106 protein-coding genes (1 of these 106 running past the window's edge) are annotated in these 115,343 nt (G+C 39.8%); 65 read left to right on the forward strand and 41 right to left on the reverse strand.

Going from position 1 to position 115,343, the window contains the following annotated elements; genetic code table 11:
* Positions 1-219 precede the first annotated feature (219 nt).
* Positions 220-1,164: a dihydrodipicolinate synthase family protein gene (locus RFX69_RS01765; RefSeq protein WP_004794076.1), complete on the reverse strand. Its 945-nt coding sequence runs from the start codon at positions 1,162-1,164 to the stop codon at positions 220-222.
* 185 nt (positions 1,165-1,349) lie between these two features.
* On the opposite strand from RFX69_RS01765, the gene RFX69_RS01770 reads away from it, so the two are divergent.
* A complete protein-coding gene (locus RFX69_RS01770) occupies positions 1,350-2,240 on the forward strand; it encodes a LysR family transcriptional regulator (protein WP_272396226.1) in 891 nt (296 codons plus the stop codon).
* Positions 2,241-2,253: 13 nt separating this feature from the next.
* On the opposite strand, the gene RFX69_RS01775 is transcribed toward RFX69_RS01770, so the two are convergent.
* Complete coding sequence (locus RFX69_RS01775; protein ID WP_000061136.1) at positions 2,254-2,529, reverse strand: hypothetical protein; 276 nt, start codon at positions 2,527-2,529, stop codon at positions 2,254-2,256.
* Positions 2,530-2,849: 320 nt separating this feature from the next.
* Here RFX69_RS01775 and RFX69_RS01780 point away from each other — a divergent pair, with 320 nt between their 5' ends.
* Together RFX69_RS01780 and RFX69_RS01785 are read left to right on the forward strand one after the other, a co-directional pair.
* The gene (locus tag RFX69_RS01780; RefSeq protein WP_272330331.1) at positions 2,850-3,557 is read left to right on the forward strand and encodes a YoaK family protein; all 708 of its coding nucleotides are present in this window, start codon (positions 2,850-2,852) and stop codon (positions 3,555-3,557) included.
* Between the two features lie 123 nt (positions 3,558-3,680).
* Entirely contained in the window at positions 3,681-5,594 is a 1,914-nt protein-coding gene (locus RFX69_RS01785; RefSeq protein ID WP_289333061.1) for an alpha/beta fold hydrolase, read from the forward strand.
* A gap of 54 nt (positions 5,595-5,648) precedes the next feature.
* Here the strand turns inward: RFX69_RS01785 and RFX69_RS01790 are convergent, their stop codons facing one another.
* From RFX69_RS01790 to betI, 7 genes are all read right to left on the reverse strand, one after another.
* Complete coding sequence (locus tag RFX69_RS01790; RefSeq protein ID WP_289333062.1) at positions 5,649-6,983, reverse strand: basic amino acid/polyamine antiporter; 1,335 nt, start codon at positions 6,981-6,983, stop codon at positions 5,649-5,651.
* A 5-nt stretch (positions 6,984-6,988) separates the two neighbouring features.
* Positions 6,989-7,867, reverse strand: coding sequence for a homocysteine S-methyltransferase family protein (locus tag RFX69_RS01795; protein ID WP_000696107.1), 879 nt, complete (start codon positions 7,865-7,867; stop codon positions 6,989-6,991).
* A gap of 216 nt (positions 7,868-8,083) precedes the next feature.
* Entirely contained in the window at positions 8,084-8,554 is a 471-nt protein-coding gene (locus RFX69_RS01800; RefSeq protein ID WP_079267338.1) for a hypothetical protein, read from the reverse strand.
* Between the two features lie 91 nt (positions 8,555-8,645).
* Positions 8,646-10,286, reverse strand: a complete 1,641-nt coding sequence (gene mqo / locus RFX69_RS01805; protein WP_000714073.1) for a malate dehydrogenase (quinone) — start codon at positions 10,284-10,286, stop codon at positions 8,646-8,648.
* Between the two features lie 511 nt (positions 10,287-10,797).
* Complete coding sequence (betA, locus tag RFX69_RS01810; RefSeq protein ID WP_001021934.1) at positions 10,798-12,456, reverse strand: choline dehydrogenase; 1,659 nt, start codon at positions 12,454-12,456, stop codon at positions 10,798-10,800.
* Positions 12,457-12,551: 95 nt separating this feature from the next.
* Positions 12,552-14,024: a betaine-aldehyde dehydrogenase gene (gene betB, locus RFX69_RS01815; RefSeq protein ID WP_114183655.1), complete on the reverse strand. Its 1,473-nt coding sequence runs from the start codon at positions 14,022-14,024 to the stop codon at positions 12,552-12,554.
* Positions 14,017-14,640, reverse strand: a complete 624-nt coding sequence (betI, locus tag RFX69_RS01820; RefSeq protein ID WP_000166965.1) for a transcriptional regulator BetI — start codon at positions 14,638-14,640, stop codon at positions 14,017-14,019. Before betI ends, betB begins: the two co-directional genes overlap by 8 nt.
* Before the next feature lie 265 nt (positions 14,641-14,905).
* Between betI and RFX69_RS01825 the strand changes: the two genes are divergently transcribed.
* The 4 genes from RFX69_RS01825 to RFX69_RS01840 all read left to right on the forward strand — a co-directional run bounded on the left by RFX69_RS01825 (position 14,906) and on the right by RFX69_RS01840 (position 20,115).
* Positions 14,906-16,528 carry a BCCT family transporter gene (locus RFX69_RS01825; protein ID WP_309168563.1) on the forward strand — a complete coding sequence of 541 codons (1,623 nt, stop codon included), beginning with the start codon at positions 14,906-14,908 and terminating at the stop codon, positions 16,526-16,528.
* A 117-nt stretch (positions 16,529-16,645) separates the two neighbouring features.
* Complete coding sequence (locus RFX69_RS01830) at positions 16,646-18,712, forward strand: choline transporter (RefSeq protein WP_289333063.1); 2,067 nt, start codon at positions 16,646-16,648, stop codon at positions 18,710-18,712.
* Positions 18,713-18,723: 11 nt separating this feature from the next.
* Positions 18,724-19,338, forward strand: coding sequence for a MarC family protein (locus tag RFX69_RS01835; RefSeq protein WP_000254582.1), 615 nt, complete (start codon positions 18,724-18,726; stop codon positions 19,336-19,338).
* 261 nt (positions 19,339-19,599) lie between these two features.
* Positions 19,600-20,115 (forward strand): acyl-CoA thioesterase, encoded by a 516-nt coding sequence (locus RFX69_RS01840; protein WP_001142469.1) that lies wholly within the window; start codon positions 19,600-19,602, stop codon positions 20,113-20,115.
* A gap of 110 nt (positions 20,116-20,225) precedes the next feature.
* On the opposite strand, the gene RFX69_RS01845 is transcribed toward RFX69_RS01840, so the two are convergent.
* Entirely contained in the window at positions 20,226-20,426 is a 201-nt protein-coding gene (locus tag RFX69_RS01845; RefSeq protein WP_000761577.1) for a hypothetical protein, read from the reverse strand.
* A gap of 497 nt (positions 20,427-20,923) precedes the next feature.
* Here RFX69_RS01845 and RFX69_RS01850 point away from each other — a divergent pair, with 497 nt between their 5' ends.
* Entirely contained in the window at positions 20,924-21,922 is a 999-nt protein-coding gene (locus RFX69_RS01850; protein WP_057065811.1) for a GTP-binding protein, read from the forward strand.
* A gap of 37 nt (positions 21,923-21,959) precedes the next feature.
* On the opposite strand, the gene dctA is transcribed toward RFX69_RS01850, so the two are convergent.
* Positions 21,960-23,222, reverse strand: coding sequence for a C4-dicarboxylate transporter DctA (gene dctA / locus RFX69_RS01855; protein ID WP_000267735.1), 1,263 nt, complete (start codon positions 23,220-23,222; stop codon positions 21,960-21,962).
* Positions 23,223-23,410: 188 nt separating this feature from the next.
* Between dctA and RFX69_RS01860 the strand changes: the two genes are divergently transcribed.
* From RFX69_RS01860 to pgaD, 5 genes are all read left to right on the forward strand, one after another.
* The gene (locus RFX69_RS01860; protein WP_001185269.1) at positions 23,411-23,941 is read left to right on the forward strand and encodes a YaeQ family protein; all 531 of its coding nucleotides are present in this window, start codon (positions 23,411-23,413) and stop codon (positions 23,939-23,941) included.
* 86 nt (positions 23,942-24,027) lie between these two features.
* On the forward strand, positions 24,028-24,369 hold the full coding sequence (locus tag RFX69_RS01865) for an FKBP-type peptidyl-prolyl cis-trans isomerase (protein ID WP_000627259.1): 342 nt from the start codon (positions 24,028-24,030) through the stop codon (positions 24,367-24,369).
* 236 nt (positions 24,370-24,605) lie between these two features.
* The gene (gene pgaB, locus RFX69_RS01870) at positions 24,606-26,600 is read left to right on the forward strand and encodes a poly-beta-1,6-N-acetyl-D-glucosamine N-deacetylase PgaB (RefSeq protein ID WP_000632823.1); all 1,995 of its coding nucleotides are present in this window, start codon (positions 24,606-24,608) and stop codon (positions 26,598-26,600) included.
* Between the two features lie 13 nt (positions 26,601-26,613).
* Positions 26,614-27,873, forward strand: coding sequence for a poly-beta-1,6-N-acetyl-D-glucosamine synthase (gene pgaC / locus RFX69_RS01875; protein ID WP_000151611.1), 1,260 nt, complete (start codon positions 26,614-26,616; stop codon positions 27,871-27,873).
* 81 nt (positions 27,874-27,954) lie between these two features.
* Positions 27,955-28,374 (forward strand): poly-beta-1,6-N-acetyl-D-glucosamine biosynthesis protein PgaD, encoded by a 420-nt coding sequence (pgaD, locus tag RFX69_RS01880; protein WP_000856365.1) that lies wholly within the window; start codon positions 27,955-27,957, stop codon positions 28,372-28,374.
* A 101-nt stretch (positions 28,375-28,475) separates the two neighbouring features.
* Here the strand turns inward: pgaD and RFX69_RS01885 are convergent, their stop codons facing one another.
* Positions 28,476-29,264, reverse strand: a complete 789-nt coding sequence (locus RFX69_RS01885; protein WP_272394139.1) for a crotonase/enoyl-CoA hydratase family protein — start codon at positions 29,262-29,264, stop codon at positions 28,476-28,478.
* A 247-nt stretch (positions 29,265-29,511) separates the two neighbouring features.
* Here RFX69_RS01885 and pnuC point away from each other — a divergent pair, with 247 nt between their 5' ends.
* Both pnuC and RFX69_RS01895 read left to right on the forward strand, forming a co-directional pair.
* On the forward strand, positions 29,512-30,093 hold the full coding sequence (pnuC, locus tag RFX69_RS01890; RefSeq protein WP_289333065.1) for a nicotinamide riboside transporter PnuC: 582 nt from the start codon (positions 29,512-29,514) through the stop codon (positions 30,091-30,093).
* Between the two features lie 14 nt (positions 30,094-30,107).
* Positions 30,108-30,407, forward strand: coding sequence for a hypothetical protein (locus RFX69_RS01895; RefSeq protein ID WP_078201948.1), 300 nt, complete (start codon positions 30,108-30,110; stop codon positions 30,405-30,407).
* A 45-nt stretch (positions 30,408-30,452) separates the two neighbouring features.
* Here the strand turns inward: RFX69_RS01895 and RFX69_RS01900 are convergent, their stop codons facing one another.
* Entirely contained in the window at positions 30,453-31,265 is an 813-nt protein-coding gene (locus RFX69_RS01900; RefSeq protein ID WP_000051057.1) for an IclR family transcriptional regulator, read from the reverse strand.
* A 273-nt stretch (positions 31,266-31,538) separates the two neighbouring features.
* On the opposite strand from RFX69_RS01900, the gene RFX69_RS01905 reads away from it, so the two are divergent.
* The 14 genes from RFX69_RS01905 to RFX69_RS01970 all read left to right on the forward strand — a co-directional run bounded on the left by RFX69_RS01905 (position 31,539) and on the right by RFX69_RS01970 (position 44,994).
* Complete coding sequence (locus RFX69_RS01905) at positions 31,539-31,844, forward strand: non-heme iron oxygenase ferredoxin subunit (protein ID WP_000118514.1); 306 nt, start codon at positions 31,539-31,541, stop codon at positions 31,842-31,844.
* 27 nt (positions 31,845-31,871) lie between these two features.
* Positions 31,872-32,171 (forward strand): recombinase-like helix-turn-helix domain-containing protein, encoded by a 300-nt coding sequence (locus RFX69_RS01910; RefSeq protein WP_000847096.1) that lies wholly within the window; start codon positions 31,872-31,874, stop codon positions 32,169-32,171.
* Positions 32,172-32,187: 16 nt separating this feature from the next.
* Positions 32,188-33,255: an aromatic ring-hydroxylating dioxygenase subunit alpha gene (locus RFX69_RS01915; protein ID WP_289333066.1), complete on the forward strand. Its 1,068-nt coding sequence runs from the start codon at positions 32,188-32,190 to the stop codon at positions 33,253-33,255.
* The gene (locus RFX69_RS01920; RefSeq protein WP_289333068.1) at positions 33,248-34,012 is read left to right on the forward strand and encodes an SDR family oxidoreductase; all 765 of its coding nucleotides are present in this window, start codon (positions 33,248-33,250) and stop codon (positions 34,010-34,012) included. Before RFX69_RS01915 ends, RFX69_RS01920 begins: the two co-directional genes overlap by 8 nt.
* Before the next feature lie 11 nt (positions 34,013-34,023).
* Positions 34,024-34,953, forward strand: a complete 930-nt coding sequence (locus RFX69_RS01925; RefSeq protein ID WP_289333070.1) for a VOC family protein — start codon at positions 34,024-34,026, stop codon at positions 34,951-34,953.
* A gap of 29 nt (positions 34,954-34,982) precedes the next feature.
* Positions 34,983-36,194, forward strand: a complete 1,212-nt coding sequence (locus tag RFX69_RS01930; protein ID WP_000411874.1) for an NAD(P)/FAD-dependent oxidoreductase — start codon at positions 34,983-34,985, stop codon at positions 36,192-36,194.
* Positions 36,195-36,236: 42 nt separating this feature from the next.
* The gene (locus tag RFX69_RS01935) at positions 36,237-37,460 is read left to right on the forward strand and encodes an MFS transporter (protein ID WP_000064049.1); all 1,224 of its coding nucleotides are present in this window, start codon (positions 36,237-36,239) and stop codon (positions 37,458-37,460) included.
* Positions 37,461-37,483: 23 nt separating this feature from the next.
* Positions 37,484-38,005, forward strand: coding sequence for a cupin domain-containing protein (locus RFX69_RS01940; protein WP_000211626.1), 522 nt, complete (start codon positions 37,484-37,486; stop codon positions 38,003-38,005).
* Positions 38,006-38,041: 36 nt separating this feature from the next.
* On the forward strand, positions 38,042-38,866 hold the full coding sequence (locus RFX69_RS01945; protein WP_000988617.1) for an alpha/beta fold hydrolase: 825 nt from the start codon (positions 38,042-38,044) through the stop codon (positions 38,864-38,866).
* A gap of 15 nt (positions 38,867-38,881) precedes the next feature.
* Positions 38,882-39,676, forward strand: a complete 795-nt coding sequence (locus RFX69_RS01950) for an SDR family oxidoreductase (RefSeq protein WP_000009973.1) — start codon at positions 38,882-38,884, stop codon at positions 39,674-39,676.
* Positions 39,677-39,691: 15 nt separating this feature from the next.
* Positions 39,692-40,483, forward strand: coding sequence for an aspartate dehydrogenase (locus RFX69_RS01955; RefSeq protein ID WP_000735778.1), 792 nt, complete (start codon positions 39,692-39,694; stop codon positions 40,481-40,483).
* A gap of 13 nt (positions 40,484-40,496) precedes the next feature.
* Positions 40,497-41,963 (forward strand): aldehyde dehydrogenase, encoded by a 1,467-nt coding sequence (locus RFX69_RS01960; protein ID WP_001040557.1) that lies wholly within the window; start codon positions 40,497-40,499, stop codon positions 41,961-41,963.
* 38 nt (positions 41,964-42,001) lie between these two features.
* Positions 42,002-43,642, forward strand: coding sequence for a thiamine pyrophosphate-binding protein (locus RFX69_RS01965; RefSeq protein ID WP_289333071.1), 1,641 nt, complete (start codon positions 42,002-42,004; stop codon positions 43,640-43,642).
* A gap of 155 nt (positions 43,643-43,797) precedes the next feature.
* Positions 43,798-44,994 carry a hypothetical protein gene (locus tag RFX69_RS01970; protein WP_000753775.1) on the forward strand — a complete coding sequence of 399 codons (1,197 nt, stop codon included), beginning with the start codon at positions 43,798-43,800 and terminating at the stop codon, positions 44,992-44,994.
* A gap of 62 nt (positions 44,995-45,056) precedes the next feature.
* Here RFX69_RS01970 and RFX69_RS01975 read toward each other — a convergent pair whose 3' ends face one another.
* Complete coding sequence (locus RFX69_RS01975; protein WP_289333010.1) at positions 45,057-46,355, reverse strand: MFS transporter; 1,299 nt, start codon at positions 46,353-46,355, stop codon at positions 45,057-45,059.
* A gap of 234 nt (positions 46,356-46,589) precedes the next feature.
* Here RFX69_RS01975 and def point away from each other — a divergent pair, with 234 nt between their 5' ends.
* Positions 46,590-47,072, forward strand: coding sequence for a peptide deformylase (def, locus tag RFX69_RS01980; RefSeq protein ID WP_114252927.1), 483 nt, complete (start codon positions 46,590-46,592; stop codon positions 47,070-47,072).
* Between the two features lie 178 nt (positions 47,073-47,250).
* Entirely contained in the window at positions 47,251-48,573 is a 1,323-nt protein-coding gene (locus RFX69_RS01985; protein WP_000856715.1) for a glutaminase, read from the forward strand.
* Here the strand turns inward: RFX69_RS01985 and RFX69_RS01990 are convergent.
* Complete coding sequence (locus RFX69_RS01990; RefSeq protein WP_001285119.1) at positions 48,540-49,328, reverse strand: helix-turn-helix transcriptional regulator; 789 nt, start codon at positions 49,326-49,328, stop codon at positions 48,540-48,542. The genes RFX69_RS01985 and RFX69_RS01990 overlap by 34 nt on opposite strands.
* A 106-nt stretch (positions 49,329-49,434) precedes the next feature.
* On the opposite strand from RFX69_RS01990, the gene RFX69_RS01995 reads away from it, so the two are divergent.
* On the forward strand, positions 49,435-50,655 hold the full coding sequence (locus RFX69_RS01995) for an MFS transporter (RefSeq protein ID WP_000204263.1): 1,221 nt from the start codon (positions 49,435-49,437) through the stop codon (positions 50,653-50,655).
* 67 nt (positions 50,656-50,722) lie between these two features.
* Here the strand turns inward: RFX69_RS01995 and RFX69_RS02000 are convergent, their stop codons facing one another.
* Positions 50,723-51,868, reverse strand: a complete 1,146-nt coding sequence (locus tag RFX69_RS02000) for an aldose epimerase family protein (protein ID WP_289333009.1) — start codon at positions 51,866-51,868, stop codon at positions 50,723-50,725.
* A 191-nt stretch (positions 51,869-52,059) separates the two neighbouring features.
* On the opposite strand from RFX69_RS02000, the gene RFX69_RS02005 reads away from it, so the two are divergent.
* The gene (locus tag RFX69_RS02005; protein WP_289333008.1) at positions 52,060-52,506 is read left to right on the forward strand and encodes a hypothetical protein; all 447 of its coding nucleotides are present in this window, start codon (positions 52,060-52,062) and stop codon (positions 52,504-52,506) included.
* 11 nt (positions 52,507-52,517) lie between these two features.
* On the opposite strand, the gene RFX69_RS02010 is transcribed toward RFX69_RS02005, so the two are convergent.
* Positions 52,518-53,393: a LysR substrate-binding domain-containing protein gene (locus RFX69_RS02010; protein WP_098714593.1), complete on the reverse strand. Its 876-nt coding sequence runs from the start codon at positions 53,391-53,393 to the stop codon at positions 52,518-52,520.
* 184 nt (positions 53,394-53,577) lie between these two features.
* Between RFX69_RS02010 and RFX69_RS02015 the strand changes: the two genes are divergently transcribed.
* The 4 genes from RFX69_RS02015 (at position 53,578) to RFX69_RS02030 (ending at position 57,584) form a co-directional block, all read left to right on the forward strand.
* Entirely contained in the window at positions 53,578-54,327 is a 750-nt protein-coding gene (locus RFX69_RS02015; RefSeq protein WP_005111817.1) for an SDR family NAD(P)-dependent oxidoreductase, read from the forward strand.
* Between the two features lie 75 nt (positions 54,328-54,402).
* The gene (locus RFX69_RS02020) at positions 54,403-55,704 is read left to right on the forward strand and encodes an MFS transporter (RefSeq protein WP_000381875.1); all 1,302 of its coding nucleotides are present in this window, start codon (positions 54,403-54,405) and stop codon (positions 55,702-55,704) included.
* Between the two features lie 19 nt (positions 55,705-55,723).
* A complete protein-coding gene (locus tag RFX69_RS02025) occupies positions 55,724-56,569 on the forward strand; it encodes a transketolase (protein ID WP_032059121.1) in 846 nt (281 codons plus the stop codon).
* A gap of 10 nt (positions 56,570-56,579) precedes the next feature.
* Positions 56,580-57,584, forward strand: coding sequence for a transketolase family protein (locus RFX69_RS02030; RefSeq protein ID WP_000080242.1), 1,005 nt, complete (start codon positions 56,580-56,582; stop codon positions 57,582-57,584).
* 80 nt (positions 57,585-57,664) lie between these two features.
* On the opposite strand, the gene metH is transcribed toward RFX69_RS02030, so the two are convergent.
* Positions 57,665-61,351: a methionine synthase gene (gene metH / locus RFX69_RS02035; RefSeq protein WP_000105326.1), complete on the reverse strand. Its 3,687-nt coding sequence runs from the start codon at positions 61,349-61,351 to the stop codon at positions 57,665-57,667.
* Positions 61,352-61,814: 463 nt separating this feature from the next.
* On the opposite strand from metH, the gene RFX69_RS02040 reads away from it, so the two are divergent.
* The gene (locus RFX69_RS02040) at positions 61,815-63,446 is read left to right on the forward strand and encodes an inorganic phosphate transporter (RefSeq protein WP_001087641.1); all 1,632 of its coding nucleotides are present in this window, start codon (positions 61,815-61,817) and stop codon (positions 63,444-63,446) included.
* 162 nt (positions 63,447-63,608) lie between these two features.
* Positions 63,609-64,943 (forward strand): D-serine ammonia-lyase, encoded by a 1,335-nt coding sequence (locus RFX69_RS02045; RefSeq protein WP_289333007.1) that lies wholly within the window; start codon positions 63,609-63,611, stop codon positions 64,941-64,943.
* A 43-nt stretch (positions 64,944-64,986) separates the two neighbouring features.
* Here the strand turns inward: RFX69_RS02045 and RFX69_RS02050 are convergent, their stop codons facing one another.
* The 5 genes from RFX69_RS02050 to RFX69_RS02070 form a co-directional block, all read right to left on the reverse strand.
* A complete protein-coding gene (locus RFX69_RS02050; protein ID WP_289333006.1) occupies positions 64,987-66,534 on the reverse strand; it encodes a hypothetical protein in 1,548 nt (515 codons plus the stop codon).
* 536 nt (positions 66,535-67,070) lie between these two features.
* Positions 67,071-67,235, reverse strand: coding sequence for a hypothetical protein (locus tag RFX69_RS02055; protein WP_000854552.1), 165 nt, complete (start codon positions 67,233-67,235; stop codon positions 67,071-67,073).
* Positions 67,236-67,344: 109 nt separating this feature from the next.
* Positions 67,345-68,352, reverse strand: a complete 1,008-nt coding sequence (locus tag RFX69_RS02060) for a formylglycine-generating enzyme family protein (protein ID WP_032047025.1) — start codon at positions 68,350-68,352, stop codon at positions 67,345-67,347.
* Positions 68,349-70,025, reverse strand: a complete 1,677-nt coding sequence (locus RFX69_RS02065; RefSeq protein WP_289333005.1) for an arylsulfatase — start codon at positions 70,023-70,025, stop codon at positions 68,349-68,351. The genes RFX69_RS02060 and RFX69_RS02065 overlap by 4 nt, the downstream gene beginning before the upstream one ends.
* A 170-nt stretch (positions 70,026-70,195) precedes the next feature.
* A complete protein-coding gene (locus RFX69_RS02070) occupies positions 70,196-70,813 on the reverse strand; it encodes a rhomboid family intramembrane serine protease (RefSeq protein ID WP_000902942.1) in 618 nt (205 codons plus the stop codon).
* A gap of 157 nt (positions 70,814-70,970) precedes the next feature.
* Between RFX69_RS02070 and nfuA the strand changes: the two genes are divergently transcribed.
* A complete protein-coding gene (nfuA, locus tag RFX69_RS02075) occupies positions 70,971-71,609 on the forward strand; it encodes a Fe-S biogenesis protein NfuA (protein ID WP_000102721.1) in 639 nt (212 codons plus the stop codon).
* A gap of 164 nt (positions 71,610-71,773) precedes the next feature.
* Positions 71,774-73,813: a ligand-gated channel protein gene (locus tag RFX69_RS02080; protein ID WP_289333004.1), complete on the forward strand. Its 2,040-nt coding sequence runs from the start codon at positions 71,774-71,776 to the stop codon at positions 73,811-73,813.
* Between the two features lie 22 nt (positions 73,814-73,835).
* On the opposite strand, the gene RFX69_RS02085 is transcribed toward RFX69_RS02080, so the two are convergent.
* Both RFX69_RS02085 and RFX69_RS02090 read right to left on the reverse strand, forming a co-directional pair.
* Positions 73,836-74,843, reverse strand: coding sequence for a hypothetical protein (locus tag RFX69_RS02085; RefSeq protein WP_289333003.1), 1,008 nt, complete (start codon positions 74,841-74,843; stop codon positions 73,836-73,838).
* Positions 74,844-74,869: 26 nt separating this feature from the next.
* Positions 74,870-75,895, reverse strand: coding sequence for an alpha/beta fold hydrolase (locus RFX69_RS02090; RefSeq protein WP_000197540.1), 1,026 nt, complete (start codon positions 75,893-75,895; stop codon positions 74,870-74,872).
* 284 nt (positions 75,896-76,179) lie between these two features.
* Here RFX69_RS02090 and RFX69_RS02095 point away from each other — a divergent pair, with 284 nt between their 5' ends.
* Positions 76,180-76,794, forward strand: coding sequence for a carbonic anhydrase (locus RFX69_RS02095; RefSeq protein ID WP_001141695.1), 615 nt, complete (start codon positions 76,180-76,182; stop codon positions 76,792-76,794).
* A gap of 32 nt (positions 76,795-76,826) precedes the next feature.
* Here the strand turns inward: RFX69_RS02095 and RFX69_RS02100 are convergent, their stop codons facing one another.
* Positions 76,827-77,450 carry an arylesterase gene (locus RFX69_RS02100; protein WP_272334558.1) on the reverse strand — a complete coding sequence of 208 codons (624 nt, stop codon included), beginning with the start codon at positions 77,448-77,450 and terminating at the stop codon, positions 76,827-76,829.
* A gap of 44 nt (positions 77,451-77,494) precedes the next feature.
* On the opposite strand from RFX69_RS02100, the gene RFX69_RS02105 reads away from it, so the two are divergent.
* Positions 77,495-78,187 carry an ABC transporter ATP-binding protein gene (locus RFX69_RS02105; RefSeq protein WP_001136095.1) on the forward strand — a complete coding sequence of 231 codons (693 nt, stop codon included), beginning with the start codon at positions 77,495-77,497 and terminating at the stop codon, positions 78,185-78,187.
* Positions 78,188-78,190: 3 nt separating this feature from the next.
* Positions 78,191-80,650, forward strand: coding sequence for an ABC transporter permease (locus tag RFX69_RS02110; RefSeq protein WP_289333002.1), 2,460 nt, complete (start codon positions 78,191-78,193; stop codon positions 80,648-80,650).
* A 1-nt stretch (position 80,651) separates the two neighbouring features.
* Here RFX69_RS02110 and RFX69_RS02115 read toward each other — a convergent pair whose 3' ends face one another.
* Positions 80,652-81,461 carry a rhomboid family intramembrane serine protease gene (locus RFX69_RS02115; RefSeq protein WP_289333000.1) on the reverse strand — a complete coding sequence of 270 codons (810 nt, stop codon included), beginning with the start codon at positions 81,459-81,461 and terminating at the stop codon, positions 80,652-80,654.
* 76 nt (positions 81,462-81,537) lie between these two features.
* Here RFX69_RS02115 and mtgA point away from each other — a divergent pair, with 76 nt between their 5' ends.
* Positions 81,538-82,215, forward strand: coding sequence for a monofunctional biosynthetic peptidoglycan transglycosylase (gene mtgA, locus RFX69_RS02120; protein ID WP_000642933.1), 678 nt, complete (start codon positions 81,538-81,540; stop codon positions 82,213-82,215).
* 104 nt (positions 82,216-82,319) lie between these two features.
* On the forward strand, positions 82,320-84,398 hold the full coding sequence (ppk1, locus tag RFX69_RS02125) for a polyphosphate kinase 1 (RefSeq protein WP_001090306.1): 2,079 nt from the start codon (positions 82,320-82,322) through the stop codon (positions 84,396-84,398).
* Positions 84,399-84,451: 53 nt separating this feature from the next.
* Here ppk1 and RFX69_RS02130 read toward each other — a convergent pair whose 3' ends face one another.
* Positions 84,452-84,580, reverse strand: coding sequence for a hypothetical protein (locus RFX69_RS02130; protein WP_085920711.1), 129 nt, complete (start codon positions 84,578-84,580; stop codon positions 84,452-84,454).
* Between the two features lie 57 nt (positions 84,581-84,637).
* Between RFX69_RS02130 and RFX69_RS02135 the strand changes: the two genes are divergently transcribed.
* Positions 84,638-85,228, forward strand: a complete 591-nt coding sequence (locus RFX69_RS02135) for an SPOR domain-containing protein (protein ID WP_001150735.1) — start codon at positions 84,638-84,640, stop codon at positions 85,226-85,228.
* Positions 85,229-85,257: 29 nt separating this feature from the next.
* Here the strand turns inward: RFX69_RS02135 and oxyR are convergent, their stop codons facing one another.
* The 4 genes from oxyR to rubA all read right to left on the reverse strand — a co-directional run bounded on the left by oxyR (position 85,258) and on the right by rubA (position 88,610).
* Positions 85,258-86,166: a LysR family transcriptional regulator OxyR gene (gene oxyR, locus RFX69_RS02140; protein WP_000729506.1), complete on the reverse strand. Its 909-nt coding sequence runs from the start codon at positions 86,164-86,166 to the stop codon at positions 85,258-85,260.
* Positions 86,167-86,172: 6 nt separating this feature from the next.
* Positions 86,173-87,117 (reverse strand): esterase EstB, encoded by a 945-nt coding sequence (estB, locus tag RFX69_RS02145; protein WP_001083350.1) that lies wholly within the window; start codon positions 87,115-87,117, stop codon positions 86,173-86,175.
* Positions 87,118-87,171: 54 nt separating this feature from the next.
* On the reverse strand, positions 87,172-88,353 hold the full coding sequence (rubB, locus tag RFX69_RS02150) for a rubredoxin reductase RubB (RefSeq protein ID WP_289332999.1): 1,182 nt from the start codon (positions 88,351-88,353) through the stop codon (positions 87,172-87,174).
* A 92-nt stretch (positions 88,354-88,445) separates the two neighbouring features.
* Entirely contained in the window at positions 88,446-88,610 is a 165-nt protein-coding gene (gene rubA / locus RFX69_RS02155) for a rubredoxin RubA (protein WP_000760495.1), read from the reverse strand.
* Between the two features lie 443 nt (positions 88,611-89,053).
* Here rubA and RFX69_RS02160 point away from each other — a divergent pair, with 443 nt between their 5' ends.
* Entirely contained in the window at positions 89,054-89,491 is a 438-nt protein-coding gene (locus tag RFX69_RS02160; protein WP_000449051.1) for an SRPBCC domain-containing protein, read from the forward strand.
* Positions 89,492-89,560: 69 nt separating this feature from the next.
* Here the strand turns inward: RFX69_RS02160 and RFX69_RS02165 are convergent, their stop codons facing one another.
* On the reverse strand, positions 89,561-90,049 hold the full coding sequence (locus RFX69_RS02165; protein ID WP_000697203.1) for a YqiA/YcfP family alpha/beta fold hydrolase: 489 nt from the start codon (positions 90,047-90,049) through the stop codon (positions 89,561-89,563).
* A gap of 256 nt (positions 90,050-90,305) precedes the next feature.
* Here RFX69_RS02165 and lysS point away from each other — a divergent pair, with 256 nt between their 5' ends.
* The 5 genes from lysS to cysN all read left to right on the forward strand — a co-directional run bounded on the left by lysS (position 90,306) and on the right by cysN (position 96,415).
* Positions 90,306-91,835, forward strand: coding sequence for a lysine--tRNA ligase (lysS, locus tag RFX69_RS02170; RefSeq protein ID WP_000193744.1), 1,530 nt, complete (start codon positions 90,306-90,308; stop codon positions 91,833-91,835).
* A gap of 189 nt (positions 91,836-92,024) precedes the next feature.
* On the forward strand, positions 92,025-93,482 hold the full coding sequence (locus RFX69_RS02175) for a capsule assembly Wzi family protein (protein WP_289332998.1): 1,458 nt from the start codon (positions 92,025-92,027) through the stop codon (positions 93,480-93,482).
* A gap of 256 nt (positions 93,483-93,738) precedes the next feature.
* A complete protein-coding gene (locus RFX69_RS02180) occupies positions 93,739-93,870 on the forward strand; it encodes a hypothetical protein (protein ID WP_002011285.1) in 132 nt (43 codons plus the stop codon).
* Positions 93,863-94,771 (forward strand): sulfate adenylyltransferase subunit CysD, encoded by a 909-nt coding sequence (gene cysD / locus RFX69_RS02185; RefSeq protein WP_000140408.1) that lies wholly within the window; start codon positions 93,863-93,865, stop codon positions 94,769-94,771. Before RFX69_RS02180 ends, cysD begins: the two co-directional genes overlap by 8 nt.
* A gap of 30 nt (positions 94,772-94,801) precedes the next feature.
* On the forward strand, positions 94,802-96,415 hold the full coding sequence (gene cysN, locus RFX69_RS02190; RefSeq protein WP_289332997.1) for a sulfate adenylyltransferase subunit CysN: 1,614 nt from the start codon (positions 94,802-94,804) through the stop codon (positions 96,413-96,415).
* A 51-nt stretch (positions 96,416-96,466) separates the two neighbouring features.
* Here the strand turns inward: cysN and RFX69_RS02195 are convergent, their stop codons facing one another.
* Positions 96,467-97,024: a DUF2239 family protein gene (locus RFX69_RS02195; RefSeq protein WP_199939558.1), complete on the reverse strand. Its 558-nt coding sequence runs from the start codon at positions 97,022-97,024 to the stop codon at positions 96,467-96,469.
* Between the two features lie 212 nt (positions 97,025-97,236).
* Here RFX69_RS02195 and RFX69_RS02200 point away from each other — a divergent pair, with 212 nt between their 5' ends.
* A complete protein-coding gene (locus RFX69_RS02200) occupies positions 97,237-97,749 on the forward strand; it encodes a hypothetical protein (RefSeq protein WP_000462912.1) in 513 nt (170 codons plus the stop codon).
* 47 nt (positions 97,750-97,796) lie between these two features.
* On the opposite strand, the gene RFX69_RS02205 is transcribed toward RFX69_RS02200, so the two are convergent.
* The 3 genes from RFX69_RS02205 to RFX69_RS02215 form a co-directional block, all read right to left on the reverse strand.
* Entirely contained in the window at positions 97,797-99,134 is a 1,338-nt protein-coding gene (locus tag RFX69_RS02205; protein WP_000956799.1) for a CitMHS family transporter, read from the reverse strand.
* Between the two features lie 553 nt (positions 99,135-99,687).
* Positions 99,688-101,013: a hemolysin family protein gene (locus tag RFX69_RS02210; protein WP_000051871.1), complete on the reverse strand. Its 1,326-nt coding sequence runs from the start codon at positions 101,011-101,013 to the stop codon at positions 99,688-99,690.
* 123 nt (positions 101,014-101,136) lie between these two features.
* Positions 101,137-102,126 (reverse strand): LysR family transcriptional regulator, encoded by a 990-nt coding sequence (locus RFX69_RS02215; RefSeq protein WP_001047619.1) that lies wholly within the window; start codon positions 102,124-102,126, stop codon positions 101,137-101,139.
* A 588-nt stretch (positions 102,127-102,714) separates the two neighbouring features.
* Between RFX69_RS02215 and RFX69_RS02220 the strand changes: the two genes are divergently transcribed.
* Positions 102,715-104,319, forward strand: a complete 1,605-nt coding sequence (locus tag RFX69_RS02220) for an isocitrate lyase (RefSeq protein ID WP_000214787.1) — start codon at positions 102,715-102,717, stop codon at positions 104,317-104,319.
* Between the two features lie 62 nt (positions 104,320-104,381).
* Here RFX69_RS02220 and RFX69_RS02225 read toward each other — a convergent pair whose 3' ends face one another.
* Entirely contained in the window at positions 104,382-104,861 is a 480-nt protein-coding gene (locus tag RFX69_RS02225; RefSeq protein ID WP_000749178.1) for a copper resistance protein NlpE, read from the reverse strand.
* Positions 104,862-105,064: 203 nt separating this feature from the next.
* The gene (locus tag RFX69_RS02230; protein ID WP_000688341.1) at positions 105,065-105,388 is read right to left on the reverse strand and encodes a hypothetical protein; all 324 of its coding nucleotides are present in this window, start codon (positions 105,386-105,388) and stop codon (positions 105,065-105,067) included.
* Between the two features lie 194 nt (positions 105,389-105,582).
* Here RFX69_RS02230 and RFX69_RS02235 point away from each other — a divergent pair, with 194 nt between their 5' ends.
* From RFX69_RS02235 to RFX69_RS02270, 8 genes are all read left to right on the forward strand, one after another.
* A complete protein-coding gene (locus tag RFX69_RS02235) occupies positions 105,583-106,458 on the forward strand; it encodes an urease accessory protein UreD (protein WP_289332996.1) in 876 nt (291 codons plus the stop codon).
* Between the two features lie 101 nt (positions 106,459-106,559).
* A complete protein-coding gene (ureA, locus tag RFX69_RS02240; protein WP_000422460.1) occupies positions 106,560-106,862 on the forward strand; it encodes an urease subunit gamma in 303 nt (100 codons plus the stop codon).
* Between the two features lie 11 nt (positions 106,863-106,873).
* Positions 106,874-107,182 carry an urease subunit beta gene (locus RFX69_RS02245; RefSeq protein WP_000612142.1) on the forward strand — a complete coding sequence of 103 codons (309 nt, stop codon included), beginning with the start codon at positions 106,874-106,876 and terminating at the stop codon, positions 107,180-107,182.
* Between the two features lie 36 nt (positions 107,183-107,218).
* Complete coding sequence (ureC, locus tag RFX69_RS02250; protein WP_000784166.1) at positions 107,219-108,919, forward strand: urease subunit alpha; 1,701 nt, start codon at positions 107,219-107,221, stop codon at positions 108,917-108,919.
* Between the two features lie 69 nt (positions 108,920-108,988).
* Positions 108,989-109,471 carry an urease accessory protein UreE gene (gene ureE, locus RFX69_RS02255; protein WP_289332995.1) on the forward strand — a complete coding sequence of 161 codons (483 nt, stop codon included), beginning with the start codon at positions 108,989-108,991 and terminating at the stop codon, positions 109,469-109,471.
* Positions 109,458-110,123: an urease accessory protein UreF gene (locus RFX69_RS02260; protein ID WP_000103635.1), complete on the forward strand. Its 666-nt coding sequence runs from the start codon at positions 109,458-109,460 to the stop codon at positions 110,121-110,123. Before ureE ends, RFX69_RS02260 begins: the two co-directional genes overlap by 14 nt.
* Before the next feature lie 23 nt (positions 110,124-110,146).
* Positions 110,147-110,761, forward strand: coding sequence for an urease accessory protein UreG (ureG, locus tag RFX69_RS02265; RefSeq protein WP_000140200.1), 615 nt, complete (start codon positions 110,147-110,149; stop codon positions 110,759-110,761).
* A gap of 9 nt (positions 110,762-110,770) precedes the next feature.
* Positions 110,771-111,340, forward strand: a complete 570-nt coding sequence (locus tag RFX69_RS02270) for a HupE/UreJ family protein (protein WP_289332994.1) — start codon at positions 110,771-110,773, stop codon at positions 111,338-111,340.
* A 41-nt stretch (positions 111,341-111,381) separates the two neighbouring features.
* Here RFX69_RS02270 and rsmD read toward each other — a convergent pair whose 3' ends face one another.
* Together rsmD and mrdA are read right to left on the reverse strand one after the other, a co-directional pair.
* A complete protein-coding gene (gene rsmD, locus RFX69_RS02275) occupies positions 111,382-111,933 on the reverse strand; it encodes a 16S rRNA (guanine(966)-N(2))-methyltransferase RsmD (RefSeq protein WP_031962908.1) in 552 nt (183 codons plus the stop codon).
* The gene (gene mrdA / locus RFX69_RS02280) at positions 111,933-113,951 is read right to left on the reverse strand and encodes a penicillin-binding protein 2 (protein WP_000809155.1); all 2,019 of its coding nucleotides are present in this window, start codon (positions 113,949-113,951) and stop codon (positions 111,933-111,935) included. The genes rsmD and mrdA overlap by 1 nt, the downstream gene beginning before the upstream one ends.
* Before the next feature lie 236 nt (positions 113,952-114,187).
* Between mrdA and RFX69_RS02285 the strand changes: the two genes are divergently transcribed.
* A complete protein-coding gene (locus RFX69_RS02285; protein ID WP_001227325.1) occupies positions 114,188-114,706 on the forward strand; it encodes a hypothetical protein in 519 nt (172 codons plus the stop codon).
* Positions 114,707-114,767: 61 nt separating this feature from the next.
* Positions 114,768-115,343, forward strand: partial view of a membrane protein gene (locus RFX69_RS02290; protein WP_000895449.1) — the start only. 738 nt of this gene lie beyond the right edge of the window; only the first 576 of its 1,314 coding nucleotides appear in the window; the start codon lies at positions 114,768-114,770; its stop codon lies beyond the right edge, outside the window.

Below are 115,343 nucleotides of genomic sequence, written 5' to 3' on the forward strand. Positions count from 1 at the left end.
AAGTGTCAACACACCCTAATTTGTTCTACATCCGCTAGATTTGTCATCTTCTATCTCCTTATTACTACATTCCTCGTAGTTTTGTTGTTCTATTTCGCACTACCTGTTCACAACAGTTTGCATGCTTTTTATTATTGTTTTTAAGAGACATGCCCGATGTTTGGCCTCAGGCAGCGTACAGGAAAAAAAGGCTAGCGTACATGCTAGCCCGAATAGAATTTAAGCAACGGCTTGGGTTAAATCGACCTTGCCAATTCCGGCTTGACGCATCGCATCATGAATTTCTTGCTCAGCACCATCTGCCAGTGGAAGCAGTGGCGAACGGACAGTGGCATGGTCCAAAATTCCGCGAGCAACCAGTGCATGTTTAAGTGCGACCGTGCCTTCCATGTGTGAACCGCGGTGATAGACATTGCGAGTTACGGGTAATAATTGGTCGTGAAGTGCACGAGCTTTAGCGTAATCTTTGGCTTTACCTGCTTTAATCATTTCAATTAAAAGTTCAGGGGCAATGTTGCCATAGCCCACCAATGCGCCGTCTACATCAAACATGGTGTGAAGCAAATATTCATCGTGGCATGTCAACACCTGTAAGTCTGGACGTTCACGGCGAATAATCGGAATTTCGACATCCCAGCGGCGCATGTTGCGCACACCATTTTTCATGGCAAATACGCCTGGCTGTGCAGAAATATCGAGTAGAGTCTCTAGGTCGTAAGTGGCCTTCGTTGCATCTGGATATTGGAATAAAATAGATGGCAAACCACTTTCTTCATAAATTGCTTTATAGCGGTCTTGTGGTGCGCCTTTTTGATAGCCAAAACGTAGCCAACCATGTGAAGGGTAAATTAAACCTGCCGAAGCACCGGCGCTGACCGCACGTTTTGCTTCTTCTGCTGCAACCGAAGTACCTTCGAGTGTAATCCCTGCGATTACCGGAATTTTATCATCTACCGATTTAACAAAGCTTTCGATGACCTGCATTTGTTCTTTTTGCGACAAGAATGTTCCTTCACCTGCATGCCCAAGAACAACCAAGCCTTTCACACCATCAATACTGCCTAACCATGAACCTAAACGTTGAATTGCATCATGGTCTACTTGTCCGTCACGGGTAAAAGGAGTCACAGGTGCTGGGGTTAATCCACGTAAATCTAAACTCATAATCGTACTTCCTATACAGTGTAATTAAATATTCTCTGGTTCTTAATCTGACTTAAATCGTGTTGTAGAGAACATGATTGAAGTATAGAAATAGGTGAGCTATGTAGGAATTACCAATTCTTGAATTTCAGTTATACTGAAAATGTATGGCTCAAAAATGCAAGTTTACGATTTAGGAAGAATCGATGAATTATGAATTATGGAAAATATTTTTAGACGCGGTGGAACTCGGTAGTTTAAGCAAAGTCGCCATGCTGCATAACACCAACCAACCGCAAATTAGTCGGCAAATGAACGAGCTTGAAGCGCAATGTGGTGGTCGTTTGTTTAACCGAACAGGACGCGGTGTCGAGCTGACCGATTTAGGCCAGCATTTACTTCCTAAAATTCGTTCATGGCTGAACGTGACCGACCAACTCAATAATGAAATTTTGCACTCGACCGATACCCCAATTGGTACGGTTCGTATTGCCAGTTTGCCCTCTACTGCACATCCGTTGTTATCGACTCTGTATAAAGTGCTTCAACAAAAATATCCCTTAATTAAACTGTCGGTGCGTGAGGGGCAAGGCGTGCATTTAGAAAAATGGCTCGAAGATGGCAGCGTCGATTTAGCTATTCTTTATCGCTTTAACCCGACACCTAAACAGGGCGATGTTTACCTTACCCAAGCCGATACCTATTTAGTCGGCTGCGAAGGAGATACGCTCACTCAGGCCAATGAAGTCGAATTTAAAGAGATAAGTCAGTTACCGCTGGTCACGTTTTGCAGGCCAAGTAACTGGCGCAATTTTTTAGACCATATGGCTTATGAAAATGGGGTAGAACTAAACATTGTGTTTGAAGCCGACTCGATTAGTTTACAAACCCATTTGGTTTCAGAGTCTCGCATGTATACCATGCTGGGGCCGCAAGCGTTAAAGAAGGCCAGCCAATACACCTCAATTCAAGCCGCAAAAATTATTAACCCCGCGCTAAAGCGCTATATTTCTTTATCTATTTCTAAGCATGGCTATTTAACGCCTGCGTGTAAAGCGGTGATGGAAGAAATTAGGAATTTGGCCGATTTGCTTTAAAAAACTTGTAACTTTATGATTGGCACTGTTGCATCGTTCGAAGCATGGTTTTTACAAAATCACGCGGCACTTCTGGGCTTTGTAGACTTAACTTTCCAAGCTTATGCATGAGTTTTGGGGAATATTGGCGTTCTAAACGGTGATAAATACATAGACAGGTCGCGCGACTATGTCCAGCGGCTACGCATTTTAAGTAAAAGTCTCGGTGTGCATTACTTTTATAGCCAGCAGAGGCAATCGATACAAATAACAATCCACCCAAAAAAACTGAAAAATTATAAAGAGACATATTCCTTCTCGTCGTTGTTGTTTTCTTTATCAATCACTCAACACAACAGCCGTTTGTGCAAAATATTGGCGAAACTTGCGGCTTCATCATAGTTAGAACGGTTTTAGAGGTCAAATTGATTTGCGGATGAGAAGCGTTTAATGTTTTAAAAATAAACAAATTTTATTGTTGCTGTTTTGAAGACAGTGTTGCGACATTAAACACTCTATGTTTTTACATACTTTTTTGTTTTGATAAATGCTTTAGCTTTGATTCGTTTTTAAATACTTAAAACATCTTCGTACTGAACTTAATGACTTTAAAAGAACAGGATGCTGCTTATGCCAGAGACTTCAATTCAACAAGAAACACAAAGTACGTGGGCAATATGTCGAGATCCTGTTTTATTGACTATGGTGGGCGGGGCAATTGATACCATTGGCTTTATCGCGTTATTTGGTTTTTTTACTGCTCATGTGACGGGCAACTTGGTATTGGCCGGGGCTGCGTTGGTGAAGGGTGGTGCAGGTTTATGGATTAAACTTGCGGCTATTCCATTGTTTATTGTGACAGTAGTTATTACGAAACTTTTAATTGACCGTAGTCAGACCAAACACAAAACGCTGTCTTATTTATTTTTATTTGAAGCTATTTTTCTCTTTGCTTTTATGGCTGCTGGGCTTTACTTTGAGCCATTTAAAAATGCCGATTCGATTACGGTTGCAATCACAGGTGGCCTCGGTTTAATTGCTTTGGCGATTCGTAATACATCAAGCAAAACCCTCATTAAAAATATTAGCCCCAGTACCATGATGACAGGCAACACTACCCAGCTTGGGATTGATATTGCTAACTTGCTTAAAAATAATAATGCTGCCAATCGGGCAAGTTTGCTTAAAAGTGCCAGTATTGTCATTGGCTTTGTTATAGGTGCTTTGATGGGGGCGGTACTCTATGCCTATTTTGACTTTTGGAGTGTAGCGCCGTTTATTTTACCTATCCTTTATTTTTCTTATTTGGCTTCCCAGCAGAAGTTTAAACAAGCTTAATAAAATATACGGTCAATTTTATTTTCCAAATAAATTCCAATCGAAGCTGAGCCGAAATTGTTCGGGCACAGCTTTACAGGCATAATGACGGGTGGGGAAATACATTCGATAAAGGAATGCACAATGACAAAATCCGGCCATTATTTAGTGCTTACAATAATGGGACTGCTGAGCGGTTGTCAGGTCATTCATTTAAAAGAAAGTAACTTAAGCAGTGCTTTAAAAAGTAAAAATGAAAGCATTTTGACCGACAATACTTTAAGTCATCAAACCCAAAACTTGCTGTATTTGGTCAAAGAAAGTGAAATGTCTTGTCTGCAAAACTTCAATGTTTGTTTAAATAAAATTCAGGGATTGTCTGAAAATAGCAGCCGAGAAGAACGTTATGCGGCGCTGAGTGAAATTTATTTGGCAAAAGCTTTAGATGTTGGGCGTAGTAGCCAGTGTAATGTCACTCTTAAAAGTAACAGTTGTGTTGAGCAAGAGCTGGCATTGTTTGATAAAAGCTTGCGCTATAGCTATGTCTATTTGTTTGATTCTGAAGAGTCACCTTTTGATCGGGTATTTGACCATCGACAAAATCAGGTACGTATCTTTTATAACGTCGCCTTGTCGAAGCTCATGACCACGTATTTTAATCATTTAAATACGCTTCATTTCCCACCTTTACTGAAAGCAGATGGGCATGAGTACCACGTTAACTTTGATCATGCTGTAGATGTACAACACATTGAAGTCGATACCTTTCGCTCTAGCTATAACATGAACTTTTCAGGGTTTAATACCGTCAACCGTAAGGATGGTTTAGGTGCGGAGTTTATTGTGGGACGTAAGGAGCATGATGTAAATCATGGTTTTATTTTAGATCCCGATGCTTTTTATGCTCACCAGAGTAATCCCAACATTCATTTACCACGTTTCTTTCCAGTCACGGCTATTGCTTACCCAAAACAAAAGGCCACAGCCGATCAGGTCATTGATGGGGCAGAGTTAGAAATTGCCATGTTTGACCCATACCGACAGGACCGTGTAAAAGTTGAAGGTGTGGACTATCCACTTACTGCAAACTATTCGGCGCCTTATGGGCTATGGTTATCGAAATATAATTTAGGTGCAGCAGGCTATTGGTCTTTAATTAATAAAGAAGCCAATTTGATTATGCCGCATTTATATATGCTGGAACCTTTTAACCCCAATAAGAAAATTATTGTGTTTATTCATGGCTTGGCAAGCAGCCCAGAGGCATGGGTGAGCCTAACAAATGACATTATGGGTGATGCCGAATTAAGACAAAACTACCAAGTTTGGCAGGTGTTTTATTCAACCAATATGCCGATTTTTGAAAGTCGTTTTCAGATTTATTCTTTGCTGAATCAGGCTTTTCAAAACGTTGCCAAAGACAGCTACGCTGCACATGATGCCGTATTGGTTGGGCATAGTATGGGCGGAGTGATTAGCCGCTTACTAGTAAGCGATGCAGACGTTTCTGATTTAGCCATGCAAAAAATGAATGAAGCACAGCTAAAGCGTTTAAAAGAAAATCCTGTTATTCGAGAACGTTTTCAGTTCAAAGATTTGCCCTATTTTAAGCGGGTTGTTTTTGTTTCGGCGCCGCATCATGGTACTGACTATGCTGACCGATGGTTTACCCAAATTGCTCGCCGTATTATTCGCTTACCTGCCGACTTTTTTATTGCCGTTGAAATGAGAGATGAGAAAAATACCAAACTCAGAAAAGGCTTAATTGAAAATGGAGCGAGTAATTTAAGTCGTTCTTCTAACTTTATGCAGTTGACCCAAGCCATTCAGCCATCGTCCAACGTGGTCTATCACTCGATTATGGGCAATATAAATGGCACCACAGATAAGACAAAAATGAGTGATGGGATTGTGCCTTATCAAAGTTCACATTTGGGTGGGGAGCAGTCGGAGCTGATTATTAAAGGTGGGCATTCGATTCAAACTAGCCCTGAGGCAATTTTAGAATTACGACGTATTTTACGATTGCATTTAAAGCAGTCACAGCCTTCAAAATAGAATTTTTGTTTTTAGAAAACCACTGCTGAAATGGCTCAACAGTGGTTGAAATGATTAATTAAGCTGGTTTTGTTTGAGCGATTTTTTATGCTCAAAGTAGCTGATTGAAAAAATAAACAAGCCGACCAAATACAGCACACCAGACAACAGCAGTAAGTCTAAACCTGCTGCATAGAGCAACCAAAGTGCATAGATTGAAGCGACACTTGCAATGGCAATATGCGGAGTGCGTTTGTGGCGAATAGATTCTTTAAGATAAAAAGCCGATACCAGAAAATAAGGTAGCAAAATCATTACCGATGAAATCAATAAAAGCTGAGTGTAGTTTTTATTAAAAAAATACACGGCAATCAAAGAACCTTGCACCACAATAGTAGTTAGCCATAGTGATGAAATCGGTACATTATTTTGGTTATTCTTTAAAAATAGTTTCGGGAAAGCACCATTTTTTGCAGCTAAATATGGAATTTCAGTGGCAAATAACGTCCAGCTTAAATAAGACGATGAAACTGAAATAATCAAGCCGATAGTAATAATGATGGTACCCGGTAGACCGATGAGTTGCTGCAAAATGGTCGCCATAGATGGGTTGTGCATGCCTGCAAGCGCTTCACGGCTCACCACACCATAAGCCAACACTGTCACCATGACGTAAAAACTTAATGCCAGTAAAACACCTAAAATGGTCGCTTTGCCAATGTCATGACGGTTTTTTGCACGTGATGATAAAACCACTGCCCCTTCAATACCGGTAAATACCCAAAGGGTAATAAGCATCAGGTCTTTTACTTGCTGCCAAAGGGGAACTTTTAAAGAAAAGTCATGTAAGTTGAGTTTGAATAAATCAAACTTAAAGGCAATAAAAGTAAAGAAGATAAAGACCACCATTGGAATAATTTTGGCAATGGTTGCCAGTAAATTCACAATCGCAGCTTCCTTAATACCTCGGCTTACTAACCAGTGCACCAGCCATACAAAAATGCTTGAGCCAATCAGTGAGTAGAGCGTATTACCTTCACCAAAAATAACGTGGTCTTTGCTGTCGGTAAACATGCCGACGCCTGAAAAGGCAATCACCACATAACCTACAATACCAATGGTAGTACATAACCAATAGCCCCACGCCGAGCAAAACCCGATGAGGTCTCCAAAGCCTTCGCGTGCATAGTTATAAATACCACCGTCTAGGTCTGGTCGTTGACGGGTTAAATGCAACAATGAAAGAGCCAAGAAAATAATGCCGACTCCGGTAATGAGCCATGCAACAAGAAGGGCAGAGCCGTTGGCAACTTGAGCCATATTTTGGGGGAGGCTAAATACGCCTGACCCCACCATAGAACTAAATACCAGCGCTGTAAGAGACAATAATCCGATTTTGGCAGCAGACATGGTATTTATTCTTTAAAAAATTGAGAAAGTTCAGCAATGTGTTCTGGCCCGATACCACAACAACCACCCACTAAACTTGCACCTGCTTGCTGCCATTGTTTAGCAAAAGCAAGATAAGCTGGAGCATCTAAGTCTTTACGAATTTCATCGAGACCATCGTTAGCAGTAGCGCTTTCATCTTGCGGTGGGAATGCGTTGGCATAAGCACCAATTTGTACAGACTCAGGAATAAGCCCTTTAATTTCATTAATCGCTTGCAAGATCACTTCAGGTTGGCAGCAGTTAAACAACACCGCTTTGGCGTTTGATTGTTTGATGAAATCAGCCACTTGTTGCATGTTTTCGCCAGAACGAAGTAAAGCTTGTTCTTGTTTAATCTCATCTTGCAGCGTAAATGACACCCAATAGTCTTTACCATCTTGTGGCAATAACGCATGAACTGTTTCAACTTCTTTTAAGCATGATTGAGTTTCAGCGAGCCAGAAATCTACCTCTGGTGCCAATGTATTAATGATTGGCTCAGCAAGATTTTTAGCCTGTTCCGGTTGGAACAAGTCTGCACGGTAAGAACCAAATAACGGTGGTAAACAGCCTGCAATTTTGACATTTTTGCCGCTTTCTTTAACTGCATTTTTTGCTTGTTCAATCGCAACTTTAATTAAACGCACGCCGTCAGTTTCAAAACGTTCTTGACCAATATGAAATGGCACAACCGCATAATTATTGGTGGTAATGACTTCTGCACCCGCATTGATAAAGTCGAGGTGGACTTCTTTTACTGTTTCAGGTGCTTCAATGAGTGCAAGCGCAGACCACTCAGGTTGACGAAACGGAGCGCCACGGCGAGCCAATTCACGGCCTAAACCGCCATCTAAAATTTTCATAAATTACAACGTAAAGGGAGAAAAATAATTCAGCTAATCTAGCGTGTAGATGAATGCTATTCAATCGCTAATATGCTCGATATATTTCTAAATAAATTAGATTGTTATGAATAATTTTTCTTAGGAGGAATTCTGTAAACGATGTTCAGTTTTACTGATGAACTTCATGTGAAAAAGAAAATAGATATTCATGAAGTATACAGACTAAAAATAGTCTTATAGCGCGCCGTATTGCTGCCAGCTTTCACCAGTATGCTGCGTTTTATAATAGGCATTAAGTTGCTTGAGCTGCGTAAAATGTACGCCTGACCAAATCAATAAACTAATTAATATGAGTACTTTAGATAAACTACGAACTTTACTTACTTGAGTAAAAGCCAACACAACAAAAAATAGCGCAGGTAAAAATATAAAGAACTGGATAGGGGAGAAAAATAGATGAGCCGTGCTGAAATATAACGCGACTGCGCTCATGAGTACATTTAAAACAGCACATAGTTTTTGATATTTACCGAGCTTAAATGCATAAGCTGTTATGACAAATAACACGGCTGAGCTGACATAAATAGCTGTACCGCCAATCATCCACATATAAAACCCGCTTAACAAAAGATAAGCCAGTAGCAAAACAAGCACGAGCTTAAAACAAAACGGTAAGAGGCGAGGTGATGATTTTAAAGGCGTCATGGCAAGTCTAAATATCTCAACAGAAGTCTTAAAAAACAAAAGGACGAATCGAAATTCATCCTTTTGATATTTTACTTATACATCATCAAACTTAGTTTGCTTTTGCAACTGGGGCAGCAGCAGTTTCATCGTTTGCAGCTTTGAACGGAGATGTATAGTTCAAGCCAAGAGTAGAACTTGTGTACTGACGAACTTTGTCGAGTAACACAGGGTCTTTGCTTAAGTCTTGTTTATAAGAAACCACAATTTCATGAAGCTTCTGGTTCCACTTACCTTCAGTTTGCTGAGGGAAAGCTTTTTCAAGCAAGTTAAGCATGATGTATGGAGAAGTCGAAGCACCCGGAGACGCACCTAACAATGCAGTTACAGCACCATCTTTAGACGCAAAGATTTCTGTACCGAATTGAAGCGTTGCAGGTTTACCCGGTTCTTTTTTGATGATCTGAACACGTTGACCACCTTGGCTTAAACGCCAGTCTTCAGCTTTCGCATCTGGGTAGTATTTACGAAGTTCATTGAGACGGTCTTCATCTGACATCATCACTTGGCTCACCAAGTATTTAACAAGATCAAGGTTTTCCAAGCCAACAGTGGTCATTGGTAAAACATTGCTTTTGTTGGTAGATGCAAGCAAGTCAAGCTGAGAACCATTTTTCAGGAACTTGTTTGAATACGTTGCAAATGGTCCAAACAATACATATTTTTTACCGTCGATATAACGTGTATCAATATGTGGTACAGACATTGGAGGCGCACCAAGTTCCGCACGACCATATACTTTCGCTGTGTGCTGAGCAGTAATTGCTGGGTTGTCAGTAATTAAGAACTCACCACCTACAGGGAAGCCAGCATATTGTTTCGCTTCTGGTAAACCAGTAAGTTGCAATAATTTAACCGCGGCACCGCCTGCACCGATAAATACAAAACGTGTTTTAACGTGATCTGTTTTACCAGTTTTCAAATTTTTGAAAGACACCGTCCAAGTTTTGTCATCATTTTGGCTGATGCCAGTCACTTCAGTTGAAGTCTGTAATTTGAAGTTAGGGTTTTGGTTTAAGTGATTCACTAATTGTTTAGTGATTGAACCATAGTTCACGTCAGAACCAACTTCCATACGAGTCGCTGCAACTTTTTGAGTTGGATCACGATCGGTCATGACTAAAGGCGCCCATTGTTTAATCACAGCTGGGTCTTCAGTAAATTTCATGCCTTTGAAAAGCGGGCTTTGAATCATGGCAGCATAACGTTTTTCTAAGAATTTAACGTTATCGCCCCAAACAAAAGCAATGTGTGGAACTGGGTTAATGAATGTTTTTGGTTCAGCTAAAACGCCTTGTTTTACCTGATATGACCAGAACTGTTTAGCAACTTCAAACTGAGAAGCAACTTTTTCAGCTTTGGCAATTTCCATCTTACCGTTTTTCTCTTCGGTATAGTTCATTTCCATAAAGCCAGAGTGGCCTGTTCCGGCATTGTTAAAGCCGTTTGAACTTTCTTGAGCAACTTGGTCAAGACGCTCAAACATACGAATTTGCCAATTCGGTTCAAGCTCAGTGAAATAAGTACCGAGAGTGGCACTCATGATACCGCCGCCAACAAGAACAGCATCAACAACTGGCTCATCTTTTGCAGTTTGTACTTGTTTTGACGCAATCGGTCTAAACAAGAAAACAATACCCGCAATTAAAATAAGAATGATTAATACCAGAAGGTATTTCAAAAACTTTTTCATGTAAGGGGGACCTTAAAATAAGTTATTTGAGTCACTTAAGGTGTGAGGAAACCTAGACAGCGTATCCAGACAAAACGGATATAAATGCGAAAGTAAAATTCTCCAAAACAGAGAACTTTGAAAAAAGAAAAATTACTTGGGATTATCGCAAACACTCTATATTTTAGACTAATTTTGCATTGACAATACAATTTTTATAATAAATGGGTTCTATTAAAATCATAAATATGATTTATATTTGATCAAATTAAACTTTTATAAGATTATTTTTAGTTTTAATTTTATTGTAAATAATTGAAAATAAATTAATAAAATAAATTTGGTTAAACTTAAGCCATTTGAAGGATATGCTTCGATAAAAATAGGTGAATTTTTAATTTATGACCTATTGACGTAATTAATATCCTTGCATGACCTTATTTTTCTGTCATACATAGTTCTTATTAATATAAGTGCTATTAATAATAAATTAAGGGCATATTCCTGCATAAGAAATATGCCCTTCAAGATTTTATGATGCTACATAGAATGGTGCAGTCGAACGTGGTAACGCTTCGCGTCCACGAATTTGGTCTGCAATTTTCTCGGCAATCATAATGGTGGTTGCATTTAAGTTACCGGTAATAATCAGCGGCATAATTGAGGCATCAACTACACGCAAACCATTCATACCGTGTACACGGCCTTGACCATCTACAACAGCCATTTCGTCTTCGCCCATCTTACAGCTACAAGACGGGTGGTAAGCTGTTTCTGCATGGTTACGAACAAAGTCATCAAGCTCTGCATCTGTCTGCAAATGTTTGCCCGGGCTAATTTCATCACCACGATATGGGTCAAGCGCAGGTTGATGCATGATTTCACGCGTGATACGGATTGCATCACGGAACTCACGCCAGTCTTGTTCAGTCGACATGTAGTTAAACAAGATACTTGGATGCGCAAACGGGTCTTTCGATTTAAGTTTGATACGACCGCGTGAAGGCGAACGCATTGAACCCACGTGTGCTTGGAAGCCATGTTCTTTTACTGCATTACTACCATTGTAGTTAATAGCTACTGGCAAGAAATGGTATTGAATGTTTGGCCACTTAAACTCATCCGAACTACGGATAAATCCACCCGCTTCAAACTGGTTACTTGCGCCAATACCTGTACCATTGAATAACCACTCGGCACCAATGGCAGGTTGGTTATACCATTTTAAAGCAGGGTATAAAGAAACGGGTTGCTTACATTTATACTGTAAGTACATTTCCAAGTGATCTTGCAAGTTTTCACCCACGCCCGGCAAATCATGAACCACATCAATGTCCATTGATTTTAAGAAGGTACTTTGACCTACGCCTGAGCGCTGTAAAATTTGCGGTGACGCAATTGCGCCTGCACACAGTAATACTTCACGTTTAACCAAGGCACGTTGCAAGTTGTTTTGATCAGCACCAATAATGTATTCAACACCAATTGCTTGCTTTTGATTAAACAAGATTTTGTTGGTCGTCGCATGAGTTAAAATAGTCAGGTTTGGACGACCTTTTGCCATATCCAAATAACCACGTGCGGTACTTGAACGACGGCCTTTAGGCGTAACGGTACGGTCCATTGGACCAAAACCTTCTTGTTGGTATCCATTTAAGTCGTCAGTACGTGGGTAACCTGCCTGTACACCTGCTTCAACCATGGCATGGAATAGCACGTTGTTGCCATTTTTTGGTGTAGCCACTGATACAGGGCCGCTATCACCATGATAGTCGTTGCCACCAATGTCACGAGTCTCGGCTTTTTTGTAGTAAGGCAAACAGTCGGCATAAGTCCAGTTTTCAAGGCCTTTATGGGTTGCCCATTGTTCTAAATCCATTGCGTTACCACGGATATAGCACATACCATTAATTAAAGATGAGCCACCTAAGCCTTTACCACGACCACACTCCATACGACGGTTGTTCATGTGTGGCTCTGGGTCAGTTAAATAAGCCCAGTTATAGCGACGACCTTGAAGAGGGTAGGCCAAAGCTGCCGGCATTTGTGTACGGAAATCCAAGCGATAATCTGGTCCACCTGCTTCTAGCAGTAAAACGGTGGTATCTTTGTCTTCAGTAAGACGCGCAGCGAGTACATTTCCGGCAGATCCTGCGCCAATAATAATGTAATCATATTCTTTAATATTCATAACTATCCTTTTTTTACTAACAGTTTGCCTGAGCAATCTATAAAGACTGCTCGGCATATGTGATTTAGGTTGAAGGTTTTAGAGCGATTGAGGCATTAAAAAATGCTTTGATAATCGCCAAGTTCAACTTGAATAGATTTGATACGGGTATAGTGCCCAAGCGTGGTTAAGCCATTTTCGCGGCCCACACCAGATTGCTTGTAGCCACCAACTGGCATTTCGGCAGGTGATTCACCCCAAGTGTTAATCCAGCAAATACCAGCTTCAATTTGGTGAATAATGCGATGAGCGCGGCTAATATCTTGAGTGACCACACCGGCAGCTAAACCAAAGGTCGTGTCGTTCGCACGTTGAATCACTTCTTCTTCGGTTTCATAGCTTAAGATGCTCATGACAGGTCCAAAAATTTCTTCTTGAACAATCGCCATCTGGTCAGTGCAGTCGCTAAATACAGTCGGTAGCACATAAGCGCCTTTGGCAAGCTCGCCTTCTGTCGCACGACCGCCACCAATTAACACTTTAGCGCCTTGTTGTTTGCCTGACTCAATGAAAGACAACACTTTTTCCATATGAGGGAAGCTAGTGAGCGGGCCGAAGTTTGTGTCTTCAGCCATTGGATCACCAATGCGAATACGTTTTACACGCTCTACAACCGCTTTTTCAAAGTCAGCTAAACGTGATTTTGGAACAAATACGCGCGTACCGTTGGTACATACTTGACCTGAGCTAAAGAAGTTCGCCATAACCGCAATGTCTGCGGCACGGTTAAGGTCAGCATCTTCACAAATAATGAGTGGTGACTTGCCACCAAGCTCCATAGTCACTTCTTTTAGTGTAGAGCCAGCAGCGCTTGCCATTACTTTTTTGCCAGTTTCTACGCCACCCGTGAATGAGATTTTTTCAATCACAGGATGTTCTGTGAGCCATTGACCGATTTCACGACCAGCACCTTGTACCACGTTAAATACGCCGTCTGGTAAACCAGCTTCTGTATAGATTTCCGCAAGTTTTAATGCAGTAAGTGGCGTTGTTTCGCTTGGCTTGAAAATCATGGCATTGCCGGCAGCAAGGGCAGGGGCAGATTTCCATAAAGCGATTTGGATTGGATAGTTCCAAGCACCAATACCTGCAACTACGCCTAAAGGTTCACGGCGTGTATAAAAGAAACTTGATTCGCGAAGCGGAACTTGTTCGCCCTGAATGGCTGTTGCAAGTCCTGCGTAGTATTCGAGTACATCTGCACCAGTCACAATATCGACGGTAGATGTTTCGCTGTAGGCTTTACCGGTGTCGAGTGTTTCAAGACGGGCAAGCTCATCATTACGTTCACGGAGAATATCGACAGCACGGCGTAAAATACGTGAACGCTCCATAGCGGTCATGGCTGCCCAGATTTTTTGTCCTTGTTGGGCACTTTTTACAGCAGCTTCAATATCTTGTTCAGATGCCTGTTGAAGAGTCGCGATAATTTCGCCGTTGGCAGGGTTAATACTATTAAATGTTTTACCACTGGTTGCTTCAACGTAGCGTCCATGGATATACAATTGATGAATTTGTACATCACTCATTTTGTCTCTCCTGCAAAGGCTTGTTCGCAAATTGCAATTGCGTTTTTACATAATCGTAAGCAATGGAACGGGCCAGTTCGCTGTCAAATTCGTTGTGACGGCTTAAACTGCCACGTAGCCATAATCCATCAATCAATGCTGCCAGACCTCTTGCGGCAACACTGGCCTGTTGTTCATCCATTAACTTGAGAAAATAAAACTTCAAGTTGGAATACAGGCGTTGATCATTAATCTTTTGCAAACGGCTCAGGTCCGGTACATGCATGCTTGCAGACCAAAAGTCTAACCAGACCCGCATTGCTTTTTCATTTACCTGACTAATGTCAAAGTTAGAGTCAATAATTGCCTTAATCTGGCTTTCCGGATGCGAATCTGCTTCTGCTCTGTACTGTTCGGTTTTCCGACGCAAAACATTGAGCATTTCTTGCATACAGGTATTTATTAACCCTTGTTTGTCGCCAAAATAATGGCTGACAATACCGGTCGACAACTCGGCTTTTTTTGCAATTTGTGCAATGGTGGTATTGGATAACCCCACTTCATAAATTACATCGAGTGCAGCGTTCATAATTTCTTCACGGCGCACATGCTCTGGTTTTACTCTGCGTTTTGTCATGATTGTCCACATCAGCACTTTTATGGGTGCTTTAAATTCAGCATGTTAACTTGCAGAGCATCATAGCACTTTTTTTATCATACTTGTTATTGATTGAACGTTCAATCAATAACAAGTATGATGTGTAAAAATCAATGAATTTTTGAATCTTACTTCGGGGTAGAAGAGATAGAATCAGAAGTTCTTACGGATAGGATGATGCGCATAAGTCCGGTACTTATCACGTTATTTTGGAAAAAATACACCGATTGCAAGGAGCAATAAGATGGTGTTGAAAAGTGATGGATATTCTTCAGACCATATTCGGTTAAATCGTTTTGTATTTTGGAGTTCGGCAGTTAGTATCGGCATTTTTGGCCTATTATTTGTGCTGTTTCCAGAAAAAAGTCAGTTTTGGCTGACCTATGTGCAAGAGCAGGTAAACCACTTTTTCGGGTGGTATTACATGTTGGTGATTGTGCTGTGTTTAGGCTTTGTGGCTTGGCTTGCCTTCTCAAAAGTGGGACAGATCCCTTTAGGAAAAGACCACGACAAACCTGAGTTTGGCTATTTGGCTTGGACCTCAATGCTGTTTTCGGCAGGTATTGGTATCGCGCTACTTTATTATGGTGTTGCTGAACCTGTTGACCATTTTCTAAGACCGCCAGAAGGTGAGGCAGGCACTATTCAGGCTGCCCGCAATGCCATGACCTATAGCTTTTTGCACTGGGGTATTCATGGCTGGGTGCTTTATGCCTTGCTGGGTGTGACATTAGGTTATTTTGCCTTTAGACAAGATTTACCACTCGCACTACGCTCGGCACTCTATCCAATTTTTGGAGAGCGAGTTCATGGTCTGGTAGGCGATTTTGTCGATGGCTTTGGTATTTTAGCAACCGTAATTTCTTTGGTGACCAACTTAGGTATTGGTGCTTTGGTATTGGTTTCAGGCATTTGTTATTTAATTCCTGAAATTCCCGATAACTCTGCAACTTTAATTACTGCAGTTTTAATCATGATGTTTGTGGCGACAGTCACTACAGTGGTCGGGATTGAAAAAGGCTTGGCATGGTTATCACGGATTAATTTACGTTTGCTCTATGCTTTACTTTTATTTGTATTTTTAACAGGACCGACCAACCATTTGTTAAATGGTCTTGTGCAAAATACGGGCGATTACCTTAATAATTTTATGGGTAAAAGTTTTGATATGTATTTATACAATCAAAAAGCCAGTGGCTGGTTGGGTTCATGGACTGTGTTTTATTGGGCATGGTGGATTGCTTGGGCACCTTTTGTAGGAATGTTTATTGCCCGCATTTCCAAAGGCCGAACTATTCGAGAAGTGGTTTTGGGTGTATGCCTTATTCCATTAGGTTTTACCTTGGCTTGGATCTCGATTTTTGGAAATACTGCAATTCATTTAATTCTCAATCAAAAACAGAAAGTTTTAGGTGATATGGTTTTAAGTGACCCTGCATTGTCATTATTCAAATTACTCGAATATCTCCCGTTTAATCCGTATATTGCCGGGATTGTTGTTGTAATTTGTTTCGTTTTATTTTTGACACCGGTTGGGTCTGGTACACTAATGATCGCCAATTTGTCCTCGAAAGGGGGCACCAGTGATAATGATTCACCGATCTGGTTACGCATCTTTTGGTCTGTGGTCATTACCATTGTAAGTATCGGCTTATTATTAGCAGGTAGTTTTAACTCCATGCAAAGTGCAGTGGTGTTATGTGGTTTACCATTTTCAGTCATTATTTTGCTTTATATGTTTGGTCTAGCCAAAGCCTTAAAGCAAGATGATTTTGACCCGAATGTTGCGAAAAAGCAGTTAGCTATTTCAAAAGACATTTCTATTCCATCGAATTGTGACCAGAACAAAGTGACCGAGGTTTTATAACCTTGGTTCATCACATTTATTTATATTTTTTGCGTTCAAAGCAGTCTTTTCATTATTGTTAAATAGTGAAAAGACTAAATTGAATATTTTATTTTTCTTCTATTCCTTGAGGATTGTATGGCAACAGATAATCCAAGAGCAGTTGATGATTTAACATTATCTAAATCTAAAAAAGACCCGCTTAACCGTGTGGTTTTTTATATTTCAGCTCTAATCATTTTAATCTTTTCTCTCGTTACTTTTTTATTTAACGATTTCACAAATCGAACCATTAACACCGTCCTTGCATGGGTAACGTCAACCTTTGGCTGGTACTATTTACTGGCTGCAACGCTGTATATGGTGTTTGTAATTTTCATTGCCTGCTCACGGTATGGTGAGATTAAACTTGGTCCCAAACACTCAAAGCCTGAGTTTAGTTTACTGAGTTGGTCTGCCATGCTGTTTTCGGCAGGTATTGGTATCGATTTAATGTTCTTCTCGGTGGCTGAGCCATTATCTCATTATATGCAGCCGCCTGTCGGCGTAGGCCAGACCTATGAAGCGGCACGCCAAAGTATGGTGTGGACGCTGTTTCACTATGGTTTGACCGGATGGTGTATGTATGCCTTGATTGGTATGGCACTTGGTTATTTCAGTTATCGCTATAACTTGCCGCTTACCATTCGTTCTGCACTTTACCCAATTTTTGGGAATAGGATTAATGGGGCCATCGGCCATAGTGTAGATACTGCCGCCGTCATTGGGACAATTTTTGGTATTGCGACCACCTGCGGGATTGGCGTGGTACAGCTGAACTATGGTTTACATGTTTTATTAGGACTGCCAGAGAATATCTGGATGCAGTTTGCACTCATTGCTATTGCAGTCGGTATTAGTATTATTTCAGTGACATCTGGGGTGAATAAAGGCCTTCGGATTTTGTCTGAAATCAATATTTATGTATCGATTGGTCTTTTACTGTTTATTTTGTTCTTGGGCAATACCGAGTTTTTACTCAATGCGCTGGTACAAAATATTGGTGATTATTTAACTCGCTTCCCAACCTTAGCCTTACAAAGTTTTGCCTTTGAGCAACCTAAAGATTGGATGAGCAGTTGGACCTTGTTCTTCTGGGCATGGTGGATTGCTTGGTCGCCATTTGTAGGGTTATTTTTGGCCCGTATTTCTAGAGGCCGTACTATTCGTGAGTTTGTGTGCGGGACTTTAATTATTCCTCTGTTATTTACCTTAACCTGGTTATCCATTTTTGGTAATAGCGCATTGCACAGTGTTATTTTTGAAGGCAACCAGACTTTAGCTGCAACGGTATTATCTAATCCGGCACATGGTTTTTATGACTTGTTAGCGCAGTACCCGGGTTTTACCTTTATTGCTTCAGTCGCAACAGTGACGGGCCTTTTATTCTATGTGACTTCTGCCGATTCGGGGGCATTGGTTTTAGGTAACTTCACGACCAAGCTTACCCATATTGATAATGATGCGCCGCGTTGGTTAAGCGTGTTTTGGGCAATTGCCATTGGGTTATTAACACTCGCTATGCTGATGACCAACGGGATTACCGCTTTGCAGAATGCAACCATTATTATGGGACTGCCGTTTAGTTTCGTGATGTTCCTTGTCATGGCGGGGCTTTATAAGTCGCTCAGGCTTGAAGACTATAGGCATGCCAGTCGAAGTATGAACGCGGCACCTGTGGTGGGTAACGTCGATATTCTCAATTGGAAACAGCGTTTGACTCGGGTTATGCATCATCCGGGAACGACTGAAACCAGACGAATGCTCGATACCGTTTGCAAACCTGCCGTTCAAGCTGTTGCCGATGAACTCATTAAGCAAGGCATGAACGTAGATGTGCAACAAACACCACTTGAAGATGAAGAGGCGCTATATCACCTCGATATCACTATTCATTTGGAAGAAGAGCAAAACTTCGTTTATCAGATTTGGCCTGTCCGTTATAGCGCACCTAACTTTAGTCAGCGTGTAAAACGAGGCAAACAGTTCTATTACCGTCTCGAAACCTATCTTTATGAAGGTTCTCAAGACAACGACCTTGTGGGTTACAGTAAAGAACAGGTTATTAATGATATTTTAGATAAATATGAAAGACATATGACGTTCTTGCATATTAATCGTATTAGCCCTGGGAACCGTCCATTATTCCCAGATCCACAAGCTTAAGGGGAATATGCATGGTTTCACCATATCTGCATTCTTTTGCTTTATTTTTCTCTTTGCTCAATCCTTTTTTAATGAGCATTTATATGATTGGCCTCATCCGCCATTCAGAAACCAAGGTATTTAACAAAGCCTTAATTCAGGGGAGCTTGATTGCTTATATCGTCTTTATGCTGTTTGCATGGGGTGGTGAAGCAATCTTTAGTAAATACCTGAATGTACGCTTTGAGGCTTTCCAGATTTTTGGTGGTCTTATCTTTTTGGTGATTGGTTACCGCTATGTGTTTCAGGGTGCAGATACCATTGGTGAAATGCGCGGTGCACCTGAACATTTGGCCGGTACCATAGCCATGCCTTTTATGATTGGGCCGGGTACCATTAGTGCAGCTGTGGTGACAGGTATTGAAATGTCGATTGGTGCTGCGGCACTTGTGATCGGGTTTACCATGTTTTTAACATGCAGTATTTTGATCCTGATGAAATTTTCACATGATCATTTGCGTTACAAACATGCAAAATACATCGATCGCTATTTCGATATTGTCGGGCGTTTATCTGCTTTATTAATCGGTACGATTGCTGTTGATATGATTATTAATGGTGTTACCGGACTGATCCATAAAGTATAGCGAACCTCATATAAAACGATGCTGTGTCATTTAAAATGGAACAAAATGGCATAGCATCTTTTGATTATTTTTGACCGCTCAATAATTGTTTATTTAAGAAAAACTAAAAAATTATTAAAAATAATAGCTTAAAAAATATTCGTTCAAAAAAAGAATTAACAATATTAAAAAATACGATGCTATGTTGTGGATTTAAGCATGTTTTTTTTGTGAATTATCAACCATAATGTTTTCTGAGCTTGTTTGAGACAGAGTTGAGTCATGCCTACATTAGATGAAATGACAACCGTAACTGACGATCAGTCAGAATTAACCATGTCAGTTTTAATGACACCGGACATGGCAAATTTTTCAGGTAATGTTCATGGTGGAACAATTCTAAAGTTACTAGACCAAGTGGCCTATGCTTGTGCAAGTCGTTATTCAGGCAGCTATGTCGTAACGTTGTCTGTAGACAAAGTAAATTTTAAAGAACCTATTTATGTAGGCGAACTCGTTACATTTTTAGCGAGTGTGAACCATGTGGGACGTACTTCAATGGAAGTGGGTATCCGTGTGGAAGCTCAAAATATTCAAAAGCGTACCGTTCGTCATACCAATAGCTGTTATTTCACGATGGTTGCGGTTGATGAGCATGGTAAACCACGCGAAGTGCCTAAATTAAATTTAGATACCGAGTGGAAACGTTGCCGATTTGAAGCGGCTGAACATCGTAAGGTGTTGCGCCTACAAGAGAATCATAACCCTTCTTGCAGCATGTATAAGAAAACTTCTTAAAAAAAAGATCGAACCGCAGCATGGTTCGATCTTTTTTCTTCACCGAAATTTAACGTCCTGTTTCGTTTCAGTAAAATTATCTCTGAGCTTGGAGGAGAGTGCAGAGATAATTAACGAGTTGCAGGAGCAGCTTCAGAAGCAGAACCTACAGCGTCAGAAGCAGCATTTGCAGTGTTTGCTTGCTCTTGAGTTGAAACAACAACTTTTTCTTCACCAGCAGTGTTATGTGCTTGGTCGTGCTTAGAAGCAGCGAAAGTTGAAGCAGCAGTTAAAGCTAGTGTAGTAGCGAGTAAAGTTTTAGCTAATTTCATTTTATGGCATCCTTAAATTCATTAAAAAATAAATCAAACCTAATCGTTCTGACCTACATCGAACATATAGGGCTGAATGATTAAGCTAGGACACATGCTAAGCCGAGCTTGGGATTACATCAATTAACTTAACAATCTATTACGCCTATCTTAACAATATGAAATATAACGTCCGTTTATGTGCGTCTACTGTAAAATTAAAGCGCTACTTGAGCGTTAAAAATGTGAAAGAATATTTCGTATTGAGTAAAAAAAAAGCAAGTTAGTTACGTAAACAAAACACTCTGGCATGAATTGTGAATGTCCTTAAATAGGATATTTCGTTTAATTATTATTTTTTAAAGTTAATTTAGATAATTGGTGAGATGCATGTCACATATTTAGTGCTTTAGCCTGATAATTGAAAAGTATATCTTCAAAGTGAAAAATTATTTTCATGCTACTTAAACAGTGATATACCTTTCTTAGTTTTTAAACCTTGTTGATTTGAGCCGCTTGTGAAACTGATTGCCCAAAAAACTGTTCCTACCCATATTATTTCAGGGTTTTTAGGGGCAGGGAAAACGACATTATTGCAACATTTATTAAGTCAGAAACCGAAAGATGAAGTGTGGGCTGTCTTAATGAATGAATTTGGGCAAATCGGAGTCGATCAACAACTCCTACCTCAAGATCAAGGTTATGCAGTCAAAGAACTATTGGGCGGCTGTTTATGTTGTAGTAGCCAACTCCCAATGCATATTGCTTTGGCTCGCTTGTTAAGTGAACAAAAGCCAGACCGACTCTTTATTGAACCTACAGGGCTTGGACACCCTTCGCAATTATTTGATCAGTTAACGGAACCACATTGGCAAAACAGCTTAGCTATGCGTGCACTAGTGACTGTGGTTGATGGTAGTCGTTTGCATGACACCAATTGGGTCAAGCAAAACCTATATGAAGACCAATTAAAAGCTGCACAGATTGTGGTGGCCTCTCATGCCGATACCATGACTTTTGAAGATGAACAGGCACTTGTTGAGCTTAAAGAAGAATACCAACCTTATCAGCAACAATGGCTAAAGACTGAACATGGTCAACTTGAACTGGCGCAAATTGATGTGCCTGCGCGTTTAACTGCACGCTCTATACAGCCTTTACTCAAGTTGCAAAAGCAAATGACTGAAGCCGAAGTTGCAAAAGAAATTCACCAACTGCCTTATCATTATGTCGAGTCGGCGCAGGGTTATATGGTCGCGGGTTGGAAATTTCCTAAGCGTTGGAAATTTGAGTTTTATGCTTTGCTCGATGTGTTGTGTGCACAACAAGACTGGCTACGTATTAAGGGAATTTTTAATACAGATCAGGGATGGAAGACCTTTAACTTTAATCCTGAGCAGTTTAACTATAAGTCTGGTGAAGAGGGCATTGATAACCGCATTGAAATGATTAGCCAACATGAACATGACTGGCTGGCATTTGAAACTGAACTATTAGCTTGCAGAATTGAACAATAGAGAACATTGAAATACTTCAATATTCTCTATGAGAGATTTAATTTTTTATATTAAGTACTTGTTTCGCTTGTGCATGATCGATGTCTTTTTCCCAATGGGCAATGACTACGGTCGCTACACAGTTACCAATTAAGTTGGTGCAGGCACGGATAATTCCGATAAACCAGTCTACAGACAGTAAAAGTACCAAACCAATTGCAGGTAAACTTGGAATTACGGAAAGTGTTGCAGCAAGAATCACTAAGGCTGACCCCGGTATGCCGTGTGCGCCTTTCGATGTAATAAGCGAAACTAATAAAATAGCCAGTAAGTCATGCATGGAGAGATTGATATTGCAGGCCTGTGCAATAAAGATCACGCCTAATGTTAAATAAATTGAAAAGCCGTCTAAATTAAAAGAATAACCGGTAGGAATCACCAGACCGACTGTTGAATCTTTAATTCCCAAGTTTTTAAGCTTTTTCATGATTTGGGGTAAAACGGAATCAGAAGAGGCTGTCCCTAAAACAATAGCGAGTTCATCTTTAAAATAGCCGACAAATTTAAAGATATTCAGTCCGGTGAGTTTTAAAATTGAACCCAAAATAATGACAACAAATAAAATGCAAGTCGCATAAAAGAGTAAAACTAAATAACCGAGTTGCAGGAGTGAATCTAATCCAAATTTTGCAGTGGTATAAGCAACTGAACCAAATACACCAATCGGTGCCAAGCGAATAATGAGTCCCATAATTTTAAAGAAGACTTCCGAAAAAGCTTCAAGCGCTTGACGGACCAACTCTGCTAAATGTTTAGGAATTAACAGTAGGGAAACGCCAAATAAAATAGCGATGAGTAAAACTTGTAAAATATCGCCGTTAGCAAAAGCGGCAGTAAATGTTTTCGGAATAATATTGAGTAAAAATTCCGAACCTGTATGCATGTCATGAGCACGTTCGGTATAGGTACTTAAATCTTTAGCATCTAAATGAGTAATATCGATATTCATACCGACGCCCGGTTTAAAGACATAAGCAACAATAATTCCCAAAATTAAAGCAATACTCGTGACCACTTCAAAATAAAGAATCGTTTTTGCACCGACTTTGCCCATTTTTTTAATATCGTTTGCACCATAGATTCCCAGTACCACTACACAGAATACAATCGGGGCAATCAACATTTTAATGAGAGAAATAAAACCATCACCAAGAGGTTTTAAAGCTAGGGAGAAATCATGAAAAGCAAGACCTACTGCAATACCGAGGAAGAGAGCGCAGAGGACTTGTAGAAATAAACTACGTTTAAGTTTTTGCCACATAAGTCATCAAATCAAGAGAGGAATACAACCCCTTTCAAGCAAAAAGCCCGCCAACTTTGAAAGTGGTTAGATGTTTTGAAATAAGATGCAAATGGAGAGGATAAGAAGTTTTACATTACTGAGTTTTTTCTATAATTTTTTAATTAAAATCGAGTATTCTTAGCGCCAAATTTTTGGACATATTAACTATGGCGCTTAAAGCAACAATTTATAAAGCAGATCTGAATATTGCCAATATGGATGACCATATTTATGGCGATTATCAACTGACGCTTGCCTTACATCCTTCTGAAACTTTAGAACGATTAATGGTTCGTGTCATGGCATTTGCACGTTTCGCAAGTGATAGCCTTGAGTTTACCAAAGACCTTTTTGAAACCGATGAGCCTGCACTTTGGCAAAAAGACTTAACAGGACAGTTAGAAACCTGGATTGAAGTTGGTTTACCGTCTGAAGATAAAGTGAAAAAAGCCAGTGCCCGTTGTAAAACTGTGGCAATTGTCGCTTATGGTTCACAAGTTGAAGATTGGTGGAAGAGAAACAGTAAAATTAAAACATTGAGTAATGTTCAAGTTTGGCAGCTAGCACCTGAAAGTACAGCAGAGTTAGAGCAGCTTTGTGAACGTACCATGCAGCTTCAGTTAAATGTTATGGACAACGAATGGACTTTGTTAAGTGATAAGGGCCAAGCGAATGTCGTGTGGACCCAATTACAGTAAAACTGAAAAGCGCAACAAATTTTACAAATTCACTTGCTAGACTAAAGATCAAGTCTGAGCTGTGAAATTAAACGAACGGGAATATTATGATCACTGAATTAGAAATTATCGATTTAAAAGTAGGCGAAGGTAAAGAAGCGGTTAAAGGTGCCTTAATTACGACGCACTATACAGGTTGGTTAGAAGACGGCACTAAATTCGACTCTTCCCTTGACCGCGGAAATTATTTCGAGTGTGTCATTGGTACAGGCCGTGTGATTAAAGGTTGGGACCAAGGCATTATGGGAATGAAAGTTGGCGGAAAACGTAAACTTATGGTTCCTGCTCATTTGGCTTATGGTGAACGCAAAATGGGTAAAATTATTCCGGCAAACTCAAATTTGATTTTTGAAATTGAATTATTTGATGTAAAAACTCGCGATGATTGAAATCAAACCGTTTAGAGCTCGACTTTATCTATAAGCTTTAAATATAAATATATTCGATATTTATATTTTAGCTTTTTAAATATTTAAGATTATTTTCAGTTTATTTAATTATAAAGGTGAACTGAAAAACTGTTCTGTTGGGGCAGTTTGAACTTAAGGACTAAATAAATGTGAATTTTAGTTCTTAAGTTTAAATTTCACATAAATAATCTATATTGCTATTGAGACGCTATTTCATGATTACCCGCTTTGCATCTCCTTTGTTGAACCTCACGCTTGGCTTGGCTCTAGCAGGCTTGTCAGGTATGGCATTAGCTAACCCACCTAAAATAGATGCTTCAACACTTACGGTCATTGGGTATCATGAAATTACCGATACTAAAAATGCCTTAATTCCTCAGTATGCGGTCACCACTCAACAATTTACTGAGCATGTCGATTGGTTGCAAAAAAATGGCTTCCATTTTATTACCGTAGACCAGTTAATCCGTGCTCATCAGGGCAAGGCAGCACTTCCAACCAAGCCAGTTTTATTAACTGTAGATGATGGTTATCAGTCTTTCTACCAAAATGCATATCCTGTTATTAAGGCTAAAAAAATCCCAGTGGTACTTGCGGTAGTGGGTTCATGGTTAGAGCCAAAAGCAGGGCAGAAAGTCGATTTTTCGGGTGAAGAAATTCCACGTGATAAAATCTTAAGCTGGGGTGAGCTCAAAGAAATGCAAGATAGTGGGTTTGTTGAAATTGCAAGCCATAGCTATCATTTACACCGCGGTATTACAGGCAACCCGCAAGGGAACTCTGAACCAGCGGCAACGACACGTTTTTATGATGTAAAAACTAAAACTTATGAAAATGACAGCCAATATCAGGCTCGTATTTATAATGATTTAAAAAAGAATAATCAGCTACTTAAAGAGCATGGTATACGTTCACCACGTATTATGGTGTGGCCATATGGTCGCTATAATATGCAAACGGTCCAAATTGCTAAAAAGCTTGGTATGCCAATTACCATCACGCTTGATGATGGCGCAGACCATGCGAAACAATCTCTACAAAATATGAGCCGTATTTTGGTAGAGGGCGGAATGAGTACTAATGATTTGGCTCAAGAGATCAAGAACCGTGAATTAAACTTAACGGATAACAACCGTCCGCAAAAAATCATGCATATTGATCTCGACTATATTTATGATCCGGATCCGCAACAACAAGAACGAAATTTAGGTCATTTGTTAGATCGAATTAATGCGATGGGTGTAAATACAGTCTATTTGCAGGCATTTTCAGATCCGGATGCGAATGGTTCTGCCGATATGGTATATTTCCCGAACCGTCATATTCCAATGCGTGCGGACTTGTTTAACCGTGTAGCATGGCAAATTCAAACCCGTACGCCTGTAAGTCGTATTTATGCTTGGATGCCTTTATTGGCCTGGGAATTACCAAAAACTGATCCTGTATCAAAAGATTTAGTCGTGACAGAGCAGGCAAAAGCTGGTGAACACCTGAATATGGGGTATATCCGTTTAAGCCCGTTCTCACCAGAGGCACGCCAAACTATTCGTGAGATTTATCAAGATTTGGCCAAGTCAGCATCTTTCAATGGAATTTTATTCCATGATGATGTCACATTATCGGATTATGAAGATGCAAGCCCAGATGCATTAAAAGCTTATGCGAAACAAGGCTTACCAACAGATTTGGCAAAAATCCGTGAAAACGATCAAGATTTGCAAAAATGGACTGCATATAAGACAAAATATCTAGATGATTTTGCAATGCAACTTGTTGAAGACGTGCGACAATATGAACCGTTCTTGCTTACAGCTCGTAACTTATACGCGCAAGTTGCCTTAAAACCATATGCGGAAAACTGGTATTCACAATCGCTTGAAGAGTCATTAAGACGTTATGATTTTACGGCTATTATGGCAATGCCTTATATGGAGCAGGTCGATAACGCCGATCAATTTTATAAAGACATGATTGATCGCGTGAAAAAATATCCAAATGGCATTAAGAAAACAGTTTTTGAGCTACAGGCAACAAACTGGCGCAACAACGAAAAGGTACCATCAACTGAAATGGCAGCAACAATTCACTCACTTTATCAGCAAGGTGCAATGCACGTTGCATACTATCCAGATGATCCAATCAAAGATCATCCGGACGTGAACGTGATGCATAAAGCATTTGCTGAAAAATCATCTCGTCTTGTGCCATAGGCGAGGCTGAAACATGACAATCTTTGCTGCTATATGGTCGCATGCCTTAAAATTCGTTTTCTATTATCCATTATTTATGTCGTATTTATGGATGATTGGCGCGATCATTTTCTATTGGAAGGAACGTAAAGCTCCGCCTTATGATCAGCCAGCTCCATTAGAAAGCTATCCAAAAGTCGCTGTGCTTATTCCTTGTTTTAATGAAGGGGATAATGCAGAGGAAACGATTACTCATGCTTTAAAATTGGATTATCCTCATTTTGAAGTGATTGCGATTAATGATGGCAGTTCGGATAATACAGGTGAAGTGCTGGATCGGTTAGCTGAACAACATGAAAAACTCCGTGTTGTTCATTTAGCACAAAACCAAGGTAAAGCCATGGGGTTGCAAGCTGGAAGTTTAATGACCGATGCCGAGTTTTTAATTGGTATTGATGGTGATGCTTTACTTGACCCGCATGCAGCAAAGTGGATGATTCGTCATTTTCTTCAAAATCCGACTGTTGCAGCCGTGACGGGTAACCCGCGTATCCGTACCCGTTCAACTTTATTAGGTCGTATTCAGGTTGGTGAGTTTTCTTCGATTGTCGGCATGATTAAACGTGCTCAGCGTACCTTTGGCCGTTTATTTACCGTATCTGGTGTTATTACTGCTTTTCGTAAGAGCGCTGTTCACCAAGTGGACTATTGGTCACCTAATATGTTGACTGAAGACATCGATATTACTTGGAAATTGCAACGTGCCGGCTGGGACATTCGTTTTGAGCCGAATGCCTTGGTTTGGATTTTAATGCCTGAAACTTTAAACGGATTGTGGAAACAACGTTTACGTTGGGCAATGGGTGGAGCACAGGTATTAATTAAAAATATTGATGTGTTCACCAAACCAAAATTGAATTTTTTATGGCCTTTAATGTTTGAGCTTTGCTTAACTTTAGTCTGGTCATATTTAATGCTGGCGATGGCTTTGTTGTGGTTGGTACATTTTATTTTACCTGTCCCTGCATTAGCCGTTGTGAGCTCTCCATTTTTACCGTATGGTAGCGGTATTTTATTGGGGGCAACCTGTCTCATTCAGTTTGCTTTAAGCAAATGGATGGATAGTCGTTATGAACCGCATCTCGGAAAAAACTATTTCTGGATGATCTGGTATCCATTGGTCTTTTGGCTAATCACCATCTCGGCAACTATTGTGGCATTTCCAAAAGTCTTACGACGTGGAGATGAGAAACGTGCGCGTTGGGTGAGCCCGGATCGGGGCATTCGTGGATGAAATGCAAGAGTCATGAGATTTTAAAGATCGTGCTGTATTGATGTCTGGGGAAAACCACAGCACTTCGTTAGGTAAAGAGAAATGAAGACAAATTCGTTGATTATTGATTTACGCCGTCAATTGCCATGGCATAAACGCTATGCTTCTACAACAAGCACAGCCATGATGTGGGCGGCTTGGTTGTTGTTGTGGCGTCCATTCGTGTTTATCTGGGTATTGGCCGAGCTGCAAAAAACTCATTTAGTACATCGTCTGTTCAGTGCATTCGGTGTAGGTATTGAACATGGTATTACAGCGCTGATTGCTTGTGCAGTCGGGTTGCTACTCTGGAGTCATGTATTGCCTGAACGCCGTGTAGAAGGTAGTGAACTTAACATGAAACAGACAGATGACTATGCGCGCTATTTTGATTTGCCTGTGCAAGAAATTGAGCAGGGCCGTAGCCAAAAAATTACGGTCGTTCACCATAATGAATTTGGTAAAATCATTAGAGTTGAATAAAGTACATTTATAAAAGAAAGCCCACATCATGTGGGCTTTTTTTCGCTAATTTCGGTATATCCATAAGTTTTAAACTGTAGAGCGCAGTGCTTGAGTAGGACTTATTTACCTTTAAAAACAGGAGGTCTTTTTTGCAGCATGGCGAAAACACCTTCTTGAACATCTTCTGTTGTGAGTAAAGGTTGAAGATGCTTTTGCAGTTGGTTAAAAGCCACTTCGTAACCTTCATTGACTGCCTCACGAGCAGAGGCGAGGGTCGCTTTTACAGCAAGTGGTGCAGCTTGCGCGATATGTTCAGCAAGTTCTATGGCACGTTTAAGCTCTGTACCTTCTGGGGATATTTCTGTAATGAGGTTCATGTCAAAAGCTGCTTTGGCATCGAAAGAGTCACCAGTGAGCAAATAGCGCATGGCTTTGGCCCAACCCGCGGCTTGAGTAAAACGTGCAGTTGCTCCGCCAAAAGGTAAGATGCCACGTTGAACTTCCATTTGAGCAAATTGGGTATTTTCACTCGCAATCGCAATATCTGCATTGAGAAATAGTTCTATACCAGCGGTATAGCAATAACCCTGCACTGCCACTATCAAAGGTTTACTCAGTTTTCGGCCTATTGTGCCCCAAGGGTTAATTTCGTTTTCACTAAAGTCAAAAACACCTGTAGCAAGCTTAGGTTGTAACTCAACCAAATCTAAGCCAGCTGTAAAATGGTCACCGTGAGCAAAAACAATCGCACAGCGCAGGGCGTCATTATTTTCATATTCGGTGAGCGCTAGTGATAAGTCTTTAATCATGTGACTATCAAAGGCATTACGTTTCGCTGCGCGATCTAAGCCAATTAAAAAAATATGTCCGCGAGTTTCACGGCTGACTTTTCCTTCTTGATTTGACATATTTTCACGCTCTTTTATTTGTCTTTCATTATCTTTTAAACAATCATTGAAAAACTAGCAAATAGAAATTGTTAGCGACTCGATCAGTATTTCTTTTGTTTATCTATTGAAATAAATCAATTTCATACGAAAAGGATAAATCCTTAGAAATGTTATTTTCCATGATTTATTTAAATTAGCAGTTTGCTTCGCTTTATATTTTTCTCATAATACGCTGTCAAATTGATCTCAATAAGCAGCTTCTCTTATGTCACCTCTAGAAATTTTCGCGGTCTTAATTAGCCTCATTGGAGTGGGATTAACGGTAATCCGTAATATGTGGTGCTGGCTGTTTAATTTCTTTGCTTTTGTCCTATATGCCTATTTGTTTTACGAATTTAAGCTTTATGGCGAAACGATTTTGCAATTCTTTTTTATGGTCGTAAATTTTTATGGCTTTTACTATTGGCTCAAAGGAAAGCAGCAAGATCATGACATTCGAATTGAGCCTATTGCAGTTCAAACAGCTATCATTCAAATGATTATTGCCGCGGTAGGTGGCTTAGTCTTTGGTTTGGTGCTTAAAAACTTTACCGATGCAGCGGTGCCAATGCTTGACTCACAGCTTGCAGCATTTAGTTTGCTTGCAACTTACTGGACCAGCCGAAAACATATTGCGACATGGATCCTTTGGGTATTTGTCGATATTGTTTATGTCGGCATGTTTATCTATAAAGATCTGTTTTTAACTTCAGCCTTATACGCAGCCTTTGTATTAATGGCAGCTTATGGTTGGTATCAATGGGAAAAGGTTAAAAGAAAGCAGAACTTAGGTGCTGAGCAGTTTTAATTGGGAGAATAAGCATGTTGTTGAGTTTAGATGCTTATAAACAACAACAGTTTGATCAAATTGCTGCAAAAATTATGGCTGAGCCTGCAAAATATATAGATTTTAATTCAGTATCGGATTTTTATAATACTGCTTGGCTCAAGGACTTTCCACAAGGGACCCAAGTCTCTGCGACAGGTTTAGATGATGGGGCTGAAGAGTTTTATGCCGTAGTACAGTTTAAACAGCAGTACTTAAAGTTTGATATTAAAGAAAATCATTCAACACTGAGTTTTCAGGATATGAATGGTGAAACTTTTGAGTGTAATTTTTAATTGAAGAAATAAGAGTACAAAAAAAGCGACTTAACGTCGCTTTTTTTAATAGATAAATTTTGAAATTTTATCTGCTGTTGCGATGACCAGAGCGGCGATATCTTCTTTAAAGGTCTTCTCATCATAGGTGGTAATTGGACAACTGACTGAAAGGACAGCCACCATTTTTCCATTTGATTGTTTGAAAATAGGAGCAGCACAAGCAGCCATGTCATGGTTGTAATGTCCCCAGCTCACCATCGACTTTTGAGTTTTTACATAATTTAATTTTTGCAATAACGCTTTTAAACTGGTTGGGGTAAGTTCTGAGTAACTATCCCAGTCATTAAAATTGCGATAGCGTTGTCGTACTTCTGCCTCTGGTAAATCTGACAATAACATTTGACCAATAACTGTAGCATGGGCAGGCCAGCGAGTACCTAAACTAATATTGCTGGTAAACGTACCCATAGATTGAACGTTATTTACAAAAACAATGTGTGTACCTTCTAAAACGGTCAGATGTACTGCAAGTTTGGTCTGGTCACGTAGTTCTTTCATTAAAGGCGTTGATAAATCAAGTAATGAAAGCTTTGATAAACTGTTAAAACCAAGCTCCATAACTTTTGAATCAAGCGCATATGTTTTTTGTGAAGCCTTTCTTAAGTAACCGCAAGCTTCAAGTGTATAGATAAGCCGAAATGCACTAGAACGGTTCACTTCCAAAATTTCGGCAATTTCTGTAATCGTCATTTCTTGTGCTTGTTGATTAAATGCTTGCAAGATGGCTAAACCACGCACAAGCCCTGGTACTAAATACCGATCATCATTTTTTGTTGTTTCTGATTCTTGCGAATCTTCTTCAATCTCTAGGCTCATTCGTGTCGTTTTCCTATAAATAAAACAGGGTTCGAATTGGGGCATTATGCTTTATTTTAGAACTATTGTAATTATAAAGATTACATAAAACAATTTTTATATTTAAAACATTGTTTCCAGCTTGAAACGTAACAAATTATTTAAAATTTATTAATCAATTGATTTTAATATTTATTTTTACTTTGACAAAAATTAATCAAGAGGATTATGCTTAGCTTGTGTTTTGAAAATCAAATTATGTTTTGTATATAAAACAAAATGAGGACGCAAGGTATGAGTTGGATCTCAGTTTGTCAGCAGGGTGACGTTAGCGAAGATGAGCCGAAAGCCGTCGAAGTTGAAGGGAAAAAAATTGGTGTTTTTTTTGTCGATGAAAATTACTTCGCTATCGAAAATGTTTGCCCTCATGCGTATGCCTTATTAACGGAAGGATTTATCGAAGATCAAACTGTGGAATGTCCATTGCACGAAGCAATTTTTGACATTCAGACAGGTGAGCTAAAAAGTGGACCCGGGTGTAGAAACCTATGTACGTACCCAGTTCGTGTTGAAGGACAGGATATTCAAATTCAACTCTAGTCCTCACATGTACAAGGAAGCAGAACAATGAAGACATTTAATGAAAAGTTGGCAAGCTGGATTCATGCAACGCCGGCAACCGAAGCAGGTATCAACAATATTCAAGTTCCAGGTCAATCTGAATTGTTGGTTTGGCAAACACGTTATAAAGAACCGACTCTCTACGAACAAGACTTTGTAAAGAACTTGATTCAGGCATTTTCTGCGGGCGCAACAGAATTAGATGAGGTTGTTTCTGCACTTAATCAGCAAGGTTTCCGCTGTGAATCTGGTGATGAATGGACTTCTGAGAGCTTTACAGAAGAAATGCAACGTTTAGGTTATTGATTCAGGGAAGAATAAAATGAACGCAATCGTATCAACTTCACAAAGCGCTGAAGAATATTTAGAACTTGGTTTACGTGACCAATGGCATCCGGTTTTAGCAAGTTGGGAAGTCGCTGCTAATCCAGTTGGAATTACCCGTTTAGGTGAAAACATTGTGGTTTGGCGTGATGCCGAAGGTCAGGTTCATGCGCTTGAAGATCGCTGTCCACACCGCGGTGCTCGTCTTTCACTCGGCTGGAACTTGGGTGATCGAATTGCTTGCTGGTATCACGGTGTTGAAGTTCGTGCTAATGGTGTGGTTGCTGATGTGCCAGCCGTTCATGAATGCCCAATGACTGGAACCAAGTGTTTAAAGAGCTATCCGGTCATTGAACAGCATGGTGCAATCTTCATCTGGTTTGGTATTGATGCAAATGAACAACCCGCACCGCTTGAGTTTCCAGAACAACTGGCAAGTGAAGAGTGGAGTTCATTCCTTTGCCAAGCAGACTGGAAAGTAAACCATCAATATGCCATTGATAACGTCATGGACCCAATGCACGGTACATATTTGCACTGTACTTCACACTCTATGGCAGAAGGTGAACGTACCGCAGAGATGAAACACCGCACAACTGAAAATGGTTTTGTTTTTGAAAAAGAAGGCCAAACAGGTGTGAACTTTGACTGGGTTGAATATGGTTCGACCGGTGCAAGTTGGTTACGTCTTTCAATTCCTTACCGTAAACAGTTTGGTCCGGGTGGTGAATTCTGGATTGTGGGTTACGCAACGCCAATTGATGCCAACAATACCCGTGTATTTTTCTGGCGCTGCCGTAAGGTGAGTGGTTGGCAACGTAATGTATGGCGCTTCTTATATCGCAATCATTTAGAACAGTTGCATTGGGATGTATTGGAACAAGACCGAATTATTTTAGAAAACCTTGCGCCAAATGCGCGTGCACGAGAATTCTTATATCAACACGATGTAGGGCTTGCACGTTTACGCCGTTTAATGAAAAAAGAAGCTGAAAAGCAATTAAAGAAAATTGCTGCGCTAAATGCATCAAACCGTATCGAGATGCAGGAAGAAGCTCATGGCTAATGTAGCGTTGTTGCAAGGCAAAAAAGTTTTAGTGACTGGTGCTGCACGTGGTTTAGGGCGGGATTTCGCTCAAGCCATTGCTGAGGCAGGCGCTGAAGTTGTAATGGCAGATATTTTATCTGACCTCGTGCAACAAGAAGCGCAAGCGTTACAGCAACAAGGGCTAAACGTTTATGCAGTAACAGTTGACCTTGCCAATGCAGACTCTATTGAAAATGCGGTTGCAAAAAGCGTGGAAGTATTACAAGGACTAGATGGCCTTGTGAACTGTGCAGCGCTTGCAACCAATGTCGGTGGAAAAAATATGATTGATTACGATCCTGAACTTTGGGATCGAGTCATGAATATTAATGTAAAAGGCACATGGTTAATTACAAAAGCGTGTATTCCACATTTAAAACAATCGGCTGCTGGCAAGATTATTAATGTTGCGTCAGATACAGCACTTTGGGGTGCACCGAACTTGATGGCTTATGTGGCAAGTAAAGGTGCAATTCTTGCCATGACACGTTCAATGGCAAGAGAGTTGGGACAGTTCAATATCTGTGTCAATACCTTGTCACCAGGCCTTACTCTGGTTGAAGCAACCGAGTATGTGCCACAGGAACGTCATGATTTATATGTCAACGGAAGAGCGATTCAACGTCAGCAACTTCCACAAGATTTAAATGGAACAGCATTGTATCTACTGTCGGATTTGTCCTCTTTTGTGACAGGTCAAAATATTCCGGTCAATGGCGGTTTTGTCTTTAACTAAGGAGTAGTCAAATGATTACAGGGATCGAGATTTTAAAGTTTGGAGTTGAAGATAGAGCCGCTTCAAACAAGTTTTTGGCAGATTTTGGTTTAAGCCAAAGTACTTCGGATATTGAAGGCGCAGATTTATACCAGACTCAAAACGGCAGCAAAATTTATTTATTTAATTGTGATGATGACCGTTTGCCTGCTGCCATTGAACAAGGTTCAACTTTACGTGAAGTGACTTGGGGTGTTGAAAGCACACAAGATCTTGATGACTTGGCAGCTCGTTTGGCCGATGTAGAGGGTTTTAAACGTTCTGAAAATACAGTTCAGTGTCTTGACCCAAATGGCATGACCATTCGTTTTGAACAAAGTTTTGTAAAAGAAGTACCTGAACTTAAAACGGAAGGCATTAACCAATACGGCAATATTCAGCGTGTGAATGCAGCAAGTCCTGTTTATGAAAAAGGTCAACCTGTTGCGATTGGACATGTGGTGTTTTTCACACCGGATTTGGCAGCTACTGAAAACTTCTATATTGAAAAAGTAGGCTTTCATTTATCTGATGCTTACAAAAATCGCGGTGCATTCTTACGTTGCCGCGGTGAAGGTTATCACCACGATTTATTCTTACTTAGCGTTCCAAATAAACCTGCTGGTCTAAATCACGTTGCATTTGTTGTTCGTGATATTCATGAGGTGATTGGAGGCGGTTTACATATGAACCGTTCAGAGTGGTCAACCTTTATTGGACCGGGACGTCATCCAATTTCTTCTGCTTATTTCTGGTACGTCAACTCACCATTGGGTGGTGCATTTGAATATTACACCAACGATGATTATTTGACCGAAGAATGGCAGCCTCGTGTAGAAGAACATCGTCTAGAGCTTTTCACCGAGTGGGCGATTGAAGGTGGTCTTGATGACAAAACCCGCCGTCAGGTGAAGCCTGTTTAACAGGCATTGCTTTACAAGGAAGAAAGGCTATGGAAAAGATTGTAATTGTAGGGGCGGGGCAGGCTGCAGGTTGGGCAGTTAGTACCTTACGTCAAAATGGATATGTGGGTGAAATTCATGTGGTCTCAAATGAAGATCAGGTGTTTTATGAGCGTCCGCCACTGTCTAAGCAAGTACTTTCAAAAGAAGCAAGTTATGAAAGTTTGAATTTGTTCTCTCCAGAACAGGTTCAAGAGTTCAACATTCAATGGCACAAACCGGAAATTGCAACAAAAGTCGATCGCGAGCAAAAGCAGGTTCATTTAGAAAGTGGACAGATTTTACCCTATGACAAATTGTTGATTGCAACAGGAAGCCGTGCCCGTGTACCCGTCAATACATGGCAGTTCATTCCAAATGTTGTGACTTTGCGAAATGTACGTGACTGTGAACGTCTGGCTGAAATTTTAAAGAATGCAAAAAATGTTGCTGTGATTGGCGGTGGCTGGATTGGTTTGGAAATCGCTGCAACTGCACGTAAGCAAGGCAAAGATGTTCATATTTTTGAATATGGGGACCGCTTATGTGCAAGAAGTGTGAGTCCGGAAGTTTCTGCATTTTTAAAAAATATGCATGAGGCTCAAGGCACAAAAATTCATTTAGACAGCAAGAGCCTTCATTTGGTGGAAGCACCAGATCAAAAAGTTGAAGTGGTGAACCATCCTCAACATAGCCAGTTATTTGATTGTGTTGTAGTGGGTGCAGGTGCCGAGATTGCGAAAGAGTTAGGCGTGCATGCTGGGCTCGATGTGAAAGATGGCATTGTGGTGAATTGTTTTGGACAAACCTCGGATCAAGACATTTATGCCGCAGGCGATGTCGCGATTCATCCGGGCTTGGGCTATTGCATTCAGTCTTGGGCAAATGCACAAAACCAGGCGATTGCAGCTGCGAAATCAATGCTCGGAATTGAAACTGAATATACCGATATTCCTTGGCTTTGGTCTGATCAATATCACTTTAATATCCAGATTTTAGGAACATATCAACCTGAAAAAACCAAAGAAGTGGTGATTCGCCAAGGTGGTGAAGATCAGGTGAGCTATTTATATCTGGACCATGAAAATCGCTTGCTGAATATGATTGCCATTAATGACTCGAAGTTAATCAAGCTGGCAAAGCGTTGGATGCAAGCCAATACCGTTTTAGATCCAAAATTATTAGCAGATGCTGAATTTAATGTCATGAAGTTAAAACCGTAAACATTAAATCTGGTTCTCATTACCAAATCGAAGGAATGACACATGAGTAATGAAGAAAAAAGTGGATTAAAGCATTGGGTACCTGCTTTTGTCCTTATGGTGTGTGTAGTACTGGCATTTTTCGACAAGATCAGTATTGCGGTTTTATTTTCAGACCCACATTTTCAAAGCTCGATGGGAATTGCTGAAGATAAAGCCAAACTCGGATGGCTCATGACAAGTTTTTTACTTGCTTATGGTTTTTCATCAGTCTTTCTAAGCTTTTTAGGCGACATTTTTAACCCAAAGAAAATGTTGTTCTGGAGTGTAACCTCTTGGGGTTTACTCATGCTTTGCATGGGCTTTACCACCAGCTACTCAGGCATGTTGATTTTACGGGTTCTACTCGGTTTGGCAGAAGGTCCGCTATTTGCTTTGGCATACACCATTGTTAAGCAGACTTATACAGACCGTCAGCAGGCACGTGCCTCAACCATGTTCTTACTGGGTACACCGATTGGTGCATTCCTTGGGTTCCCAATTACGGCAGCCGTTCTGGCACACCACGACTGGCACACCACTTTTTTTGTGATGGCTGCACTAACACTCATTGCAATTTTAAGCATTGTTTTTGGTCTGCGTAATTTGCAACTCAAGAAAACTGTTGAGCTTGAAGGTGAAAGTAAACGTACTAACTTCAAAGGCCATATCGCCAACACCAAAGTACTTGTGAGCAATAGCGCGTTCTGGTTGGTGTGCTTATTCAATATTGCCTTAATGACTTATTTGTGGGGCCTAAACAGTTGGGTTCCTTCTTATCTCATGCAAGACAAAGGATTCAACCTCAAAGAGTTTGGGGTGTATTCAAGCTTTCCATTCATTGCCATGTTAATTGGCGAAGTGGTTGGTGCGTTTTTATCTGACAAATTAGGCCGCCGCGCAATTCAAGTATTCAGCGGTTTATTACTCGCGGGCATCTTCATGTATGTGATGGTCATTATGACTGAGCCATTATTGATTATTGCTGCTATGTCTTTAAGTGCTATGGCGTGGGGCTTTGGAGTGGCTGCGGTATTTGCTTTGCTTGCCCGAGTAACCACCTCAAATGTAGGTGCAACAGCGGGTGGAATATTTAATGGGTTAGGCAATTTTGCAAGTGCAATTGCACCTGTACTGATCGGTTACATCGTGATGCAAACACATAGTTTTAATTTGGGAATTACCTTCTTGGCTGCAGTCGCTGTCATTGGGTCGTTGTTCTTGGTTCCTCTTTTAAAACGTTATTAATTCACTGTATAGGAGTTTAAAAAATGACTACACAACAATTCGAATCGTGGAAACAGCCGGAAGGCGCTTCTTTAGAAGATTGGTTAAACACACGTATTGCTCGCTTTGAGACTCGTAAATATGACTTTGAGGCTTTGAAGTTCCAAGCCGATTACGACCCGAAATATCGTCGTGCTCAAATGCGCTATATGGGTACGGGTGCAACTGGTGTTGCAAATGACAGCAATACTGTACCTGCAGAGAACTTTACGTTTTCGACTATGGTGCTACCACCACAGTGTGAAGGTCCTTTGCACATTCACCACGACGTTGAAGAAGTTTTCTTTATGCTCCGCGGCGAAATTGATTTGTTTATTGAGCACAACGGCGAGAAATTCCAGACCCGTTTAAAAGAGCGTGACCTGATTTCAATTCCACCGGGAATCTACCGTGGTTTGTTTAACCCAGGTCAAGAAGACGCCTTGATGTGCGTGATGTTGGGAACAGGTAAACCAACAATTCCTAACTATCCACCAGAGCATCCATTGTCTCAAATCAAACGTTAATTGTTTGATGAAGTCAATAAAAGGAAAGAATTAAAAATGATGACACTCATTGAAAAGTTAGCAGAATTTCCGGTGAAAACGGTCAATGTTCAAGGCCAGCAACAAGCCTATCGGGAAGCTGGTCAGGGCGAATACCTTGTGCTGTTGCATGGCATTAGTTCCGGTTCTGCTTCATGGGTAAACCAACTTGAAGTGCTGTCTCATCATTTTCATGTCATTGCCTGGGACGCACCGGGCTATGGCAAATCAGATGAACTTTTAACGGATCAACCGAATGCGACCGACTACGCAAAGCGTTTGGCAGGGTTGTTCGATGCTTTAAAAATTGAAAAAGCAATTGTAGTGGGACACTCCTTAGGTGCCTTACAGGGCAGTGCATTTGCTGCACTTTACCCAGAGCGAGTGAAACATTTGGTGGTCGCTAACTTGGCGCAAGGCTACCAACGCCACGATGAACAAACACAAATTCAGGTTTTTGAAAAAAGACCAAAAATGTTGAAAGAACTCGGCGCTAAAGGAATGGCCCAAAGTCGTGGACCTCATTTGATTTATAAACAAGAGCCACAGGCCTTAGCTTTAGTTTCAGAAGTGATGCAGCAGTTGACCTTACAAGGTTTCACACATGCATCGTACTTACTGGCATATGACGAAATACGTAATTATTTAACCGATTTAAAAGTCCCATGCACAGTCATTGCAGGGCAGCAAGATCAAATCACTCCTGCGTTAGGTATACAAGAGCTTGCTCAGGAATTGCAGTTGGAACAGCGCTTCGTCATAGAAGATGCAGGACATTTAAGTTATGTCGACCAACCGCAAGCATTTAACCAAATTATGTTGACGATTCAGGAACAATCGTAAGAGAGATTAAGGATTATGAGCTTCCAAGTTGAAGGAAAAGTTGCAGTTGTTACCGGTGGCTCATCTGGGATTGGGCTGGCTGCTGTTGAAATACTAGTTGCAGAGGGTGCAAAAGTTGCTTGGTGTGGTCGCGATGAAGAACGTTTAAATGCTTCTAAGCACTATATTTTAGAAAAATTTCCACATGCCAATATTTTTACCAAAGCATGTAATGTTTTGAAAAAAGAAGAAGTTCAGCAATTTGCCAAAGAGGTCAAACTCAATTTGGGCAATGTGGACATGCTTATTAACAATGCTGGACAAGGCCGTGTTTCAAATTTTGAAAATACGCAAGATGAAGACTGGATGAAAGAGATTGAGCTGAAATATTTCAGTGTGTTACATCCGGTACGGGCTTTTCTTGACGACTTAAAACAGTCGGCAAATGCCTCAATTACCAATGTGAACTCGTTACTGGCATTGCAACCGGAACCGCACATGATTGCGACTTCATCTGCACGTGCTGCACTGTTGAATTTAACCCATTCGTTGGCACATGAATTTACTCAATATGGCGTTCGTGTGAATTCGATTTTACTCGGAATGGTCGAATCTGCGCAGTGGAAGCGCCGTTATGAAACCCGTTCAGATTTAAATCTGTCATGGGAAGAGTGGACAGGCAATATTGCAAAAAATCGTGGCATTCCTATGCAGCGCTTAGGCCGTCCAGAAGAGCCTGCACGTGCTTTAGTTTTCTTGGCATCACCATTGGCATCTTACACCACAGGTTCGGCAATAGATGTCTCAGGTGGTTTTAACAAACATTTATAAATATCAGGTGCTGTCATGAAAAAGTTGATGATGATTGGTTTTGGCGCAATGGCAGCAGAAGTGTATGCCCACTTGCCTCAAGATCTGCAACTCAAGTGGATTGTAGTGCCATCTCGCAGCATTGAAAAAGTGCAGTCACAAGTCTCTTCTGACATTCAAGTGATTTCAGATATTGAGCAATGTGATGGTACACCAGACTATGTCATTGAAGTGGCAGGTCAAGCAGCAGTGAAAGAGCATGCTCAAAAAGTTTTAGCGAAAGGCTGGACCATTGGTCTGATTTCGGTGGGTACTTTGGCTGATAGCGAGTTTTTGGTTCAGCTTAAACAAACTGCCGAAAAAAATGATGCCCATCTGCATTTACTGGCAGGGGCTATCGCAGGTATTGACGGTATTTCTGCGGCCAAAGAAGGTGGCTTGCAAAAGGTCACTTATAAAGGCTGTAAAAGTCCAAAAAGCTGGAAGGGTAGTTATGCAGAGCAATTGGTCGATTTAGACCATGTTTCAGAACCTACGGTTTTTTTTACTGGAACTGCCCGTGAAGCTGCCATGAAATTTCCGGCCAATGCCAACGTTGCAGCAACCATTGCACTTGCAGGGCTTGGAATGGATGAAACCATGGTTGAGTTAACTGTTGATCCAACTATAAACAAGAACAAACACACCATTGTGGCGGAAGGTGGCTTTGGACAAATGACCATTGAACTGGTGGGTGTGCCGCTGCCAAGTAACCCAAAAACATCAACTTTGGCTGCGCTTAGCGTGATTCGTGCTTGTCGCAACAGTGTAGAAGCAATACAGATTTAAGAAGGATTTGATCATGGCAAAGGAAATTTATATTGCGGGTGAATGGCGATTAGGCCGTGGTGCAGTCATTCAAAGCCTGTTTCCGGCAGATCAGTCGGTAAACGCTGAGCTTTCAACAGCAACGCTTGAAGATGTAAATGAAGCAATTGAAAAAGCGGATCAGGCTTGGCGTCAACCGAGCTGGAGAAACAGCTTGCCGCATGAGCGCGCACGTATTCTCTATAAAGTTGCAGACATTATTGAAGCGCGTGTAGATGAATTATCGAAACTGCAAACCCGAGATAATGGGAAGCCTTTAACCGAAACTCGTGGTTTAGTGATGAGCGCTGCGGCAACTGCGCGTTATGTTGCAGCAGCATGTGAAACGCTAAATGATGAACTCACCACTCAACGTGCTCCAGACTTTATGACCATGAGTGTGCATGAACCTGTAGGGGTTGTGGCAGCTATTACTCCTTGGAACTCTCCAATTGCGAGTGAAGTTCAAAAGCTTGCTCCAGCTTTGGCAGCAGGAAATGCCGTAGTGTTAAAACCAGCAGAAGCAACTTCACTCATTGCTTTAGAGCTTGCCAAAATTTTTGAAGAGGCTGGTTTACCAAAAGGCTTACTTAGTGTGTTAGTGGGGCGTGGTTCTATCATTGGTGATGCCATTGCTCAGCACCCATTGGTTCGTAAAATTTCTTTTACAGGTGGAACAACCACGGGTCGTCATTTGGCACATATTGCTGCAGATAAACTGATTACCACTTCGCTTGAGTTAGGTGGTAAGTCACCAACCATCGTTTTACCGGATGCAGATGTCGAACTGGCTGCTAAAGGTGTGGCTTACGGTATTTTTAGCTCGGCAGGCCAAGCGTGTATTGCAGGTTCTCGCTTGTTTATTCATAGCAGTCTTTACGATCAGTTTTTAACGCGTTTGGTTGAAATTACCAAAGGTTTACGTGTGGGCCATCCGGAACAGGCAGGCGTGCATTTAGGACCACTGGTCAATGACAAACATTTGCAGTCAGTTGATCGCTATGTGCAACTTGCTAAAAGCGAAGGTGGTCAGGTTCTGATTGGTGGTGAGGCACTTACGACTGGTGACTATGCCAAAGGAAGCTATTACTTACCGACCATTATTACGGGCTTAAATAACAGTGCTCAAACCTGTCAGGAAGAAATTTTTGGTCCTGTTTTAGTCGTTATGAAATATGACAATGAGCAAGATTTAATTGCCCAAGCCAATGACAGTTGTTTTGGTCTTGCCGCAGGTATCTGGACTGAAAGCTATCGCAAAGCTTGGCGTATTGCACGTGCATTAGAAGTGGGAACGGTATGGATTAATACCTACAAAAAATTCTCGATTAGTGCGCCGTTTGGTGGCTTTAAAGACAGTGGGATTGGGCGCGAAAAAGGCCGTTTGGGCATTTTATCGTACATGCAACAAAAGAGTATTTATATGGGGCTGAATGAACAGCCTAACCCTTGGTGCGATTAATAAATTCAAGGACTGAAAACAAATTTTGAGGAATAGACATGACTGAACGTGTAAATGTAGGCGAAGCAATCGCAAGAGTTTTAGAAGCGCACCAAGTTGATAGTATTTATGGTGTTATTTCCATCCACAATTTACCTATTGCCGATGCGATAGGGCGCCGTGAAAAAATGCGTTTTGTTGCAGCCCGTGGTGAGGCTGGCGCAGTTACCATGGCAGATGCACACTCACGCTTTAAAGGCCTAGGTGTAGCGTTGACCAGTACAGGTGCTGGGGCAGGTAATGCCGTAGGTTCACTGATTGAAGCAATGAATGCGGGTAGCCCTGTATTGCATTTAACGGGTCAAGTTGAGCGTGAATATCTTGACCGTGATGCAAGCTTCATCCATGAAACCAAAGACCAACTTACATTCTTGCGTGCATCGAGCAAAGCGGCGTTCCGTATTACCAGCCCAGACAATGCTGTTGGTGTAATACGTGAAGCCATCCGTGTAGCAACCACAGTTCCAATGGGACCAGTTAGTGTTGAGTTACCAATTGATGTACAAGCAGCAGAAATCGATTTACCACTTAATCTTGGGCCAGTGAAAGCACTTGAGTTGCCACAGGCAGAGCAAGCAGAAATTGATCTTCTTGTAAGCGAAATCAAAAAAGCAAAACGTCCGATTTTCTGGATTGGTGGTGGAACTTTAAATAGCGTTGCCGAAGTTAAAGCAATTGCAGATTTAGGTATTCCGGTTGTGTCATCGACTCATGCTCGTGGGGTGTTGGCAGATGATCATCCACGTAGTTTAGGGGCGTTCCATAACTCGGCGGGTGTGGAGCAATTATTAAAAGATGCCGACCTGATGGTAGTGGTGGGTTCTCGTTTACGTAGTAATGAAACTAAAACTTATTCGGTTGAATTTCCTGAAAACATTATTCAGGTAGATGCAAACCCAGTGGCTCAGCAACGTAATTACAAAATCCGCAACTTCATTTGTGGCGATGCTAAAGATGTCTTAACACGTGTGTTAGAACAGCTTCAAGGCACTTCAAAAATCGATGCCGATTACGATGCTGCTGTTGTGGCTGCTAAACAAGCTGCAATTGATGCACTTCGTAAGCAAATCGACCAATACGCTTTAATTTGTGACCACTTACGTGCAGCTTTACCTCAAGACGGTATTTTTGTACGTGACATCACCATGTCGGGTAGTACATGGGGCAGTCGTTTATTCCCGGTACAAGCGCCAAACCAAAATATCCACTCACTTGCGGGTGCAATTGGTTTAGGTCTTGCAACAGCAATTGGTGCTTCAGTTGCTAACCCTGACAAGAAAGTAATTGGTTTAGTCGGCGATGGCGGCTTAATGCTTGGCATTGGTGAGATTGCAACCATGGTGCAAGAAAACACCAATATGGTCTTAATGATTATGAATGACGGTGGTTATGGTGTAATGCGTGGCATTCAAAATAACTACTTTGGTGGTCGTCAGTATTTTAATGAATTGCATACACCAGACTACAAACTCCTTGGCGAATCAATGGGGGTGAAAAGCTGGAAAGTCGGTAGTGCAGATGAGTTTAAAACGGTTATTCAAGAGGCTGTTGCTTTTGAAGGACCAACTGTAATCGAGCTCGATATGAACTCGATTGGACCATTAAACTTCGCGGGCCCACCGCAAAAGAAACTGTATTAACCAGTTTGGATGGTTTAGTACATATGCGATGGGAGCTGCTAAGCCATCCTTTTTTTAGATAAATTTTTTTGTCTAAAAAACAATAAAAACGAAGTTTTACAGGTAAAACAAATAAAGTTCCAGCAGGACGCTGGAACTCAATCAAGGATGTAGAGATGAAAAAGACTTCATTGATCATGGCATTCATTGCACCGCTTACGCTGGGGGTAAGCGTCAATGCATTTGCAAAAGACTCATTGCTTGAATGGAAAAGTGATGATGGCACAGATTCATTAAAGTTAGGTGGGGTGGTTCGGTTAAATCAACGTTATGAAGATTGGGAAGGGCCAAACCGCGGTTTCGGTAAGCTCTATTTTGATATTTTCAGGGTAGATCTCAAAGGTAAGTTTGATGATGCCTATATCAACGCCAGCTATCTATTTCAAGACCAACAGAAAACGTCCATTGAAAAAGCGTACGTGGGCTATAACCTAGATGCCAATAACAGCATTGAAGCGGGCCTGGTTTATAAACCATTTACGATTTATCCCTATCCGCAAAATGGCTGGACCTATCATATTCCATTCTTTTTAGGATATGGCAATAACATTGCACCGGGGCTTAACTGGAATTATCACGACAAAGATTGGGATGTAAAACTCGGTTATTACCCGCAAATGTTAGAAACCAACTTGCGTTATTCACCTGAAAGTGCAACTTATGATGACTTGCAAGAAAATGCATTTCCATCTCAAAAAGCTTATCAGAATGAAAAACGTCATCAGTTTAATACCCGCATTGTGCGCAAGTTAGAAACTGATTTCGGTAAGCAAGAGTTTGGTGTCTCGGGTGCAATCGCTCAGCTACATAACAAAGTGACTGATAAAGACGGTAAATATTATGCAGTCGGTTTGCATACCGAAAACAACTACAAACGCTTTAACTTACAAAGTTCGGTCATTCACTATCAGTACGATGCTAAAAATCCGGATGGTGTAAATAGTGACATGACCTTAATGGGCAATAATGGTTTTACACCTGCTTATTTCATTGCTTCGGAAGGAACCATTGCCAGTTTAAACCTTGCCTATACGTTGCCTGTGACCAATATGGGCAAGCTAAAAGCCATTAAGTTTTATAATGATTATAGTTATCTGGATAAAAAACGTGATGATTGGTCAGACTCGCAAATGAATACCACAGGGATGATGTTTATTGCTTCACCATTTATGGTTTGGGCAGATTATACGTGGGGTAAAAACTCTAACATTATTGGTGGGGCAACCAACTCAACGGGTTATACCTCTGCAACTTCACCAAATAGTGATAAATGGTTATACCGTATTAACTTTAATATTGGGTTTACTTTCTAAAATAAGCAGTATTAAAAAAACCACGCAATCGGCGTGGTTTTTTATTTAATAAGTGAAAATTTTTAATATCTGTTTTTTTCAAACTTATTCCAAAACACAAAGGCAGTTACAAAGGCCAAAATGGTTAGCGCGAAAATATAATACATCGCACCAATATCACTATATTGGCTGAGCCAATGAACTAAAGGCAGTGTCATACCACCAACAATTGCATACGATAAATTATAAGAAAATGAAATGCCCGAGAAGCGAACAGGCGCGGGGAACATTTTAACCATACTGTTCGACACCATGCCGACAGTACCAGAGCATAGACCCAACAACATATATAAACCAAAAATGGTTGAATGTGCCGCGTGCCCCAAACTGTTATAAAAAACTGCCGCTGTAAGTGCCACAGCAAGCGCACCGATCATCATGACTTTGCCACAGCCAAAACGGTCAGCAAAATAGCCTGCTAAAATACAGCCGACCATTTGCATGACAATGGCTGCACTTTGCATTTCAAAAGTCTGTGCGCGCTCAAAGCCAAATGAACCAATCAACAAATTTGGCATGGCTAAAATCACCACCACCACACATCCCGTTAAAAACCATGTAAATAACATGCCAATTGCAACGGCTGTTTTATGCGTTTTTAAGACTTGCTTCACTGGCATTTCTTTAGAAATTTCTTTACGGGCCTGCATGGCTTTAAACACAGGGGTTTCTTTTAAATACGTTCTTAAATAAAGTGCAACGAGTCCAAAAATACCACCCACAATGAAAGGAATACGCCATGCCCAGTCATGGATTTGTCCTTCACTAAAATTAAGTGAAATCCATAAAGACATCAGTGCACCTAGTAAAATTCCTAAAGACAGCCCAGCGGTGAGTAAACCATTGGCCAGTCCGATTTTTCTTTCAGGCACGTGTTCAGATACAAAGGTCCATGCAGCTGGAATTTCACCCCCAATCGCAATCCCTTGTACCACACGCATAAGTAACAAAAGTAGCGGTGCCAAATATCCGATATTTTCAAAAGTGGGCAAAATCCCGATAAACAGGGTAGGCAGAGCCATCAGCAAAATAGAAAGCGAAAATAGTTTTTTACGTCCCACCAAATCACCAAAATGGGCCATGACAACCCCGCCTAAGGGCCTAAAAAAATAACCTGCTGCAAAAATGCCGTAAGTATTGAGCATGGCCCAAAACGGACTAAGCGTGCTTGGGAAAAAGAGGTCGGAAATGATTTTGGCGTAAAACACATAAATCACAAAATCGTAAAACTCTAAAGCTCCACCCAATGAAGAAAGGGCAAGAGTTCGTTTATCTTCTTTATTAAGATAGTTCGCGTCCTGCAAAGTTAAGTCCTGATCCATTTTTTACTTAATTGTTGTAATTGAAGTTTGGATATTAATGGAAAAGTGAAATAAAAGTAAATGGAGGAAATTTGTTCTATAGGGCAACGCAGATTGGACTTACGCAGATCAAAAAGCTTTAAAACAAAAAACGCTTTAGATAAAACAAAAACAGATGTAGGAATGACTTTTCTTTTGGGGCGTTCAGCGACACAATAAAACTTGTCATAGCCAGTTTAATAAGAGATTCAAAGGATGAGTGTGGTTTTACCTGTCGCGAAGCGTGGTGAAGATATTTTAAAACTAATTGCGGCTCCTGTTTCGGCAAATGAGTTAAACAGTAATTGGCTTTATCAGCTTGCTGATGCTATGCATGCGACAATGCTTGAGCGCAATGGAGTGGGGATTGCTGCACCGCAAGTTTATATCTCTAAACGCGTTATTATTGTGGCTTCTCGACCAAATCCACGCTATCCGGATGCGCCTGAAATGAATGCTTTGGTCATGGTAAATCCAGAAATTTTAGAATTTTCGAGTGAAACGTGTTTGGGCGAAGAAGGCTGCTTAAGTGTACCGGATGAGCGTGGACAAGTTGAACGTGCAGAAATGGTTAAGGTGAAATACTTAACACTTCAGGGTGAAGCAGTTGAAACAATTTTTCACGGTTTTCCTGCTCGTATTGTTCAACACGAGGTCGATCATTTAAATGGAATCTTGTTTGTAGAAAGAATAAGCTAATCTTCAGTTTAAAGTTTTGAAAAACCTATAATGAGCTTGAAATAAATAAGAGAACAGAATTAAAATATTTATATCGTGATTTTTAACTCATTACAAAAGATATAATTTTAATATTATCAGCAGGTTGTGCTGAAATTTTGCGCGATGTTGTAAATCTCCTCATTTAAGGTTACTGACCATGAAAACCCCTCTCCCAGATTATTTGGCAAATGTTATAGAAGCCTGTGACATCGATAACAGCGGTCATCTCGCCGATTATATTCCTGAGTTGGCCAATGCAAACCCAAATCGATTAGCTCTAGCAATGTCTACGGTAGATGGTGAAATTTATTCGGTCGGTGATGATGATGTTGAATTCACCATACAATCGATTTCTAAACCTTTTGTGTATGCTTATGTTTTACAACAACTTGGCATTGATGCGGTACTTGCGAAAGTAGGGGTAGAGCCTTCGGGAGAAGCCTTCAATGAAATTTCATTAGGTAAAGACGGACGTCCGAAAAACCCGATGATTAACTCTGGCGCAATTACTGTACATTCCTTGATTCAGGTCAAGCATGGTTTGCATAGTGCAGAAATTCTACGCCGTTTTATGAGCGAGCTTGCTGGTCGTGAATTAAGTTTTGATGAGTCTGTTTATGATTCGGAAGTCAAAACAGCCTACCGTAATCTTTCGATCGGTTATATGTTGCGCACGGTGGGGATTTTGGAAACTGACCCTGTCGATATTGTGAATGGTTACATTCGTCAATGTGCGATCATGGTTACAGTTAAAGATTTGGTACGTATGGGCAGTGTACTTGCCAACGGCGGGGTCGACCCTAAAACTGGAAAGCGTTTGTTAAACCGATCTGTAGTGAGACAAGTGCTCAGTGTCATGATGAGCTGTGGTATGTATGATGCCGCGGGTGACTGGCTTTCAACTGTCGGTATTCCTGCTAAAAGTGGTGTAGCAGGCGGTATTTTGGGTGTGCTGCCGGGTCAAGTTAGTATTGCTGCTTTTTCACCTCGACTAGATGAGCACGGTCATAGTGTTCGAGGAATTGATATTTTAGAACGATTATCTCGTGACATGGGATTACATCTCATGGAAGGTACGCCTTCTGCACAAACCATTGTACAAAGCCATTATCGTACTGGGAAAGATGCATCATTGAGTGTGTATGTGCTTCGAGGTGTATTGAAGTTTACCGAAGCTGAAATGTTGTTGCGTATTTTACAAGACGAGACCACTGACCAAAGCACAATCGTGATTGATTTAACCCAGATTTCACTTATCCACGATGTGGGTAAACGTATGTTCTTAGAAGGTGTAGATCGTCTGATTGATGATGGTCATACCCTTGTTTTGGTTGATCCTGAACAGCGCCTAGATCATGCGAGAACCGCTAAAGATCGAGAACTTCATGTTTATCATGATTTCGATGATTTATTAGAAAAGCATGAGATCCGCTCTAAAAAAAAGACTTATAGCGACATCGCGGCACTTCTAAATTGTTGAGGTGTTTTTCCTAGATGTCGCTTAAACATTGCACTGAACGCGCTGGGGTTGGTATACCCCAGTGACTCTGAAATTTGGGCAATAGATTCGCCATTCGCGATTTTACTCAAGGCAAGTGCAATATGCATTTGCTGTACCCATGCCCGATAAGACAGCCCCGTTTCTTTTTGAAACATGCGCATTAAAGTTCTAGAACTCGCACCAATATCATCGGCCCAATCTGTTAAATCTTTTGAACTGTCAGGCGTATGTAATAACTCTTGGCAAATTTTTAATAATCGTTTGTCTTTCGGCCACGGAATCTGAATAGGCAACAAATTGGCCCGATGGATTTCTTCAAAAATCAAAATTTGTAAAGAACGGGAAAGTTCTTGAGAAGTGGCCGTATTTGGAGCATCTTCTCGTTCAATTTCATTTAAACGTATTAAAAGCTCATGCAACAGGTTGCTTACTCGAATAATAAAGCAATGTTGTCCCATGAGTGCGGCTGCATTTACTTCAACCAACGCCGTATTTAACTTCACGTGACTCAGTGAAATCACACTGTGCTCTACATTTGCCGGAATCCATAACGCACACATGGGCGGCACAATCCAGACATGATTAGGTGTAAACACCTGAATGTTGCCAGTGGACGCATATAAAAACTGAGCACGTGTATGCGTGTGGGTAGGCGTGATTTCTCGGTAAGAATGTTCAGAAGAGAGTCCAATTACTAGTTCAGACAAATCGGACTGAATAAGAGAATCGGACATAAACTATCCTAAAAGTTGTCACTTATACAATGATTATTGGAAGATAACTTTATAAGCGACAATTTACAATAAGCATCTCATTTAAAAATATTGGAGTTTTTCAGGTATGACGTCTTCAATACAATTGAAAGATGGTATTGCCAATACCGTTGCAAATGATCAGTCTCAAGGAATGATTATTAAAATTGTAGGCGCCGTGGCGGTTGCACATTTACTGAACGATTTAATTCAGGCAGTGCTACCAGCCATCTATCCAATGCTAAAAGCAAACTTTTCGCTGAGTTTTGCGGAGGTTGGCCTGATTTCGTTTGTATATCAAATTACAGGTTCGCTGCTACAACCTTGGATTGGACTTTATACCGATAAACATCCAAAACCGTATCTTCTCCCACTTGGAATGGTCGTCACATTCTGCGGCATTATCTTGTTGGCATTTTCACCAAGTTTTGCTGTGTTGTTATGTGCATCTGCACTGATTGGGGTAGGGTCTGCCACCTTTCATCCAGAAGCTTCGCGTGTGGCGCGTATGGCATCGGGTGGGCGCTTCGGTACAGCTCAGTCGACTTTCCAAGTGGGCGGAAATACAGGTACTGCCATTGGTCCATTATTAGCAGCATTATTAATTGTTCCATTTGGGCAGCATGCAGTTGCGGGCTTGGTGATATTTGCACTTTTAGCGATTTGGGTTTTATTTGGTGTAAGCCGCTGGACAGTAAACCATGCTAAAAGTCAGGTGGTTACACGTGCTACGCAAGCACATACCAAATTGCATGGCCGTAAGCTCATTATCGCCTTGGGCACAATTAGTGTATTAATGTTTGCTAAATTTACTTACATTGCCAGCATTAGTAACTATTTTACTTTTTATTTAATTCAAAAGTTCCATATCAGCATTCAAACAGCTCAATTACACTTATTTGCCTTTTTGGCAGCTGTGGCTGTAGGTACATTTGCGGGTGGCCCAATTGGCGATAAGATTGGCCGTAAAGCTGTGATCTGGGTTTCATTTGTTGGCATGGCGCCGTTTGCATTAATGATGCCATATGCAAACTTGTTTTGGACAACGGTTTTCTCAATTATTGCAGGTTTGGTGTTGTCATCTGCTTTTGCAGCGATGGTGGTTTATGCACAAGAAGCTGTTCCGGGCCGTGTAGGCATGATTGCAGGTTTAATGTTTGGCCTTATGTTTGGGGTAAGTGGTATTGCCGCAGCGGGGCTAGGGCATTTAGCGGATATTAACGGCATTGAATGGGTATTTGGTTTATGTTCATTATTGCCATTACTTGGTTTTGCAACAGCACTTTTACCAAACACAAAAGTTAAATAAATGAAAAGACTCTCAGCCATACTTAGCTGAGAGTCTTTTTAATATGAACATAGCCTCATTGAAAAGACTATTTTTGAACACCAAACTTAAATACGGTAACACTCTTATAAGTTTGATTTGGGTTTAAACGTGTAGACGGGAAAGCCGGTTGATTCGGGCTATCTGGAAAATGCTGTGTTTCTAATGCTAGCGCGTCTGCTTGTCGATAGAGCACACCATTTGCGCCAACAATATTTCCTAATAAATGATTGGCTGTATACATTTGAACGCTTGGTTCAGTGGTTAAAACCTGCATGGTTCGTTTAGATTTTGGGTCAACCACAATAGCTGCAAGATTGAGTTTCCCATGAGACTTTTGATTAATTACCCAAGTTTGGTCATAGCCATATCCATAGGCCAATTGCTGATTATTCGCTCGAATATCTTTCACAACCGCCTTAGGCGTTCGAAAATCAAAAGGTGTACCTGCAACTGAAGCAATTTCACCTGTTGGTAAGGAGTTTTGGTCGGTTACCAATATACGGTCTGCATTGAGTTGTACCACATGATCTAGTATGCCATAAGGGTTATTGCCAGCGCCTGATAAGTTGAAATAACTGTGGTTGGTGAGATTGACGACTGTAGGCTGATCAGTTTTGGCTTTATATTCAATCTTAAATTCATTTTGATCTGAAAGACTGTAGATTACTTCCACATCTAACTTTCCGGGAAAACCTTGATCACCATTTGGACTGGTTAACTTCAGAGAAGCTTTAACAGTTTCACCTTTAGAAATGAGGGGTTTAACTTGCCACACACGTTTATCAAAACCAGGATTGCCGCTATGTAATGAGTTCGGGCCATTATTTTTTTCAAGATTATACGTTTTCCCATCTAAGCTAAATTTAGCATTACCAATCCGGTTCGCATAACGACCAATTAATCCGCCAAAATGAATACCTTCCTTGGTATCAGTGACTTCATAGCCTTTTAGATTATCGAAGCCCAAAACGATATTATTTTGTTTACCTTGGGCATCGGGAGTCAAAATCTGGGTAATTACACCACCGAAGCTAATAAACGATACAGAGACTCCATTGTTATTACTCATGGTGTATAGATCAACTTTTTGGCCATTTTGAGTCGTACCATATGGTTTTACATCTAACGTTGCTGCATTTGCCAGTTGTGCAAAGCTATAAACCGTAACACCTAAAATTGCTAATTTTTTCATGCTTATACTCTATTTTGTAATAGTAAGACTGGATGAATATAAGATTGATTTTTCATCTTTTTAAAGAGGTTTTTATTATATATAGTGTTAATAATAATCGATCAGTTAATGCTGAGTACTGAACAGCCGATACCATTTAGAGTTATAAACAAATTAACTTTATTAGCAAACTTCAACAATAAGCTATTTTTATGAATCATTCCGACTCGGTTTTAAAGTTTTCACTTGGTCTTAATGGCTTGTCATTTGACTTAGATAACCAGTCCATTCACCTTGAGCAGGGCTTAGGTTTTATTAATTCAAAAAGTATCGGCCATGGTGTTATTGATGAGCTTGCGATTGAAAAGATGATTTATTTTATTGAAGAAATCATCGAGTCGCAGCCACTCAGAAATCTCAATATAAATGGTATAGCCGTTACGGCTGATACCGCCATGGCACAACTGAGTAAGTTATTTTTTAGTGCTAAAAAGCAAATCAGCCGTATCGAGCTTGAGCATGGATTTAATGATTTTATTGAGCGTTTGAGTTACTACACAAACCAAGTAGCTCCAGATCAGCTTTATATTTTTACCTACTTTGTATTTATTCGAGAAATGATGCATCACTTACGAGTTGAGGAAATTCAAATCATTTAATAATTACTTTCTCAATCCGCCAACTCATCATGAATCCAGTTTAAAAACAGCTCAATTTTAGGAATAAATTGGTGAGTTCGTGGATACACCAAATGATGAGCCGAGATAGGAATCGATAGTTCATCTGCAAAAACTCTAACTAATTTTCCAGATTCTAAGTAATTTTGGGTAAGCAAATTACTTTCTAAAACAAATCCTAGCCCGTGTGTGGCCGCCTCAAGTGACATATAAGAGCGGTCAAAACTCAAAGTGTAGGGAAACTCAGGAATGCTTAAACCCTGATGGGCAAACCATTGGGGCCAAGTAACTAAAGTTGAACGCGATAAAATTAGTTCTTTTTTTAATAAATCTTGAGGCTTATGTACCGGACTACGTTCAAGTAGCTTAGGGGATGCAAGCACTTCTAACTTTTCATTACGAATCGTTCTGATTTCTACCCCTGTCCAGTTGGGCAAACCGTGACGAATATCAATGTCGATCTTGTCGCGAGTAAAGTGCAAATTTTCATAGGAACATGACAAGTTGACCTGAATCATGGGGAACTTTTCTTTAAATGATTCGAGGCGAGGGAGCAACCAAAGCAAACCAAAACTTGGGGATGAATGAATATATAAACTGTCTTTCGGACTTTTATCGGCAGCTTTTTCCGTGGCTAACATTAGGTTATGCAAAATGGTGGTGACATCTTGAAAATAGCGCTCACCAGAAGGGGTCAGCGTCACACCACGCGCACCACGAATAAATAAACTCTGCCCAATCATTTCTTCAAGCTTAGCAATTTGATGACTCACTGCCGAAGGCGTGAGATTCAAATGCTCGGCTGCCTTGGCAACATTGCCGAAACGGGCGGTTTGTTCAAAAGCCTGTAAGGTTTTAATTGAGGGCATCTGGTTGAAATTGTTTTCACTACTATCCATGAAATGATCCGTTTTTATCCCTAAAACTTATTTGAAAATAGCATAGGCATGAATTTTTTTCATGTCTTGTTGAATTCGAGATAATTGCTGGGCTTTGTGAAAAAAGAGATTCTAAGTCAGAACTCAGGATATAAAGCGTAAAAGAGGATTCAACATGTTACTACAAGGAAAAGTGGCATTAATTACCGGTGCAGCATCAGAACGTGGAATTGGGCGAGCAACCGCAGAAATCTTTGCACAACAAGGTGCCAAAGTCATTATTGTTGATTTAGATCTTGCTCAAAGCCAAAACGCTGCAAAGGCGCTTGGTGAAGGGCATTTAGGACTTGCTGCAAACGTTGCGAACGAAGAACAGGTCAAAGCAGCTGTTGAACAAGCACTACAGCACTATGGCAAGATTGATATTTTAATTAACAATGCGGGCATTACTCAGCCAGTTAAAACCCTCGATATTCAGCGCAATGACTATGACCGTATTTTAGATGTCAGCCTGCGCGGAACACTGATTATGTCACAAGCGGTTATTCCATCTATGAAAGCAAACGGTGGTGGAAGCATTGTGTGCCTATCTTCAGTTTCAGCACAACGCGGCGGTGGTATTTTTGGCGGGCCACACTATAGCGCTGCTAAAGCAGGCGTGTTAGGTCTCGCAAAAGCGATGGCTCGTGAATTTGGTGGTGATCAGATTCGTGTAAATTCTCTTACTCCAGGTCTAATCCAGACTGATATTACTGGCGGTTTAATGAATGATGACCGTCGTCACGACATTCTGGCTGGTATTCCGCTGGGCCGTTTAGGTAAAGCACAAGACGTTGCAAATGCAGCACTATTTTTGGCAAGTGACCTGTCAGCTTATTTGACTGGTGTAACACTCGATGTAAATGGTGGCATGCTTATTCATTAAACGCTCACCATTTAAATAAAAATAGAATGATGGCCACAAGAGGATACTGTGGCCAAATGTAAAGGGATTCGCATGATGGATACAGTATTTTCATCTGAAGTAGATACAACGGTTCGTAAATCGGCGTATCGAAAAATTGCATTTCGGCTCATGCCATTTTTAATGCTTTGTTATTTTTGTGCCTATTTAGATCGGGTAAATGTGGGTTTTGCCAAGCTCCAAATGATGAGCGATTTACAGTTTAGTGAAGCTGTATATGGGTTAGGCGCAGGGATTTTCTTTATTGGTTACTTTCTCTGTGAAGTACCAAGTAATATTGTGCTTCATAAAGTAGGTGCACGGCGTTGGATTGCCCGAATCATGATCACATGGGGTATTTTGTCAGGCTGTTTTGCTTTTGTTCAAACTGAATGGCAATTTTACACCTTACGTTTTTTACTTGGTGTCGCCGAAGCTGGGCTAGCTCCGGGTTTATTGCTCTATCTCACTTACTGGTTCCCATCTTACCGCCGCGCACGCATGACAGTTCTTTGGTTTATCGCGATTCCAATTTCGGGAATGATTGGTGGCCCACTTTCAGGCTTAATTATGGACCGAATGAGCGGCGTACATGGCTGGTTTGGCTGGCAGTGGATGTTTGTGATCGAAGCTATTCCCACAGTGATTGTCGGCTTACTTGTACTTGCTGTTTTAAAAGATTCAGTTCAAGACGCCAATTGGTTAACCCAAGATGAAAAGAACTTGGTGAAGCAAGAGCTTGCTCAGGATAACCAGCACAAAGAAGGTCATGCTAGCGTTAAAGAGTTCATCGCAGATAAACGTTTATGGCTACTGGCAGGTATTTATTTTTGTGTCGTGATGGGCCAATACGCAATTACATTTTGGTTGCCAACTCTCATTCGTAACTCAGGTATTAGTGATAACTGGCATATCGGTTTGCTCACAAGCCTGCCTTATATGTGTGCCATTGTGGTCATGATTTTGGCGGGGCGTAGCGGCGACCATTTCCAAGAACGCCGCTGGCACTTAATTATCCCGATGTGTGCAGGCGCTTTAGCACTCACATTTGCAACTTTATTCGCTTCAAATCTATCGCTCTCTTTAATTTGCCTTTGCATTGCAGCCTCAGGTGTGCTGACGGCATCCTCTTTATTCTGGATGTTACCGACCAACTTTTTGGGTGGTGTTTCCGCAGCAGCAGGTATTGCAGCCGTCAATAGCTTTGCCAACCTTGCCGGATTTTGCTCGCCGTATTTAATTGGTTGGATTACTACTAACACGGGTTCAAATGCAATCGGCATGTTCTTAATCACAGCAGTATTAATTTTCGGTGCCAGTCTGGTTCTGCGTGTTCCGGCAAAACTGGTTAATCGTTAATAAGGAATAGTAAATGACAATGTTAAATGTTGATAAAGCAGGCCAAATTGCCGAGTTGCAACAACGTGCCTACCACATTCGCCAACATGCTTTACGTATGGGGCAAGTACAAGGCCAAGGCTATGTTGGACAAGCTTTAGGTGCAGCAGATCTACTGGCAGTATCTTATTTTCATGCCATGAAATATCAGCCTGAAAACCCTGAATGGGAAGGCCGTGACCGTTTTTATCTTTCTATTGGACATTATGCAATTGCACTCTATGCAGCCTTAATTGAAGCAAAAATTATCCCACTTGAAGAACTTGAAACCTACGGTGCAGATGACAGTCGTCTACCGATGTCGGGTATGGCTTCTTACACACCGGGTATGGAAATTACAGGTGGCTCATTGGGTCATGGTCTTGGAATTGCAGTTGGTGCATGTCTAGGGCTGAAACAGAAAAAATCAGATGCTTTTGTTTATAACTTACTTTCTGATGGAGAGTTAAATGAAGGCTCAACATGGGAGGCAGTGATGTCTGCTTCTCATTGGAAACTAGATAACTTGATTGCCATTATTGATGTGAATAATCAGCAGGCAGATGGGCACTCCAGCGAAATTTTAGCATTTGAGCCAATTGTTGATCGTTGGCAGTCATTTGGTTGGTACACCCAACGTGTAGATGGCAACAACATGGAAGCTCTGCTTGAGGCATTCGATCAAGCACGAAACTATGAGGGAGCATGCCCAAGAGTCATTATTTGTGACACCAAAATGGGTAAAGGCGTATCGTTCTTGGAAAGCCGCGAAAAAACACACTTCATTCGTGTTGATGAACATGAATGGGACGATGCTCTAAATATTTTGACCCACTACGGACAGTAAGGAATACACCATGAGCCAGTTAGCCAATCCTCCTAAGAAAAAACTAACCACTTCGGCAATGATTGCTTCTATTGCTGCCGAGGGCCAACCGACCAAACCCGCACCATTTGGACATGCACTGAATGCCTTGGCAAAAGAGCGTGACGATATTGTGGGGTTATCAGCAGATTTATCTAAATACACCGATCTACATATTTTCGCTAAAGAAAACCCAGACAAGTTTTTCCAAATGGGCATGGCAGAACAACTTTTGATGAGTGCAGCAGCAGGACTTGCTCGTGAAGGATTTGTTCCTTTTGCAACAACTTATGCCGTGTTTGCATCACGCCGTGCCTATGACTTTATTTGTATGGCAATTGCGGAAGATAACCTCAATGTCAAAATTGTCGCAGCACTTCCGGGGCTAACCACGGGTTATGGCCCAAGTCATCAGGCAACGGATGATATTGCGATTTTCCGCGCTATGCCGAACTTGATGGTTATTGATCCATGTGATGCCTTAGAAATAGAACAGGCGATTCCTCAAATTGCCGCTCATAATGGCCCTGTATATATGCGTCTATTACGTGGGCAGGTTCCATTAGTACTCGATAAATACAATTACCAGTTTAAATTGGGTAAGGCACAGGTGATTAAACCGGGTAAAGACTTGCTCATTATCTCGACTGGTCTATTGACCATGCGTGCGCTTGAGGCAGCCGAAGAGCTTGAAAAAGAGGGCATTGAGGTTTCAGTGTTGCATGTGCCTACCATTAAGCCTCTAGATGAACAAACTATTTTGGATGAAGTTGCTAAAGGTGGGCGACCTGTTTTAACTGCCGAAAATCATTCAGTGATTGGTGGGTTAGGAGAAGCTGTCGGCTCACTACTTTTAAGAAATGGTCAACATCCTCGTTTTGATATGATTGGTTTGCCAGATGCATTTTTAGATGCAGGCGCATTACCCACTTTGCATGATCGATATGGTATTTCAACTGAAGCAGTTAAAGAGAAGATTAAGGCACATTTGAAGTAGAAAGATTAAACTTTCAAATTGAAAAGGGCGTGATGGGGAATTCCTTCACGCCCTATTTTTAAACAGGGTTATTTAAGAACTTAAACAATCGAGTCATCTAAATTCGGCGCTAACCAACGCTTCGCTTCATCCAGTGTCCAACCTTTACGTTTTGCATAATCTTCAAGTTGGTCTTGAGAAATTTTACCCACGTTAAAGTATTCACTTTGAGGATGAGAATAATAGAAACCGCTTACCGAAGATGGCGGCATCATTGCAAAGTGCTCAGTCAGTTTAGTACCGATTTTGTCGGTAGAGCCTAACCAGTCAAATAACACTGCTTTTTCAGAGTGCTCAGGGCAAGCAGGATAACCTGGTGCAGGGCGAATACCGACGTATTTCTCTTTAATCAGTTCTTCATTGCTGAGCTGCTCATCAGCTTTATAGCCCCAGAACTCTTTACGAATACGTTCATGTAAGTGTTCGGCAAAAGCTTCGGCAAAACGGTCAGCTAATGACTGCACTAAAATTGCAGAGTAGTCATCACCTTTGGCTTTGTATTCATTTGCCAGTTCTTCTGCACCAAAAATAGATACAGTGAATCCGCCCAAGTAGTCTTGCTGCTCGCGATCAGCTCGAATGTAATCTGCCAAGGATAAATTTGGTTTGCCTGTCACCTTGTCAGATTGCTGGCGTAAGTGCTCAAAAGTATGCGTAACATTTTGACCAGCTTCATCAAATACGCTGACGGTATCTGCATCTGTACGCTGAGCAGGGAACATACCAAATACAGCACGAGCATCAAAACGGTTGTTGTCGATAATATCTTTCAACATTGCTTGTGCTTGGTTGTACAGGTCAGTTGCTGCTTCGCCGACCACTTCATCTTCTAAAATTTTCGGGAATTTGCCAGTTAAACTCCAAGAAATAAAGAATGGCGTCCAGTCAAAATAATCCACGAGTGTAGCAAGCGGATAATTCTTTAAAACTTGTGTTCCCAAAAGATTTGGTTTTGGTGGCACGTAGCTTTCATCAATTTTAAAACCATTTTCAACCGACTCTTTATAAGTCAGTTTGGCCGCTTTTGGTTGTTTGTTGGCTAAACGCTCACGAATTTTGGCATATTCAGCACGATGCTCTTCAATAAATGCACCACGCATTTCTTTCGAAAGCAAGGTTGTCGCTACACCAACAGCACGTGAAGCATCGGCAACATAAATTACTGCATCGTTTTGATACTGAGGGTCAATTTTTACTGCTGTGTGGGCTTTAGAAGTGGTTGCACCACCAATCAATAAAGGAATGTTAAAGCCTTTACGCTGCATTTCTTTAGCAACAAATACCATTTCATCTAAAGATGGGGTGATCAGACCAGACAATCCGATGATGTCACATTTTTCATCAATCGCAGTTTGCAAGATTTTCTCGCAAGGGACCATTACGCCAAGGTCAACAATGTCATAGCCATTACAGCCAAGTACTACGCCTACAATATTTTTACCAATATCGTGTACGTCACCTTTAACCGTTGCCATTAGGACTTTACCTTTAGACTGTCCTTCGGTCTTTTCAGCTTCGATGTACGGGTTGAGCCATGCCACTGCTTGTTTCATGACACGGGCAGATTTTACAACTTGTGGCAAGAACATTTTGCCTGAACCGAATAAGTCACCGACGACGTTCATGCCGTCCATTAGTGGTCCTTCAATCACATCTAAAGGACGTTTTGATTTTAAGCGGGCTTCTTCGGTGTCTTGGTCAATATAAGTCGTAATACCTTTAACCAAGGCATATTCAAGACGTTTTTCAACTGATTCATTGCGCCATTCAAGGTTCTCGGCTTCTTTTGTTGCACCACCTTGTCCACGGTATTTTTCTGCAACTTCAAGTAATTTTTCAGTCGCAGCCTGACCAGACTCACCTTGATTCTGATTTAAAATGACATCTTCAACTGCTTCTTTTAACTCGGTAGGAATATCATCATAAATAGCCATTTGACCTGCGTTCACAATACCCATGGTCATGCCTTGTTTGATGGCATGGTACAAGAATACAGAGTGAATGGCTTCACGAACTGGTTCATTACCACGGAATGAGAACGAAACGTTAGACACACCACCAGAAATCATGGCGTGCGGTAAGTTTTGTTTAATCCAGCCCGTCGCTTCAATAAAATCGACTGCGTAGTTGTTGTGTTCTTCAATACCAGTCGCAACTGCAAACACGTTCGGGTCAAAAATAATATCTTCAGCAGGGAAGCCTACTTCGTTTACTAAAATGTCGTAAGAGCGCTTACAGATTTCACGTTTACGTTCAGCAGTGTCGGCCTGACCTACTTCGTCAAATGCCATCACAATAATTGCAGCACCGTATTGACGGCAGAGGCGGGCTTTTTCGACGAACTCGTCATAACCTTCTTTTAAGGAAATTGAGTTAACAACCGGTTTACCTTGTACGCATTTTAAGCCAGCTTCAATGATTTCCCATTTCGATGAGTCAATCATGATCGGCACACGTGAAATGTCAGGTTCGGATGCTACAAGGTTTAAGAAATGCACCATCGCATTTTGCGAATCGAGCATCCCTTCATCCATGTTAATGTCAATAATCTGTGCGCCAGCTTCGACTTGTTGCTGTGCAACTTCTAAAGCTTCTGCAAAGTTCTCTTCACGAATGAGACGTAAGAATTTTTTAGAACCGGTAACGTTAGTACGTTCACCAACGTTTACAAACAATGAATCATCATAAATATTAAATGGTTCTAAACCACTTAAGCGGCAAGCAGGTACCGTTTCAGGCACTTGGCGAGGCGCAATGTCTTTTACTGCATTGGCAATAGCTCGAATATGGTCTGGTGTCGTACCACAGCAACCACCAGTAATGTTAATCAAACCGCTTTCAGCAAACTCTTTTAAGAAAGCTGCAGTTTGCTCTGGAGTTTCGTCATATTCACCAAATGCGTTTGGTAAGCCTGCATTTGGGTGCGCTGAAACAAAGGTATCTGCGACATCGGAAATAGTTTTTACGTGAGGGCGCATGGCATCTGCACCAAGGGCACAGTTAAAACCGATTGAAAGCAAATCGCCATGACGAACCGAATTCCAGAAAGCTTCCGCTGTCTGACCTGTTAAAGTACGGCCTGATGCATCGGTAATGGTCCCTGAAATCATAATTGGTAATTCGCGACCAATTTGTTTGAATACTTCTTTGACTGCAAAAATCGCTGCTTTACAGTTTAAAGTATCAAATACGGTTTCAATCAGAATGATGTCTGCACCACCTTCAATTAGTGCATGAGTCGCTTCAATATAATTTTCTTTTAGTTCATCAAAGCTAATGTTACGAAAAGCAGGGTTGTTCACATCTGGAGAGATTGAACATGTACGAGATGTTGGCCCCAGTACACCTGCCACAAAACGAGGCTTGTCTGGCGTTGAATACTTTTCGCAAGCTGCTTTAGCTAAACGTGCTGCTTCACGGTTAATCTCTGGAACAAGATCTTCCATGTGATAGTCAGACATTGAAACACGTGTGCCGTTAAAGCTGTTGGTTTCAATAATATCTGCACCAGCATCGAGGTAGGCTTCATGAATACCTTGAATGATTTGAGGCTGTGTTAGAACCAAAAGGTCATTGTTACCTTTTAAGTCATGTGCCCAATCAGCAAAACGCTCACCACGATAGTCAGCTTCTTCCAATTTATGGCGCTGGATCATGGTTCCCATTGCACCATCAATAATCAGAATGCGTTTAGCAAGAAGCGCTTTTAGGGTGGCAAGCGTAGACATAGAAAACCCCGATCTTTATATGAATTTAAAAATGCGGCGCTATTGTAACAGAATAGCAGCACAAATGATGATCTACGAAGGTCAGGTGTAGCTGACTAAAAAGTTAAAAAAAGAGATCGCTTTATGTCAAAAACAAAAGAATTTTCATGAAATATTCATCAAATGATCATGATATTGAAATATTTCATGCTCAATATGCTGAAATATTACAGTTGATTTGTATGAAAAATAGACATATGGGTCATTTTATTTATTTTTTTGCTGTAAAAATAAGCACAAAAGGAGCTCATAATTAATGGTTTAAATTATTGTATTTTAAGAAAAAAATAAAAACAGTCGGGGAAAGGTGCATCAAATGAGGTCAAAATATAAAAAATTGACTTCATCAGGCGCCTCTTTGTCATATAATTGTCATAATTTAATTTAAGAATACAGAGGATTTTATTATCCTCTTACCGTCTGCATGAATTCTAATCTACCCCCTGTTTCGGATTCAAAACTTGCGGCAAACCTGCAAGCAAAATCGACGAATGTACATGTCCCGACACCTAAGTTTTTTATGCCGGTGTTTCTGACGATTATTATTGCAACACTTATTTATATTGGGTTTCAGGTCAGTGCTGATTTAGCACATGTTCCACCTTTAAGCCTTTATTCAGTTATTCTTTTATCTACTGCACTCTTGATTGCACTAGGCTTTGAATTTGTAAACGGTTTCCATGACACTGCTAATGCAGTTGCAACGGTTATTTATACAAATGCTTTGCCTGCACCGGTTGCAGTCATGTGGGCAGGTTTTTGTAATTTCCTTGGGGTAATGGTCGCAAGTGGTGCTGTTGCGTATGGCATTATTGCATTGCTTCCAGTTGAACTTATTATGAACATGGGCAGTGGTGCTGGCTTTGCAATGGTTTTTGCATTGTTGATCGCTGCAATTCTTTGGAATCTTGGTACTTGGTTCTTGGGAATTCCTGCTTCTAGCTCTCATACCTTGATTGGTTCAATCTTAGGTGTGGGTATTATGAATCATCTGTTGAGTGCATCGACTGGCGTAACGACCAGTGGTGTTGATATGGATCAGGTGATTAAAGTAGGTAAGGCATTATTATTTTCTCCTTTAATTGGTTTTGCTTTTGCGGCAATTGTATTCTTGTTAGTTAAAACTATTTTCAAACGCCAATTAGAATTATTCCAGCCACCTGAAGGGAATAAACCACCACCAGCAATCATTCGTGCAATTCTTATCTTTACCTGTACAGGTGTGAGTTTTGCACATGGTTCTAATGATGGCCAAAAAGGTATGGGTCTTATCATGCTTATTTTGGTTGGTTTAGTGCCATTAGCTTATTCATTAAATAAAAACCTCGATACACAGCAGGTTCAATCATTCCACCAGCTTTCTTCTCAAACTGCGGTTTTGTTAAACCAAAATCAACCAGAATTGACTGACGAAAAAGCACGTGCGGTTTTAACTAAATACATTCAAACCAAGCAACAAACGCCTGAAGTTGTGCCTGCATTGGCAAGCATGACTGACCATTTGGGTGAGCGTGTTTCTAGCTATAGCAACTTAAAAGATATTCCAGAAGCTGCAATTAGCGAAATCCGTAATGACATGTATTTGAGCACAACGACGTTTAAGCGTTTGGATAAGGCAGATGCTTTACCAAAAATGGATGACTCACAGAAAAAGCTTGTGAAAGATTATCGTAGTAGCTTGGATTCATTCTTACAATACATTCCAAACTGGGTGAAAGTGGCAGTCGCATTAGCGCTTGGACTTGGTACTATGGTTGGCTGGAAACGTATTGTGGTAACTGTCGGTGAGCGTATTGGTAAGCATCACATGACTTATGGTCAAGGGATGTCTGCTGAACTTGTTGCAATGAGTACAATTGCTGCAGCAGATGGTTTAGGTATGCCGGTTTCAACAACACACGTTTTAAACAGTGCTGTTGCAGGTACTATGGTTGCCAATAAATCAGGCCTGAATTTCAATACTGTAAAAACAATTCTCTCTGCATGGGTATTTACCCTTCCTGCAACCATCTGTTTGTCTGGTGGTCTATACTGGTTGTTCTTACAGTTTGTATAAGCTGTCTGTTTGAATAAAAAAAGCCACTAGCATGAGTGGCTTTTTTTATTGCTATATTTCAAAAAAAATCTTTTTTTAGGGTAAATTCTCTAACAAGTTAATGGCTATCTCGAACGCCTGTATTAAACACTTTAGCTTAAAATTTTTATGAAAGGATATAAGATGAAAACGGTTCAACTCGACCAATTAAAACAACAATTTCCACTCATTCAAACATTACAAGACTATCAAGAAACATTTTGGTTTAATCCTCACCGTTATCCTTTAAACGAAGCACTAGCGAAAGTGGGTCTTACAGAACAGGATGTAAAAGAAGCAGAAGCAAGGCTAGCGCGTTTCGCACCTTATTTGGCAAAAGTCTTCCCTGAAACTCAAGCCCAGCATGGAAAAATTGAATCAGCGCTAGTAGAAATTACGGAGATGCAACAAGGTCTATCGCTACAAAAGCATAAGACACTTACAGGGAAACTTTGGCTGAAAAAAGATAGCCATTTACCTATTTCGGGTTCAATCAAGGCACGTGGTGGTATTTATGAAGTATTGGCCCATGCTGAAAAATTAGCCATTGAGGCAGGGCTTCTCAAGCTAGAAGATGATTACAGTAAATTAGACCAAGACTCATTTCGAACATTTTTTTCCAAATATCAAATTGCGGTAGGTTCTACTGGTAACCTTGGTTTATCAATCGGTATTATGAGCGCGAAGCTTGGGTTTAGAGTGTCGGTACACATGTCTGCCGATGCAAGGCAATGGAAGAAAGATAAGCTACGTTCACTTGGAGTAAATGTGGTGGAATATGCCAGTGATTACGGAGTTGCTGTAGAAGAAGGGCGTAAGGCAGCCGAACAGGACCCATTTTGTTTTTTTATTGATGATGAGAATTCGACTACTTTATTTTTAGGTTATGCAGTTGCAGGTTTGCGTTTAAAACAACAGTTTGAACAAAAGCAAATTAAAGTCGATGCAGATCATCCTTTATTTGTATATTTGCCATGCGGAGTAGGGGGCGGACCTGGTGGGGTGAGCTTTGGGTTAAAACTCGCTTTTGGTGAGCATGTACATTGTATATTCGCAGAACCGACTCACTCTCCATGTATGTTACTTGGCATTTATACAGGCCTGCATGATCAGATTTCAGTAAATGACATTGGTTTAGATAACATCACTGCGGCAGATGGATTAGCTGTTGGCCGTGCTTCTGGTTTTGTCGGACGTGCTATGCAGCAGTTAATTGACGGTTACTACACCATTCATGATGAATGTTTATATGAACTCATTGCGCTTTTAAATCAAACTGAGAATATTCAAGTTGAACCCTCGGCGGCGGCGGGCATGATGGGGCCATATTATGTGCAAACTACTCCTGATTATTTGGCTTTGCATCAATTGTCAGCTGAAAAGTTACAGCATGCGACACATGTGGTATGGGCGACAGGAGGAGGAATGGTTCCACCTGATGAAATGCAAAAGTATTTAACGTATAGCCAAAACAATTAATTGCACAAAAAAGCCCAATTCTAAAATTGGGCTTTCAACGTTATTATTTTTTATAAAATTTCCTAAATGGAAGTTTCTCGGCTGCAAAGCCATAGATGGCTGCAAAAGGAAGAGCTGTACGCGCCAAATAAGCCACACGCCATAAACCGCCATGGTTAGCACCCTCCATCATCAACTCTAGAGGGTGATCGAGTACGGTTTCAGGGTTTGCGACAGAAGAATCATTTCTTAAGTCATGAATCCATAACGCCGCCATAATCGCATTCGTGGTTTCTGGACTAAATGCTTCTACATCAAAAAGTTCTGCGCCATTAAAAGCAGCTTTAAGGAGTGGATTCTTTGTGACCGAATGAGTTGTGGTAGATGGTGCAATATTAATACTTACACGTTGACCTTGATGACGGGCAAGTGTCGCACGCCATTGTTGAATACGTTTTGCCAAAGCGTAGTTTGGCCCTTGTTCAACTACCAAACAGTCTGCAATACCATAAGTTTTGCCATTTTCGCTAGTAATCAAATCTTGATAAGGTGCTTGAAAAAAACGTTTGAGTGAGAGTGTAGAAACACCTTTCACAGCCATTTTTTGTAGTTGTGAACGAGATTTAAATTTCTCTTGAGCAGCTTCTGCAACTTCTTTTGGTACTGCATAAACATCGGTTGGTGTGCACATAAACATTAAGCTGGTATCAGGTTTATGTTCACTCACATATTGCATAATACTGTCCATTGCCATAGAAACACGGACATGTTTTTCTCCGTCTAAATAAGCAATAGCAGCCAAGTCTAATTTTTGAGGAAATTGAACTAACCATTGGGCAATTTCTGGTATTTGCGTTAATAAATTGGCACCCAATTTATCTCTCAATGCTGAAGCTTTTGCCGAAGAGTCAATTTTTTCAATACTTGGTGCAATAAGCGTTGCGTTTCCTTGCTGGATTGTATTTAGAATTTTCCCCCATACTCGTGGGTTTGGTAAATCTATTGCAACAATATTCGCTTTCCATCTTGCTAGCCAAGGTAATGGTCCTGCTTCTGAGGCTGCACCAAATAACACCATCGTACGGTCAGATAAATCAAACCATTCAGGATGAGCAGCAGCTTCACGTAAAGCCTTAGCATGGCTTGGTTCAATAATACCTGCATTTTCCCATTTTTGAATTTGGTCAAGTAAGCTTTGCCCGCTCAGTTTTTGGCCTTTATATGGAACATACCATTCTGGTGCAGCTTCACTTTCGCCTTTAAATTTTACTGTATTTAAAGGTGTAGAAGTGGGGATGTGTAGAGCATCTTTTAAAAGATAGTGTTTACCATCGCGGTAATAATCAAAAAGATGATGAGCCTTATGCAATCCCTGTTTTGCAATGGTAATTGGATTATTGCTGTTAGTAATTCCGTGCTTAACAAGTGCCTTAAAGTAAATAGGATAATTTTTTCGCCAATTTTTTTCAGCCAAAATCTGTTGAGCAGTTTTATTATCTACAATAGATAAAGCTTCTGACAAAATCTCTTGGCCTGTAAGAGACGTGCTTTGCTTTTTGATCGAGGCGTGAATCGGAAATTGTAGACCTTCGGCTGAACTCTGGCTGGACATAAAATATCTCGCTTGTACGATAAGGTTAATATACAGGTGTATACATTATCTATGCCAACGAAAAGAAACGTGTGGCAATAACTGCCAAAATAAAATTCAATATTTTTGTGATGAATATAAGATGAGTCATTTTTTATGATAATTACATCGCATTTTACCTTCATTTTTTTTCACATTTTTAGAACATTTTTATAGACTTACGTTACATAAATAGTTATTTTGTATAGAGCGAATTCATCAGGTTTGACCTGAAGGTAAAATGATCAAAATGTATCAATAAAAAGATACAACGATGAGTAAAAACTAGACTTTTTTATTAAATGATCAGCAAAGTCAAACGAAATAAGAAAGAATTGGGGTGAAACTAGATAGAAGACAACGTAAGATTGTCTTTTAAAAATCTTGGGGATATGGTGATTTTTTACACCATAATTTTCTAGTTTCATCCCATCTAATTTTGGGCTGGAACCCTCCATTTCGGTATTCAGTTCATCATTTAATAGAAGTCTCTATCTAATGACTTTAAAAGAGTACTTCTAACAACGTCCTTTTTTCGCCTGTCCAGGTGGGCAAAAACCTCCTGGGTGTCCGTAATACGGAGAGTCAGGATCAATCACAATACTACCCTCAGGTGTATGTACTGCACAGGCTGATAATGACATTGTGAAAATTGCTGCGGCACAAAGAAGTAAAGTTTTCATGTTGTTCTCGCTTTTTTATCATTCTCCCTTTTACTATAGAAATGTTTTGATTACATTTCGATCAGTTTTTGGTTAAAAAATATCTTTTAGCAGCTAAATTAAGAAGAAATTAAGGAGAGCGTAAAATCGTTCTAAAACCCACATGGGTAGCGGCTAAATCAAAATCTTGGGGATAGCGGCTACTATTACGATAACGTGAGCAGTAATTTTCAGCACATAAAAACGATCCACCTTTAATCACATATTGAGTACTGCTCATTTCTTGTTGTCTTAAAGCAGAATAATTACCCATGTGCTGGTCGTGCGCACCTTGATAAGGAGAAGATGTCCATTCCCAAACATTTCCAATCATATCGAATAGTTTAAAACCGTTAGGTTTAAAACATCCGACAGGCGCAATACCAGTAAAATGATCTTGGTTCAGATTTTCAAAAGGAAATGCACCTTGCCAGTAATTCGCTTGTGGATGCTGGTGTTCATCGGTAGGTGCTTGATGTAAAGGAGTATCAGTTGGTGAGTTTGCTTTAGCGGCATATTCCCATTCAAGTTCTGTGGGTAAGTCCCGTCCTAGCCACACTGCATAATGTTCAGCATCATTTTTACTCACATACCTTACAGGCTCATTAGGATTGGCTACAGCACCATTTTTGCCGTTTGGTGTTCTCCATGTATATCCTGTCTTAAGTTGCCACCATTGCTGAGGATGATGTGGGTCTGGAGAAAAAACAGCAGCTTGTTTTTGTTTTTCAGCATCGGTGATATAACCAGTTGCCTTTACAAAACTCGCGAACTGAGCAACGGTGACTTCAGTTTGATCAATCCAGAAACCTTTAACTTCCCGTTGTTTTTTTCCAAAGTTAAGTTCATCTGGATAAGCTTTTTCAGAACCAAAATTAAAATGCCCATCTGGAATGAATACCATGCCTGCGGTCGTATTTTTAAGCCAGCCTGTAGGAAGTCCGGTATAGCTCTTACACTGTTCGATAGAACCCAAAGCAGCCGATTGAATGGCTTGCTTTGGTAAAACCGTTTTAGTGTCAGCGTTATGTTCAGACTTGCTACAGCCTGTGATGAACAACAGGCTGATTGTAGTACTTAAAACCAGTTTCAATTTCATTTGGCGTTATATTCCTGTACGCCATTTTGTTCAGTGTATTTTTGATAAACCGCTAATAGCTCTTGAACTTTTGCAGGGTAAAGCTGCGCGACATTGTGATTTTCTCCACGATCAGTGGCAATGTTATAGAGCTCCCAAGAACCTGTTCCTAATTCAGGGCGACCTTGAAGTGCGATTTTCCATTCACCCTGTTTTGCATATTTACTACCATGCAATTCATCGGCAAAACTGAAAGTGGCAGGGCGTATCGTTTGTGATTTATTTTCAAGTACAGACTTCCAAGAATAACCGCTTGGCGTATTAATGGTTCGGCCTTTATATTGCCCTTGAGGTACTGGAATATGAGCATAATCTAATAACGTTGGAAAAACGTCGAGTACCGATGCAAAGCTATGATTGGTTTCTTCAGCTTTCTTTTGATTTGGTAATTTCACAATAGCAGGAGCGGTAGTTGCACCTTCACCAGCTGTATCTTTCCATAAGTGGAAAGGTGCTGCACTGACCTCGGCCCAACGTGGACCAATGTAATGATAAGAAGTAGGGGTACCTACATTTGCTACAGAATTATCAAAGCCTGATTCACTGCCATAGCTTCCGCGAACAAAACCTTCTGCGCCATTATCAGAAACAAAGAAAATTAAAGTGTTGTCATAAAGATTATTTTGTTTGAGATATTGAATAATTCGGCCTACATTGGCATCGAGATTTTCTACCATGCCTGCGTAGATTTCCATTTTGCGAGCTTCAAGCGCTTTTTGTTCAGCTGTTAACTCATTCCACTTGCCATATTTTTGTGGTGCATTTTGAGTTGCAATTGGCTCGGCAGCCTCAAAATTTACTGGAATAATTCCAAGTTGCTTTTGGCGTGCAATACGGGCATTACGGATAGCATCGTAACCAACGTCATAAACGCCACGATATTTTTCACGGTATTCTGCTGGAGCCTGTATAGGCCAGTGGGGGGCTGTATAGGCTGCATAGGCAAAAAATGGTTTGCCACTATTTTTACCTGACTCTAAATAGCTAAGTAATTTGTCGGTAAAATAATTGGTCGAGAAAAAGTCATCAGGCAATGCTGAAATAGGAATAATTTGCCCATCTTCGGTATAGGTTGAATTTCGCTTAAACGTACTTGGAGCTTGTTTAAAGTGGTGGTCTAAACCTTGTAATAAGGTAAATGAATGATCAAAACCTTTAGCATGTGCATTGGTTTCAGGTGTTAATCCCAAATGCCATTTACCGCTAATATAAGTTCGATAACCATTATCTTTGAGCACCTGAGCAATCGATAGTGAGCGTTCATTTAAATAGCCTTCGTAGCCAGGCTGTCCTTTTAAATGATCAGGGGTAAGCTCTGCCATAGCACCTATGCCTGCCAAGTGATGATCAGTACCAGAAATGAGTTGTGAACGAGTAGGCGAGCATGTAGGTGCAGTGTGATAGTCAGTTAAAATTCGACCTTCTTGCGCTAAACTATCAATGTTCGGGGTATGAATTTCACCACCAAAAGCTCCTAAATCTGAATAGCCTAAGTCATCGGCCATAATGAATAAAATATTCGGCTGCTTTGGTGTACTTACCGCAGTTTCTTGTGAATCATTATCGTTACATCCAGCTAAAGATAAGCTAAATAAAGCAATGGAAAGACTAGATAAAAGAGCTTTGTACTTCATTGTATCATCTGAATTATTAAAAGAATTGTGCTTGAGTTTAATCAGATGGTTTTTGCAATCAAAACAAGGAATTGATCAAAGAAAATCAGAAAAATATCTGAGAATTTATCTTGATAAATAAATGAGAAAAAAAGAAAAGCCCATATTGGGCTTTTCTCAAAAATATGGATTTAAAAAGGTAGGCGAGTAAGTTGATCTAAGAAATGAGGAATCACTCTTGGCTCAATCAAAATCGTTACAATTACGCCGTAAGCCGCACCCCATAAATGGGCACTATGATTAATATGCGTATTGCCACGTTTACCTGCCCAAATACTATAAGCAACATAGAGAACTGCAAAAATAATAGCTGGCACAGGGATGAAAAATACAAAAATCAGCTTCCACGGCTGAAATAGAATATAGGCAAACAGAACAGCAGATACGGCTCCTGAAGCACCTAGACTTGCCCAGTTTGCATCATTTTTATGTTGTAGGTAGCTTGGCAAGATCGCAAAAATTAATCCGCCTAAATAGAACAGCACAAAACCCATGTCATAAAAATATTGGCGATAAAAACTTTCGATGATGCTGCCAAAGAAAAACAGGGTAATCATATTAAAGAGCAAATGAGTACCATCTGCATGGATAAAACCATGAGTAATGAATCGATCAAATTGTCCACGTTGCATTGCAGGCGGCCAGAAGATCAGACGGTTCATGACATTTTGATTGCTAAAAGCAAGTAAAGACACAATGACCGTAATAATAATAAGAGTAATGGTGTGATTAAACGGCAAATGCAACATAAGAAATATTTAAAAATGATCAATACTGATGGCAATAATGCCATTAAAAACACAACTTGAAACCCTGTTGTGTATAAATCCGACAAATTTAGTTGATTTTTTTTAAATCCACCTCATCTTCGGTTAATATAAAGGCATCAGCTTGAGGAATATTGTTATGTCGACTGAGAACACCAACACTGCTGTTGCAGAAGAAATTCCGAACCTTTTGATTACACCATCTGCACAAGAGTATTTGCACGAATTATTGGCGAAGCAAAATACTCCGGGAATTGGCGTTCGAATTTTTGTTGAACATCCGGGTACACCACGTGCAGAGTGCTGTATGGCATATAGTGCACCAGAAGAAGTGGTGCCAACGGATTATAAACAGGACTATCCTGATTTCCCTGCATATATTGATGCGCCGTCTATCCCTTATCTTTTAGACGCTGTTATTGACTACAACAAAGATCGTTTTGGTGGTCAGTTAACTTTCCGTGCACCAAACTCTAAAGTGCCGCGCGTAGGGCCAGATGCATCAATTGAAGAGCGTATTACCTATGTACTTCAAGCAGAAATTAACCCGGGTCTTGCAGGACACGGCGGTAACTGTAGCTTAGTTGAAGTGCAAGATGACCCTGAACACGGGCTTACTGCTGTATTGAAATTTGGTGGCGGTTGCCAAGGTTGTTCAGCAATTGATGTGACTTTAAAACAAGGTGTTGAAACAACCTTGAAAGAACACATTCCTGAACTACAACGTGTGGTTGACCAAACAGACCATACACAAGCAGAAGGTGCTTATTTCAAATAATTAAATTATTTGAAAAGTGAAATAAAAAAGCCTCGGGATGAGGTTTTTTTATTTTTTATAATTGAAAATAATTATCAATATTATTTATTTTTTTATTTAAATTTGTTACATTTGTTTAAGTAAAACTTAATATTTATTCATAATTTAATCTGTTGGAGCAGGATATGACTAAGCGTATTTTCCAATCTGTACTATCAATTTCGGTACTTACAGGAATGTTTCCTGCGGCTTATGCCGCTGAAAGTGAAAATATTTTAGTTGATTCTTCCATAAAAAATAAAAAAGATAGTGAAGTTACACAATTAGAAAAAATAGTCGTTACAGCAAGTGGCTTTGAACAAAATATAAAAAAAGCAGCAGCTTCGATTTCTGTTCTGACACAAGAGGAAATTAATAAAAAAGCATATCGAGATGTAACGGATGCACTTAAAGATGTACCGGGGGTGGTCGTTACAGGTGGCGGGAGCTCATCAGATATTAGTATTCGTGGAATGGGGAGCGCCTATACCGTTATTATGGTCGATGGTAAGAAAGTAAATACACGTTCTGTGCGGCCAAATAGTGATAATTCAGGTATTGAACAAGGTTGGTTGCCAGGAATCGAAAGTATCGAACGTATTGAAGTTATTCGTGGTCCAATGTCTGGCTTATATGGTTCAGATGCCATGGGTGGTGTGATTAATATCATTACTAAAAAAGTCGCAGATGTTTGGAACAGTTCTGTTAAGTTAGATACAACAATTCAGGAAAATAATAAATCTGGAAACCTTTACCAAGCTAATACTTATGTATCGGGACCATTAATTAAGAATTTACTTGGTTTAAAAGCTAATGGTACATTTTCACAAAGAGATGAAGATGAAATTATTGGAGGGTATAACAAACAAAAAATTCGAGCAGGAGGGGCTACTTTAAGCTTAACTCCTAATGATCAGCATACCATTGAGCTTGAATACCAGCGTTCTATTCAAAATCGTAATGCTACAGTTGGGAAAACAGTTTCACCTATTCAAACTGGTCGTAATCCACCAGCAGATTCATTAACAGACTATTACCGTACAGAATATAGTTTAACGCACCGTGGTGACATTGGTCCTGTGAAGACTCATTCTTATATTCAACGCGAAGAAAATAAGAACCCGTCTAGAAATATGGAAGCTGTAAATACTACATTTAATACGCTTAACCAAATCACATTAGCAAATCATGCGCTTAGTGTTGGGGGCAGCTATTTAAAAGAAGAATTGGATGATTTAGGTAACCAGTTAAAAGTGGGCGGGTCACAACCTGTTTCTAATTTAGATCGTTATAGCTGGGCATTATTTGCAGAAGATGCATGGAATATTACAGATCCTTTTACATTAACAATGTCACTGCGTATGGATCAGGATGAAAAATTTGGAGATCATTTCAGTCCTAAAGTATATGGTGTATGGACTTTAAATGATAATTGGATTATAAAAGGCGGCGTATCAACAGGCTATAAGACACCTGCACTACGAGCGACAGTAGCAGAATGGGGGCAAACTACGGGCGGAGGACGTTCGGCAGGGGTAATTGTTGGTAATCCAAATTTAAAACCAGAAAAAAGTACGAACTATGAGCTGTCATTTTCTTGGGATAATCTTGATAACCTCAATGCCGGTCTAACGATTTTTAATAGCGAATTTAAAGATAAAATTACAGAAGTTAGAACATGCTCGGGAGATGCGGGTACTTATAATTGTGATTGGTTGGGTACTAAATTTGATTTTGTCAGTCAACGAACAAATGTAGATAAAGCCAATATGAGAGGGATTGAAGCGACGTTTGGTTGGCTCATTTCACCTGACTTAAAATTGAATGCCAATTATACCTATACCGATACAGAGCAAAAGAGTGGGGAGTTTAAAGGCCAGCCTTTAAATGAAATGCCGGAACACATGTTTAATACTACTTTAGATTGGCAAGTGAATGATTTGGTGGGTATGTGGAGCCGTTTGAATTTCCGTAGCAAAACTTCTGAATATTTAAGCCGAACCTCAATGGCTGAAGGAAAGCCTGCTTATGGACTGGTTGATGTTGGTATGAACTATAAACCGACGGATAAAATCCAAGTTGCAGCAGGTATCTATAACTTATTTGATAAAGATGTTGATGTAGCAACCTACAATTATGTTTTAGACGGACGCCGTTATAATTTAGGAATCATTTATAATTTCTAAATATTTGAATAATAAAGGCGCTTTAAGCGCCTTTATTATTTAAAATCTCTAATGCTTTTTCAGAATAATAAAACTTCTCTAAGTATACACGGGCACGATGTCTTAAATGTCCTGTTGTGACTAATTGTTGTAGTACGGGTACAAGCAATTCGGTGAGTTCATGCTTCACTAAATTTTCGTCAATATTAAGATCACGGAGCAATAAATCAAAATTACGTTCCTGATTTCGTACATACCAAGTATAGATACCATCATGTACTTGCTGTTTTAGATAATCAGTTTGACGAATGTGGTCCCAGATTTCATGTCCTAGGCCAACGGTTTTTGTTAAATCTTGAACTTCTATATAGTTTTTTAAAACAGAAAGTGGCGAGGTTTTAACTTTATGCCAAACATTTGCCTGAAAATGGTAGAGCTTATCATTGTCAAAATGTTGGTTTAAAACACGCTCACTCATCTGGCTGAGTTTTAAAATATTCTTTTGCAAGTAATGGTTAATGGTATCGTCAAGATTAGAGTCGGTTACTGTTTCTAATACAGATTTGCCCATCTTCATAAAACGACCTACACTGGGTACGCGTTTTGACATAGATTCATCTAAATAATCATGCATTGTTTGCTGAATCAATTGAGTCAACAGTGCAGAAAAGGCAGGGTTATTCACAATTGTTTTAATGAGTTTTTTACGGTGCTCTTCTTTACTTGCTACGTATTGTGCAATTCGATCAATGGTTAAAACAGGAATAACGTCTTCAACAGTTGCGGTGTCATTTGTAGGATGAATCAGTGCAAAGCGGATATGCTCAGCAATCTGTTCAATCAGAAAATTCGAAGCGGGTGTGTCTAAAATCTGCTTTTGAATGAGCTGTTGAACCTGTTCAAACGTCCACAGGTGTTGTAATTGTCGACTCCCCAGCCAATGATAAAACTGCTCAAACTCTTGTTGGATCACCTGAGTCTGAGCAAATTGCTCATCTAAAAAATCTAGATGAGCTTCAATAAGTTTTTCAATCATGGGTTGGGTAGACATAAGGTCTCACAAGTCGGAAGTTTTATTTAAGGTGTTGTCGTTTTTGACGACTGGTTTGTTTCTACTTTCAGTAAAAACGGTACGTATTGTTGGATAACCAACTGTTCAGCTTCCAAAATTGGCATATGGCCTACGTTTTCTAAGATAACTGGAGGCTGGGCATTTTTTAAAAGCCGTTTTAGCTCGTTTGCTACTTCTACATTAATAATTTTATCCTGTTTACCCCATAAAATGAGTGTAGGGGCGTCAATCGTTTTAGTAAGTACAGCAAATGAATCTGGGGTATAGACTTTATTGAGTGCAATCAGTTGATCCACCAGTTTCTGGGTTTGAGGTGCCTGATTAATCATCAGTTTTTCTTGAGCTTGCAGGAACTCTTTAGGAATAAACGGAGGATTAAACATGGTTTGTTTTAATAAATAATTAAAATCACCTTTTTTAGAGACTAAAAGTTGTTTTAGATAGGTTGGATCTTTTAGATAAATTGTGTTGGCAGAACGGAAAATACCACCGCTATCGACTAAAAATAGACTTTTGGTTTCAAATGGATATTGTCCAGCATAGAGTAGGGCAATAGATCCGCCGAGTGAGTGCCCAGCAATATGAATTGGGCCTTTTAAATTGGCGGCTTCAACAAAGCGACGTAATTTTTCAGCTAAGTTGGGAACCGAATAATCAAAGTCTTGCGAAACGATAGTTTCGCCACTGCCCGGTAAGTCAGGAATAATAACGTGATAATTTGTCGTGAGATAATGGGCAACTCGGTTCCAGTTATCTCGACTGCCCGCTAGGCCATGAATGAGTAGTAAAGTTGGCTTTGTGCTAGAGCCACCTTCACTATATGACCAAGTGATATCGCCCACCTTTAGGCTTTTGCTTTGCAGTCCTGCCCAGTTACGTTCCTGCTGTAATATTGTTTGAAAGCTGACATCAATATTATCGGCTGCCTGCGCTTGAGAAATGCTCATGACTGACAATAAGCTACAAGCCAAAGTCAGTGCAGTAGCAGTTTTTTTCATAGAGGCTTTAATTGATGCGGACAGCCTTGTCATAGATTTCATCCTTGATGCTTAAGCGAGTTTGAAAAATTATTGAAAAACTTTGCCAATGAGTCATTTGCCAAACGTTTGGAATCAAGAAAATTATAGTCAATCTATAAACTAAAGTATGTCTATTTTTTCACTAAACAGTAGGTAATTGTGCGGTGATCTTCCTTATAAAACTAATTAAAGTTTTAAAAAATTTTCCTGAAAAAGGATTTATTTTTTGTCAGTGACATTCAAATTTTGACACATTAAAATGATTTCTAACCTTGAAAAAACAATGGAAATATAAAATGCCTACTGCGCAAGAAGTTTTAGATCGTTTGAAAGCAGGTAATCAACGATTTGTAAATGGAAATACTTCCCTTGCAAAAACCTTATCACATCATGAACGCGCTGAAATGGCAAAGGATCAAAATCCATTTGCAATTGTATTAGGCTGTTCAGATTCTCGTGTACCAGCAGAAATGGTATTCGATCAAGGTCTTGGTGACTTATTCGTAATCCGTGTTGCTGGTAATGTTGTTGCACCTTCACAAGTTGGTAGTGTTGAGTTCGCGGCAGAACGTTATGACTGTCCGGTTGTAGTTGTATTAGGACACAGCCATTGCGGCGCGATTCAAGCGACAATTGATACGTTGATGAACCCTGAGCACCCGCCATCTTCTAACTTAATGTCGATTGTGAACCGTGTTCGTCCATCAGTTGAGATTTTAATGCAGACTGATTTAAAAAATGACTTGAAAAAACTCTCATGTCATGCGGTGCGTTCAAACGTATTTGCTTCGGTAAACCAATTACGTCATGGTTCGGCTGTATTAGAAAATCTAATTGCAAAAGGTGAACTGATTGTCGTTGGTGCTGAATATTCGCTAGAAACTGGTGAAGTTACTTTCTTTGACTTCTGATCATAATAAAAATATTTAAAACTAAAAGGTGCCTATAGGGCACCTTTTATGTATGGGAAAGCTAAATTCAGTAATTTTGATTGTGCTTGGGCATTTGGATGAATCAAGTCATTTTGCATTAGTTGCTTTTGCCCAGCGACGCCATCAAGAAAAAAGGGTAGCAATTTCACCTGATATTTTTGACTTACAGTTTTATAGTTATTTTCGAATGCTTTGCTATAAGCCGTGCCATAATTGGGCGGAATCTTCATACCAAAAAGAATAACTTTTGCTTTTTGCTTCTGGCTTAATTGGACGAGCTGAGACAGATTTTTTTGAATCATTTGTGGTGGTTGACCACGTAAGCCATCATTCCCGCCTAATTCAATAACAACTACCTCGGGTTTATAAGTTTGTAAAAGTTTTGGTAATCGTGCCAAAGCACCGCTAGTGGTTTCCCCACTCACACTTGCATTGACCACTTTATGTTGTTTGGGATACTGTTGGTCTAAACGTTTTTGTAGTAATTGTACCCAACCTTGTTTAGGGTCTATTCCATAACCGGCACTGATACTATCTCCTAAAATTAAAATAGTTTTTGCCGAGACGAACATGGGCAACATGCTCAATGAGATGAGCAAGAGACTTTTAGAACCAAACAAATAAGATTTATACATTTGTGTTTCGACCCGAATACTCAATATATAGGACTGTTCACATCATGCCACAACCTATCATTGCTGCCCATCAAGTTACACAAACTATTCAGATTAACCAAAATCAATTTACGATTTTAAAAAATATTGATTTAGATATTTATGAAGGGGAGCAGGTAGCAATTACAGGACGTTCTGGTTCAGGAAAATCAACTTTACTGGGTATTTTAGCGACTTTAGACCAACCCTCTGAAGGTGAGGTGTGGTTATGTGGTCAGGCGGTTCATAAGTTAACAGAAGAGCAGCGCGCTCAAATTCGAATGCAGCATATTGGTTTTGTATTTCAGTCTTTTCAGCTTTTGCCACAGTTAAGTGCACTTGAAAATGTGATGTTACCGCTTCGGTTACGTAAAGATTTTGATTATAAAACAGCTGAGAAAAAAGCTTTAGATTGGTTGCATCGGGTAGGCTTAAGCCGTCAAGCTGAACAAACGCCTAAGGTCTTATCCGGTGGAGAGCAACAGCGTGTGGCAATTGCTCGGGCTCTCATTGCTGAGCCACAAATTATTTTTGCCGATGAACCGACCGGAAACCTTGATGGTCAAACCGCCCAAGAAATTGAAACTCTTCTTTTTGATTTAAATCGAGAGCTTGGTACCACCCTTATTTTGGTCACACATGATCGTAATTTGGCAGCACTTTGCCAACGACATGTGGAGTTAGATGATGGCCGACTAAAGACGGTACAGGGTGGTTAAACTATGCGTAATCTTCTCAAACCACTTTTTTTACAAAGCTTTCGTACCGGAGGCTTATATTTACTTATTATTGCGCTCTCACTTGCGATCAGTGCAACCACCGCTCTTAAGTTTAGCAATGACCAAGTTAAAAATGCGGTAAGTCTACAAGCAGCGCAAATGTTAGCAGCAGATTTGGTTCTGTCGAATAATGAACCTATAGACGCAAAATGGCAAAAAAGGGCAGATCAGCTTGGCTTAAAGCAGACTAATGTGACCATGTTTAGTTCAATGGCACATACTCAAGATCAGTTTGTCATGGTCAATGTAAAAGCAATAGAACCTGCATTCCCATTAAGAGGAAAGCTTGAGATTGAACCTATAGCGCGTGGTATCCAACCAGGTGAAGTATGGTTGAGTCAAAGGGCAGCCGATTTACTTAAAGTTAAACTAGGCGATATGGTATCTATTGCAGATGCGGCATTTCGCTTTAGTGGCGTGATTGTGCGAGATTCAAATCAAGAACTTGGTTTTTCTGGTTTTTCGCCTACTGTCATTATTCATCAAGCAGATATTGCTAAAACTCATGCAATTCAAACTGGTAGTAGAATCGATTATCGACTGTTAATGTCTGGTCAGCCTGAACAGGTTCAGTCATTTTCAAGGCAATTTAAGCAACAGCATCAACCTGCAAATGAACAGGAAGAAACCATAGGGTTACGTTTACGCGATGCCAGTGAATCAAATAGCAGATTATTACGCCCGTTAGAAAACCTAGATACCTTTTTGCAATTAGCCAATATTTTAACAATTTTATTGTGTGGTATCGCCATTGCTTTAACGAGTCAAAGATATGTTCAGCAAAACCAAGATCACATTGCTTTAATACGTTGTTTAGGTGCGAGTAAGTTTCAAATTTTATGGGCCTATATTGGGTTACTTTGTGTAGTCAGTGCAATTTCGATTGTGATCGGTAGTCTCTTAGGAATAATGATGGGCTATGGCTTGCTTGAGCTCATGCTACAACTGATTCCACAACTAGAGTTAAGTTTCTCTGTGGTTGGTTTTTTACTTGGTCCCTTACCAATTGCCATTTTTACCAGTGTAATTGTGCTACTTGGATTCATTTTGCCAAGTATTTGGGAGTTGTTAAATACTCCTCCTATCCGTGTTATTCGCGAGCAAGCCAAATCTCGAAAATCATTATTCTTTATGTTCTTTGCGGGTATTACCAGTCTTGTTATTTTTAGCTTAGTTTTAAGCGAAAATTTAATGCTCAGCATTTGGGTATTAACAGCGATTATTCTGCTTTGCATTTTACTTTATACCGTCGTCTGGATATTGCTTCGTACTTTAAAAAAGATGAAAACTCGTTTGTCTTTTTATATTCGTTCTCCTTATCAAAGTGCCTTACAAATTACTGCATTGGCTTTAGGGTTAAGTCTTATTACAGTGTTAAGCGTGTTAAGAACAGATTTATTAGAACGCTGGCAACAGCAGTTACCGGAGGGCACACCTAACCAGTTTGTTTATGGCCTACCACCATTTGATTTAAAAGCTTTTGAGCAACAGTTGAAGCAAAATGGTTGGCAAAGCACACCGTTATATCCAAACATTCGTGGGCGGTTACTCGCAAAGAATGATGTTCCTTTTTCAGAAGAAGCTATAAAACAAAATAACGCTCTACGCCGCGAATTAAATTTAACTCAGTCGAGTGCTTTACCAAATGACAATGTCATTACAAAAGGTCAAGCGGAATTTAATGCAGTAGGCCAAGTTTCAGTTGAGAGTAAAACAGCAGAAAGTCTAGGAATCCAGATTGGTGACAGGCTTACTTTTAGTCTGCCAGAAGGTAGCTTGCAAGCTAAAGTTATAAATTTTCGGAGCGTTGAGTGGGAAAGCTTTAGTCCTAATTTTTTCTTTATTTTTTCACCTAAAACTTTAGATGAAAATGCTGGTAGTTACTTGGGTAGTTTTTATGTGCCTAAGCAAGATCAACCTAAAATGATCCATATGATTCAGCAATTCTCCAATACGGTTTTTATTGATGTTGATCGAATTTTAGATGAAGTAAAACGCTTAATGAATGTCTTGGTTAAAATTGTGACTGTGCTTGCAGCGTTAGTTGGCTTTTCTGGAATACTTGTTTTAATTGCTTGTTTAAATCTATTAATGGATGAACGCCGTCGGGAAGTGGCTTTGTTACGTTCATTTGGTTTGTCGAAAAATAAAATGAAGCAAATGCTCAGCCTGGAAATTGGTTTTTTAGGGTTGTTAGCAGGCATTGTTGCCTGCTGTTTTGCCGAGGTAATTAGTGCAATTGCAAGTTATAAAATGAATATGGCTTTACAGTGGCATATTGAAATATGGTTAATTTTACCACTTGCCATGATGTTGCTTTGCGCTCTGATTGGCCGATATAGACTCGGTTATCTTTGTAATTTACCGCCACTACAAAGTTTACGTGAGCTGAACCAAATTTAAGTTAGGGGAGTATTTCTGGGTTCTGAATTAAAACCTCATGCCAAAGTGGAAGTAATGGTGAGTTAAGCTGATTACAGTAAACATAGAAACCGACAGTCATGAAAAGTCCTCCCACTAACCCTAAGAATTTTAGGAGGCTTTTAAATGGAGTGCGGTAGCTTAAATACCAAATGAGTGCGAGTAAGGCACCCATAATCATACCGCCGACATGTGCAGCATTATTAATACCTGTGGCAACCAGACCAAATATAAGGTTAATGGCCATAATCATTAATAATGCTTTTTTATCAAGTATGTAGGCTTGATGTGGCAAGGGTGGAAATAAGGAAAGAACGGTTAACGCTGCACCTAATCCCATCACAGCGCCCGATGCACCTGCACTGACATGAGGAAGTAAGCTCTGATCAAAATGTTGTAGTAATTCATGCCCATTTTGAATGGTCATATAGCTACTGAGAAGGCTACCAAATAAGCCAGCAATTAAATACAGGCATATAAAATAGAAGCGACCAAATAGTGACTCAGCAACATTACCAAAAATATAAAGGGCCCACATGTTAAGCATGAGGTGAACAAGACCAAAATGAAAAAACATGCTGGTAAATAAGCGTTCGGGCTGCCCAGTAAAAGTAAGTGGTGTAAAATCTGCACCCCAATGAATAGCATCTTTCATGGCTGGGTCGCTAATATCGACACCAGTTGCAATTTGCCAAACAAACAAACCTACGTTAATCAAGATCAGTAAGGCGGTCAGCCACCAAGTTTGTACATTGAGTTTACGATTAATGTGCGGAGGCTGATATTGAGTCATGCTATGCTTTTGTTATATATGAACATGCTTAACAGCTTAACATGAAAAAAGTTGAATACAGGAGATCAGGACGAACATGAAAGCTTTTATTGTTCGCGTGTTGTTAATTTTTATTGGGGCAATTCTCCTTATTCAACTTTGGATTTTCTCAAGTTTGGTTTGGTGGCGTACACATGAAGTTGATACCACCATGTTTATGCGAATTGATTATTGGTCAGATCCATCTGAGCCGATCATTCATGAATGGCTTGACTATGATGACATTAGTGACAATTTCAAACATGCAATTTTAGCAGGAGAGGACGCAAAATTTATTCATCATCATGGTTTTGACTGGGATGGTATTCGTTTTGCGCTAGAGCGTAACAATGAGCAAGGAGAGGTTGTTGCTGGTGGTTCTACCGTATCTCAACAACTTGCAAAAAACTTGTTCTTATATAATAAGCGTTCATTTATTCGTAAAGGCCAAGAAACTGTAGCGACATGGATGATGGAGCGCATGTGGTCGAAACGTCGAATTCTTGAGGTGTATATGAACTCTGTTGAATTTGGCAAAAATTTGTATGGCGTTGAAGCCGCGGCTCAATATTATTATGGTAAAAGTGCCAAAAGCTTAACGCGCGAACAAGCTGCTTTTTTAGCCGCATTATTGCCCGATCCGAAATATTATCAAGATCATCGCAACGATCGTAAACTACAATATAGAAAACGCGTTATTTTACGTTATATGAATAGCACCCAGATTCCTGAATAATACTGTCTTAAAGATGTGTTATTTTTTTAGTTTTTATCAAATTGACATAATTTTGCAGCATACTATTTTGCAGAGATTTTGGTTGGAAAGAGATTAGGTTAGACATGAATACAGCGATTACAGCAACGACCCCAACAGAATATAGTTATAATGACCGTTATATTAATCGTGAATTGTCTATTCTTGACTTTCATTTGCGCGTATTGGAACAGGCCGTCGACCCTTTACATCCATTACTGGAACGAATGAATTTCTTACTCATTTTTTCGCGTAATTTAGATGAGTTTTTTGAAATTCGTGTAGCAGGTGTTATGGAGCAATTTGCTCTAGGCAATGAAAGTCGAAGCCCGGACGGTTTAACGCCAAGACAAGTCTTACAAAAAATCTCTGAAACTGCCCATACTGCAATTGAGCGCCAATATCGTATTTTAAACGAAGAAATTTTACCTAAGTTACGTGAAGAAGATATCTGCTTTTTACGTCGTGGTGAATTAACACCAGCTCAATCAGCTTGGGTAAAAAAATATTTTCAGGAACAGGTTGCGCCTGTTTTAACTCCAATCAGTTTAGATCCAGCCCACCCATTTCCGCGTTTAGTCAATAAAAGTTTGAACTTTATTGTGACTTTAGAAGGTAAAGATGCGTTCGGGCGACAAATTGATTTGGCTGTTGTACCAGCCCCACGTTCATTGCCACGTGTTGTACGATTACCAGATGAGTTAACGGGTGGTAAAGAACATCATGTCATGTTGTCTGCAATTATTCATGAACATGTTTCAGACTTGTTCCCGGGCATGACTGCAACTGGTTGCTATCAATTCCGTGTAACTCGTAATGCCGATTTGGCACTTAATGAAGACGTTGAAGATTTGGCAAAAGCGTTAAAAGGTGAGTTAAGTTCACGCCGATTTGGTCGTGCAGTACGCTTAGAAGTAACCCAAAATTGTCCACAGCATATTTATGAATATCTACTTGAAGAGTTCGACTTAAACGAAGAACAATTATATAAAGTTGATGGCCCTGTAAACTTGGCTCGTCTGGTTTCGAACTTTAAACGTCCTCATTTGCGTTACGACTCACACACGCCAGTCGTACCAAAAGTGTTTAAAAAGACCGAGAGTATTTTCTCGGCTATGCAAAAGCAGGATATTTTACTTCATCACCCATTTGAGTCTTTTGCACCTGTTATTCAGTTACTCCGTGAAGCAGCACGTGACCCGCAAGTACTCGCAATTAAACAGACACTTTATCGTAGTGGTGCAGACTCGGAAATTGTTCAAGTTTTAGCAGAAGCTGCGCGTAATGGTAAAGAAGTGACGGCGGTAATTGAATTACGTGCCCGTTTCGATGAAGAGTCGAATATCGAAGTGGCTAATGTTTTACAAGAAGCAGGAGCAGTCGTTGTTTACGGTATTGTAGGTTATAAAACCCATGCCAAAATGATTATGGTGGTACGCCGTGAAAACAACAAACTGGTGCGTTATGTTCATTTAGGAACGGGTAACTACCATGCTATGAATGCTCGCATTTATACCGATTACGGCCTAATGACCACCGATAAAGACTTGTGTGAAGACGTACACCGTATTTTCCAAGAGCTCACGGGTATGGGTAAAATGGCAAAACTGAAAAAGTTACTCCATGCACCTTTTACTCTGCATGCTCAGCTCATTAACTTTATTGATGAAGAAATTGCCAATGCAAAGGCTGGTCGTAAAGCCCAAATTATTGTCAAAGTGAATGCTTTAACTGAAGTTCAGCTTATTAATAAATTGTATGAAGCTTCTCAAGCAGGGGTGCAAGTAGATCTCATTATTCGTTCGATTTGCTGTTTACGTCCGGGATTACCAAATTTATCGGAAAACATTCGGGTACGTTCAATTGTAGGCCGTTTCCTTGAACATACACGAGTTTATTACTTTAGTAATAATGGCGATGCTCGTATTTACTGTTCAAGTGCGGACTGGATGGATCGTAACTTATTTAATCGTGTTGAAGCATGCTTCCCAATTGAAGATCCTGCTTTGAAAAAACGTATTTATCAGCAAGGACTCCTTAATTATTTACAAGATAATCAGCAAGCTTGGTTGTTACAGGGCGATGGTACATGGGTACGTGCCCAGCCAGCCGAAGGCGAAAAATTGCATAATGCTCAAAGAGAATTATTAGAAACTTTTAAATAAAAAATTATTTTTAAAAAAGCCGACATCATGTCGGCTTTTTAATTAACTGAATTTCATAATAATTTAATTAATTTTTCTAAATGGTTGTAGGATAAACGGCAATAATTTGAATTAATGCAATATGTTTGAAAAATATGTGATTCTTTACATAAAACATTGAATTTTAAAAATATACAAATCACAAGAAATCTACTTTAATACGCCGCATTAAATATACTTAACTTTGGTAAGTGAATAATATGCAAGACTTTATTAAAAGTTTATTTATTAGAATATTTTTGGGGTTAATGCCAGTGACTGCTTATGCGGATCAGAAGTGCTATGGAGATATTATTGTATTTCAGAAATTTGATGATCAAATGATATATCCTTATTTTATACATCCTTCTAGAGAGAAAAATAAGAAGAATGAAACACAAAATAAGACAATCGTGATTCAGAAAAGAAAACTTACTCAAGAGGAATTGTTAGCACAAAAGAAAATTGACGATAATCAGTTAAAAAAAATTGAAGAAAAGAAAAATATTGAGAAGAAAAAGCAACTTGATGCAGCGGTCGCGAAAGAAATTTTAGAAAACGGTGAAAAAAAATGGATGGTGCAAGTTGCTTTGGCACCTAATCAAAATAAAGCAAATATGATTCATTCCCAATTACAGGCTAAAGGGTATAAAGTTGTTACCAGCCCAACCACAAAAGGAATACGGGTCATGGTCGACCCTGCCAATGACTACGCAATTGCACAAATTATTCGAGAAAAAATAATTGCAGATGATAGCTTGGATTTGAGATCGGCTTGGGTATTTAAATGGGCTTCTCTAACAGCACAGTAAAAGAAAAAGGAGTCCGAAGACTCCTTTTTTTATTCATGTAAGTTTGTGGTAATTTTCTGCATGATTTGTAGAAGAACATCAAACTCACTTTGCAACGGCGTACTTTTACGGGTAACAAGTGCTAAAGTACGGCTAGGTGCGTCTTCAATTGGTTTTGCAGTAATCTGATCATTAAATTTGATCATACTATTTTCAATTGCGATTTCTGGTAAAAGAGTAAAGCCTAAATCGGAAGAAACCATCTCAACCAATGTTGGTAGAGAACTTGCTTTTAAGCGGTTATCGTTTTTACGTTCACCAATTGGACAGGCACTTAATACGTGATCACGTAAACAGTGGCCTTCTTCAAGCAAAATAAGACGTGATAAGTCAAGGTCATCAAGTGAGTTTGCTTGAAGTGCATTTGTATCTTGTTTACTACAAACAAGATATAAATTTTCTTTTGAAATTTCAGCTACTTTTAAACTTCTTGTGTCAAAAGGTAGGGCAAGGACAATCATGTCCAAATTACCATGTTCTAGGCGCTCTACAATCTTCTCACTTTGAGCTTCATGTAAATGCAACTGAATCTTCGGTAATTGTTGATGCACTTCATCAAGTAACCGTGTCAGGATAAAAGGTGCAATTGTTGGAATAACACCCAAATGAAGATCACCTGTTAATGGTTCACTCATTTCACGGCTTAAACGCATTAAATCCTGAGCATCTGCTAGCAATACACGGGCTCGAGCAACAACTTGCTCACCTAATGGCGTTAAACGCACATTCTGACGGTCACGCTCAACCAGAACGCCACCTAGTAGCCTTTCTAGCTCCATAATGCCGCCCGATAAAGTCGATTGGGTAACAAAAGAGCGACGTGCTGCTTCAGTAAAATGCAAAGTTTCCGACAACGTAACTAAATATGATAGCTGTCTTAGTGAGGGTAATGCAGCCATAGTGTCCTAGTATGATGATTTAAAATGATGCGCAAATAAACCGCTAAGCTGTGGAATAAAATGGGCAGGGATATCATGCCCCATTCCATCAATTAATTCAAACTTAGCACCGGAAATTGCTTTTGCTACGGCCTTACCGTGACTCGGTGGAAGTAAGCGGTCACGAGAGCCATGCAAGACTAAAGTGGGTTGCTTAATTTCACGGTCCAGTTGCAGTAAGGAACCTGTACATAATATTGCTAAAAACTGTTGAAGTACACCGGCAGGATAGTAGCTACGTTGATAAAGTTTTCTTGCAGTTTGAACGGCTTCAATATGGTTAATATAACCAGGAGAACCAATCAATTGGAATAATTTTAAACTGTGATTCACAATTCCTTCTTCATCACGTGATTCTGGCTTGCCAATCAAGCTTAAAAGTTGCTTAGGGAATGGTGGTGGTAGAAACGGTTGATTATTACTGGTAAACATCAAACCTAATTTTTCTACTTTTTCCGGATATTTTGCAGCGAGAATCTGGGCAATCATGCCCCCCATTGAGGCACCAATCACATGTGCTTTGCTTACTCCTAAACGGTCGAGAAGCATAGAAACGTCATCTGCCATATCATAGAGCGTATAAGGCGCACCCTGATTTCTTAGCCCTAGAGCAAAACGTCCCATCAATTTCATAGTATTTAAACGTTTACCTTGATGGCGGACTTTTGAAGAAAGGCCAATATCACGGTTATCAAAACGAATAACACGAAAACCTTGATCAATGAGTGATTTGCAGAAAAAGTCCGGCCAAAATAGCATTTGGGCACCTAAACCCATAATCAGCAAAATAGTCGGATGTTCTGGTTTTCCACCTACTTCTACATGTAGCTCGATACCATTGCCTAAATTGACTTTGGTTTCCTGCATAAATGGAGTATACGGTGAAATACTAAATTGTAAGGCGCTATTCATGTTATTCATTCCTTGAGGGAATACTCAAGATCATGAGCATTCCCAATTTAAACCTTATGCTTGGGTAGGAATAAGATCTGGAACAAGCTTAGTTAAAGTTAAACGTTGCTTGCCTGCTGTTGCACCTAACAATACGAAACCACGCAATGTTCCTTCATTGTCAATTGCTTTGGCAAGCATACCATCGTCGAATTCTTCAGTTTCCCAATTTACATCCACATCAACGGGTGCCGGTAAAACTGTAAGCGGTGCAGCCGGAGTTTTTACCGCAACCGGCATAGCAGGGTAATGTACATTTGTTTGTTGACCACTTAATGTTTTTGCTAGAGCACGGGCTTGTTGCATAATTGGCATTACATATGGAAGTAGGGTACCGTTAACTTCCGCACAGTCGCCAATCGCATAAATATCTGCTTGATTGGTTTCAAGCAAACTATTGGTAATCACACCACGGCTGGTTTGAATATTTGCGCTTTGAGCCAGAGAAATATTCGGCTGTAAGCCAATCGCTGAAAGCACAATATCAGCGACCAAAGTTTGACCATTTGCCAATGTAACCGCGTAATCTTCACCGTTATTGATTTTACTGACTTTTTCAACGGTTGTGCCTAAGGCAAATTTAACACCCGCTTCTTCAAGATTCTGCTGGAATGCTGAAGCAATGTGTGAAGGTAATAAACGGCCTAATGGTTGAGGCGCTAAATCAATTACTGTTACATCATATTCGCTATGAAGTAAGTCATTGGCAAATTCACAACCAATTAAACCTGCACCCAAAATCACAACACGTTTATCTTTGCGCTGAGCTAGATTTTCTCGGAAAGAACGATAGTCAATGAGTGAGTTCACTACATGGATGTCATCACTACCATCACCAGCAATAGCAAGGCGAATCGGGTTAGCACCGACAGCTAAAATTAATTTTGAATAGGGTTGCTGAGAAATAACGCCATCTTTTTCTAGAACAAGTTCATGACGCTCAGCTAAAATTTCTTTCACCCAAGTAAAAGGTTCAATACGCATATTGAGTTGGGCACTCATTTTTGCAGCATCACCTAATGGAATCTGTTCTGGGGCTTTTTTTCCTGCAAAAGCGTTGGATAAGGTTGGTTTTGCATAGTTCACCGCATCATCCGCACAAATCATCACAAGTTCTTGCTCTGGGTTAAGCTTACGGAATTCACGTGCTAAGGTATAACCCGCCATGCCTGATCCGATAATGACGATTGGATGCATTTTTTTCTCCAGAATTAGAATTGTTAATTTAAAACGGTGATTGGTGATATATAAAAAAGACCATGTAAATCATGGCCTTTTAATTTAAGACATTAGATTTCGATCATTTCGAAGTCAGCTTTTGAAACGCCACAATCAGGGCAAGTCCAGTCATCAGGGATATCTTCCCATTTTGTTCCAGCTGCAATGCCGTCTTGTGGCCAACCTTCTGCTTCATCGTAAATCCATCCACAAACGATACATTGATATTTTTTCATGAGACTCTCCGCACTGATAAGTTTGCTCAAAGCTGCCTTTCAGTAAAACTATTCCATCTATTAATAATGTAACTACGATCCGCTCAATAATAACTAATGTCGCTTTGATCGGATATCAAATTTTTACGCAGTTCTACATTTAAAGTAAAGCATATAAGGGAGTTTAATCATTCATAAGCAAAGATGAATGGCATATCGAGACAAATAAATGGTTATTTAGGCAAAAATTCAACATAAACACATAATAAATCATATGTTTTTAAGAGTTTATTCATGCAAGGAGACGGTGAGTGATATGAAGGGTTACAAAAAGAGCAAAGCATTTATATAAATAAAGTTCTTAAAAAAGTAATCTGGTTAATAAATGGACAAATAAATTAATGCTTATATAAAACAGAAAAGTTTATTGAACATTTAATTAACGGAGAAAAAGGAATTCGAATATGGAAACTCTAATATATGAAGTAGAAATTAATGCCCCTATAGAAAAAGTATGGGACGTACTCTGGAATAGTGAGACCTATAATGCATGGACGAAATTCTTTGCTCCAGATTCTTCAATGCGCACAGATTGGAAAGTCGGTGGTAAAACATATTTTCTAGACGGAGAAGGAAATGGAATGGTTTCGACCATTGAAGAAATGAAAAAGCCTGAAGTACTAATTTTTAAACATTTAGGAATGATTAAAGACGGGAAAGAAGACTTAGAAAGTGAAGAGGTGAAAGGCTGGAGTGGTTCGCTAGAAAAATATTTTTTAAGTCAAAATGGGGGTACTACAACGGTAAAAGTAGAATTAGCCACCTTACCTGAGTACATCGGTATGTTAAAAAGTGGCTTCGTTCAAGGCTTTGAAGCTGTAAAACAAATGGCTGAAAAATAAGTTTCTGTAATTCGATTTGTTATCTTTTTACATAATAAGTTTTTTGAAAATTATGTGTCATACGTAAATTCAAGCAAAATATTTTTTATGAATTTTGGTAATGAGATCATTAAGACGAGAAGGATAAGCAAGACGATGATGGCCTCCGTCATAAGTTTCTATTGTCATATATGGTGACAGCTTTTCCTGTACTTGATACATATCAAGTTGCTCGTCTCCTAACTCTAGATAAGCCATTTTAGGGTTAGAGTGGTCAAGATCTTCGTCACAAAGGTGAGGGTAATCATTACGAAAATTAGGTGTAAGGCTTGGGTTGGCAACAATAACAGCTAATTTATGTTGAGCTGCAGTTTTCAAAGCCCAATAACCGCCGAGGCTATGACCGACTAACAAATCAGGTTTAATTGTTTCAATCGCTTGATGATAAAAGTCTTTAACTGAGGCATAACTTAGGTTGCGATAATCAACATCAATACAAAATTTTTCAGGATGTAAAATGGCATGAAATTTTGTTGATTCACGAGAAGAATCCAAGCCATGTAAAAATAGAATTTTCATTATTTACTACACAATCTCATAGATAAAATAAAAGGCAAATAGGGCCTTTTCAAATCGAGGTTATTTGGATTTTTTTATATTTTACTCAAACCTAAAAAAAATGAACTTAGCGATTGGTCTAAGTAATTTTTATCATTCAATGTCCACTCAGATTGACGGCTTGGACTTTTTTCGTTTTTGTTTGATTGAAATCGTTCGAAAAACCTCAGCAATCTGTTAAGCTATGCCACTTCATTTTTACTTAACCGAGGCAGAGATGACGCAACAAAACGCTCAATCGACTTCTGAACCAACTATTTCCGAAAACGATTTAATTGCACAGCGTCATGCCAAATTAAAGCAAATCCAAGATGTTGCAAAGGAAACTGGAAAGAGTCCTTGGCCAAATACATTCAAACGTGAACATTACGCTGCTGATTTACAAGAACAATTTAAAGATCAGTCTAAAGAACAAATCGAAAGCGCTGAACATGTTTATGTAAAAGTTGCTGGCCGTGTCATGTTAAACCGTGGTTCTTTCATGGTGATTCAAGACATGACTGGTCGTATCCAATTATATGTTGACCGTAAGGGTTTACCAAAAGATACGCTCGAAACTATTAAAGGTTTAGACCTTGGCGATATTATTGCTGCAGAAGGTTATATCGGTCGTTCTGGCAAAGGTGACTTATATGTACACCTTGAAGGTTTTGAACTTCTTACAAAATCGCTTCGTCCATTGCCGGATAAATTTCATGGTTTGAACGACACAGAAGTTAAATATCGTAAGCGTTATCTTGATTTAATTGTTAATGAAGAAACGCGTAAGACTTTTGAAATTCGTGCCAAAGTCGTTGCAGGTATTCGCGCATTTTTAACCAATGAACGTTTCATGGAAGTTGAAACGCCAATGATGCATGTGATTCCGGGTGGCGCGTCTGCACGTCCGTTTGAAACGCATCATAATGCTTTAGATATGCCATTATTCTTGCGTATCGCACCGGAGCTTTATTTAAAGCGTTTAGTTGTTGGTGGTTTTGAGCGTGTGTTCGAAATTAACCGTAACTTCCGTAATGAAGGGGTGTCAACACGTCATAACCCTGAATTTACCATGATCGAGTTTTATCAGGCATATGCTGATTATAAAGACTTGATGGCTTTGACTGAAAACATGCTTGAAAAGCTAGCCCTTGATATTTTAGGTACGACTGATGTGCCTTACCAAGGTGAAGTATTTAGCTTTAAAGGACCATTCAAGAAAATCTCTATGTTTGATGCGATCTTGGAGAATAATCCGCAGTTCACACCTGAAAATGTAGGTGATCGTGAATTCCTTGCAAAATTTGTCCGTGAGGAATTAAAAGAAGAAGTTAAACCTGGTTTTGGTTTAGGTAAGCTTCAAACGATTGTTTTTGAAGAAACAGTTGAGACTAAACTTCGTCAACCTACCTTTATTACTGAGTACCCAGCAGAGACTTCTCCACTTGCTCGCCGTAATGATGATAATCCGCACATTACTGATCGTTTTGAGTTCTTTATTGGTGGCCGTGAATTGGCAAACGGCTTTAGCGAGTTAAATGATCCGATTGATCAGGCTGAACGTTTCCAAGCGCAAGTTGCTGAAAAAGATGCTGGTGATGATGAAGCAATGCATTACGATGCAGAGTTTGTTGAAGCACTTGAATATGGTTTACCTCCAACAGCGGGTGAAGGTATTGGTATTGACCGTTTGGTTATGCTTTTTGCAGATGCACCAAGTATTCGTGATGTGATTTTATTCCCGCATATGCGTCGTAAAGAAGGTTAATTTAATCTTCAATGCAGAAAAAGGCAGTTTATACTGCCTTTTTTATTAACTATTTATATATAAAAAATACTTAAGTTATAGAAAACTTAAAGCACCGTTAAAAAATGTAATTGCACAGTTTAACAATTGCAAATTTGCGATAAAAAAATTAATGTGTTGCTCATAAATAACTTTGAGAATTGTGCTGACATGTTTTTAAGAAAAACACTTTCGATTGCATTATTAGCAACTGCTTCATCGGCTGTTTTTGCACAAGGTTTAGTGCTTAATAATGATGATTTACGTACCGACTTAAACTGGTTGAATCAACAAGGTGTTATTAACATCAGCACTTCTACTTGGCCATTAAGTGGTGATGAAATTCAAAGAGCACTCTCTCAAGCTAAAGTGACTCATCCAGCACAACAAAAAGTTATTAATTCAGTTCTCAATGCATTAAAAGCAGATAACGATACAGTTAAAGTGGGTGCTTTTGCTGAAACTGATATTAAAAATATTCCTCAAGCATTTGGCGATAACCAAAAATCGCAGTACCAAGGTTCATTAGAGTTTAATGCTGGTGGTGAAAATTGGGATGCAAAAATCCGTGTAAACGCAGAAAAAGACCCTCAAATTGATAGTGGGCATGACGTTAACGTTGAAGGTTCATATGTCGCAGGTAAGCTCTGGAACCAGTGGCTTGTTGCAGGTCAAATTCCAACATGGTGGGGCCCTGGACATGATGGTAGCTTAATACGTGGCGATGCAAGTCGTCCTGTGTATGGGGTAACTATGCAGCGTGCTGTACAAGACGCTTTTGAAAATAAATGGTTATCTTGGATTGGGCCGTGGCAATACCAATTATTTGCTGGCCAGTTAGATGATTATAAAGCTGTTCCTCATGCTAAATTATTAGGTATGCGTGTAACTGCGCGCCCAGTTCCTTCTTTAGAAATTGGCGCCTCAAGAGCAATTCAGATTGGTGGTGATGGGCAACCAGATAGTTTTAAAGCGTACTGGAATGCGGTTATTGGTAAAGACAATGGTTGTACTGAAAATAGTTGTGTAGGTGAAGACAACGCATCTAATCAGTTAGCAGGTTTTGATGCTCGTTTACAATTGCAACCTTTGTTTAATATTCCAGTTAGTGTTTATGGGCAATATATAGGTGAAGATGAAGCAGGTGGTTTGCCATCGAAGAAGATGTATTTAGCGGGTGCTGATTACTCTTCTATGATTAATAACATGCCTTATCAAATTTATGCGGAATGGGCCGATACGCGTACTAATGGCGATGTAAGAGGTATTTCATATAACCATCATCAATATACAGATGGCTATTACCAACATGGTTTCCCATTAGGTCACGCGATGGGTGGCGATGGACAAATGTATTCTGTGGGTGGTGATATCCGCTTTGACGTGATGAACCGTTTAAGCGGTCGTGCTATGGTGGTTAAAGTTAACCAATCTAACTTGGCAATTAATAAAGCATTCCCTAAAGATGATGAAATTAAAGCGCTTGATCTAACTTGGACACATTACATTAAACCTGATCTTCCATTAAAAATTAATGGTTGGGTAAGTGATTCTGACTTAGAAGGTAATGATGCTGGTGCATCAATTGGAGTAGAAATTCCTCTAGAGCGTAAAATGTTTGGTTTCTAATTTTTAGTTAACCTTATAATAAGAAAGAGAGGCTACAGAGGCTTCTCTTTTTTATTGTTTTTAGAGAAATCCAAAGCACAGATGGTGATTTGCTTAAGTTGACTACACCAGTTACGATTTTAAAGTTATAAGTGAATCAGCATATTACATGTATATGATGAATTTGAATATCAATATGAAAAAACAAGCAAAAGAAAACAGTTTTAAATCACTATAATGCATAACTAATGCTATAAGCCTCATAAAGGGCTTGTGGTTGGACTATTTATCACGAAAAATTGGAGTTGTTATGGCACTCGTTCCTCCACATGGTCTTCTAAGTGGTGGTGTAATACCGCTTCTAGATTTTATGGGCAAAATGGATAGAGAAGGGCGTGTTCATGACTGAATCAAGACTTACACATCTCAAGCAACTTGAAGCTGAGAGTATTCATATTATCCGTGAAGTAGCCGCAGAATTTGAAAATCCAGTCATGCTTTACTCAATTGGTAAAGACTCGGCTGTGATGCTTCATCTTGCATTGAAGGCATTTTATCCTGCAAAACTTCCTTTCCCTTTATTACATGTAGATACAGGCTGGAAGTTTAAAGACATGATCGCGTTTCGCGATAACATGGCAAAAACACATGGTTTTGATTTAATTGTTCATCAGAATAAAGAAGGCCGTGAAGCAGGAATCAACCCATTTGATCATGGCAGTTCGAAATATACGGATATTATGAAAACCCAAGCTTTAAAACAGGCTTTGGATAAATATCAGTTCGATGCTGCTTTTGGTGGGGCGCGCCGTGACGAAGAAAAATCACGTGCGAAAGAGCGTGTGTATTCATTCCGTGATAGTAAACATCGTTGGGATCCTAAAAACCAACGTCCTGAACTTTGGAATCTTTACAACGGCAAAGTGAACAAAGGCGAAAGTATTCGTGTATTCCCGTTATCAAACTGGACAGAGTTGGATATCTGGCAATATATCTATTTAGAAAATATTCAAATTGTTCCTCTTTATTTCTCTGCTGTTCGTCCTGTGGTTGAGCGTAGTGGTACGCTAATCATGGTTGATGATGAACGTATGCGCTTAAAAGAGGGTGAAGTTCCACAAATGAAGTCTGTACGTTTCCGTACGCTTGGCTGTTATCCATTAACAGGTGCAGTTGAGTCTGAAGCTGATACATTGCCAGAAATTATTCAGGAAATGCTGTTGGCAACAAGTTCTGAGCGTCAAGGTCGTATGATTGACCATGATGAAGCAGGCTCAATGGAAAAGAAAAAGCAAGAAGGCTATTTCTAAGACAGTTTCTAAATTTGTGGAGTTTGAGCAATGTCTCATCAATCAGACTTAATCAGCCAAGACATTCTGGCGTATTTAAAACAACATGAACAAAAAGACCTTTTGCGCTTTTTGACTTGTGGTAACGTAGATGATGGTAAAAGTACCTTAATTGGTCGTTTACTTTATGATTCAAAATTGATTTATGAAGATCAATTGCAAGCTGTAACACGTGACAGTAAGAAAGTGGGCACGACAGGTGATGCACCAGACTTGGCATTACTTGTAGATGGTTTGCAGGCTGAGCGTGAGCAGGGTATTACCATTGATGTTGCTTATCGCTATTTTTCGACTGAAAAACGTAAGTTTATTATTGCTGATACACCGGGCCATGAACAATACACTCGTAACATGGCAACAGGTGCATCGACTGCTGATCTTGCAATCATCCTGATCGATGCGCGCTATGGCGTACAAACTCAAACCCGTCGTCATACGTTTATTGCGAGTTTGCTTGGAATTAAAAATATTGTTGTTGCCATTAACAAAATGGACTTGGTTGAATATTCATCTGAACGTTTTAATGAAATTCAGGTTGAATATGATGCGTTCGTGAGCCAATTGGGTGATCGCCGTCCAGCCAATATTTTATTTGTTCCAATTTCTGCTTTAAATGGCGATAACGTTGTAAATCCATCAGCTCATACTCCTTGGTACAAGGGTCAAACCTTAATGAGTATTCTTGAGTCTGTGGAAATCAACCGCGAGTCAAGTAAACATGAATTCCGTTTCCCTGTTCAATATGTAAACCGTCCAAACCTCGACTTCCGTGGCTTTGCGGGTACAGTTGCATTAGGTGAAATTAAAGTTGGTGACGAGATTGTGGCGTTGCCTTCTGGTAAGCGTTCTACAGTTAAAGAAATTGTTACTTTTGATGGTAATCTTGAGCAGGCAGATGCGGGTCAGGCAGTCACCTTAACGTTAAATGATGAAATTGATATTAGTCGCGGTAATGTCTTAGTACGCGCAGGCGAGCAACCATTAATTTCAAGAAGTGTTCGTGCTTCAGTGGTATGGATGAATGAACACCCACTTGTAAAAGGTAAGTTGTACAATATTAAGATTGGTACACAAACTGTTCCAGCAAAAGTAACTAATATTAACTACCGTGTAAATGTGAATACGCTCGAACACACTCAAGTAGAAGAGCTTGAGTTAAATGCGATTGCAGATGTTGTGGTTGAGTTTGATGCTCCAGTCGTGTTTGACCGTTATCAAGATTCACGTTACACAGGTTCATTTATTTTTATTGACCGTTTAAGTAACGTAACTGTTGGCGCGGGCATGGTAGAAGCCGCGGTAGAGTGGACGGCTCATAGTAATCCTGTTACTGCTGAAGATCGTGCTGCTCGTTTAGGTCAAAAACCTGCTGTTATTGGTGTTTCTGCACAGTTAATTGAAAAAGCTCAAGCTTTAGAAAGTTTACTGATTCAGCAAGGTGTAGTTGCGATCGCGAAAACAAGCTTAACAGCTGAGCAATTGGTTCTATTACGTGAGACGGGTGTTATTATTATCACAACCGCTGTGGATGGTACAGATACCGAGATAACTGCTGAAACGGTAGAAGAAGCAGTAGAGAAAATTGTGGAATTAGTTCGTCTTTAATAGATTGAAAATAAGTTCTAAAAACCCGCGTAAGCGGGTTTTTTATTAAGTTTAGAAAACATTTTGAGCTTTTAAAGTTAAATATTCTCTTAAATCTTTAGGGTAGCTCTGAATCATTTTTAAAAATATATCTCGATCACCTTGATATAAGGCGCGTGTTGCTTCCTCGTAATTTGGCATATTGCCTAACATAGCAGACATAAAGCGGTCGATGGCTTGTTTGGCTAGCATAATATTGCCTTCAGAATTTGGGTTATTTAACTCTTTATCAATTAACTTGCGAATCACTGCTGATGCACTCGCACTTTGTTGATCTAACCAATCCCAATGTTTTTTCTGTAAAGTGATTTCACGCGAAATTACTCCAAGTTTAGGTCGTCCAACTTTTTTAATTTCTTCCGGTTCAGCATAACGTTGTTGAAGCTCTTGCTCCGAACCAGAAAGATCAAGATCAATTTGTTGACCTGTTTGATCATTAAAAATCAGAATATTTTCTGTTGTTTTAGGAAGAGCTTTTAGTTTCTTTGCAAGTTCAACAAGGGAGTCACTCGCAATAAGCGTGCTTCCAGTGAAAGCAGTATAGGTGATTTTAGTATTCATTTTAACCACATATTTTTATCTGGGTAAAATGATATTATCAGGGTAAAATTAATTTGGCAAATGGTAAAATCATAACCAAAGAATTAACTGATTTTATGAGTGCAGTCTCTGAGATTAGGACTATAAAAATAGTCAAGATAATATGCTATTTAAAATTTTACTCTGCTTTAGTATCGCTTTTATGAGAGAATACGCCTTTAGTTGTATGTATAGAGACTCCTATGTTTGAGCAATCTCCTGAATCTTTAAGCGATATCGAAATTTTAGACATTTTACAGTCGATGAAAAAAGATAAGCTAGATACGGAAGCCAATGAGATCATCCGTAACGGGGGAAAAGCAGGACGTCAGGAAGCACATAAGCAGGCTTTGGTGGCACTAAATACAAATTTTGAAGAGAAGTTTGTAGAGGCGGTTACTCTTGCACTAGGTTTAAATGCAGCTCAAGCTAAAAAAATTCGCTATAAAAAAGATCGAATTCGTATTTTAAAAGCGCGTGGTATTGATTATCTTGCTATTGATGGCGCAGAGACAGCGCAAGTTTTGGCACAAATTTCACAAGCAATTGTCCGAGAAGATGCAATAGTTACTCATGACTTGCATAATATTTTCCCATTTTGGAAAGAAGGCTTTCCAATGGTGCAATTTGATAATGCCTATAAAATTTTACAAGAAGATATTAGCTTGCACTTTCATGCGTTCTTAGACGCCATGATTGAGTATGTAAATAAATAAAAAATAAAAGCCCCGATAGGGGCTTTTATTTTTTATAGTAGAGCAAATTACATCGTACTAAAAAGTGGGAAAACACCAATCACTAATGCTGTACCCATTAACACCATACAAGTGATAAATGCCCACTTAAAAGTGAACTTTTGATGGTCTGCAAAGTCGACTTTAGCAAGACCACATAACAAGTAGGTTGATGGAACGAGAGGTGATAACAAATGCACTGGCTGACCTACAATTGATGCACGAGCAATCGCTTCTGGGCTAATACCATAATGTGAAGCTGCTTCAGCAAGAATTGGCAATACACCATAGAAGAATGCATCATTTGACATAAAGAACGTCAATGGCATACTCACCAGGGCAGTAATTGGCGCTAGATATGGCCCCATACTTGTAGGGATCATTGCAACAAATTCTTTAGACATGGCTTCAACCATGCCTGTACCAGATAAAATACCTGTAAAAATACCTGCAGCAAAAATTAAACCTACAACAGCCAAGATACTGTCTGCGTGCATAGCGATACGCTTTTTCTGCATATCAACATCAGGGTAGTTGATGAGCATTGCAATACAGAACGCCAGCATGAATAACACTGACATCGGTAAAATACCTTTGATCAATGCAATCATAAGAAGAATGGTGAGTACCATATTTACTTTACGTAAATGTGGACGAGTTGCTTCAGGGTCTTTTGAAACTGTAATGTTATCACCATGGTGACTTTCAAGCTCAATCACGCCTAAACGTTTTTGCTCATAGCGACCATATAAATATGCCAAGAAGAATAACCAGCCAATACTAATCACCATTGGAAGAATCATTGGTACAAAGATATGGCTTGGGTCAACTTGGAGTGCACTTGCTGCACGCGCAGTAGGGCCACCCCATGGGGTCAGGTTCATTACACCACTACATAACAACATAAGTGCTGTCATGATCAGTGTATTCATACCGAGGCGTTGATAAAGAGGGAGCATGGCTGCCACGCAAATCATGTAAGTGGTTGAGCCATCGCCATCAAGAGAGACTAATGTAGTTAAAAAAACAGTCCCTAATGTAATTTTTAGGGGATCACCTTTAACTTTTTTCAAAATCCATTTAACCGGAGGATCGAAAAGACCTGCATCGATCATTAAGGCAAAATATAAAATTGCAAATAATAGCATTACGCCAGTAGGCGCAAGTTTTTTGATGCCATCTAGCATCATTTCACTGAGACCTTTAAGCTCAATATGGCTCAAGCTTTCAAAGTAGTGACCAAGGCCCCAGGCAATAAGAGAAAAAATAAATGGGATGAGAATTAAAGCAATAATAGGGCTTAAACGTTTGGACATGATTAAATACATGAAGCATAAAATCATACCAACACCAAGTAATGTCAGCATACAATCAATCCTTTGCCTTTAGTTTTACTGAACAAGTTTATTCAAAAACTCTGACCTCGATTATTCTTATGAATTTTTATTAAAAAGACAAATAATATATTTAGTTTATTTGGTTAATATATATTCACTTGGAAAGGTATATTTTGAAGAAATACTGAACATATATAATAATGGTATAGTCTATTTATAATGTATAGTGCTTATTATATATACTTATAAAACCTTTATCATGTTTGAAATTATCATGTATTTTTAAAAATTATATTCTGTTTGAATACTGAAATGAGAAGTATACCCATTTACAATGCTTCTACTCCCTACGTTACATAACGAAAGTGAATCTGTAAATCTTTTATGTGCAAAATTTTATTTTAATTCAATTTAATTTTTTTATTTTAATGAATGAGTTAATTTATATATTTGAAATTGTGATTAGGATAATTAATTTAACTTTTAATATAAAATTATTTAAAAATAATAATTATCTTAAAAGGAATAAATTATTTATCAAAAAAATATCCTGCATTTGCAGGATATTTTGCACCAAAATAAATCAATTTTCATCAGGCGGAGAAGGTAAATCATTTTTTTCTAATACACGTGTTACTAATAGCTGATCAATTTTAAAATGGTCTACGTCAACAACTTCAAATTTATAACCACCAAATTCAACAAAGTCGGCTGGACGAGGAATTTTGCGTAAACGGTACATCATGAAACCAGCTAATGTTTCATAATTCTCTTCATCAGGTAGTTCATCCATTTCAAGCGCATGCTTAAGATCTTCAATAGGTGTACTACCATCAATCAGCCAAGAATTATTATCACGTTTAATAATTTGCTGTTCTTCTTCCATAGGGGTAACCCAATCCCCCATAACAGTAATCATGATATCGCTTAGCGTAATTACCCCAACGACAAGCGCATACTCATTAATTACAACAGCAAACTTTTCTTTTGTTGAGCGGAAGCGATCGAGTAATTCTGATAGTGTTAAAGTATCAGGTATCATTAGAACCGTACGAATAGTCGATTCATTGAGCTGGGTTAAAGATTGGTTGTTTAAAATACGTACAAGAATATCCTTGGCATCTACATAGCCAATCACTTGATCAATATTTTCGTTACAAACCAGAAATTTGGAATAAGGATATTCTGCCAGTTTTTGGCGAATACTATCTTCATGCTCGTTAAGCGTAAAATAAACAACATTTTCACGTGTTGTCATACTTGATGGGACTGTACGTTCTTCAAGTTCAAATACGTTTTCAATAAAGTGATGTTCTTGTTTTTGTAGTACACCTGCTTGAGCACCTGCATCCATCACTGCTGAAATATCATCAAAAGTAATATTGTCTTCGCGTGTGGTATTTACTTTAAACAAGCGGAATAGCAAATTGGCAATTGCATTAATTCCCCATGCTAGCGGTTTACAGATTTTGATAAAAATCTGAATAGGGTTAATTACACTAATTGCAATTTTTTCAGGTGCGATCATTGCCAAGCGTTTTGGCATTAAATCGGCAAATAAAATAAACAAAGAAGTTACCAATGTGAAAGATAGGGCGAATCCAATAGTTTGCGTCCAAGGTCCTTCATAGAAACGGTCAACTAAGTTCACAAAAAAAGGACGAAACGCAGCTTCACCCAATATACCGCCTAAGATTGCAACAGCATTTAAGCCGATTTGGGACGCTGCAAAAAAGTCTGCAGATTGTTCTTGTAAATCAAGTACTTTTTGAGCACGTTCTTCGCCAGCCTCGGCTAAAATCTTTAACTTTACTTTTCTGGCACCAGCTAGAGCAATTTCAGTTAAAGATAAAAAGCCTGCTGCGATGATGAGCAGTACGATGATAATGATATTTTGAAAGAGACTCACAAATCACCCGAGGATCATCATTATTATGACTATGTTTTAACACAAAAAAGCGCTGAGGTAATCAGATTGATTGCTCAGCGCTTAAAGATAATGTTTGAAAGAGACAATTAAATTAAAACTTATTTAATAGTGGGAAAATTGTGAATTATTAGTTAGGAATTCACGATTTTCCTCTTCGATCATTTGGCGAGCAACAAATAGAATGAGTTGGCGTAACCAGCGATGAGCTGGGTGATGGTGCAATAATGGACACCAAGCCATTTTAAGTTCAAACTCAGGAATGTAAAACGGTGGATCTTTAATAACTAATTTTGGATTTTGTGCTTGTAAACGTGCCATTCGAGTTGGAAGAGTAGCGATCAAGTCAACATTTTGAGCAAGTAATGCCGGCATCTGATAGTGACGCGTAAATACAGAAATTTTGCGGCGTTGACCAATACGTTCTAATGCTTGATCAATCCAGCCCAAGCCACCTTGTTTATCTGGGTTTACCCCAAAGCCAACACCCATACCCGTTTTAGATACCCAAATATGTTGAGCATCTAAATAGCTTTTTAGATTTAAATGAGTCACAGCAGGGTGTTTGTCATTTAAAATACAGCTAAAGCTATCACGCCAAACCAAAACTTGATGGAAGCTTTGCGGGATTTCATTGAAGCGGTTAATGGCTAGATCAACTTTACCTTGTTCCATGTCTCTATATGACACATCACTTGGAGTAAGAAAATCGAGTACAACGTTTGGTGCTTCTGAGCGGAGGGCTTTAACAAGACGAGGGACTAGGGTGGCTTCTGCATAGTCAGAAGTCATAATACGGAAAACGCGATTACTGGTATAAGGGCGGAATTCGGTACGCGGTTCCAAAATCATTGAAAGGTCAGAAAGAGCATCACGAATACGCGGTTGTAATTCAAGTGCACGTTCTGTCGGTGTCATCCCTTCAGATGAGCGGATCAGGAGAGGGTCATTAAATAAATTACGCAAGCGGCGTAAAATATTACTCATGGCTGGCTGAGTAACACCAAGCTGTTCGGCTGCGCGAGTAACGTTTTTTTCACGAAGAAGAACATCAAGATATATTAATAGATTGAGATCTACCCGCTCCAGATTCATAAAAAAAATACCGAAAATAAAACCCTAAAATTGTTTCAAATTATGCCATATTTAAAGAACATTGTGTGAAAAAATGATGAGAAAAACGACATTTTTTGTTGAAATTAAGTATGGGCAAAAAGTATCTCAAATGCTGGATTCTATTATCGTTGATCTATTTTTATTTTTATAATTATTGAACAAAAATATTTTCTTAATATTTAGTACTGTTCTAGCATGTTGATTGACATTTTGCATTGGCAAAATTCGCCTAATTTACAATTGACTTTTTATATTAAAAATGAATGGAAAATTTTCAAAAACTGTATAAAAATAAAGCTTGGAGTGTTTTTTAATCAAAATTCTATACTCCTTTAGGATTATTTTGTTTTTATAAACAAAGTGTTATGTTTTTTAGTTTTACTTATAATATCGATTTATTGGTATATTTTTTAAATAAATACTGAAGATTAACGAAGGATATTGGATTAATTGATTGGCTAAGTCTAAGCTGTGTACATGAAGAAGCAGCTGGTGTCATAGGGAATTTTCATAACATGACTCTAGGCTTCGATCGATGAAATCCTAAAATGAATACAGGACAATATCATGACTACATATCAAACAGCGATTGATGCAGTACGTGAATTAAAAGCAAAATTCGGCAACACTTGGGCAGACATTAGCCCAGAAGATGCTGCTCGTATGCAACTTCAAAACCGTTTCAAAACAGGTTTAGATATTGCTAAGTATACAGCTGCGATTATGCGTCGTGATATGGCTGAATACGATGCTGATTCAAGCAAATATACTCAATCATTAGGTTGCTGGCATGGTTTCATCGCTCAACAAAAAATGATTGCTAACAAAAAGTATTTCGGTACGACAAGCAAACGTTATATCTACCTTTCTGGTTGGATGGTTGCTGCTCTTCGTTCAGAATTTGGTCCACTTCCTGACCAATCTATGCACGAGAAAACTTCAGTACCTGCTTTGATCGAAGAAATCTACACTTTCTTACGTCAAGCTGATGCAAAAGAATTAAATGACTTGTTCCGTGCTTTAAATAAAGCGAAAGAAGCTGGTGATTCTGCGAAAGTAGCTGAAATCACAGCTCAAATTGACAACTTCGAAACTCATGTTGTGCCAATTATTGCAGACATCGATGCTGGTTTCGGTAACGAAGAAGCAACTTACTTACTTGCTAAGAAAATGATTGAAGCTGGTGCTTGTGCGCTTCAAATCGAAAACCAAGTATCTGATGCAAAACAATGTGGTCACCAAGCTGGTAAAGTAACTGTTCCACATGAAGACTTCATCGCTAAGATCCATGCACTTCGTTATGCATTCTTAGAAATGGGTGTTGAAGACGGTGTTATTGTTGCTCGTACTGACTCTGAAGGCGCTGACTTAACTCAGAAGATCCCTGTAGTTAAAGAGCCAGGTGATATCGCATCTAAATATATTAGCTACTTAGATACTCAAGAAATTGATATCTCAGAAGCTCAAGAAGATGAGATCTTAATTAAACGTGATGGTAAATTACATCGTCCAACTCGTTTAGCTTCTGGTTTATACCAATTCCGTGAAGGCACTCAGATTGATCGTGTTGTACTTGACTGTATCACTAGCCTTCAAAACGGTGCTGACTTACTTTGGATCGAAACTCCGACTCCAAACGTACAAGAAATTGCACACATGGTTAACCGTGTAAAAGAAGTAGTTCCGAATGCGAAGCTTGTTTATAACAACAGCCCATCATTCAACTGGACTTTAAACTTCCGTCAACAAGCGTACGATCGTTGGGTTGCAGAAGGTAAAGATGTATCTGCTTACGACCGTGCTAAATTAATGAGCGCTGAGTACGACAATACTGAATTAGCTGCTGAAGCTGATGAAAAAATCCGTACTTTCCAAGCAGATGCTGCGCGTGAAGCTGGTGTGTTCCATCACTTGATCACACTTCCTACATACCACACTGCTGCTCTTTCTACTCATGAATTAGCACAAGGTTACTTCGGTGACCAAGGTATGTTAGCGTATGTTGCTGGCGTACAACGTAAAGAAATCCGTGGCGGTATCGCATGTGTGAAACACCAAGCAATGGCTGGTTCTGACATCGGTGATGACCACAAAGAAATCTTCGCTGGTGAAAATGCACTTAAAGCTGGTGACGATGCTAAAAACACAATGAACCAATTCTCAGCTCACTAAGAATTGACTTCATAAAAAACCCGCTCATTTGAGCGGGTTTTTTATTTATATTGAAAAATAGATTAATCTTCTTTTTTCAAAACATAATGTTCAGCTAAAGAACCTTCAACTTTTTTACCTTCCATATCTAAAGCGGTCGCGGTATTTTCACCAATAAAGAATTTACGGTTTTGAGCTTTATCATCTAAGGTAATAACAGAAGTATTGTCTTTATCGAAAGTAAACTTACCATGGGTTTCAAATGGGTTTGCATCACCTTTACCAAGATAGGTTTCTGTTAGCTCATAAGTTTTATCATCTTTTAATTCTAATTCAGTTTTGATGCCTTCACAGTCTGCGCAAGGAAGCGTACCTTTATATTTACCATCCCAATCTAAAGAATTCTCGGCTGTATGTGCTGTATCTACCGCTTCATTATTATTTGATTGAGCAGTTTGTACAGGAGTAGATGCATCAGAGGTTGTTTCTGTTTTATTTTCATGTTTATTACATGCGACAAGAAGAGTACTCATAAGTGCAATTGCTAATAATGATTTTTTCATAATGAATAAAACCTCAAAAAAATAAATATAAAGTACTGACAGGCTAGGAAAAAAGAATCGAAAATAAAAGCTCTAGTATGTAGCTTAATTTTAACAAAAGGTAAAGTGAGTAAAAATTACACAGATTGGGGCTATGTTTTTTTATATTTTAGTTGAGAATTAAAAGTATCCACTAAAGTGATTTAATGGATACTTTTAAAAATTTATGGTTGGGCAGAAACCCCACCTAAAGAATCGCACGCTGCTTTATAAAGTTGGTATTGCTGTTCTACGACTTCATCTAAGGGCATCGCGAATAGTTCCTCACCATTTTTATAGCTTTCTACATAAGAGGTCGCTTTTTCCTTACTCACAGCTAAAGATTGCTGGTAATAAGAGTTGATTGAACTTGTAGAAATTTCACTTGTTTCAATATTTTTACATTGAAAGTTATTTAAAAGTTTTTCTGCACGTTTGACCTCACTTGATTGGCCAAAAATACACCCAGTTAAAAATACAAACGGTACTAACACGAAAAAGATTTTCATGGGAAAAATTTATAAGAGCGAGGATGGGCGCTATTGTATAAATAATTCCATGCTTTACTGTGGTTTTATGTTAGACATTGATGATTTTTTGACTCATTAAAATAAAAAAATTGTTTCTAAGTTTGTAATAACCACTTTTTGCTTTTGGTGCATATTTTGCTTATCAAAAAAGCCATTATCAAAAATGAGCCAAAATGAATCGAATTCAACAAACTTTTCAGACTTATTCAGCACCATTTTGGTATGCCCAGTTAGAACTGGGGTTTTGTTATGAAAACTCGCGCACCATAATGAGTCACAGAAAGCATTATGGCCCCGTTCGGGTGCAAAAAATGCTCTGGCCCGAAAAAACTGGGGTTTGTCATGCCATTATTGTTCATCCACCGGCTGGAATTGCAGGTGGTGATCATCTTACTTTTCAAATTGAAACAGAAGGGCAGGCACATGCTGTAATTACCACACCGGGAGCGGGTAAGTGGTATAGAACAAATGGAAAACAGGCTTTCCAGCATATTTATTTGAATGTAAAAGATGATTCTATTTTAGAGTGGATGCCGCAAGAAACAATGCTTTTTGACGGTGCTTTAGCCCACTCAGAAACAGATATTCACCTTGAACAAACTGCAAGTTTTATTGGATGGGATATGTTGGTCTTGGGGCGGCAGGCTCGGGCTGAGAATTTTGTTCAGGGAAGCTATCACAACCAGTTTAAATTATGGCGTAAAAACAAGTTATTAGTTGCTGATACTTTATATTTTGAGGGAGGCGATCGCTGGTTAAGCTCGTGTTTAGGAATGAATAATCAGGCGGTGATGGCCAGTTTTTGGGCTGTGCCCCCTGAAAAATTCCGTTCTTCATTTTATTTAGAGCAACATATTGAACTCATCCGTGAACTCATTATGCGTATGGATGTTCCCGTGACGTTGACCTTATTAGAAGATGTACTATGTGCGCGTTTTTTAGGAAATGATGTACGACGATGTCATGATGCTTTCGCAGCTATACGGGCTAAATTAAGACGTTATTGGTTTGATTTAGATGAAGAGTTTCCAAGAATTTGGAAAACTTAAGTTACGTTAAATTGCGTATTTTAAAAACGATTAAAACCAGTATGCTGCTTTTGAGCACGCATTTTGCTTAAAGAAAATTAGATGCTATTTGGGAAAGAGATATGGAACTCAATCCAACAGAAAAAGATAAGTTACTCATTTTTACTGCAGGCTTAGTGGCTGAGCGTCGTAAAGCACGCGGCTTAAAGTTGAACTATCCGGAAGCTGTTGCATTTATTTCTGCAGCCTTACTTGAAGGTGCACGGGATGGTATGACGGTGAGTGAACTTATGCACTTTGGAACGACTTTATTAAAGCGTGAAGATGTCATGGATGGCGTACCGGAAATGATTGCTGAGGTGCAGGTTGAAGCAACTTTTCCTGATGGTTCGAAATTAGTCACTGTTCATCAGCCCATTGTATAAAAGGAATACTTATGATTCCCGGTGAAGTTATTACTCCAGAAACTGATATTGAACTAAATGTTGGACGAGAAACTTTAAAGGTTGTGGTGGCTAATCTTGGCGACAGGCCTATTCAGGTTGGTTCGCATTTTCATTTTTATGAAGCAAACGATGCCTTACAGTTTGATCGTGAGGCAGTCAAAGGTTTTCGGTTAAATATTGCAGCAGGCACAGCAATACGTTTTGAACCAGGACAAAGTCGAGAAGTAGAGCTTGTTGCTTTAGCTGGTAAGCGAGAAGTATATGGTTTTGCTGGTCGGGTAATGGGCAAGCTGGATTAAAGATAACAACAATAATGAAAAGATGAGTAATAAGTTATGAAAATGTCACGTCGTGCATACGCAGAAATGTTTGGTCCAACGGTTGGTGATCGTATTCGTTTAGCTGACACAGCGCTTTTTATTGAAGTTGAGCAAGACTTAACGACATATGGTGAAGAAGTTAAATTTGGTGGCGGAAAAGTTATTCGTGATGGGATGGGGCAATCTCAGCTTTTAGCTGATGAAGTTGCTGATACAGTCATAACCAATGCTTTAATTGTGGACTGGTGGGGAATTGTTAAAGCCGATGTGGGCTTAAAGAATGGACGAATCTGGAAAATAGGGAAAGCTGGAAACCCTGATATTCAACCCGACATTACTATTCCTTTAGGTGCTGCGACAGAAGTAATTGCAGGTGAAGGACAAATTTTAACAGCTGGTGGTATTGATACTCATATTCACTGGATCTGTCCTCAGCAAGTTGAAACCGCGCTGATGTCTGGGACAACGACAATGGTGGGTGGTGGGACAGGACCTGCGGCAGGTACTTCGGCAACGACAGTGACTCCAGGGCCTTGGCATATTGCGACCATGTTGCAGGCGATTGATGATTTGCCTATGAATATTGGTCTATTGGGTAAAGGGAATTTAAGTTTACCTGACCCCATTAGCGAGCAAATTAAAGCAGGAGTAATTGGGTTAAAACTACACGAAGATTGGGGTTCAACACCTGCGGCTATTGATAACTGTTTGAGCGTTGCAGATGAGTATGATGTACAGGTCGCAATTCATACGGATACATTGAATGAAGGTGGTTTTTTAGAAGAAACGCTAGCGGCATTTAAAGACCGTACGATTCATACGTACCATACCGAAGGTGCGGGCGGCGGGCATGCTCCCGATATTTTAAAAGCAATTGGGCAAAGTAATGTCTTGCCATCTTCGACCAACCCAACACGACCTTACACGATCAATACCATTGATGAGCATTTAGATATGCTCATGGTATGCCACCATTTAGACCCAGCAATTGCTGAAGATATTGCTTTTGCAGAAAGTCGTATTCGCCGTGAAACCATTGCTGCTGAAGATATTTTACAAGACTTAGGCGCAATTGCCATGATGTCATCTGACTCTCAGGCAATGGGACGTGTGGGTGAAGTGATTTTACGAACTTGGCAAACTGCCCACAAAATGAAAGTACAACGTGGCCCATTAGAGGGTGATAATGAGTTTCATGATAACAATCGCGTTAAACGCTACATTGCCAAATATACAATTAACCCGGCAATTACCCATGGTTTAAGCCATGAAATTGGTTCGGTTGAAGTCGGAAAACTTGCTGATTTAGTGTTATGGAAGCCTGCGTTTTTTGGCGTGAAACCTTCCATGATCATTAAAGGTGGCATGATTGCAGCAGCGCCAATGGGTGACATTAATGCTTCAATTCCTACACCTCAACCAGTGCATTATCGCCCAATGTTTGGTGCTTATCCACGTGGTGTACATAACACCTGTATTACCTTTTTATCTCAAGTCGCAATTGATAAAAAAGTTGCTGAGAAGCTAAACCTTAAAAAGTTAATCAGTCCCTGTAAAAACACGCGTTCAATTACCAAAGCCGATATGAAACACAATACATATTGTCCTGTTATGCAGGTTCATCCTGAGACTTACGAGGTGCGGGCCGATGGTGAATTATTAACGTGTGAACCTGCTGACGTATTACCAATGGCACAACGTTATTTCTTGTTTTAATGAATTTATAGAGGTGATTTGCCTCATTACCTTATATATGAAAGAAATAAGTAAGGAGAGAAAAGCTAAATGAAAATTTACATCCAACGTCTTGAAGATATTTCTCCTGATCAGGCATTTGAAACGGTTGAGCTAACGTTTGATACCCGACAAAAATCACGATTTCGAGCGGCTTTATCAAGTGGCGTAGATATTGGTGCGGATTTGCCACGTACCGGCATTTTGCGTAGTGGTTCATATATTGCAACGCAAGAGGGTGATGTATTACGTGTCGATGCCAAGCCTGAACGACTAATGAAAGTCACTGCTCAGACTGAATTTGATTTGCTTAAAGCGGCTTATCATTTAGGTAACCGACATGTGCCATTAATGCTGACACCAACAGCTTTATATTTTGAGCCTGATCATGTGCTTGCAGAAATGGTAGAAGGTTTGGGACTTACTGTGACAGAAACCGATCATCCATTTGAACCTGAAAGCGGTGCCTATGCACAGCATAGCCATGACCATCGTTTAAGTCCAATCAAAGCTTTACACCATGTCCACTCATAATGCTGCGCAATTACTGCAACTGCTGACATTGTCTTCTACGGCATTACCAGTTGGAGCATATTGCTATTCGCAAGGTGTGGAAACCGCCATTGATATTGGCTTAATACACGATGAATCCTCGGCAATTGCTTACTTTGAAGAAGTGCTTGAAATGCTGCTAGTACGCTTTGAGTTACCTGTACTTAAACGTCTTATGCAACATTATGATGACCCAGATCAGTTTCTAATTTGGGCACATTTGTATAAGGCAAGCCGAGAAAGTAAAGAGCTTTTGGCCGAATCACAGCAACTCGCATTTTCTTTAAATGCATGGATTAAAGATGTTTTAAAGAAAACAGTTGAGGTTAAAAAGCAGTTTGGTTTTGTGCCTGTCTATGCGCAGCTTTGCGGTCGTTTAGAACTTAAAGATGTCGATGTACTTACGGCGTATACCTTTACCGTTTTAGAAAATCAGGTTTTAGCCGCAGTAAAAACTGTCCCATTGGGCCAAATGGCAGGACAAAGAATTTTATGGCATTTGCATGGGCGAGTACCACAAGCTGTAGAGAAGGCTTTAAAACTTAAAGATGAGCAATTGAGTAGTGCTTTGCCGCGCTATGCCATGCTGAGCATGAAACACGAAACTCAATATTCACGGTTATTCAGATCTTAAGTTTAGGAAAAAGGATAAAAATCATGACAGAACGTAGTCCATTACGAGTCGGAATTGGCGGACCAGTCGGTTCAGGTAAAACAGCACTTACACTTAACTTATGCCGTGCCTTGCGTGATAAATATAATATGGCAGTGGTGACAAATGATATTTATACCAAAGAAGACTCAAACTTTTTAACCCGTAATGAAGCGATGTCACCAGATCGTATTGTGGGTGTCGAGACAGGTGGTTGCCCGCATACAGCAATTCGTGAAGATGCTTCAATTAATTTAGCTGCGATTGATGATCTGTGCGAAAAATTTGATGGCTTAGAACTCATTATTATTGAAAGCGGTGGTGATAATTTAGCTGCGACATTTAGCCCAGAGCTTTCTGATTTAACTTTATATGTCATTGATGTAGCAGGTGGTGAAAAAATTCCACGTAAAGGTGGGCCAGGTATTACCAAGTCAGATTTACTGATTATTAATAAAACTGACCTCGCACCTATGGTGGGAGCAAACCTTGATGTCATGGACCAAGATGCAAAACGCATGCGTGGTGAAAAGCCATTTTTATTTTCAAACATGAAAACACAAGATGGGCTTGAAGAAATTATTCAATTTATTGAGAAGCAAGGGCTGTTTAAGGCTTAAGGAGTAACTATGAACTTCATTAAAAAATGGAGCTTTGGGCTCCTTAGCATGTTACCTGCGTTAGCTATGGCTCATCCGGGGCATGATCATGTACATTCAGGTTTTATGGCAGGCTTTATTCATCCGTTTACAGGGTTGGATCATTTAATAATGGCTTTAGGCTTTGGTGTCTTGCTATGGTCGGCAGCCAAACAGTGGAAAATCGCTGGTGTCATCACTTTAAGTATCACCTTAGTGATTGGCTTTTTGGTAGGTGCTCAAGGTTTGGTGCCCGCCAATGTTGCTGAATACGGTATTGTTGCTTCTTTAATTATTACAGCGATTGCGCTATGGACAAAATCAAATCGGATTTTACCTATCGCTGCCGCTTTACTCGCAAGCTTTCATGGTATGGCTCATGGTGTTGAGTTAGCACATGCAGGGCATATCGTGGCGTTAGTAACCGGTATGGTTGCTGGTATGGCACTTATCTATTGTGGTGGGCTTGCACTCGGTGCAGTATTTACACGTTATGTGCCATATGGCAAAAAAATTGTAGGTGCCTGTGCAGCACTTGTTGCAGTGATTGGTTTGAGTTAATTAAAACTTTGTAGCGAAAAAGGTAGCTTAAGGCTACCTTTTTATTCGCTTACTTTTTGGTAAAGCCCTGCATGGACTGTACCAGCTTTGGTTGTTTTAACTTGCTGCCATGTTGCAGGAAGGTGAAGCTGAGATAAATCTCGGTCAGCTTCAACGTAAATGTACCCATTATTTTTAATATGGATGTCTGCTAAGTGGGCAAGTTCTTGCCATAAATTAAGACTATAAGGGGGGTCTAAAAAAACGACATCAAACTGTTCTTTTAGGCGTGGTAAGGCTTGTTGAGCAGTTGCATTAATTAAATGGCAATTCTGCGCTTTGAGCAATTGAATATTATCTTTTAAAAATCGTGCCTGCGTCTTATCTGGCTCAATCATATAAACAGATGCAGCACCGCGCGATAATGCTTCAAAGCCTAATGCCCCAGAACCTGTGCAGATATCGAGAACCTGAGCGTTTTGAATGTCCCACATGAGCCAGTTAAATAAAGTTTCGCGGACACGATCGGGAGTTGGTCTTAATCCTTCAATACTGGCGAATGGTAAAACTCGTCTTTTCCATTCGCCCCCAATAATGCGTAATTGATTTTTCATTATTCATCGACCTCGTTTGTAGCAGGACGAGTTGGTGTTGCCTGTGGAGTAGAGGCTGCTGCGGAAGTCGGAGCAGAGGTCGCAGGAGTAGAGCTGGCACTTTCATTACCACTTGGGAGTTCACCCGGTTTAATTCCAGCGGTCATCAAGCCACCATTAACCTGATGGTTGGCTGGTCGAATCGGATTTTTCTTACGGGTTAATAACCAGTAATCAAACACGGGTTTAGCAAGTTGGGCTGCTGAACCACCATGACGGCCATTTTCCCAAATAACTGCAATAGCGATTTCGGGTTTATCAGCCGGAGCAAAGCCAACAAAAAGACCATGGTCAAGTTGGCGTTCACTAAGCGCAGCTTCGTTATAACGTTTGCCTTGAGCAATACTTTTAACCTGTGCTGTACCTGTTTTTCCGGCAATTTGATATAGCGGTGTACGGATGCCACGACCAGTACCTGATTGAATTACATCAATCATGGCTTCTCGCATTTTTACCCAATCTTCATCTGTACCATTGAAATTAATTTTTCCATCAGGTGCATTACGTACGGTAAAAGGTTTTGCACCATGGGTTGCACGTAAAACATGGGGAACTACATGCGAGCCGTGGTTCGCCGTAATGGCAGTTGCCATGGCGAGTTGTAAAGGAGTTGCTGTAAATGCACCTTGACCAATACTTACTGAAATCGTTTCACCTTTCATCCATTTGGATTTGCGTGTACGCATTTTCCATTCAGGATTTGGATATAAGCCTTCACTTTCACTTGGTAAATCGACACCTGTTTTTTGGCCAAAGCCAAATTGGCGCATCCATTGGTTCATCTGATCGATACCCATTTGATTAGCCAAAATATAAAAATAGGTATCACAAGACATGATAATGGCTTTGTGCATGTTCACGATGCCATGACCGGTTTTTTTCCAGTCACGGAATTTGTGTGAGTCACCCGGTAAATGGAAATAGCCAGGGTCGGAAATAGCAGTAGCCCAATCGACAATTCCATAATGTAAACCGCCCATCGCTTCCATTGGCTTAATGGTTGAACCGGGAGGGTATACACCTTGTACTGCACGGTTATAAAGAGGCTGATCTATATTGTCACGTAGAGAACTATAATCTTTATGATTAATACCCGTCACAAATAAATTAGGGTTAAAGCTTGGACTTGAAACCAACGCAAGAATTTCACCAGTACGCGGGTCTATCGCAACAATTGCACCACGTCGACCAGCGAGTTGTTGCGACGCGACAACTTGCAAACCATAATCTAATGATAAATAGAGATCGTTACCACGGGTTGGGTCTTTACGACCTAAGTGACGCAAAATATTACTATGAGCATCTGCTTCTACAGACTCATAACCAGGTGTTCCATGAAGTAAATCTTCATAGCTTTTTTCTACACCAATTTTACCAATCAGGTTTGTTCCAGCGTATAAATCTTTATCAATACTTTTTAATTCTTTATCGTTAATACGGCCAACATATCCAATCACGTGAGCAAATAAATCACCATGTGGATAATAGCGCGTCATTTGGGTTTCAATTCTAACCCCGGGGAACTTGTATTTAACTTCACTAAACTTGGCAATATTTGTCTCGGTCAAATTCAGTTTAATGGCCACACGTTCAGTTTTACGTGCTGTTTTAATGCGGCTTTTAAAACGATCTACATCTTCTTGAGTGAGTTCTAAAATAGGCTGTAATTGTTCAATAACGGTATCAACGTTCTCAACATCTGCTTTACTTAATGTTGCGGTAAAAACAGGGTAGTTATCTGCCAGTAAAACCCCATTGCGGTCATAAATATAACCACGAGCAGGCGGAAGGGGTTGTAGGCGAATACGGTTTTTATCCGATGCCGTCGAGAACTCATCATAATGAAAAATTTGTAGATAAGCGTATCGGCTGGCTAGTACCAATAAACAGATAATCACAAGCCCTACGGCAAAAAATATACGACCTCGATAAATGCGCTTTTCTTGCTGGATATCTTTTAAAGGAAAGTGCTGTTTCATACGGATCGACTTAATGACATAGGGTGAGAAAAATAGCTGCTTATTCTAACGCAAGCGCACTTAAAATATCGCATATTTTTCAAAGTTTCAGTGAAGAGGCAAATTGGCTTTTTTGACTTTGTAGACAACAAAATTGTAGAGTCTTGTATATAAGAACCAAAATAATTCTGTTAAAGTCTCTCATTCAATAGAATAGGGTTGTTCTCACCATACGATTAGGGAAAATGGAGAAAATAATGAGAAAAATTTATCCCTTACTTGCAGTTTTGACAGTAAGCAGTTGGGCACATGCGCAAGATTACTCATTTCTTCCAGAAGCAAAATTAGCAGATCATAAAGCATCTACCTGGAATGTAGGCGCCGGTTTTACACAAAAATTGTTACATCTCAATGGTGAGTGGGTAAATCCTTATGGAATTGCTTACGCAAAAGTTGGTGCATTTTTAAATGGCGATAAAACTGCTGGAGGGCAAGTCGGATTCCGCTATCCGTACTACCTTACTGGAACAGATAAAAATGGTTACTATATTGGCTTTTACGCTGGACATCTTGATAGCAAATCGGTTGATGGAGATTATAAATCTCGTTTAGGTGCTGGTGTTGATTTGGCATATGTATTGTTGAATTCAGAAAGAATTAGTACGTTTAGTGTGGGTATCGGCGCAGCGGAAAAATTAACGGACCAGAATGGTGATGTTGCTGCAGATACTAAACCACAAATTCAATTTTCTTATTCTCTAAGTTTTGGTTTATAAAACAAAGCAGTTTATCGTTAACTCGCCATAAGCAGAGCACAAATAAATACGAGAGTCTTACATGTTAGAGTACGTCAGCGGATTGTGGCAGACCTTTTTACACAGACCTGATTTTTGGGCCGTTTTGAGTATCATTCCGGTCACTGCCTTTGTCACATGGGCACATGTGTGGATGGCTTTAAAAATGGTGTTTTACCCAATCAAGTTTTGGGGATTTCATTTAGGTCCTTTACCAGTCGGCTGGCAAGGTATTGTGCCACGTAAAGCTGGACGTATCTCTGGAATTATTACCGATAATACTTTATCCAAGTTAGGTTCTTTGCGTGAGTTTTTAGAGGCAATGGACCCTGAAGACATGGCGCGTATTATTGGTGAGCAAGTCGGATTTGAACTTGAGCATTTGATTGATGAAGTGATGATCGATCGTAATGCAGTGCTTTGGGAAAATTTACCTTATTCGATTAAACGCCGTATTTATGCTCAAGCGCATAAGCAATTACCAGGTGTACTTAGAGAATTAGTGACTGAGCTGACTATGAACGTTGAGTCACTGGTTGATATGCGTGAAATGGTGGTGAGCCAAATGGAAGGTGATCGCCGTTTAATGGTACGTATGTTTTTAAAAGTTGGACAAAAA

It is taken from the genome of Acinetobacter sp. 148 (assembly GCF_031196675.1).
Lineage (GTDB): Bacteria > Pseudomonadota > Gammaproteobacteria > Pseudomonadales > Moraxellaceae > Acinetobacter > Acinetobacter baumannii.

Excerpts from the sequence above, each read along its gene's own strand:
- RFX69_RS01765 (WP_004794076.1), bottom strand. The coding sequence starts at position 1,164 with ATGAGTTTAGATTTACGTGGATTAACCCCAGCACCTGTGACTCCTTTT.
- RFX69_RS01770 (WP_272396226.1), top strand. The coding sequence starts at position 1,350 with ATGAATTATGAATTATGGAAAATATTTTTAGACGCGGTGGAACTCGGT.
- RFX69_RS01775 (WP_000061136.1), bottom strand. The coding sequence starts at position 2,529 with ATGTCTCTTTATAATTTTTCAGTTTTTTTGGGTGGATTGTTATTTGTA.
- RFX69_RS01780 (WP_272330331.1), top strand. The coding sequence starts at position 2,850 with ATGCCAGAGACTTCAATTCAACAAGAAACACAAAGTACGTGGGCAATA.
- RFX69_RS01785 (WP_289333061.1), top strand. The coding sequence starts at position 3,681 with ATGACAAAATCCGGCCATTATTTAGTGCTTACAATAATGGGACTGCTG.
- RFX69_RS01790 (WP_289333062.1), bottom strand. The coding sequence starts at position 6,983 with ATGTCTGCTGCCAAAATCGGATTATTGTCTCTTACAGCGCTGGTATTT.
- RFX69_RS01795 (WP_000696107.1), bottom strand. The coding sequence starts at position 7,867 with ATGAAAATTTTAGATGGCGGTTTAGGCCGTGAATTGGCTCGCCGTGGC.
- RFX69_RS01800 (WP_079267338.1), bottom strand. The coding sequence starts at position 8,554 with ATGACGCCTTTAAAATCATCACCTCGCCTCTTACCGTTTTGTTTTAAG.
- mqo (WP_000714073.1), bottom strand. The coding sequence starts at position 10,286 with ATGAAAAAGTTTTTGAAATACCTTCTGGTATTAATCATTCTTATTTTA.
- betA (WP_001021934.1), bottom strand. The coding sequence starts at position 12,456 with ATGAATATTAAAGAATATGATTACATTATTATTGGCGCAGGATCTGCC.
- betB (WP_114183655.1), bottom strand. The coding sequence starts at position 14,024 with ATGAGTGATGTACAAATTCATCAATTGTATATCCATGGACGCTACGTT.
- betI (WP_000166965.1), bottom strand. The coding sequence starts at position 14,640 with ATGACAAAACGCAGAGTAAAACCAGAGCATGTGCGCCGTGAAGAAATT.
- RFX69_RS01825 (WP_309168563.1), top strand. The coding sequence starts at position 14,906 with ATGGTGTTGAAAAGTGATGGATATTCTTCAGACCATATTCGGTTAAAT.
- RFX69_RS01830 (WP_289333063.1), top strand. The coding sequence starts at position 16,646 with ATGGCAACAGATAATCCAAGAGCAGTTGATGATTTAACATTATCTAAA.
- RFX69_RS01835 (WP_000254582.1), top strand. The coding sequence starts at position 18,724 with ATGGTTTCACCATATCTGCATTCTTTTGCTTTATTTTTCTCTTTGCTC.
- RFX69_RS01840 (WP_001142469.1), top strand. The coding sequence starts at position 19,600 with ATGCCTACATTAGATGAAATGACAACCGTAACTGACGATCAGTCAGAA.
- RFX69_RS01845 (WP_000761577.1), bottom strand. The coding sequence starts at position 20,426 with ATGAAATTAGCTAAAACTTTACTCGCTACTACACTAGCTTTAACTGCT.
- dctA (WP_000267735.1), bottom strand. The coding sequence starts at position 23,222 with ATGTGGCAAAAACTTAAACGTAGTTTATTTCTACAAGTCCTCTGCGCT.
- RFX69_RS01860 (WP_001185269.1), top strand. The coding sequence starts at position 23,411 with ATGGCGCTTAAAGCAACAATTTATAAAGCAGATCTGAATATTGCCAAT.
- RFX69_RS01865 (WP_000627259.1), top strand. The coding sequence starts at position 24,028 with ATGATCACTGAATTAGAAATTATCGATTTAAAAGTAGGCGAAGGTAAA.
- pgaB (WP_000632823.1), top strand. The coding sequence starts at position 24,606 with ATGATTACCCGCTTTGCATCTCCTTTGTTGAACCTCACGCTTGGCTTG.
- pgaC (WP_000151611.1), top strand. The coding sequence starts at position 26,614 with ATGACAATCTTTGCTGCTATATGGTCGCATGCCTTAAAATTCGTTTTC.
- pgaD (WP_000856365.1), top strand. The coding sequence starts at position 27,955 with ATGAAGACAAATTCGTTGATTATTGATTTACGCCGTCAATTGCCATGG.
- RFX69_RS01885 (WP_272394139.1), bottom strand. The coding sequence starts at position 29,264 with ATGTCAAATCAAGAAGGAAAAGTCAGCCGTGAAACTCGCGGACATATT.
- pnuC (WP_289333065.1), top strand. The coding sequence starts at position 29,512 with ATGTCACCTCTAGAAATTTTCGCGGTCTTAATTAGCCTCATTGGAGTG.
- RFX69_RS01895 (WP_078201948.1), top strand. The coding sequence starts at position 30,108 with ATGTTGTTGAGTTTAGATGCTTATAAACAACAACAGTTTGATCAAATT.
- RFX69_RS01900 (WP_000051057.1), bottom strand. The coding sequence starts at position 31,265 with ATGAGCCTAGAGATTGAAGAAGATTCGCAAGAATCAGAAACAACAAAA.
- RFX69_RS01905 (WP_000118514.1), top strand. The coding sequence starts at position 31,539 with ATGAGTTGGATCTCAGTTTGTCAGCAGGGTGACGTTAGCGAAGATGAG.
- RFX69_RS01910 (WP_000847096.1), top strand. The coding sequence starts at position 31,872 with ATGAAGACATTTAATGAAAAGTTGGCAAGCTGGATTCATGCAACGCCG.
- RFX69_RS01915 (WP_289333066.1), top strand. The coding sequence starts at position 32,188 with ATGAACGCAATCGTATCAACTTCACAAAGCGCTGAAGAATATTTAGAA.
- RFX69_RS01920 (WP_289333068.1), top strand. The coding sequence starts at position 33,248 with ATGGCTAATGTAGCGTTGTTGCAAGGCAAAAAAGTTTTAGTGACTGGT.
- RFX69_RS01925 (WP_289333070.1), top strand. The coding sequence starts at position 34,024 with ATGATTACAGGGATCGAGATTTTAAAGTTTGGAGTTGAAGATAGAGCC.
- RFX69_RS01930 (WP_000411874.1), top strand. The coding sequence starts at position 34,983 with ATGGAAAAGATTGTAATTGTAGGGGCGGGGCAGGCTGCAGGTTGGGCA.
- RFX69_RS01935 (WP_000064049.1), top strand. The coding sequence starts at position 36,237 with ATGAGTAATGAAGAAAAAAGTGGATTAAAGCATTGGGTACCTGCTTTT.
- RFX69_RS01940 (WP_000211626.1), top strand. The coding sequence starts at position 37,484 with ATGACTACACAACAATTCGAATCGTGGAAACAGCCGGAAGGCGCTTCT.
- RFX69_RS01945 (WP_000988617.1), top strand. The coding sequence starts at position 38,042 with ATGATGACACTCATTGAAAAGTTAGCAGAATTTCCGGTGAAAACGGTC.
- RFX69_RS01950 (WP_000009973.1), top strand. The coding sequence starts at position 38,882 with ATGAGCTTCCAAGTTGAAGGAAAAGTTGCAGTTGTTACCGGTGGCTCA.
- RFX69_RS01955 (WP_000735778.1), top strand. The coding sequence starts at position 39,692 with ATGAAAAAGTTGATGATGATTGGTTTTGGCGCAATGGCAGCAGAAGTG.
- RFX69_RS01960 (WP_001040557.1), top strand. The coding sequence starts at position 40,497 with ATGGCAAAGGAAATTTATATTGCGGGTGAATGGCGATTAGGCCGTGGT.
- RFX69_RS01965 (WP_289333071.1), top strand. The coding sequence starts at position 42,002 with ATGACTGAACGTGTAAATGTAGGCGAAGCAATCGCAAGAGTTTTAGAA.
- RFX69_RS01970 (WP_000753775.1), top strand. The coding sequence starts at position 43,798 with ATGAAAAAGACTTCATTGATCATGGCATTCATTGCACCGCTTACGCTG.
- RFX69_RS01975 (WP_289333010.1), bottom strand. The coding sequence starts at position 46,355 with ATGGATCAGGACTTAACTTTGCAGGACGCGAACTATCTTAATAAAGAA.
- def (WP_114252927.1), top strand. The coding sequence starts at position 46,590 with ATGAGTGTGGTTTTACCTGTCGCGAAGCGTGGTGAAGATATTTTAAAA.
- RFX69_RS01985 (WP_000856715.1), top strand. The coding sequence starts at position 47,251 with ATGAAAACCCCTCTCCCAGATTATTTGGCAAATGTTATAGAAGCCTGT.
- RFX69_RS01990 (WP_001285119.1), bottom strand. The coding sequence starts at position 49,328 with ATGTCCGATTCTCTTATTCAGTCCGATTTGTCTGAACTAGTAATTGGA.
- RFX69_RS01995 (WP_000204263.1), top strand. The coding sequence starts at position 49,435 with ATGACGTCTTCAATACAATTGAAAGATGGTATTGCCAATACCGTTGCA.
- RFX69_RS02000 (WP_289333009.1), bottom strand. The coding sequence starts at position 51,868 with ATGAAAAAATTAGCAATTTTAGGTGTTACGGTTTATAGCTTTGCACAA.
- RFX69_RS02005 (WP_289333008.1), top strand. The coding sequence starts at position 52,060 with ATGAATCATTCCGACTCGGTTTTAAAGTTTTCACTTGGTCTTAATGGC.
- RFX69_RS02010 (WP_098714593.1), bottom strand. The coding sequence starts at position 53,393 with ATGCCCTCAATTAAAACCTTACAGGCTTTTGAACAAACCGCCCGTTTC.
- RFX69_RS02015 (WP_005111817.1), top strand. The coding sequence starts at position 53,578 with ATGTTACTACAAGGAAAAGTGGCATTAATTACCGGTGCAGCATCAGAA.
- RFX69_RS02020 (WP_000381875.1), top strand. The coding sequence starts at position 54,403 with ATGGATACAGTATTTTCATCTGAAGTAGATACAACGGTTCGTAAATCG.
- RFX69_RS02025 (WP_032059121.1), top strand. The coding sequence starts at position 55,724 with ATGTTAAATGTTGATAAAGCAGGCCAAATTGCCGAGTTGCAACAACGT.
- RFX69_RS02030 (WP_000080242.1), top strand. The coding sequence starts at position 56,580 with ATGAGCCAGTTAGCCAATCCTCCTAAGAAAAAACTAACCACTTCGGCA.
- metH (WP_000105326.1), bottom strand. The coding sequence starts at position 61,351 with ATGTCTACGCTTGCCACCCTAAAAGCGCTTCTTGCTAAACGCATTCTG.
- RFX69_RS02040 (WP_001087641.1), top strand. The coding sequence starts at position 61,815 with ATGAATTCTAATCTACCCCCTGTTTCGGATTCAAAACTTGCGGCAAAC.
- RFX69_RS02045 (WP_289333007.1), top strand. The coding sequence starts at position 63,609 with ATGAAAACGGTTCAACTCGACCAATTAAAACAACAATTTCCACTCATT.
- RFX69_RS02050 (WP_289333006.1), bottom strand. The coding sequence starts at position 66,534 with ATGTCCAGCCAGAGTTCAGCCGAAGGTCTACAATTTCCGATTCACGCC.
- RFX69_RS02055 (WP_000854552.1), bottom strand. The coding sequence starts at position 67,235 with ATGAAAACTTTACTTCTTTGTGCCGCAGCAATTTTCACAATGTCATTA.
- RFX69_RS02060 (WP_032047025.1), bottom strand. The coding sequence starts at position 68,352 with ATGAAATTGAAACTGGTTTTAAGTACTACAATCAGCCTGTTGTTCATC.
- RFX69_RS02065 (WP_289333005.1), bottom strand. The coding sequence starts at position 70,025 with ATGAAGTACAAAGCTCTTTTATCTAGTCTTTCCATTGCTTTATTTAGC.
- RFX69_RS02070 (WP_000902942.1), bottom strand. The coding sequence starts at position 70,813 with ATGTTGCATTTGCCGTTTAATCACACCATTACTCTTATTATTATTACG.
- nfuA (WP_000102721.1), top strand. The coding sequence starts at position 70,971 with ATGTCGACTGAGAACACCAACACTGCTGTTGCAGAAGAAATTCCGAAC.
- RFX69_RS02080 (WP_289333004.1), top strand. The coding sequence starts at position 71,774 with ATGACTAAGCGTATTTTCCAATCTGTACTATCAATTTCGGTACTTACA.
- RFX69_RS02085 (WP_289333003.1), bottom strand. The coding sequence starts at position 74,843 with ATGTCTACCCAACCCATGATTGAAAAACTTATTGAAGCTCATCTAGAT.
- RFX69_RS02090 (WP_000197540.1), bottom strand. The coding sequence starts at position 75,895 with ATGACAAGGCTGTCCGCATCAATTAAAGCCTCTATGAAAAAAACTGCT.
- RFX69_RS02095 (WP_001141695.1), top strand. The coding sequence starts at position 76,180 with ATGCCTACTGCGCAAGAAGTTTTAGATCGTTTGAAAGCAGGTAATCAA.
- RFX69_RS02100 (WP_272334558.1), bottom strand. The coding sequence starts at position 77,450 with ATGTATAAATCTTATTTGTTTGGTTCTAAAAGTCTCTTGCTCATCTCA.
- RFX69_RS02105 (WP_001136095.1), top strand. The coding sequence starts at position 77,495 with ATGCCACAACCTATCATTGCTGCCCATCAAGTTACACAAACTATTCAG.
- RFX69_RS02110 (WP_289333002.1), top strand. The coding sequence starts at position 78,191 with ATGCGTAATCTTCTCAAACCACTTTTTTTACAAAGCTTTCGTACCGGA.
- RFX69_RS02115 (WP_289333000.1), bottom strand. The coding sequence starts at position 81,461 with ATGACTCAATATCAGCCTCCGCACATTAATCGTAAACTCAATGTACAA.
- mtgA (WP_000642933.1), top strand. The coding sequence starts at position 81,538 with ATGAAAGCTTTTATTGTTCGCGTGTTGTTAATTTTTATTGGGGCAATT.
- ppk1 (WP_001090306.1), top strand. The coding sequence starts at position 82,320 with ATGAATACAGCGATTACAGCAACGACCCCAACAGAATATAGTTATAAT.
- RFX69_RS02135 (WP_001150735.1), top strand. The coding sequence starts at position 84,638 with ATGCAAGACTTTATTAAAAGTTTATTTATTAGAATATTTTTGGGGTTA.
- oxyR (WP_000729506.1), bottom strand. The coding sequence starts at position 86,166 with ATGGCTGCATTACCCTCACTAAGACAGCTATCATATTTAGTTACGTTG.
- estB (WP_001083350.1), bottom strand. The coding sequence starts at position 87,117 with ATGAATAGCGCCTTACAATTTAGTATTTCACCGTATACTCCATTTATG.
- rubB (WP_289332999.1), bottom strand. The coding sequence starts at position 88,353 with ATGCATCCAATCGTCATTATCGGATCAGGCATGGCGGGTTATACCTTA.
- rubA (WP_000760495.1), bottom strand. The coding sequence starts at position 88,610 with ATGAAAAAATATCAATGTATCGTTTGTGGATGGATTTACGATGAAGCA.
- RFX69_RS02160 (WP_000449051.1), top strand. The coding sequence starts at position 89,054 with ATGGAAACTCTAATATATGAAGTAGAAATTAATGCCCCTATAGAAAAA.
- RFX69_RS02165 (WP_000697203.1), bottom strand. The coding sequence starts at position 90,049 with ATGAAAATTCTATTTTTACATGGCTTGGATTCTTCTCGTGAATCAACA.
- lysS (WP_000193744.1), top strand. The coding sequence starts at position 90,306 with ATGACGCAACAAAACGCTCAATCGACTTCTGAACCAACTATTTCCGAA.
- RFX69_RS02175 (WP_289332998.1), top strand. The coding sequence starts at position 92,025 with ATGTTTTTAAGAAAAACACTTTCGATTGCATTATTAGCAACTGCTTCA.
- cysD (WP_000140408.1), top strand. The coding sequence starts at position 93,863 with ATGACTGAATCAAGACTTACACATCTCAAGCAACTTGAAGCTGAGAGT.
- cysN (WP_289332997.1), top strand. The coding sequence starts at position 94,802 with ATGTCTCATCAATCAGACTTAATCAGCCAAGACATTCTGGCGTATTTA.
- RFX69_RS02200 (WP_000462912.1), top strand. The coding sequence starts at position 97,237 with ATGTTTGAGCAATCTCCTGAATCTTTAAGCGATATCGAAATTTTAGAC.
- RFX69_RS02205 (WP_000956799.1), bottom strand. The coding sequence starts at position 99,134 with ATGCTGACATTACTTGGTGTTGGTATGATTTTATGCTTCATGTATTTA.
- RFX69_RS02215 (WP_001047619.1), bottom strand. The coding sequence starts at position 102,126 with ATGAATCTGGAGCGGGTAGATCTCAATCTATTAATATATCTTGATGTT.
- RFX69_RS02220 (WP_000214787.1), top strand. The coding sequence starts at position 102,715 with ATGACTACATATCAAACAGCGATTGATGCAGTACGTGAATTAAAAGCA.
- RFX69_RS02225 (WP_000749178.1), bottom strand. The coding sequence starts at position 104,861 with ATGAAAAAATCATTATTAGCAATTGCACTTATGAGTACTCTTCTTGTC.
- RFX69_RS02230 (WP_000688341.1), bottom strand. The coding sequence starts at position 105,388 with ATGAAAATCTTTTTCGTGTTAGTACCGTTTGTATTTTTAACTGGGTGT.
- RFX69_RS02235 (WP_289332996.1), top strand. The coding sequence starts at position 105,583 with ATGAATCGAATTCAACAAACTTTTCAGACTTATTCAGCACCATTTTGG.
- ureA (WP_000422460.1), top strand. The coding sequence starts at position 106,560 with ATGGAACTCAATCCAACAGAAAAAGATAAGTTACTCATTTTTACTGCA.
- RFX69_RS02245 (WP_000612142.1), top strand. The coding sequence starts at position 106,874 with ATGATTCCCGGTGAAGTTATTACTCCAGAAACTGATATTGAACTAAAT.
- ureC (WP_000784166.1), top strand. The coding sequence starts at position 107,219 with ATGAAAATGTCACGTCGTGCATACGCAGAAATGTTTGGTCCAACGGTT.
- ureE (WP_289332995.1), top strand. The coding sequence starts at position 108,989 with ATGAAAATTTACATCCAACGTCTTGAAGATATTTCTCCTGATCAGGCA.
- RFX69_RS02260 (WP_000103635.1), top strand. The coding sequence starts at position 109,458 with ATGTCCACTCATAATGCTGCGCAATTACTGCAACTGCTGACATTGTCT.
- ureG (WP_000140200.1), top strand. The coding sequence starts at position 110,147 with ATGACAGAACGTAGTCCATTACGAGTCGGAATTGGCGGACCAGTCGGT.
- RFX69_RS02270 (WP_289332994.1), top strand. The coding sequence starts at position 110,771 with ATGAACTTCATTAAAAAATGGAGCTTTGGGCTCCTTAGCATGTTACCT.
- rsmD (WP_031962908.1), bottom strand. The coding sequence starts at position 111,933 with ATGAAAAATCAATTACGCATTATTGGGGGCGAATGGAAAAGACGAGTT.
- mrdA (WP_000809155.1), bottom strand. The coding sequence starts at position 113,951 with ATGAAACAGCACTTTCCTTTAAAAGATATCCAGCAAGAAAAGCGCATT.
- RFX69_RS02285 (WP_001227325.1), top strand. The coding sequence starts at position 114,188 with ATGAGAAAAATTTATCCCTTACTTGCAGTTTTGACAGTAAGCAGTTGG.